The 114,966-nt window shown below is 46.5% G+C and carries 113 protein-coding genes, 3 rRNA genes and 1 pseudogene (2 of these 117 only partly in view); 46 read left to right on the top strand and 71 right to left on the bottom strand.

Features of this window, described 5'->3' with window-relative positions; genetic code table 11:
* The 9 genes from ACZ45G_RS29900 to ACZ45G_RS29860 all read right to left on the bottom strand — a co-directional run.
* Positions 1–761: the 5' portion of a dihydroorotate dehydrogenase electron transfer subunit gene (locus ACZ45G_RS29900; RefSeq protein WP_464174280.1), read on the bottom strand. It extends 109 nt beyond the left edge of the window; the window shows 761 of its 870 coding nt (coding positions 1–761); it begins with the start codon at positions 759–761; its stop codon lies beyond the left edge, outside the window.
* A complete protein-coding gene (locus ACZ45G_RS29895; RefSeq protein WP_464174279.1) occupies positions 758–1,687 on the bottom strand; it encodes a dihydroorotate dehydrogenase in 930 nt (309 codons plus the stop codon). The genes ACZ45G_RS29900 and ACZ45G_RS29895 overlap by 4 nt, the downstream gene beginning before the upstream one ends.
* Positions 1,688–1,701: 14 nt before the next feature.
* Positions 1,702–2,913 carry an NADH:ubiquinone reductase (Na(+)-transporting) subunit F gene (nqrF, locus tag ACZ45G_RS29890; protein ID WP_464174278.1) on the bottom strand — a complete coding sequence of 404 codons (1,212 nt, stop codon included), beginning with the start codon at positions 2,911–2,913 and terminating at the stop codon, positions 1,702–1,704.
* A gap of 12 nt (positions 2,914–2,925) precedes the next feature.
* The gene (gene nqrE / locus ACZ45G_RS29885; RefSeq protein ID WP_464174277.1) at positions 2,926–3,534 is read right to left on the bottom strand and encodes an NADH:ubiquinone reductase (Na(+)-transporting) subunit E; all 609 of its coding nucleotides are present in this window, start codon (positions 3,532–3,534) and stop codon (positions 2,926–2,928) included.
* A 74-nt stretch (positions 3,535–3,608) separates the two neighbouring features.
* Positions 3,609–4,253, bottom strand: coding sequence for an NADH:ubiquinone reductase (Na(+)-transporting) subunit D (locus ACZ45G_RS29880; protein ID WP_464174276.1), 645 nt, complete (start codon positions 4,251–4,253; stop codon positions 3,609–3,611).
* Between the two features lie 30 nt (positions 4,254–4,283).
* Positions 4,284–5,042, bottom strand: a complete 759-nt coding sequence (locus tag ACZ45G_RS29875) for an FMN-binding protein (RefSeq protein WP_464174275.1) — start codon at positions 5,040–5,042, stop codon at positions 4,284–4,286.
* Positions 5,035–6,195: an NADH:ubiquinone reductase (Na(+)-transporting) subunit B gene (locus ACZ45G_RS29870; RefSeq protein WP_464174274.1), complete on the bottom strand. Its 1,161-nt coding sequence runs from the start codon at positions 6,193–6,195 to the stop codon at positions 5,035–5,037. The genes ACZ45G_RS29875 and ACZ45G_RS29870 overlap by 8 nt, the downstream gene beginning before the upstream one ends.
* Positions 6,192–7,520 carry a 4Fe-4S dicluster domain-containing protein gene (locus ACZ45G_RS29865; protein ID WP_464174273.1) on the bottom strand — a complete coding sequence of 443 codons (1,329 nt, stop codon included), beginning with the start codon at positions 7,518–7,520 and terminating at the stop codon, positions 6,192–6,194. The genes ACZ45G_RS29870 and ACZ45G_RS29865 overlap by 4 nt, the downstream gene beginning before the upstream one ends.
* Before the next feature lie 162 nt (positions 7,521–7,682).
* Positions 7,683–9,323 carry a methyl-accepting chemotaxis protein gene (locus ACZ45G_RS29860; protein WP_464174271.1) on the bottom strand — a complete coding sequence of 547 codons (1,641 nt, stop codon included), beginning with the start codon at positions 9,321–9,323 and terminating at the stop codon, positions 7,683–7,685.
* Between the two features lie 298 nt (positions 9,324–9,621).
* On the opposite strand from ACZ45G_RS29860, the gene ACZ45G_RS29855 reads away from it, so the two are divergent.
* Positions 9,622–10,293, top strand: a complete 672-nt coding sequence (locus ACZ45G_RS29855; RefSeq protein ID WP_464174270.1) for a TIGR04282 family arsenosugar biosynthesis glycosyltransferase — start codon at positions 9,622–9,624, stop codon at positions 10,291–10,293.
* Here ACZ45G_RS29855 and ACZ45G_RS29850 read toward each other — a convergent pair.
* Entirely contained in the window at positions 10,238–10,948 is a 711-nt protein-coding gene (locus tag ACZ45G_RS29850; RefSeq protein WP_464174269.1) for a TIGR04283 family arsenosugar biosynthesis glycosyltransferase, read from the bottom strand. The two genes, ACZ45G_RS29855 and ACZ45G_RS29850, sit on opposite strands and share 56 nt — an antisense overlap.
* A gap of 189 nt (positions 10,949–11,137) precedes the next feature.
* Between ACZ45G_RS29850 and ACZ45G_RS29845 the strand changes: the two genes are divergently transcribed.
* Entirely contained in the window at positions 11,138–11,521 is a 384-nt protein-coding gene (locus ACZ45G_RS29845) for a pancreas/duodenum homeobox protein 1 (protein WP_464174268.1), read from the top strand.
* Between the two features lie 81 nt (positions 11,522–11,602).
* Here the strand turns inward: ACZ45G_RS29845 and ACZ45G_RS29840 are convergent, their stop codons facing one another.
* Positions 11,603–12,133 (bottom strand): peptidylprolyl isomerase, encoded by a 531-nt coding sequence (locus ACZ45G_RS29840; RefSeq protein WP_464174267.1) that lies wholly within the window; start codon positions 12,131–12,133, stop codon positions 11,603–11,605.
* A gap of 138 nt (positions 12,134–12,271) precedes the next feature.
* Positions 12,272–13,357, bottom strand: a complete 1,086-nt coding sequence (locus tag ACZ45G_RS29835) for an HD-GYP domain-containing protein (protein WP_464174266.1) — start codon at positions 13,355–13,357, stop codon at positions 12,272–12,274.
* Between the two features lie 244 nt (positions 13,358–13,601).
* On the opposite strand from ACZ45G_RS29835, the gene ACZ45G_RS29830 reads away from it, so the two are divergent.
* The 3 genes from ACZ45G_RS29830 to ACZ45G_RS29820 are packed head-to-tail and all read left to right on the top strand — an operon-like array spanning position 13,602 to position 14,897.
* The gene (locus ACZ45G_RS29830; protein ID WP_464174265.1) at positions 13,602–13,955 is read left to right on the top strand and encodes an MFS transporter; all 354 of its coding nucleotides are present in this window, start codon (positions 13,602–13,604) and stop codon (positions 13,953–13,955) included.
* A 2-nt stretch (positions 13,956–13,957) separates the two neighbouring features.
* Complete coding sequence (locus ACZ45G_RS29825; protein ID WP_464174263.1) at positions 13,958–14,107, top strand: hypothetical protein; 150 nt, start codon at positions 13,958–13,960, stop codon at positions 14,105–14,107.
* A gap of 34 nt (positions 14,108–14,141) precedes the next feature.
* Positions 14,142–14,897: an MFS transporter gene (locus ACZ45G_RS29820; protein ID WP_464174261.1), complete on the top strand. Its 756-nt coding sequence runs from the start codon at positions 14,142–14,144 to the stop codon at positions 14,895–14,897.
* A 112-nt stretch (positions 14,898–15,009) separates the two neighbouring features.
* Here the strand turns inward: ACZ45G_RS29820 and ACZ45G_RS29815 are convergent, their stop codons facing one another.
* Genes ACZ45G_RS29815 through ACZ45G_RS29790 form a run of 6 tightly spaced genes read right to left on the bottom strand, consistent with a single transcriptional unit; the run spans position 15,010 to position 20,651 of the window.
* Positions 15,010–15,411, bottom strand: a complete 402-nt coding sequence (locus ACZ45G_RS29815) for a hypothetical protein (protein WP_464174260.1) — start codon at positions 15,409–15,411, stop codon at positions 15,010–15,012.
* A 15-nt stretch (positions 15,412–15,426) separates the two neighbouring features.
* Positions 15,427–18,513, bottom strand: a complete 3,087-nt coding sequence (locus ACZ45G_RS29810; RefSeq protein ID WP_464174258.1) for a pilus assembly protein — start codon at positions 18,511–18,513, stop codon at positions 15,427–15,429.
* A 34-nt stretch (positions 18,514–18,547) separates the two neighbouring features.
* Positions 18,548–19,105, bottom strand: coding sequence for a pilus assembly PilX family protein (locus ACZ45G_RS29805; protein ID WP_464174257.1), 558 nt, complete (start codon positions 19,103–19,105; stop codon positions 18,548–18,550).
* Between the two features lie 23 nt (positions 19,106–19,128).
* On the bottom strand, positions 19,129–19,698 hold the full coding sequence (locus tag ACZ45G_RS29800; protein WP_464174256.1) for a PilW family protein: 570 nt from the start codon (positions 19,696–19,698) through the stop codon (positions 19,129–19,131).
* Positions 19,695–20,189 (bottom strand): prepilin-type N-terminal cleavage/methylation domain-containing protein, encoded by a 495-nt coding sequence (locus ACZ45G_RS29795; protein ID WP_464174254.1) that lies wholly within the window; start codon positions 20,187–20,189, stop codon positions 19,695–19,697. Before ACZ45G_RS29795 ends, ACZ45G_RS29800 begins: the two co-directional genes overlap by 4 nt.
* A 24-nt stretch (positions 20,190–20,213) precedes the next feature.
* Positions 20,214–20,651: a GspH/FimT family pseudopilin gene (locus ACZ45G_RS29790; protein WP_464174253.1), complete on the bottom strand. Its 438-nt coding sequence runs from the start codon at positions 20,649–20,651 to the stop codon at positions 20,214–20,216.
* A gap of 329 nt (positions 20,652–20,980) precedes the next feature.
* Between ACZ45G_RS29790 and ACZ45G_RS29785 the strand changes: the two genes are divergently transcribed.
* The gene (locus ACZ45G_RS29785; RefSeq protein WP_464174252.1) at positions 20,981–21,109 is read left to right on the top strand and encodes a hypothetical protein; all 129 of its coding nucleotides are present in this window, start codon (positions 20,981–20,983) and stop codon (positions 21,107–21,109) included.
* 29 nt (positions 21,110–21,138) lie between these two features.
* On the opposite strand, the gene ACZ45G_RS29780 is transcribed toward ACZ45G_RS29785, so the two are convergent.
* Complete coding sequence (locus tag ACZ45G_RS29780; RefSeq protein WP_464174251.1) at positions 21,139–21,825, bottom strand: spermidine synthase; 687 nt, start codon at positions 21,823–21,825, stop codon at positions 21,139–21,141.
* A 171-nt stretch (positions 21,826–21,996) separates the two neighbouring features.
* Between ACZ45G_RS29780 and ACZ45G_RS29775 the strand changes: the two genes are divergently transcribed.
* Complete coding sequence (locus ACZ45G_RS29775) at positions 21,997–23,217, top strand: M24 family metallopeptidase (RefSeq protein ID WP_464174250.1); 1,221 nt, start codon at positions 21,997–21,999, stop codon at positions 23,215–23,217.
* Here the strand turns inward: ACZ45G_RS29775 and ACZ45G_RS29770 are convergent.
* Positions 23,214–24,398 (bottom strand): acetate/propionate family kinase, encoded by a 1,185-nt coding sequence (locus ACZ45G_RS29770; RefSeq protein WP_464174249.1) that lies wholly within the window; start codon positions 24,396–24,398, stop codon positions 23,214–23,216. The two genes, ACZ45G_RS29775 and ACZ45G_RS29770, sit on opposite strands and share 4 nt — an antisense overlap.
* Before the next feature lie 47 nt (positions 24,399–24,445).
* Positions 24,446–25,117 (bottom strand): GntR family transcriptional regulator, encoded by a 672-nt coding sequence (locus tag ACZ45G_RS29765; protein ID WP_464174248.1) that lies wholly within the window; start codon positions 25,115–25,117, stop codon positions 24,446–24,448.
* Positions 25,118–25,403: 286 nt separating this feature from the next.
* On the opposite strand from ACZ45G_RS29765, the gene ACZ45G_RS29760 reads away from it, so the two are divergent.
* The gene (locus tag ACZ45G_RS29760; RefSeq protein ID WP_464174247.1) at positions 25,404–26,318 is read left to right on the top strand and encodes an AEC family transporter; all 915 of its coding nucleotides are present in this window, start codon (positions 25,404–25,406) and stop codon (positions 26,316–26,318) included.
* A 30-nt stretch (positions 26,319–26,348) separates the two neighbouring features.
* On the opposite strand, the gene ACZ45G_RS29755 is transcribed toward ACZ45G_RS29760, so the two are convergent.
* From ACZ45G_RS29755 to ACZ45G_RS29730, 6 genes are all read right to left on the bottom strand, one after another.
* Positions 26,349–26,957 carry a TetR/AcrR family transcriptional regulator gene (locus ACZ45G_RS29755; protein WP_464174245.1) on the bottom strand — a complete coding sequence of 203 codons (609 nt, stop codon included), beginning with the start codon at positions 26,955–26,957 and terminating at the stop codon, positions 26,349–26,351.
* Positions 26,958–27,112: 155 nt separating this feature from the next.
* Entirely contained in the window at positions 27,113–29,089 is a 1,977-nt protein-coding gene (gene cooS, locus ACZ45G_RS29750; RefSeq protein WP_464174244.1) for an anaerobic carbon-monoxide dehydrogenase catalytic subunit, read from the bottom strand.
* Between the two features lie 384 nt (positions 29,090–29,473).
* Complete coding sequence (locus ACZ45G_RS29745) at positions 29,474–30,223, bottom strand: N-acyl homoserine lactonase family protein (protein WP_464174242.1); 750 nt, start codon at positions 30,221–30,223, stop codon at positions 29,474–29,476.
* Between the two features lie 84 nt (positions 30,224–30,307).
* Complete coding sequence (locus tag ACZ45G_RS29740; protein WP_464174241.1) at positions 30,308–31,039, bottom strand: amino acid ABC transporter ATP-binding protein; 732 nt, start codon at positions 31,037–31,039, stop codon at positions 30,308–30,310.
* Positions 31,036–32,052: an amino acid ABC transporter permease gene (locus tag ACZ45G_RS29735; RefSeq protein WP_464174240.1), complete on the bottom strand. Its 1,017-nt coding sequence runs from the start codon at positions 32,050–32,052 to the stop codon at positions 31,036–31,038. Before ACZ45G_RS29735 ends, ACZ45G_RS29740 begins: the two co-directional genes overlap by 4 nt.
* 73 nt (positions 32,053–32,125) lie before the next feature.
* Complete coding sequence (locus ACZ45G_RS29730) at positions 32,126–32,947, bottom strand: transporter substrate-binding domain-containing protein (protein WP_464174239.1); 822 nt, start codon at positions 32,945–32,947, stop codon at positions 32,126–32,128.
* Between the two features lie 377 nt (positions 32,948–33,324).
* Between ACZ45G_RS29730 and ACZ45G_RS29725 the strand changes: the two genes are divergently transcribed.
* Both ACZ45G_RS29725 and ACZ45G_RS29720 read left to right on the top strand, forming a co-directional pair.
* On the top strand, positions 33,325–33,945 hold the full coding sequence (locus ACZ45G_RS29725) for a metallophosphoesterase family protein (protein ID WP_464174238.1): 621 nt from the start codon (positions 33,325–33,327) through the stop codon (positions 33,943–33,945).
* On the top strand, positions 33,945–35,036 hold the full coding sequence (locus ACZ45G_RS29720; protein WP_464174236.1) for a ParB N-terminal domain-containing protein: 1,092 nt from the start codon (positions 33,945–33,947) through the stop codon (positions 35,034–35,036). Before ACZ45G_RS29725 ends, ACZ45G_RS29720 begins: the two co-directional genes overlap by 1 nt.
* A 25-nt stretch (positions 35,037–35,061) precedes the next feature.
* On the opposite strand, the gene ACZ45G_RS29715 is transcribed toward ACZ45G_RS29720, so the two are convergent.
* Positions 35,062–35,421 carry an ANTAR domain-containing response regulator gene (locus ACZ45G_RS29715; RefSeq protein ID WP_464174235.1) on the bottom strand — a complete coding sequence of 120 codons (360 nt, stop codon included), beginning with the start codon at positions 35,419–35,421 and terminating at the stop codon, positions 35,062–35,064.
* On the bottom strand, positions 35,342–35,551 hold the full coding sequence (locus ACZ45G_RS29710; RefSeq protein ID WP_464174234.1) for a hypothetical protein: 210 nt from the start codon (positions 35,549–35,551) through the stop codon (positions 35,342–35,344). Before ACZ45G_RS29710 ends, ACZ45G_RS29715 begins: the two co-directional genes overlap by 80 nt.
* A gap of 289 nt (positions 35,552–35,840) precedes the next feature.
* Between ACZ45G_RS29710 and ACZ45G_RS29705 the strand changes: the two genes are divergently transcribed.
* A complete protein-coding gene (locus ACZ45G_RS29705; RefSeq protein ID WP_464174233.1) occupies positions 35,841–37,145 on the top strand; it encodes a sodium:solute symporter family protein in 1,305 nt (434 codons plus the stop codon).
* 40 nt (positions 37,146–37,185) lie between these two features.
* Here ACZ45G_RS29705 and ACZ45G_RS29700 read toward each other — a convergent pair whose 3' ends face one another.
* From ACZ45G_RS29700 to ACZ45G_RS29670, 7 genes are all read right to left on the bottom strand, one after another.
* Positions 37,186–37,683: an amino acid ABC transporter ATP-binding protein gene (locus ACZ45G_RS29700; protein WP_464174232.1), complete on the bottom strand. Its 498-nt coding sequence runs from the start codon at positions 37,681–37,683 to the stop codon at positions 37,186–37,188.
* 120 nt (positions 37,684–37,803) lie between these two features.
* Complete coding sequence (locus ACZ45G_RS29695) at positions 37,804–38,526, bottom strand: GAF domain-containing protein (RefSeq protein WP_464174231.1); 723 nt, start codon at positions 38,524–38,526, stop codon at positions 37,804–37,806.
* Positions 38,527–38,618: 92 nt separating this feature from the next.
* Entirely contained in the window at positions 38,619–40,946 is a 2,328-nt protein-coding gene (locus ACZ45G_RS29690) for an FAD-dependent oxidoreductase (protein ID WP_464174230.1), read from the bottom strand.
* Positions 40,947–40,957: 11 nt separating this feature from the next.
* Positions 40,958–42,592 (bottom strand): glutamate synthase-related protein, encoded by a 1,635-nt coding sequence (locus tag ACZ45G_RS29685; RefSeq protein WP_464174229.1) that lies wholly within the window; start codon positions 42,590–42,592, stop codon positions 40,958–40,960.
* Positions 42,556–43,686 carry a class II glutamine amidotransferase domain-containing protein gene (locus ACZ45G_RS29680; protein ID WP_464174228.1) on the bottom strand — a complete coding sequence of 377 codons (1,131 nt, stop codon included), beginning with the start codon at positions 43,684–43,686 and terminating at the stop codon, positions 42,556–42,558. Before ACZ45G_RS29680 ends, ACZ45G_RS29685 begins: the two co-directional genes overlap by 37 nt.
* Before the next feature lie 275 nt (positions 43,687–43,961).
* Entirely contained in the window at positions 43,962–44,534 is a 573-nt protein-coding gene (locus ACZ45G_RS29675; RefSeq protein ID WP_464174226.1) for a 1-acyl-sn-glycerol-3-phosphate acyltransferase, read from the bottom strand.
* Entirely contained in the window at positions 44,534–44,923 is a 390-nt protein-coding gene (locus ACZ45G_RS29670) for a NifB/NifX family molybdenum-iron cluster-binding protein (protein WP_464174225.1), read from the bottom strand. Before ACZ45G_RS29670 ends, ACZ45G_RS29675 begins: the two co-directional genes overlap by 1 nt.
* 369 nt (positions 44,924–45,292) lie before the next feature.
* Between ACZ45G_RS29670 and ACZ45G_RS29665 the strand changes: the two genes are divergently transcribed.
* Positions 45,293–47,467 (top strand): methyl-accepting chemotaxis protein, encoded by a 2,175-nt coding sequence (locus ACZ45G_RS29665; protein ID WP_464174224.1) that lies wholly within the window; start codon positions 45,293–45,295, stop codon positions 47,465–47,467.
* Positions 47,468–47,862: 395 nt separating this feature from the next.
* On the opposite strand, the gene ACZ45G_RS29660 is transcribed toward ACZ45G_RS29665, so the two are convergent.
* The 3 genes from ACZ45G_RS29660 to ACZ45G_RS29650 form a co-directional block, all read right to left on the bottom strand.
* The gene (locus ACZ45G_RS29660) at positions 47,863–48,807 is read right to left on the bottom strand and encodes a substrate-binding domain-containing protein (protein ID WP_464174223.1); all 945 of its coding nucleotides are present in this window, start codon (positions 48,805–48,807) and stop codon (positions 47,863–47,865) included.
* A gap of 30 nt (positions 48,808–48,837) precedes the next feature.
* Complete coding sequence (locus ACZ45G_RS29655) at positions 48,838–49,341, bottom strand: shikimate kinase (protein ID WP_464174222.1); 504 nt, start codon at positions 49,339–49,341, stop codon at positions 48,838–48,840.
* A 183-nt stretch (positions 49,342–49,524) separates the two neighbouring features.
* The gene (locus ACZ45G_RS29650) at positions 49,525–50,187 is read right to left on the bottom strand and encodes a flagellar brake protein (protein ID WP_464174221.1); all 663 of its coding nucleotides are present in this window, start codon (positions 50,185–50,187) and stop codon (positions 49,525–49,527) included.
* 219 nt (positions 50,188–50,406) lie between these two features.
* Here ACZ45G_RS29650 and mobB point away from each other — a divergent pair, with 219 nt between their 5' ends.
* Together mobB and ACZ45G_RS29640 are read left to right on the top strand one after the other, a co-directional pair.
* The gene (mobB, locus tag ACZ45G_RS29645; protein WP_464174220.1) at positions 50,407–50,901 is read left to right on the top strand and encodes a molybdopterin-guanine dinucleotide biosynthesis protein B; all 495 of its coding nucleotides are present in this window, start codon (positions 50,407–50,409) and stop codon (positions 50,899–50,901) included.
* A 145-nt stretch (positions 50,902–51,046) separates the two neighbouring features.
* Positions 51,047–51,817 (top strand): hypothetical protein, encoded by a 771-nt coding sequence (locus ACZ45G_RS29640; RefSeq protein ID WP_464174219.1) that lies wholly within the window; start codon positions 51,047–51,049, stop codon positions 51,815–51,817.
* Here the strand turns inward: ACZ45G_RS29640 and panC are convergent.
* Both panC and ACZ45G_RS29630 read right to left on the bottom strand, forming a co-directional pair.
* A complete protein-coding gene (panC, locus tag ACZ45G_RS29635; protein ID WP_464174218.1) occupies positions 51,798–52,649 on the bottom strand; it encodes a pantoate--beta-alanine ligase in 852 nt (283 codons plus the stop codon). The two genes, ACZ45G_RS29640 and panC, sit on opposite strands and share 20 nt — an antisense overlap.
* Positions 52,649–54,067, bottom strand: coding sequence for a response regulator (locus ACZ45G_RS29630; RefSeq protein ID WP_464174217.1), 1,419 nt, complete (start codon positions 54,065–54,067; stop codon positions 52,649–52,651). The genes panC and ACZ45G_RS29630 overlap by 1 nt, the downstream gene beginning before the upstream one ends.
* 131 nt (positions 54,068–54,198) lie before the next feature.
* On the opposite strand from ACZ45G_RS29630, the gene ACZ45G_RS29625 reads away from it, so the two are divergent.
* Together ACZ45G_RS29625 and ACZ45G_RS29620 are read left to right on the top strand one after the other, a co-directional pair.
* Positions 54,199–54,777, top strand: coding sequence for an HDIG domain-containing metalloprotein (locus tag ACZ45G_RS29625; RefSeq protein ID WP_464174216.1), 579 nt, complete (start codon positions 54,199–54,201; stop codon positions 54,775–54,777).
* A gap of 258 nt (positions 54,778–55,035) precedes the next feature.
* A complete protein-coding gene (locus ACZ45G_RS29620) occupies positions 55,036–56,109 on the top strand; it encodes a GGDEF domain-containing protein (protein ID WP_464174215.1) in 1,074 nt (357 codons plus the stop codon).
* Positions 56,110–56,157: 48 nt separating this feature from the next.
* Here ACZ45G_RS29620 and ACZ45G_RS29615 read toward each other — a convergent pair whose 3' ends face one another.
* The 10 genes from ACZ45G_RS29615 to asnS form a co-directional block, all read right to left on the bottom strand.
* Positions 56,158–57,036, bottom strand: coding sequence for a hypothetical protein (locus ACZ45G_RS29615; protein ID WP_464174214.1), 879 nt, complete (start codon positions 57,034–57,036; stop codon positions 56,158–56,160).
* Positions 57,037–57,200: 164 nt separating this feature from the next.
* Positions 57,201–59,174, bottom strand: a complete 1,974-nt coding sequence (locus tag ACZ45G_RS29610) for an aldehyde dehydrogenase family protein (protein WP_464174213.1) — start codon at positions 59,172–59,174, stop codon at positions 57,201–57,203.
* A 1-nt stretch (position 59,175) separates the two neighbouring features.
* Positions 59,176–60,582, bottom strand: a complete 1,407-nt coding sequence (locus ACZ45G_RS29605) for a GMC family oxidoreductase N-terminal domain-containing protein (RefSeq protein ID WP_464174212.1) — start codon at positions 60,580–60,582, stop codon at positions 59,176–59,178.
* A gap of 11 nt (positions 60,583–60,593) precedes the next feature.
* Positions 60,594–61,817 (bottom strand): alanine racemase, encoded by a 1,224-nt coding sequence (locus ACZ45G_RS29600; protein WP_464174210.1) that lies wholly within the window; start codon positions 61,815–61,817, stop codon positions 60,594–60,596.
* A gap of 11 nt (positions 61,818–61,828) precedes the next feature.
* Entirely contained in the window at positions 61,829–62,437 is a 609-nt protein-coding gene (locus ACZ45G_RS29595; RefSeq protein WP_464174209.1) for a TetR/AcrR family transcriptional regulator, read from the bottom strand.
* Positions 62,438–62,771: 334 nt separating this feature from the next.
* Entirely contained in the window at positions 62,772–64,883 is a 2,112-nt protein-coding gene (locus tag ACZ45G_RS29590) for a methyl-accepting chemotaxis protein (RefSeq protein ID WP_464174208.1), read from the bottom strand.
* A gap of 192 nt (positions 64,884–65,075) precedes the next feature.
* Complete coding sequence (locus ACZ45G_RS29585; protein WP_464174207.1) at positions 65,076–65,867, bottom strand: substrate-binding domain-containing protein; 792 nt, start codon at positions 65,865–65,867, stop codon at positions 65,076–65,078.
* A 223-nt stretch (positions 65,868–66,090) separates the two neighbouring features.
* Positions 66,091–67,671 carry an imidazole glycerol phosphate synthase subunit HisF gene (hisF, locus tag ACZ45G_RS29580; protein WP_464174206.1) on the bottom strand — a complete coding sequence of 527 codons (1,581 nt, stop codon included), beginning with the start codon at positions 67,669–67,671 and terminating at the stop codon, positions 66,091–66,093.
* Positions 67,672–67,711: 40 nt separating this feature from the next.
* The gene (locus ACZ45G_RS29575) at positions 67,712–68,683 is read right to left on the bottom strand and encodes a hypothetical protein (RefSeq protein ID WP_464174204.1); all 972 of its coding nucleotides are present in this window, start codon (positions 68,681–68,683) and stop codon (positions 67,712–67,714) included.
* Between the two features lie 30 nt (positions 68,684–68,713).
* On the bottom strand, positions 68,714–70,093 hold the full coding sequence (gene asnS / locus ACZ45G_RS29570) for an asparagine--tRNA ligase (protein ID WP_464174203.1): 1,380 nt from the start codon (positions 70,091–70,093) through the stop codon (positions 68,714–68,716).
* A gap of 85 nt (positions 70,094–70,178) precedes the next feature.
* On the opposite strand from asnS, the gene ACZ45G_RS29565 reads away from it, so the two are divergent.
* From ACZ45G_RS29565 to ACZ45G_RS29510, 12 genes are all read left to right on the top strand, one after another.
* Positions 70,179–72,713 (top strand): TIGR03960 family B12-binding radical SAM protein, encoded by a 2,535-nt coding sequence (locus ACZ45G_RS29565; RefSeq protein WP_464174202.1) that lies wholly within the window; start codon positions 70,179–70,181, stop codon positions 72,711–72,713.
* A gap of 5 nt (positions 72,714–72,718) precedes the next feature.
* Positions 72,719–74,290 carry an Rne/Rng family ribonuclease gene (locus tag ACZ45G_RS29560; RefSeq protein WP_464174201.1) on the top strand — a complete coding sequence of 524 codons (1,572 nt, stop codon included), beginning with the start codon at positions 72,719–72,721 and terminating at the stop codon, positions 74,288–74,290.
* Between the two features lie 121 nt (positions 74,291–74,411).
* Positions 74,412–74,546 carry a 50S ribosomal protein L34 gene (gene rpmH / locus ACZ45G_RS29555; RefSeq protein WP_464174200.1) on the top strand — a complete coding sequence of 45 codons (135 nt, stop codon included), beginning with the start codon at positions 74,412–74,414 and terminating at the stop codon, positions 74,544–74,546.
* A gap of 12 nt (positions 74,547–74,558) precedes the next feature.
* Positions 74,559–74,909, top strand: a complete 351-nt coding sequence (gene rnpA / locus ACZ45G_RS29550) for a ribonuclease P protein component (RefSeq protein WP_464174199.1) — start codon at positions 74,559–74,561, stop codon at positions 74,907–74,909.
* Complete coding sequence (gene yidD, locus ACZ45G_RS29545) at positions 74,906–75,118, top strand: membrane protein insertion efficiency factor YidD (protein ID WP_464174198.1); 213 nt, start codon at positions 74,906–74,908, stop codon at positions 75,116–75,118. Before rnpA ends, yidD begins: the two co-directional genes overlap by 4 nt.
* 78 nt (positions 75,119–75,196) lie before the next feature.
* Positions 75,197–76,876, top strand: coding sequence for a membrane protein insertase YidC (gene yidC, locus ACZ45G_RS29540; RefSeq protein WP_464174197.1), 1,680 nt, complete (start codon positions 75,197–75,199; stop codon positions 76,874–76,876).
* A gap of 15 nt (positions 76,877–76,891) precedes the next feature.
* Complete coding sequence (gene jag / locus ACZ45G_RS29535) at positions 76,892–77,899, top strand: RNA-binding cell elongation regulator Jag/EloR (protein WP_464174196.1); 1,008 nt, start codon at positions 76,892–76,894, stop codon at positions 77,897–77,899.
* Positions 77,899–79,311, top strand: coding sequence for a tRNA uridine-5-carboxymethylaminomethyl(34) synthesis GTPase MnmE (gene mnmE, locus ACZ45G_RS29530; protein ID WP_464174194.1), 1,413 nt, complete (start codon positions 77,899–77,901; stop codon positions 79,309–79,311). The genes jag and mnmE overlap by 1 nt, the downstream gene beginning before the upstream one ends.
* Positions 79,312–79,322: 11 nt before the next feature.
* A complete protein-coding gene (locus ACZ45G_RS29525; RefSeq protein ID WP_464174193.1) occupies positions 79,323–79,979 on the top strand; it encodes a YkgJ family cysteine cluster protein in 657 nt (218 codons plus the stop codon).
* Positions 79,972–80,325, top strand: a complete 354-nt coding sequence (locus tag ACZ45G_RS29520) for a hypothetical protein (protein WP_464174192.1) — start codon at positions 79,972–79,974, stop codon at positions 80,323–80,325. The genes ACZ45G_RS29525 and ACZ45G_RS29520 overlap by 8 nt, the downstream gene beginning before the upstream one ends.
* Positions 80,312–81,142: a 50S ribosomal protein L11 methyltransferase gene (locus ACZ45G_RS29515; protein WP_464174191.1), complete on the top strand. Its 831-nt coding sequence runs from the start codon at positions 80,312–80,314 to the stop codon at positions 81,140–81,142. Before ACZ45G_RS29520 ends, ACZ45G_RS29515 begins: the two co-directional genes overlap by 14 nt.
* A 67-nt stretch (positions 81,143–81,209) precedes the next feature.
* A complete protein-coding gene (locus tag ACZ45G_RS29510) occupies positions 81,210–81,827 on the top strand; it encodes a thermonuclease family protein (protein WP_464174190.1) in 618 nt (205 codons plus the stop codon).
* A gap of 109 nt (positions 81,828–81,936) precedes the next feature.
* Here ACZ45G_RS29510 and ACZ45G_RS29505 read toward each other — a convergent pair whose 3' ends face one another.
* Positions 81,937–82,455, bottom strand: coding sequence for a single-stranded DNA-binding protein (locus tag ACZ45G_RS29505; protein ID WP_464174188.1), 519 nt, complete (start codon positions 82,453–82,455; stop codon positions 81,937–81,939).
* Between the two features lie 179 nt (positions 82,456–82,634).
* Here ACZ45G_RS29505 and ACZ45G_RS29500 point away from each other — a divergent pair, with 179 nt between their 5' ends.
* From ACZ45G_RS29500 to ACZ45G_RS29455, 10 genes and pseudogenes are all read left to right on the top strand, one after another.
* Complete coding sequence (locus tag ACZ45G_RS29500) at positions 82,635–83,423, top strand: TrmB family transcriptional regulator (protein WP_464174187.1); 789 nt, start codon at positions 82,635–82,637, stop codon at positions 83,421–83,423.
* An 11-nt stretch (positions 83,424–83,434) separates the two neighbouring features.
* The gene (locus ACZ45G_RS29495; protein WP_464174186.1) at positions 83,435–84,715 is read left to right on the top strand and encodes an aspartate aminotransferase family protein; all 1,281 of its coding nucleotides are present in this window, start codon (positions 83,435–83,437) and stop codon (positions 84,713–84,715) included.
* A 168-nt stretch (positions 84,716–84,883) separates the two neighbouring features.
* On the top strand, positions 84,884–85,630 hold the full coding sequence (locus ACZ45G_RS29490) for a GntR family transcriptional regulator (protein WP_464174185.1): 747 nt from the start codon (positions 84,884–84,886) through the stop codon (positions 85,628–85,630).
* Positions 85,631–85,670: 40 nt separating this feature from the next.
* Positions 85,671–86,897, top strand: a complete 1,227-nt coding sequence (gene trpB / locus ACZ45G_RS29485; RefSeq protein ID WP_464174184.1) for a tryptophan synthase subunit beta — start codon at positions 85,671–85,673, stop codon at positions 86,895–86,897.
* Positions 86,890–87,651, top strand: coding sequence for a tryptophan synthase subunit alpha (gene trpA, locus ACZ45G_RS29480; protein WP_464174183.1), 762 nt, complete (start codon positions 86,890–86,892; stop codon positions 87,649–87,651). Before trpB ends, trpA begins: the two co-directional genes overlap by 8 nt.
* Positions 87,652–87,869: 218 nt before the next feature.
* A complete protein-coding gene (locus ACZ45G_RS29475) occupies positions 87,870–88,568 on the top strand; it encodes a Crp/Fnr family transcriptional regulator (protein WP_464174182.1) in 699 nt (232 codons plus the stop codon).
* Between the two features lie 7 nt (positions 88,569–88,575).
* The gene (locus tag ACZ45G_RS29470) at positions 88,576–88,761 is read left to right on the top strand and encodes a hypothetical protein (protein WP_464174181.1); all 186 of its coding nucleotides are present in this window, start codon (positions 88,576–88,578) and stop codon (positions 88,759–88,761) included.
* A pseudogene (locus ACZ45G_RS29465) lies at positions 88,737–89,138 on the top strand (hydroxylamine reductase); the annotation flags it as partial. The gene ACZ45G_RS29470 and the pseudogene ACZ45G_RS29465, both read left to right, overlap by 25 nt.
* Positions 89,139–89,289: 151 nt before the next feature.
* Positions 89,290–90,522: a glucose-1-phosphate adenylyltransferase gene (gene glgC, locus ACZ45G_RS29460; RefSeq protein ID WP_464174180.1), complete on the top strand. Its 1,233-nt coding sequence runs from the start codon at positions 89,290–89,292 to the stop codon at positions 90,520–90,522.
* A complete protein-coding gene (locus tag ACZ45G_RS29455; RefSeq protein ID WP_464174179.1) occupies positions 90,522–92,027 on the top strand; it encodes a glycogen synthase in 1,506 nt (501 codons plus the stop codon). Before glgC ends, ACZ45G_RS29455 begins: the two co-directional genes overlap by 1 nt.
* 28 nt (positions 92,028–92,055) lie before the next feature.
* Here the strand turns inward: ACZ45G_RS29455 and ACZ45G_RS29450 are convergent, their stop codons facing one another.
* The 5 genes from ACZ45G_RS29450 to ACZ45G_RS29430 all read right to left on the bottom strand — a co-directional run bounded on the left by ACZ45G_RS29450 (position 92,056) and on the right by ACZ45G_RS29430 (position 94,497).
* Positions 92,056–92,322, bottom strand: coding sequence for a hypothetical protein (locus tag ACZ45G_RS29450; RefSeq protein WP_464174178.1), 267 nt, complete (start codon positions 92,320–92,322; stop codon positions 92,056–92,058).
* A 119-nt stretch (positions 92,323–92,441) separates the two neighbouring features.
* Positions 92,442–93,197 (bottom strand): DVU_1556 family methyltransferase, encoded by a 756-nt coding sequence (gene trsM / locus ACZ45G_RS29445; protein WP_464174177.1) that lies wholly within the window; start codon positions 93,195–93,197, stop codon positions 92,442–92,444.
* Positions 93,198–93,228: 31 nt separating this feature from the next.
* The gene (locus tag ACZ45G_RS29440) at positions 93,229–93,357 is read right to left on the bottom strand and encodes a DVU_1557 family redox protein (RefSeq protein ID WP_464174176.1); all 129 of its coding nucleotides are present in this window, start codon (positions 93,355–93,357) and stop codon (positions 93,229–93,231) included.
* A gap of 394 nt (positions 93,358–93,751) precedes the next feature.
* A complete protein-coding gene (locus ACZ45G_RS29435) occupies positions 93,752–94,090 on the bottom strand; it encodes an inorganic pyrophosphatase Ppa (protein WP_464174175.1) in 339 nt (112 codons plus the stop codon).
* Positions 94,091–94,287: 197 nt separating this feature from the next.
* Positions 94,288–94,497: a hypothetical protein gene (locus tag ACZ45G_RS29430; RefSeq protein ID WP_464174174.1), complete on the bottom strand. Its 210-nt coding sequence runs from the start codon at positions 94,495–94,497 to the stop codon at positions 94,288–94,290.
* 278 nt (positions 94,498–94,775) lie between these two features.
* On the opposite strand from ACZ45G_RS29430, the gene ACZ45G_RS29425 reads away from it, so the two are divergent.
* Positions 94,776–95,648, top strand: coding sequence for a cytochrome c3 family protein (locus tag ACZ45G_RS29425; protein ID WP_464174173.1), 873 nt, complete (start codon positions 94,776–94,778; stop codon positions 95,646–95,648).
* Between the two features lie 9 nt (positions 95,649–95,657).
* Here ACZ45G_RS29425 and nhaA read toward each other — a convergent pair whose 3' ends face one another.
* On the bottom strand, positions 95,658–97,037 hold the full coding sequence (nhaA, locus tag ACZ45G_RS29420; protein WP_464174172.1) for a Na+/H+ antiporter NhaA: 1,380 nt from the start codon (positions 97,035–97,037) through the stop codon (positions 95,658–95,660).
* 271 nt (positions 97,038–97,308) lie between these two features.
* Here nhaA and ahbB point away from each other — a divergent pair, with 271 nt between their 5' ends.
* From ahbB to ACZ45G_RS29400, 4 genes are all read left to right on the top strand, one after another.
* A complete protein-coding gene (gene ahbB / locus ACZ45G_RS29415; RefSeq protein WP_464174171.1) occupies positions 97,309–97,779 on the top strand; it encodes a siroheme decarboxylase subunit beta in 471 nt (156 codons plus the stop codon).
* Positions 97,769–99,118, top strand: a complete 1,350-nt coding sequence (locus tag ACZ45G_RS29410) for a B12-binding domain-containing radical SAM protein (RefSeq protein ID WP_464174170.1) — start codon at positions 97,769–97,771, stop codon at positions 99,116–99,118. The genes ahbB and ACZ45G_RS29410 overlap by 11 nt, the downstream gene beginning before the upstream one ends.
* A gap of 83 nt (positions 99,119–99,201) precedes the next feature.
* Positions 99,202–100,875 carry a Na/Pi cotransporter family protein gene (locus ACZ45G_RS29405; RefSeq protein ID WP_464174169.1) on the top strand — a complete coding sequence of 558 codons (1,674 nt, stop codon included), beginning with the start codon at positions 99,202–99,204 and terminating at the stop codon, positions 100,873–100,875.
* 1 nt (position 100,876) lies between these two features.
* The gene (locus tag ACZ45G_RS29400; protein ID WP_464174168.1) at positions 100,877–101,314 is read left to right on the top strand and encodes a DUF1178 family protein; all 438 of its coding nucleotides are present in this window, start codon (positions 100,877–100,879) and stop codon (positions 101,312–101,314) included.
* Here the strand turns inward: ACZ45G_RS29400 and ACZ45G_RS29395 are convergent.
* From ACZ45G_RS29395 to ablB, 3 genes are all read right to left on the bottom strand, one after another.
* Entirely contained in the window at positions 101,311–102,342 is a 1,032-nt protein-coding gene (locus ACZ45G_RS29395; protein ID WP_464174167.1) for a trans-3-hydroxy-L-proline dehydratase, read from the bottom strand. The genes ACZ45G_RS29400 and ACZ45G_RS29395 overlap by 4 nt on opposite strands.
* A 5-nt stretch (positions 102,343–102,347) precedes the next feature.
* On the bottom strand, positions 102,348–103,874 hold the full coding sequence (locus tag ACZ45G_RS29390) for a GNAT family N-acetyltransferase (RefSeq protein WP_464174166.1): 1,527 nt from the start codon (positions 103,872–103,874) through the stop codon (positions 102,348–102,350).
* An 87-nt stretch (positions 103,875–103,961) separates the two neighbouring features.
* Positions 103,962–104,795, bottom strand: a complete 834-nt coding sequence (ablB, locus tag ACZ45G_RS29385) for a putative beta-lysine N-acetyltransferase (protein WP_464174165.1) — start codon at positions 104,793–104,795, stop codon at positions 103,962–103,964.
* A gap of 199 nt (positions 104,796–104,994) precedes the next feature.
* On the opposite strand from ablB, the gene ACZ45G_RS29380 reads away from it, so the two are divergent.
* Entirely contained in the window at positions 104,995–105,621 is a 627-nt protein-coding gene (locus ACZ45G_RS29380; RefSeq protein WP_464174164.1) for a transglycosylase SLT domain-containing protein, read from the top strand.
* On the top strand, positions 105,621–105,845 hold the full coding sequence (locus tag ACZ45G_RS29375) for a DUF350 domain-containing protein (protein WP_464174163.1): 225 nt from the start codon (positions 105,621–105,623) through the stop codon (positions 105,843–105,845). The genes ACZ45G_RS29380 and ACZ45G_RS29375 overlap by 1 nt, the downstream gene beginning before the upstream one ends.
* 126 nt (positions 105,846–105,971) lie before the next feature.
* On the opposite strand, the gene ACZ45G_RS29370 is transcribed toward ACZ45G_RS29375, so the two are convergent.
* The 5 genes from ACZ45G_RS29370 to ACZ45G_RS29350 all read right to left on the bottom strand — a co-directional run bounded on the left by ACZ45G_RS29370 (position 105,972) and on the right by ACZ45G_RS29350 (position 110,504).
* Positions 105,972–108,005, bottom strand: a complete 2,034-nt coding sequence (locus tag ACZ45G_RS29370) for a CHASE2 domain-containing protein (protein ID WP_464174162.1) — start codon at positions 108,003–108,005, stop codon at positions 105,972–105,974.
* 12 nt (positions 108,006–108,017) lie between these two features.
* A complete protein-coding gene (locus ACZ45G_RS29365; RefSeq protein WP_464174161.1) occupies positions 108,018–108,608 on the bottom strand; it encodes an OmpA family protein in 591 nt (196 codons plus the stop codon).
* 11 nt (positions 108,609–108,619) lie between these two features.
* On the bottom strand, positions 108,620–109,057 hold the full coding sequence (locus ACZ45G_RS29360; RefSeq protein WP_464174159.1) for a FecR family protein: 438 nt from the start codon (positions 109,055–109,057) through the stop codon (positions 108,620–108,622).
* A gap of 276 nt (positions 109,058–109,333) precedes the next feature.
* Positions 109,334–110,182: a pirin family protein gene (locus ACZ45G_RS29355; RefSeq protein WP_464174158.1), complete on the bottom strand. Its 849-nt coding sequence runs from the start codon at positions 110,180–110,182 to the stop codon at positions 109,334–109,336.
* A 76-nt stretch (positions 110,183–110,258) separates the two neighbouring features.
* Positions 110,259–110,504 carry a hypothetical protein gene (locus tag ACZ45G_RS29350; RefSeq protein WP_464174157.1) on the bottom strand — a complete coding sequence of 82 codons (246 nt, stop codon included), beginning with the start codon at positions 110,502–110,504 and terminating at the stop codon, positions 110,259–110,261.
* Between the two features lie 369 nt (positions 110,505–110,873).
* Here ACZ45G_RS29350 and ACZ45G_RS29345 point away from each other — a divergent pair, with 369 nt between their 5' ends.
* Entirely contained in the window at positions 110,874–111,761 is an 888-nt protein-coding gene (locus ACZ45G_RS29345; RefSeq protein ID WP_464174156.1) for an urea carboxylase-associated family protein, read from the top strand.
* Between the two features lie 245 nt (positions 111,762–112,006).
* Here ACZ45G_RS29345 and rrf (ACZ45G_RS29340) read toward each other — a convergent pair.
* The 5 genes from rrf (ACZ45G_RS29340) to ACZ45G_RS29320 all read right to left on the bottom strand — a co-directional run.
* Positions 112,007–112,137: ribosomal RNA gene (gene rrf, locus ACZ45G_RS29340) — 5S ribosomal RNA — on the bottom strand.
* Positions 112,138–112,762: 625 nt separating this feature from the next.
* Entirely contained in the window at positions 112,763–113,842 is a 1,080-nt protein-coding gene (locus ACZ45G_RS29335) for a DUF4062 domain-containing protein (RefSeq protein WP_464174155.1), read from the bottom strand.
* A 17-nt stretch (positions 113,843–113,859) separates the two neighbouring features.
* Positions 113,860–114,036 carry a tyrosine-type recombinase/integrase gene (locus ACZ45G_RS29330; RefSeq protein WP_464174154.1) on the bottom strand — a complete coding sequence of 59 codons (177 nt, stop codon included), beginning with the start codon at positions 114,034–114,036 and terminating at the stop codon, positions 113,860–113,862.
* 414 nt (positions 114,037–114,450) lie between these two features.
* A 5S ribosomal RNA gene (gene rrf / locus ACZ45G_RS29325) occupies positions 114,451–114,567 on the bottom strand.
* 130 nt (positions 114,568–114,697) lie between these two features.
* Positions 114,698–114,966, bottom strand: a 23S ribosomal RNA gene (locus ACZ45G_RS29320); it runs 2,734 nt beyond the window's last position.

Raw genomic sequence — 114,966 nt, 5'->3', positions numbered from 1 at the left:
AATACCGGTCCATCCGTGCACACCACCTGATCGCCGCAGACACAGGCCCCGCAAACACCAAATCCGCATCGCATATAACGCTCCAAAGAAACCTGGCAGGAAATCCCAAAGGATTCACAAAGGGCAAAAATCCGGTGCATCATAATTTCAGGGCCGCAGGCATAGACCATTTCCAAAGGGGGGCGGCCTGTTTTTTTACGGCTGTTAAGTTCGAGTTCCAAAAGTTCGGTAACAAAGCCCTTGTGACCGCTGCTTCCGTCATCGGTGCAGACATGCCTTCGTGTAGCAAACCGGTTGGGATACAAAATAAATTCTTTGGACCGGGCACCGTGAATAAAGAGGATGTTGGGATGATTTTTGTCGATCTGGGTCTTTTTTTCAAGGGGGGGTTCCAGGCTTTCAACCAGGGGCGCTAAAGGGGCCATGCCGCAACCGCCGGCCACAATGGCAATGTTCTGGCAGGATCCGACAGAAAACCCGTTGCCAAAGGGGCCCCGAAACCCCACAAGGTCTCCTGGCGCAAGAGCCACGGCCTGTTTGGAAAAAATTCCCTTGGCTTCGATGGTGATGGCAAATGTCGTTGGGGTGTGTTGAGAAATGGTATAGGGTTTTTCGTCTATTCCCGGAATCCAGACCATGACAAACTGGCCCGGGGTAAATTTTAAGGAAAATTCAAAATACAGGGTGGCAAAGGCCGGGCTGTTGATCTCTCGTTTAGCCACCCGGAGCATGACCGGGGCATGATCGGTAATAGGTTTCATCGGTCACCCCCTTTGTTTTGGATGGTTCTTCCATGGGCTGCACCCCGGATCCCGTCCAGGGTCGTGTCATGGGCGGTGAGCCAGGCGGTAAGTTCCTGGTTTACCTGATTGAAAACACCCATGCCCCGGTACCGGACACCAGATCCAATGCCCACAAGGCTTGCCCCTGCCATGATCATTTCCACGGCATTTTCTCCCGTGGTAACCCCTCCAAGGCCGATGATGGGGATGGAAACCGCCTCGTAAATATCATAGACACATCGAACGGCAATGGGGCGTATCATGGGGCCGGACAGCCCGCCCTTTTTAAATGCCAGAACCGGCATCCGGGCTTCAATGTCAATGACCATACCGGGACCCGCCGTATTAATGGCACAGATGGCATCAGCTCCGGCCGCTTCACAGGCGCGTGCAATTCGTGCGATATCCGGGGCCTGGGGGGTCAGTTTGGCAATCAAGGGAACATCAATCACCTGTTTTACCGCTGTGACCACATCAAAGGCCGATTGTTCGCTTACCCCGAATATCATGCCATGCTGATCTGAATTGGGACAGGAAATATTGATTTCAATGAAATCCGGATGTTTGGCTGTGACAAACTTTGCCACGGTCTGGTACTCCTTTACCGATCCGCCATAGATACTGGCAGTCAGGGGAAAACTTCTTTGTTCCAGGGCCTGCCATTCTTCTTCCATGTGGTCATATCCCGGGGTGGGCAGGCCCACGGCATTGATCATGCCGTGTCCCAGGTCAATGACCGTGGGGTTTTTATGGCCATCCCGGGGGGCAGGCCCGATGGATTTCATGGTCACAAGGCCGCACCCGTTTTCGTGAACCCGTTCCAGGATTTCTTTATTGTTCCCCAGAACCCCCGAAGCCAGCACCAGGGGGTTCTTTAATTTTTTATATAGAAATTTAATTGTCATGGTGATGGCTCTCGTTAAAATTTATCATAAAAAATCATGTCATCTTCCACCCCGAGATCGTACAGGGCATTGATAATGGCATCAATCATGGGCGGCGGACCGCACAGATAGAATTCGATTTCTGTGGGGTCTTCGTGGGTGCACAGATAGGAATCGCATAAATGGGTATGGATAAAGCCGGTCATGCCGGTCCAATTATCTTCCGGGTCAGGACTTGACAGGGCAATATTATAACTAAAATTCTCATACCGCTGGTCCAGGTCCCTGAAGGTCTCATCATAGAACATTTCCTTTTTGGACCGGGCCCCATACCAGAAAGAAATTTTCCGTCGGGTATGCAAGCCGTCTAACTGGCAAAGGATATGACTTCTCAGGGGGGCCATGCCGGCCCCGCCTCCGATAAAGCACATCTCCCTTTCCGTATCTTTGGCCATGAAATCTCCATAGGGGCCGCTGATTTGGACCTTGTCCCCGGGTTTGAGACCAAATACAAAGGAAGACCCGAACCCCGGCGGAATCCCTTCTGTTCCCGGCGGCGGGGTGGCAATCCTGACATTCATCATCATAATTCCGTTATCATGGGGGGGGTTGGCCAGGGAATAGGCCCTGAAGCCTGCTTTTTTCCCCCTGGCTTTCAAGGCCAGAAAGTTATATTTTTTCCATTCACTGACATACTTGCTTTGAATGTGAAAATCTTTAAAGGTTAAATCATATTCCGGCACATCAATCTGGATATAGGCACCGGCCTTAAAATCCATGGGGGTTTCGGGTTTGAGAACCAATTCCTTGATAAAGGTGGCCACATTGTCATTAGAAACCACGGTTGCATTGATTTTTTTAATACCGAAAATAGATTCCGGAATTTTGATCGATAGGTTCTCTTTGACCTTGAGCTGGCAGGACAAGCGTTTATGGGCCAACTTGTCCCTGCGACTCAAATGAGCCAACTCCGTGGGCAGGATACTCCCCCCGCCGGAAGTTACCTCGCATTTGCACATGCCGCAGGACCCGGACCCGCCACAGGCCGATGGCAAAAAAATCTCCTGACTTCCCAGGGCAGATAAAAGAGAAGGATTTCCGGTTACTTTAAGGGGCTCGTCCTTGTTATTGTTGATGATGATCTCATGTTCTCCCTGACTGGTCACCTTTGCTTCCACAAAAAGCAGTACCGTGACCAGGGCAAAGATGACGCCTGAAAACACCAGTATACTGATAAGGTAAATCAATTGTCGTCTCCTTTAAAGGGTAATTCCCGAGAACATCATAAATGTCATGGCCATGAGGCCTGCAATGATCATGGTAATGCCGAATCCGTCAAGACCCTTGGGAACATCGGCATATTGGGTTTTTTTCCGAATAGCGGCCATGGATACAATGGCCAGCATCCAGCCCGTGCCGGAACCAGCGCCAAATACAATGGATTCCACCAGGGTATAGTGTCGCTCCACCATAAAAAGGGAGGTGCCCAGGATGGCACAGTTCACGGCAATGAGAGGTAAAAACACGCCCAAAGAGGCATAGAGCAAAGGTGAATATTTATCAATGATCATTTCAACTGCCTGGACAAGGGCGGCAATGACGGCAATGAAGGTGATAAATTTTAAAAAACTCAAATCCAGATCTGGAAATCCGGCCCAGGCAAGGGCCCCGGGTGCCAAAAGACCGTGGTAGATAAGCCAGTTCACAGGACTTGTGACGGTGAGGACAAAAATAACGGCAAAGCCAAGACCCGTTGCGGTGTCGATATTTTTGGATACCGCAATAAAGGAACACATCCCTAGGAAATATGCCAGGAGAATATTTCCGATAAATACAGAATTGATAAACAGACTCAATAAATCACCCATTTTTACTCCTTATTTCCCTGCCTTTTTGTCCAAATTTCCAATGGTTGAGTTCCCTATGGTTATGATCCCTATTTTTATTTTTTTTCATGGGAGACGCCGGGCAAACTGTTCTTGAGCCATACCAGCAGCCCAATAATGAAAAATGCCCCCGGGGCCAGCACCATGAGTCCCATGTTCTGGTAACCCGCATCAAAGAAAAATTGGGGAATGACGGGTAGCCCAAAGAATTTTCCAGATCCCAGCAATTCCCGCACAAAGGCCACAACGACCAGGATCATACCGTAGCCGATGCCGTTGGCGATTCCGTCCACAAAGGAATCAATGGGGTCATTGGCCAGGGCAAAGGCTTCGGCACGGCCCAACACAATACAATTGGTAATGATCAATCCCACAAAGATGGACAATTGTTTGGAGGTATCATAAAAAAAGGCCTTGAGCACCTCGTCGGTGACGATGACCAGGGAGGAAATGATGGCCAGCTCCACGATGATCCGGATATTGGAGGGAATTTTTTTGCGCAAAGACGAGATGATCATACTGGAAAATGCCGTGACCACGGTCAGGGCAACCGCCATGACAAGGGCCGTTGTCATCTGAACCGTGACGGCAAGGGCGGAGCATATGCCCAATACCTGGTAGGCCACGGGATTTTCTTTCCAGATCCCCCGCACCAGTATTTCCATATAATGGGATTTATCTTTTAACATATCTTTTAACATGGGAGTCCTTTTCTTCTATAATGGGGTGCCTTAATTTGTTTCCTTGGCCGTCAGATTTTTCTGGCGAAAGGTGATGGAAACGGATTCATATTGGGTCAGGGTGGATTTAATGCCCTCTGAAAGGTATTTACCGGTCAGGGTGGCCCCGCTGATACCGTCCACATAATTTTCCTGGTCCTTTTCAGGCAAATTGGCCACTTTCCCCTTGGCAATGCCCACGGAGACAAATTTATTCTGGGAATTGAGAATTTTTTTCCCCTTGAAGTTTTTCTGAAACCAGGCACTTTCAATCTCTCCGCCAAGCCCCGGGGTTTCGGAATGGCTGAACACAGAAAAACCGGACACGGTCTGGCCATCATTTTCAAAGGCCAGGTATCCTTGGATTTTCCCCCAGAGTCCCCGGCTGTTGATGGGCAGGATATACCCCTGGATTACATCCTCTGTTTTATAAAAATATAAATGCATTGAATCTGAGGTGTCCGTTTCAATGATTTTTCCCTGGCTGTCCACAATGGCCGCCTGGATATGGGTGTCATAGAGACGCTTTATCTCTTGTTTGGATGGTTTTTTGTCGGGGTCAACAAGGTTGGCCGCCTTGAGAAGGTTGAGTCGTTTGTCCAGCTCAATATTTTCCTGCTGGAATCCCTTCAGGCCACCGGCTGCTGCCGTTATTAACAGGCTGCAGACAAAGGAGACCAGCAATGCAAATTTGATCACATTTATCCTGGAATTTTTATCCGGCCTTGTTTTAGAATTGGTTTTAAGATTGGTTTGAGAGGTTTCAGACATTGGGTATCCTCTTTGATGTTTTGTATTTGATGACCAAATGGTCCAGCAAGGGGGCAAACACATTCATGAACAGGATGGCCAGCATGGTACCTTCCACAAAGGCAGGATTCACCACCCGGATGGTCACGGTGAGAAACCCGATTAAAAAGCCGAATGCCCACCTTCCGGTGTGAGTGCCCGGGGCAGAAACCGGATCCGTGGCCATGAAACAAATGCCAAACAAGAAACCACCGGCGCATAGATGGTAGAGGGGGCCTACATTGGCCCAGGATTCCTGTCCACCGGGGATGAGATAAAAAAGGATGGCCGTTACCACAAGGCCTGCAATACCCCCGAAAATAATGCGATAATTTGCAATGCCGGTGACAATGAGAAAAAGGGCCCCCAGAAGGCAGCATAGGGCCGATGTTTCACCGATACTGCCCGGCACAAACCCTAAAAAAAGATCTGACAAGGAAAATCCTGAAGAAGACAGGGCCGTTGTAATGGACTGTCCTTCAATCCCAGTGATGGCCAGAGCCGTGGCCCCGGAAAACCCATCCACAGCATCCTTTGCCGCCACCCAGACGTTTCCGGACATGGTCACGGGATAGGAGAAAAAAACAAAGGCCCTGGCTGTCAGGGCCGGGTTCAATATGTTTCTGCCGGTCCCTCCAAAGACTTCCTTGCCGATCACCACCCCGAAGGAAATCCCTAGGGCCACCTGCCACAGCGGGATGGTCGCCGGCAGGGTCAAAGGAAACAGCATACCGGTTACCAGGAAGCCCTCGCTGATTTTATGTTTCCGGACACTGGCAAAGAGGATTTCCCAGAAAAGCCCTACCCCATAGGAGACAAGGAGGATGGGCAGCACGTAGCCGGCACCCACCAGAAAGGATTTCCCCATGCCAAAGGTTTTGCCTGCGGCAAGGCCGGACTGAAAGCCTGTATTGTACATGCCAAAAAACAGAACCGGCATCAGCGCAATGAGGACAAAGGTCATATACCGTTTAAGGTCCAGATGATCCCGGATAAAGGGCATTACAACATTTTTCGGGGAAGGATGAAAGAAAACGGTTTTGATGGCATCAAACAAGGGTGACCATTTTTCAAATTTTCCAGACGCAGCAAAATGGTGTTCGTTTTCATCAAATATTTTTTTTAAGGGATTCATGCTTTGTCCTTATAATAGGAATCCATTCCATCGGATAGAATTTTTGTCAGCTCTATTTTGGAGGGACAGGTATAGGAGCAGAGCCCGCAGCGGCAGCAGTCCAGCAGACCGTATTCCAGGGCAGTCTCTATCTCATCACTGTGCAGGGCTTTCATGATAAAATTGGGCATCAACTCATTGGGACAGATGTTTTCACAATAACTGCAATTGATGCAGGCCCTTTCTTCTCCATGGAGAGTGCAGTCCACCTGTTTGGAACCCTTGGAAAAAGAGGATAAAAAGGCTCTGGAAACGCTTGTTTTGTCACTCCCCGGCCGAATGAATCCAAACATTTCTTCTTGCCCCGGGGTATCAATGATATTCAGGGTGTTTTCAAAAAAACCCAAATGACTTGTAAGATCCGCAATTCTACCGTTGAACTGGCCCGTGGTAATCATACCATTGCTGTGAAAACTTCCGGCAAGAATCTTTATGGGGGCACCCTGCCGGGTCAGGAGGTGGGGTTTTTTTCCCCCCTTTTTTGTGATGGTGACGATTTTTTCAATGGGGTATTGGCCGGTGAGCAAAAATTTTCCCATCATGACCAGATGATCTGCGGAAATAGACCAGGCCGTGTTCTCTTCAACTGATTTTTTTAAGTGAAGCAGCACCACCCCGGGATCCCAGGCCGGATACCTGTCCGGGACCTGGTGGGTGATATGGGCCTTAACGGGCCCAAGCCGGTCAAAACTGCTTTGCCGGGCGGTCACAATAATCCGATCGGAGAATTGTTTTAACAAATCCAGACCGAATTCAAAGGCCTCTTTTTCCCTGTTCATCAAAATTCCCGGATGGGGAGAAAAAAGATCATTCCCGTTGAGGGAAACAATTATCATGGCCGGTGTATGGGTGCTGTCCGCCGTGTCCTTGGCCGGGAACTGTCGCAGGGATTGCCAGAGCCCTCCTTGTTTGAGTCTCAGGATAAGGTCTTGTTTTAGAATCTTGGTAACACCGGATCTTGAAACAGGCTCAAACTGGATAAACTCATCGGATTTGTCCAGGGCAATCACCACTTCTTTCAGTCGTCGGCGTTCTCCGAAAAGAATTTTTTCAACCCTTCCTGTGCCTGGGGATACATATTGAATGGAAGTGTCCCGTTTGTCGCAAAACAAGGGAGTTCCTGTCTGGACCTTGTCATTTTCCTTTACCAGTAATTTGGGGCGGATATAGGGAATATCCATGGCAGACAACCCGACGGTCTTGGGTGTGGGTGCTTCGATGAGGCTTATGTCCGGCATCCCGGCAAGTCTGGGTGTAAATCCTTTGGAAATCTCGATTTTTTCCATCCATTAAATTCCATATGATAAATGAGCATTTAAAACGTCAATTTGATCAGACAATTTCTTTTTGATTGTTCTTTTATTTTAAAACAAGTCATTTTAGCAAATCTTTGTTTAATATCAACCCAAAGGTTTATCTCTTTTGAATTGATATTAAAATTTCTGCATTTATTCTATCTTAAATTTACCGACCATGGAATCCAGCTCCTGGGCAAGGAGGGATAATTTTTCTGAATTTTGAGCAATATTTTGGCTGTTTGAAAACACATGTGAGATAGCGTGGCTAACATCATTAACATCCGCTGAAATCCGGATGGAAGCGGCAGAGGTGTTTGCCACATTGGTACTGACTTCCTGGACAGCGTCTGCTCCCTGGGAGACATTGATGTCAATTTCAGAAATAGTACCGGTTTGTTCTTCCACCGCATGGGATATGGTGGTAACAATTTCATTGACTTCATTGATGACCTGGGCAATTCCCGTTATATCCTCGATGGTGGATGTGGCAGAGTTCTGGATCCATTCAATATTTTCTCTGATCTGCTCTGTGGCTTCCGTGGTCTGGGTGGCCAGACTTTTAATCTCTCCTGCCACAACAGCAAATCCTTTGCCTGCTTCTCCGGCCCGGGCTGCTTCAATGGTGGCATTTAAGGCAAGCAGATTGGTCTGTTCCGAAATATCATTGATGGTTTCCGATACCTGACCAATTTTCAGGGCAGCAGCCCCCAGGTCATCCACCCGGGAGGAAGCAGATTCTACTTTTGCAACTGCTTTTTCCGAGATTTGTCCTGCTTTTTCTGTACCGTGGGAGATCTCTTTGATGGTCGCATTCATCCGGGTGGTTGAATCAGCAATTTGCCGGGTATTGGCGGTGAGCTCTTCCATTGCTGCGGCAACGGCATTCATGTCTTCACTCATTTGTTCTGCATTCCGGGCAACACTCCGGGTTTTTTCATCGGAAATTTTCGATTCCTCCGTCAGTTCCCGGGCCACCAGGCTCATGTCAGAGGAAGCATCATTTAAAGTATTGGCCTGGGACCCGATCTGACGAATACTCTCCTGTAAGGAAATGGCAAATATGTTTAGGTTATGCCCTAGAAACTCTATTTCGTTTGGATTTTGCTCGTTTTTATTTCCCGACTTAAATCGTTTTGTAAGATCTCCCTTGCTCATTTTTACGGCGTTGCTTGCAGCTGCCATCAATTGGCTGACAATTGAGCGGATCTGGATAACGCTTAGAATCATCAAAAAAACACCACCAACCAGACAAATGCTTTGAAACAAGACCAGATTCTGAACTTTTTTTTCAGATATTTTTTGGAGCATGCCTACAGCAGCGTTCATCTCTTTTAACAGGCCTAAATTATTTTGTGCGATAAATTCAAGGCTATCACCTTGTGCTCCTGAAATAACCTGGTCCATGTGTTTAGAAAAATTTGCCCACAGGCCCTGAACTTTTAAAAGTTGGGCATGGGCTGGCTCTTCTACCTTGGGGCAGTCAGCCATGGCACCGGACAGGTCAAGGGATAACGGAGCTTTGCCTGAATTCAAAAGGGCCATCAGGGTGATATCAAACACCTGCATGGTGTTTTGGACACCAGCGGCAGCCGTTTCTTTTTTCCCGGCAGCCGAAAGCATGAGGATTTCCTTTGACATCTTCTGGGACAGCATTCGTTGTCTACCGGCAAGGTTAATCACTAATCCATCTGTTTTCTGGGCAACGGTGGTATACCAGGTTATGGCAAACATAAACACAATGATGGATGACAATCCACCGGCAATGAGCCCTAATTTGTATCGTATGGGCATGGGGTGTTTCCTTCTTGATAACGAGATTAATCTGTATAATGTTAACCTATCATAAATAGGGAGGTAATTCAATTTATCGGTTTTAAGGAGAGCAATCAACAGAAATATTTTATTAAATTCTTTAAAAAAAAAGTTTGACGCCCTTCCCGGGCAAGACAAGAACCAACTGATTGTGATATGCTGTGGGTCGTTAGAAATACCAGAAGCCATAACAGGGCCATGTGGGCCAAGCGGTTGGGATACAAACGTGTATCGTTTATCAGCAGTATATATGCCTTGAAATAAATGGAGTATCCGGTTGCGTCTGAACAATAAAAATACCGTCATTATTTTTTTAAGGGCGCCTGAAAAAGGGCGGGTAAAAACCCGTCTTGCCAGCGGGATCGGGGAGGAGAATGCCCTGATTTTTTACAAAGCGTTTGCACAAAGGACCCTGTGGGCCGTTGAACGCTCAGGTATGGATCACAGGATCTGTTTTTTCCCGGCGGACAAACAGGCGCTGGTGGAAGACTGGCTGGGGATGGATCATACCTATATCCCCCAGTTCGGGGATGATTTGGGACTGCGCATGGGCAATGCGCTGTCCCAGGTCTTTGACCAGGGAGTCAAAAAAGCCATTCTGGTGGGCACGGATGTTCCCGGGATAAAGGCCCGCCATCTTTTGGAAGCCCAAAATCTGCTTGACAAAAAGGATGTGGTCATCGGCCCCAGCCTGGACGGGGGATATTGGCTTATCGGATTTCACAGGGATGGGTTTTGCCCCGATCTTTTCCTTCAGGTTGACTGGGGAACCGATTCGGTTTTTTTAACCACCATTGAAAAATGTAACGCCGCCGGCCTTTCCACTGGCATTCTAACGGCCCTGCAAGATATCGATACTCAGAAAGATCTTGAGCAATTTCAAAAAAAACAATCTAGTAATATTTTGCCAACACCCTGGGGGGGACCCCAAGAATATATAGACAGATGAGTACCCAGTTCCTGAGAGTGGTAAACAAAATACCCTGATCTCGCCACCGCCTTGCAGATGTGGAAATGGGATGGGCGATGAAAACAGGGTTAACCGCCTCCTTCTTTATTTTTGACATGATCCCCACATCTTCCATGATGGGGACATCTGGAAATCCGTTGATTTTTTCAAACAATTTTCGGGACATAAAAATTCCCTGGTCTCCATAGGGAATTTTTGTGAGCCGTGAACGGGCCGAGGCAAATTTTTCAATCATCCGGAAAATTTTTTTTCCAGAATCGATGTGAAGATCAAAGGCACCGCAAAAAAGAGGTTCAACTTGGGTTTGCCACACTTTTATCATCAGGTCCATTCCCTTTTGATCCATCCGTGTATCAACATGGAGAAACAAGAACCATTCTCCAACAGCTGCTTTTACCCCGGCATTCAACTGGGGCCCCCTGCCCTTGGAAGCGGATATCAATTTAATCGGATATGTTTGAGACAGGGTTTTGTCCAATCGAAGGTGGGTCAGGGTTGTGGGAGGCGATTCACCGTCGGCTAGGATAATTTCAAAGGGAATGGGAATATCCATATCCAAAATGCTGTGAAGAGCTGTCGATATAAAGGCAGATTCCCTGTACACCGGAATAATGATGGACAATTTTGGATTCATGAAAAATTTTTATCATAAAATAGAGAAAATAAATAGACCATTCCCAGAGGGATAGCCCTCGTCTGTTTGAACAAAGGATGGATGATCCATTCAGCCCATCTTTTTTAACCCTTGATTTTATAGGGCAGGTCTAATAAAAAAAGAATTTCATAATGTATACTTAAGCAGATATAAGGATTAGTGATCATAATGAATCAGACCGGTTTAGAAAAAATAGCCAACCAGGATTTTTTGGACACCCTTTTGCCCCCGGAAAAAAGCGATCAATTTTTTGAAGCTTTATACGGGGATGCCTCAGATGGTGCCTATGATATCCGGTTGGAGTGTATCTGCGTTGCCTCGGACAGGATTGTGCTGGCCTTTAATCTCATCCAGCGGCCCGGAAAATGCCTGGTCTGCAATCTGACCTATGGGCTTCCCACCGTTTTCCAACGCCACCCCCTGATTGACATCAAAGGCATGGTCAGCAAAATTGAAGCCTCCGGTCTTAGCATATCAAGCTGGCGTTTGGGAGAGACAGAGGAAAACAGCTCCTCTCTCCATGTGATTCCCCTGTATCTTAATTTGTCATAGCCCTATATTTCAGAGAAGACAAAAAAAAGGCCGGATTGAATCTTAAATCCGGCCTTTTCCTGTTTTTTTCAATGGTCCGCTCTAAGCTTTGGGAAGCTTTGGAAAAGATTTATTCAATACTTTATTCCATTCATCCACCTTGGGTTTTACCTTTTTTAAAAGGGCGCCAACATTTCCCTGGATGGTAATCTTTTCAATGATGTCACCCTGGGCAATGCTGTCCACAATTTTCTGGTCCTCATCTGTTTCAACCGCACCAAAAACAGTGTGCATCCCGTCAAGGTGAGGAGTTGCGCCATGGGTGATGAAAAACTGGCTGCCGTTTGTGCCGGGTCCTGCATTGGCCATGGACAGGATACCGGCCTTTTCATGTTTCAGGTCTTTTTTGAATTCATCTTCAAATTCATACCCGGGGCCCCCCATACCGGTTCCATAAGGACACCCGCCCTGGATCATAAAATCCGGGATGACGCGATGGAATTTAAGGCCATTATAATATTCTCTTTGGGCAAGATTTACAAAATTGCCACAGGTAAAAGGGGTAAGATCTGCAAATAATTTGATGCGAATCGTTCCCTTGCTCGTTTCCATTAAAGCGGTTAAGTCTGCCATATATATCTCCTTGGGTTAAAAAAATTATGACCAAATATTAAGGTTTTCTCGTTAATTGTCAAACGAAAAGATGAGACAGATTGTCCGGGATGATTATACCAGATATCTGTTGTGATCAGGAAACAGGGGCTTTGCCTTTCATGTCTGGATACAGATTTGATCTCTTTCACTGAGCTTGAATTTTTTCAGGCTTACTTGATCCAGGAATCCGGATTCATTCCTGATTTTTACAAAGGTATCAAAATTTTCCAAAAAAATATCGGTGATATCCGGGTCAAAATGAGCCCCCTTTTCCCTTCGGATAATGTCATGGACCATTTCAGGGGGATAAGGATCTTTATAGGGCCGCTTGGAAGTCAAAGCATCAAAGGTATCTGCAATGGCCACGATTCTCCCGGAGAGGGGAATTTTTTCTCCTGAAAGCCCATTTGGATACCCTTTTCCGTTAAATTTTTCATGGTGGCACAGGGCAATTTCCTCTGCCATTTGAAGTATCCTGGACTTTGACCGGGACAAAAGTTTTGCACCGATAAGGGTATGACGCTTCACAACATTAAACTCATCTGTAGTGAGTTTCCCAGGCTTCAATAAAATTTTGTCTGGAATTCCGATTTTCCCGACATCGTGCATGGGAGCAGCAAAGCCGATGGTTTCGATAAATTGATCGGATTGATTGAGTTTTTGGCTGATCAAAGCAGAATAGTCCCCGATCCGGACGATATGGTCCCCTGTATCTTCATCTTTAAATTCCGAAGCCATGACCAGGCGGTGTATGGAGTCCACATAGGCCTCCTTGAGTTCTTCATGGGCGTTTTTGGTTTCTTCCTTCAGACGGCGCTCCCGCAAGACCCGCCGGATTCTCAATATGATTTCCTGGATTGAAAAGGGTTTTTCAACAAAATCGCTGGCTCCGATATTGATAATTTCATCGTATTGATACCCCCTTGCCTGGCCCGTCATGACAATGACATCTGCAAAAAAATGGGTGAGAATTTGCGTGGCCAGTTCAATCCCGCTCATTTCCGGCATATTGATATCCGTGATGACAACATCAAAGGGTATCTTGGAAAGCAGGGCAAGGGCTGATTTCCCGTCAGGGGCCACAGTACAATCGTGGCCGGCAACCTTCATTGCCCTTTGAAACATGCTTAGGATGGCAGTCTCATCGTCAACAATCAGAATGTGTGCCTTATGGGGCGAATCGTTTCCGGAGTTCTTCCACATGGTGTTCCTGTTTGTTTATATCGTTATTTTAAAAAAATCATTGGGGCAACTATTTGATCTCACTTTTGAAACATTTTTAAAAAATACACATTCCCTCCCGGGTGTGTCAAGAAAAAACTGGGAGGCATGGGCTTTGTATTCTCATGGCAGCCTATTGGAGCCGCTTTGTATTATTGCTTGATTCAATGCCTGCCCTATGAGATAGATTCCTGGATAGAGATTCTCGAACAAAGGATATATACCAATGAAAACAAATCAATTGACTGGACCGCCCATGGGGTTGGCCTGGTTTATCTGGGGTCTGGGGGCCCTTTTTTATCTGGTTGGATTTTTCCAGCGGGTGGCCCCCGGAGTTATGACCCGGGAACTGATGCAAGATTTTCATATCTCGGCTTCGGGCCTGGGACATTTATCCGGCCTGTATTTTTATGCCTATGTGGCCATGCAGATTCCCACGGGGATTCTGGCCGACACCCTGGGACCTAGAAAACTTCTCACTGCCGGATGTCTTGTGGCAGGCCTGGAAACCCTTCTTTTTGCCCTGTCCCCCGTTTTTTTTGGGCCGGACTTGGCCGACTGCTCATTGGCGGATCTGTAGCCGTGTCGTTTGTAGGGGTCCTCAAACTTTCCTCTTCCTGGTTTCCTCAACGTTTCTATGTCTTTGTCGCGGGCAATGCCCTGTCCATCGGTCTCATTGGTGCGGTTACCGCCGGCCTTCCTTTAAGGTTTCTCATGGACACCTTCCATTGACGAAAGGTTATTGGCGTCACTGGTGTGATGACCCTTGGCCTGGGGGGGGCTGATCTGGTTTGCTGTCAGGGATTGGCCCCAGGAAAAAGGATACCCGGGATTCACAGAAAAAATACCCACGAAAATCCCTTTGTCCTGGAGCAATATTTACCAGGGCCTTTTAACGGTGCTTGAATACCGGAACACCTGGCTGTTGTTTATTATCCCCGGTGGAATCGTGGGGTGTATTCTTACCTTTTCCGGACTCTGGGGGGTGCCCTATTTAATATTCCATCATCAACTGAGCCCGGCCAGGGCAGCTGCCCTATCTTCTATTTTGCTGGTGGGCTGGGCCCTGGGATCCCCTTTTTTCGGATGGCTGTCCGATTCTCTGGGAAAACGCAAACCCCTATATATTATCGGCAATATGGGGGCCTGTCTGGGATGGTCATTGATCCTGTTTTGGGAAAGCCTCACCTTCTGGCTACTTGCCATGATTCTCTTTGGGACGGGGTTTTTTTCAGGCTGCATTATCCTAAGCTTTGCCTTTGCCAGGGAATCGGTTCCCCCCTCCCTGTCCGGAACCGTGTCCGGCCTGACCAATATGGGGGTAATGATGGGTCCCATGCTGCTCCAGCCCCTGGTGGGGCTGATCCTGGACAGGCATTGGACCGGCCAGATGCTGGAGGGGGTAAGGGTCTATTCCCTGGATGCCTATGAGCTTGGGTTCATTCCCATGATGGGGTGGGTTCTTTTGTCGGGTTTGCTCCTTTTGTTTACCCGGGAAACCCATTGCCGCCAGATGGTATGAGCGGTTTTTACAAGGACAGTCTCTTTTTTTTTGTCTATTTTCCGGAAAATTAAAGACGGCCTGGATTAACAGCCCGCCTTTAATTAAACATAGGATATTCCGTTTGCAGGTCCTATTTTTTTGGTTTTACCTGGATCTGTTCGCCAACAAGGGATTTATTGGACAACTCAATCCCATCGACAATCACCCGTTGTCCAATTTCCAGATCTGAGATATCAATGGTATTGCCATGGGTGTCAATCAGTTTTGTCCGACGTATCTCATTTAAATAGGAATACTCAGTGATTAAAATGATTTTTTCAGCCACAACAATATTGGGACCACCTTGATTGATTTCCATAATAGTTGCAACGAGGGTAAAGGGATTGGCCTCTTGAGGGTCGATGACAATACCTGAAAATGGTTTGGCGTCTTTTGTTTGTGCATAAATATCAGGGAGGCCCAAATACCCGGTACCCATTATGATGACTGCCGCTACCACCATGAAAACGGTAATTTTTTTGGTAAATTTCATAATTATTCCTTTTTTTTAAAGTGCCTGGCGCCAATAGAAGCGGTTCATGCTCAAATCTTCAACCGGGTCTATTGTTTCAATACCGCCTTCAACGCCAACATAGATAACCGCACCCGAAGCAAAAACAGCAACGACGGGTGAGGATGCAATGGAGCTTCCGATAACCTTGCTACGGTCTCGTTTGCCATAGGTCACAGTTTTTCCCTCTCCATCAGTTTCATCTGTCGATTCATCATAGTCTTGCACTGCCCCACCGGTTAAATAATCAACCGCATAAAATCTGGATATGCCGAGTCCGCCAGCCTGGGCGCAGGGATCAACGAGATCAGGGGCATCGGCGGGTTCGGGTTCATATGTTGTAAAATACAGGACACCGTTATAAACAATAACCGAAGATATGATTTTCTCACCGGGATTCTCCAACTCGAAGAACCATCCTCTGCTGTTTTCCAATGAGACTGCTGTTGCTTCTTTTTGGATATCGGTTCCCAGCTGAATCAGATTGTCGGTGACATTCACTAGATCGGATTCCGTCAATGTTGTAAATGTAGTTGCATTTTCCCAGTTGTTTCGAATGGCGTATATTCTGTTGACCACACCGGTTTCCTCGGGATCGGCCCGATCACCGGTGCCGAAAAATATCATGTCCTCCCCCTCTTCAAGCAAAATGTCGGGAGAGTAGAAAATTTTGCGCCCGCCGGCAGAAAATAATTTTCGGCCGGTCCAGGTGCCGTCACCGCCGATGATGGAATCGGTCGCGTCAACATCTTCATCTTCAAATGCCCACATGTTTCCGTTCAGATCTCCGGCATATACCCGGTCCGTATAGGTATCTTCATCCGAGTCAAACCCCGTGGCATCGGTTATACAATGGGTCATACCCGAATTGACGGCATTGAAATTCAGGGCGCTCAATGAGCCGTCTGTAATATCGATGGTAAAGACGGCTTTGCCTTTAGTATCATTGCCAACCGGTGCATCCTCGTCCTGTTTCTCATCATATCCCCCGGCTATGAGGAATACGGATTCAGAGGTGGTTGTCCCTGTCTTGATCTTATGTACCGAGGGAGAACTCCATGACTGTCCAAGGTTTGCATCTGTCCCATCCACATCACCGTCAATGTTGGAATCGGCTAACGCCAGAATATCCTGACCAACGGTGTATTTGAAAGTGGGGACGGCAGGGTTGGTGATGTCAAGTGCGTAGTAATTGTGTCCCCCACGGCGTTCCCCGAAAAACAGGGTCTTGTTTGTGCCATCATCGTAGACGATGGGGGGGGCATCCACATAGTAGTCGTGGTCATCGATGTTGTCCGAGAGCAATTGGAGTCGGCTGAGCTGTTCCCGGGGGATAAAGCCCCACACCTCACTGCCGTCACTGTCCTTAAAGGCATGCATGGGACCTCTGTTGGTACCGACAAAGATATAGGACTCGTTTGAAAAACCATCATTGTCTGTGTCATAGCCGACCACCACGGGTTGGGAGTGGAGGACATCTCCCATTTTCCAGTCACTTTCCAGCGCAATGATATCGGTAATGACCGTGTCTTTTTTAATGTTATCCGTGACCCCAAGTTCCGTAAAGGTCAAATCTGAATTGGATGTGGAAAAAAGATTGGTGGTATCGGTAAGATCAGCGTTTGTTCCAAGATAGGTATAAAGGGTTCGGCTTGAATTGCCCTGGAGTACTTCACCCAGCCCCCCTTCGGTGACATCCGGTCCGTCGGCTATGTCGGACCAATAGGATCGGGCGTTGTCTTTGATCTTGCCGTTTGTATTGGTGGCCGCAACCCCATCGGCATCAAGAATCTCACCATCCGAGCCAAGCCCGAATTTTTTGACGTTCCCTGACCATCTGCCCTTCTCGCCCGGCATGAAAAACCCCAGATACAGATCATTTCCGGCATATGTCTGGTTCATATTGCTGACCGGGATCACCGGGGAGACATAGGAGGCATTGACTTCTTTTATCTTACTTAAGATGGATGTAAAAGCCTCGGATAACCCGGAGATGCTGCTGGTATTGTAGTAGGATCCTCCACCGTTTTGAGCCGTATCTTCAAGGAGCTGCTGGTCGGTTTGAAACCCAATGGTGTAGGTGATAATATTCTGCCTTTCAAAGGAGATATCTCCTGTCCCAAGTCCCGGGTTGCAGTCATTGGTATAAAGGTATTGGGCCACATCGTCCAGATAATCCGAGCTGTAGTCCGAAGTTGAATCCCCTGAATTTCCGTCATTGTCATAATCACCAATTTTGTCGCCGTTGATATAAAGCCCATCTTTCAGTTTCCAATCATTGTCCTCGGTGGGATCCCCGTCGGTCATCAGGATGATATAGTTTTTTTGACACCGGTAATCCATGGGGCTGACATAGGTATCCGAGGTGGTCAAAAGATCATCTGTGTAATCACCTTTTTCATTAAACCAGCTTTTATCTCCAGCATAATAAAGCCCTGCCTCGGCCAGGGTTTCGGCAAGGGGCGTATAACCGCTGGCTGGCAAGCCGTTCACTGCCGCCACCAGTTCAGTTTTGTAAGTTTCATTTCCGGTGACGGATTGAATCGCCTTGACCACCCGGCCACCTTGCTTATAATTGAACCGCATCAACCCGAATTTTACATCCTCGGTATCTTGTATCAGGTTTGCGATAACCGCCTTGGCCACATCGATTCTAGAGTTCTTAACACTGCCTTCACCGGTTTCATAATTTCGATAATTTCCCAAATAAAGGGATCTGCTGTACCCACCGCAGGCAGTGCTACTATATATCCGCGCTCTGGTCAGCCCCTCTGTTTTAAGTGTATCTTTGATAGCGGTACAAGAAATGTTATCCACATCGCTGATAAAGGAATACCAGCGTCTGTCGTACAACTGGTAAACTTTGTTGGTCGTATAGGGACCTGAATAGGTGGTGCTGGGATTATAATACTCCGAGGGAACATCTTCGGTGGACATGCTGCCCGATGTATCAAAAATGATGAGAATGTTGGGCTCCACGGAAATGCTTCCGCTTCCGTAGATAGAGGTGTCATCTGCATAAAGCAAAATTGCCGGCGCCATCACCATTATTATCAAGGTGAGTATGAAAAAATGTCTCTTCATGTTGTATCCTTCCATAATATAACTAATTATGTGTTTAATACTTGTTAAACGTTTTCCAAACCCCAGCCTGGACAACGGTGTTGCCGGCATTGGATGTTGAGGTGATGCTGTAACGGCGGACTTCGAAATTTTTAATGCTGTATCCCGATCCTACCGGCGGATTTCCCTTGTGGGGCATGGTCGGCATCACATCCGCCACACTGCCGGGATCGATTACGGGGGTAGATATATTTGTATCGAAAACCGGGGTATTTGTTCCTTCAATGCACCGGACCTGGATGGTTGCCACGGGATTACCATTTGCATCGCTTGAAATGGAGTCAAATGTTGCAAATGCCACGGTTTCCGGAAGGACCAAAAATGCATTGGTCAGCCAGTCGACAAAATTAATGCGGGCGTCATTGATCCCGCTTTCTGCCTGGTAGAATTCTGAGGAGGAAAGCTGTTCATTCCTGACGATGGTGGTCTCATTGTTTGATATGTTGATAGCGGCAACACCGGAAATGGTCAATATCATCAGCACCATCAGAGCAAAAATCATCACCATGCCGTCTTCGTTGTTCACCGTTTTTTTGATCAGGAAAATATCCATGGTCTCCTCTCTTGGCCTGGCAATCATTGGTTTCTAAGCCTCACCCGTTCGGTCAATTCTCTTGTGACAGTGCCATCGCGGCCTGCCGGCGCCACAACAATCATGTTGATGACGATTGTGGCGGGATCAGCCGGGTCATCATAGGTAAAATTCAGGGCCGTCACGTTGTCCATGAGCACCGCGTCTGTGGTCACATCATTGTCCAGCCGCTGTATGAGTTGGGTCCCGTTGAGAAAATAGTCGATTTGCTCATTATTGCCCAGTGTTACGGCACCATCGTAGTCCAGGTCGGCAATGAACCCGATGGCATTTGCAGTGGTCACTGGAAAACAGTTTCCGATGGTGCCCAACGGGTCCAGGCTGGCAAGGCGTATATCCTGGGCCATCAATGTGATGGCCGAGCGAATGTCCTGCTGTGTACTGGCCCGCACGGTTTCCGTGGTGTAGGACCTTGTAAGGGCGGTGTACACCGAGACGACCGCCGTCATCACAATGGAACTTATTGCGATGGCAATCAGCAGTTCGATCAGGGTAAACCCGGTGTTGGATAAACGGTTGGTTGTACCCCTTTGCCGTGTGTGGTGTGGCATCATAACCCCCCCCCGGTTGTGACCGCAGATAAGCTAACCGTTCTTGTCCCTCTGCCCACAAATGGAAAGGAGACGGTGACGGTGACCGTTCTGGCAAAGCTACTGACTGTATCTGTAAGTGGATCGATACCAATGGTACCATCGGTGTCATCATAATAGGGCTCTATTGTCCAGGACCGGGTGTAGATACCGCCGGGCGCTTCGTTTTCATCCATTGGATTGCCGGGGTCAAAGATTTCTGTGTTCAATACGCCGTTCAGGATGTCAGTGCCGCTGGTAATGTCCCCGTTTTTAATGACCTCCATCTGTGACCGGGCCAGGGCTGTGGCCTGGGTAAATGTGTTGCCGGTTTTGTTGTTCCTGACAGTGGAGATCTGCATTGCGGCCACCGCCAGAAGGCCGACAGACATGATGCCCATTGCCATGATGACTTCTATTAAGCTGAATCCCTTCGTATTTTTTGATAGGGGAATCGTAAATTTTGGCTTTTTCATCTATGTGCTCTCCTATGATCGGGCTTAAGGAATGGTAATGTGGCCAAGCCGGTTAACAGAAACGGAACTTTGATCGCCGCCCCGGGTTATCACAGCCTTCCTCTCAATTATTGTGGGACATCTTCCCTTCCCATCGAACTGGAGAAGATTACCCGCCAATAATGTTGAGGCAGCAAGATCGATGGCCACCCCGCCCTCAAAGGTTCTATTCCTTAGTGTTCCCCCACTGTTATTAACAACCGTGTACCCGTTGGCCGTGAAATTGACGACGACGGTTGCATTGTTCTGGATGGCGGACTGCTTTGCCACTGCCAAATCACCCGCAAGGGTGTCGACCGCGCCGTTAAACTGGGCATTGGTTCTCCATGTGATCCAGTTGGGAATGGCGATTGCGGAAAGTATGCCCACAATAGCGATGACAATCATTAACTCCAAAAGGGTAAAACCGTATTTATTCGTCACCTTCCTATCCTTTTTTTGAACCGTCATTATATTTAATAAAAAAAGTATAGCAGAGGATTGTGAATAAATCGAGGGATACTGTGGGCAAATTGGAGAATATGCACCCGGATACGCCGGATTTTTTGTTCTTTTTTTCGGTATAATCATTTGATTCCAAATTTCCCCTTTTTTAATTATGTATTCATTTTCCATGCCAGAACGGTTAAAATTGTAGTGATCAAGTGTTTTTATCAAAGCCCTCCCCAAAAAAATGGAAAAAAGGACGGATGCTTCTTATATTTCAAACAGATTGATTGATTCTATTTCATCAAAGTGATTAAATTTCGCCCATGGGCCGTGTGCATCAAGGGGCTGCACTGACAAAAAATGGCCTGGCATTGACAAAAAAAGAAAAGTTTGCAGGTTTTCAACGGTCCTTTCTTGCAGGTGTTGTGGAATTCATGCTTGCCCAGGTCTGAGGATTTCGCCCCGGCATTATTCAGCCGTTCTATGTTTTCTTCTTTGTTGCCAAAAAAACAGCATGGGAATAACCGCCTTTGCCGGCCCGCTTAAACTCAGCGGAAAATCCAGCCTTGGCAAGGCGGGTCATGAATCCTTTGTCATGGTCTTCCCCCCAGACAGCAAAGGTTCCTCCGGGATTTAGGGCACGGTGGGCACGTGTTATGGCGCGGCTCCCGTATACGGGGTCCTCTCGTTTGTCCGTGCGGGAATGGGGGCCGCGGTAGAGGTCCAAGATAATGGCATCAAACCGCTCATTGCCGCCCTTTTGGGACGCATGGTGTATGCCGTGGACAACATCTCCGATTTCAAGACGAACCCGGGGGTCGAAAACGGCACCATTGGTTAGATCTGAAAGCGGTCCTTGGCACCATTGGCAGATTTTCGGATTGAGTTCCCAGACCACGATCTCTGCTGTTTTGGCCAGGGAATCCAGTACTGCCCTGAGGGTGATACCCATTCCCATACCTCCCATAAGAACCCGTGGGGCCAGGTGGTTTGCCAGAGGCTTGACCCCAAAATTTCCCAGGGCGACCTCCGAGCGCTGGGCCATGGAGTTCATGAGCACCTGGGTGCCAAGGGTGATGATAAAGTCTCGTTTACCCCGCTGGCGAAGTTCCAGGGTGCCTTCCGTTTGGGTAATGAATCGATCAATAACTTTCCAGGGCAGGGCCATGAACAACTCCTTTCTCTTGCATGATTAAACTCATCTTTTACAAAGTTTGACCGGGGTAAGTCAATTTTTTCTTCACGGGTTTTCATACCTTTGGTGTGAAGGGGCTTGGCAAAAGATATATCATTGTTGTATGGTTTTTGTTGTAAAACCGTTGTAAAATAGGGACAATTCGTGTATTTTTTTCCCATGAATCCTGACCTAACCTTGGACATCACCCCGGTGCCTGAAATCCTTTCCCGGATCAACACCTTGAAAATCCATATGGAAGCGGCGGGTGTCCAGGCTCTTTTTGTGACCCATAGGCCAGATATTTATTATTTTTCCGGTACGGCCCAGGACTGCTATCTATATGTTTGCCTGGACAAGGCTCCCCTGCTCTTTGTCAAACGCTATCTGCCCAGGGCTATTCTTGAGACAGCCATAAAGGACGTCCTTCCCATCTTGTCTGTCACGCAGATCCCCGATGGGATAGTTTTTGCCCATCAAAGGCTTCCATCCACCATGGGACTGGCCTTTGATGTGGTACCGATCAGGGATTATCAATTCTACCAGGGCCTTTTCAACAAAACGGAGATTCTGGATGGCACCCCTTTGATTGAAGCCTGCCGCCAGATCAAATCGACCTATGAAATCCAACAGATGGAATCGGCTGCAGGGGTTTCCAAAAAAACCTTTGATTTTATGACAAAAAATCTGACCCCCGGGGTTTCGGAAATGGAATTTTGCGGGAGAATAGAAGCCTTTGCCCGGTGCCAGGGTCATTCGGGCAAACTCCAGATGCGCCATTATCGGTCAGAAGGCTTTTCTTTTCATCTGATGAGCGGAGAAACCGGAGGCCTGGCGGGTGCGCTGGATTCACCGGTCTGCGGTACCGGCACCTGCACGGCCTATCCCTTTGGGGCAGGGCCCAAGCTAATCCGGGAAAATGAGCCCATTCTCATTGATTTGGGCACCATGGTCAAGGGGTACCATATGGATGAATCCAGGATGTTTGTTATCGGAAAGATGGAACCCGCTGCCATGGCTGCAAGTTTAGCCGCCTTGGAATTACTTAATTTTATCCAGGAAGCCATGAAACCCGGTGCCGTGATGGGGGAAATTTTTAATTCCGCTGTAAAGGCGGCGGCAAAAATGGGGTATGCAAATGAATATCTGGGGCTGCCTCATTTGAAATCCCGGTTTGTGGGCCATGGAATTGGTCTGGAATTGGTGGAGAATCCAATCCTGGCAAAGGGCAGGTCCACACAGCTTAAACCGGGAATGGTTTTCGCTGTGGAACCCAAGTTCATCTTCAAGGACCGTTTTGCAGCGGGGATTGAAAGTGTGATTCTTATCACCGACAGGGGCAGCCGGTTTTTGAGTCAAACCGAAAATCAGGTTTTTTGTTGTTAATGACCAGTTGAGTCTTCCAACACCTGGCAGGTTTCCGTTGCAATCTGGAGTTCCTCATTGGTGGGCACCACCCATACCTGGATCCGGCTGTTGGTCCCGTGAATCCTTCGGGGATCCGGGGACCTGACATCATTTTTATCCGGGTCAATTTCAATGCCTAAAACCGAAAGGCCTGCCAGGGCTTTTGCCCGGACGATGCTGTCATTTTCCCCAACACCGGCGGTAAAAACCAATCCATCCACATGGCCGAGTACAGCTGCATAGGCCCCAATATATTTTTTGATCTGGTAGGCAAACATTTCAACCGCCAGGCTGGCCAACTTGTCACCCTGGGACGCCTTGGCATGGATATCCCGTAAATCATTGAGGCCGCATATGCCCAATAGCCCGCTTCGTTTGTTCAGAACTTCGTCTATTTCCATCTGGGTCATGCCGGTGTTGTTCATCAGATATCCAAAAATAGCCGGGTCCAGGTCACCGGACCTGGTTCCCATCATCACCCCGGCAAGGGGGGTCATGCCCATGGAGGTATCCTGACATTTCCCTTGTTTAATGGCACAAATGGAACAGCCATTGCCCAAGTGCAACGTGATCAGGTTCACCTCCCTGGGGTTTTTGCCCATAAGCTCCGCGGTTTTGTTGGCGATATATTTGTGGGAGGTTCCGTGGAAGCCGTATTTGCGGATTTTATAATTTGTATAGTATTCATAGGGAAGGGCGTAAAGAAAGGCTTTTGGAGGAATAGTCTGGTGAAAATTGGTGTCAAATACGGCCACCTGGGGTTTACCGGGAAAAAGCGCTTCCGCCAGCTGAATCCCGACAAAGTTAGGGGTGTGCAGGGGGGCCAGGGGAATGTTGGCCTGGATGGCCTTTTTAACCGTCTCATTGATCCGGGTGGCTGCCTTGAAGGCCTCTCCCCCCTGGACCACGCGATGTCCGACGGCATCAATTTTCTGGGTGAGAAGATCCGCCACAAGCATCATGGCTTCCTGGTGGTTTGGGATAGGCTGTGTCTTTTTTGTTTTCTGTTCTTTGCCCTGGGAGAAGTCTTTATGGGTCAGGATTCCTTGTGTTTCTCCAATCCTTTCCACAAGGCCACCGGCCAGGACACTTTGGGTGTCCATATCAAATAGCTGATATTTTAATGAAGAACTGCCCGTGTTTATTACCAGTACATTCATGGGATTTCCTTTTTAAAAATAATAAATAAATGGGTGCGATAAAATACTCAATTTTGTTCTGTCATGGCATAAAATTGTTTGATAAAGGCTTCATGGACAGAATAAGACCAGTGAAAATCCTTTAAGATCACAGCGGCTTGCTGGGGATTTCCCTGTTTTAAAAAATTAATAAAGCGTAAATGCTCTTCACAATTTTTCAGTTCCCAGTCACGGATATAACTCTGGCCCTGAAAATCGTACAACCTATGTTTAATGGGGAGCATGAATTTATTGAAAAGCGGATTGTTAGAAAGCGTATTAAAAACAGTGTGAAAGGCCAGGTTTGTTTGAAACAACTGTGAAAAATCATTATTATTAACATCTTTGATCATCCGTTCATTGAGTTCCTCCAACCGGGATATATGGGAGGGGGTTATTCGATCAAAACAATCCAGGATAATAGAGGCCTCAATGATGCCAATTGCCTCATAGGCATTTTTTACATCAGTTAACTCAAGGGCATTGACCATCACGCCCCTTCTGGGAAGGATGGTGACAAATCCTTCTATCTCAAGGTGAATCAATGCATCCCTCAGGGGGGTTTTGCTGATACCCAGTTGTTCTGCAATCTTATTGAGATTAATGGTGGAACCTCCCGTCATGCTGCCGGTGGTCATTTCATTTCTCAGGTATTCATATACCTGCTCTCGCAATGATATGACATTTAGCTGGGTCTTCATTTTTTATGGGGCCCCTTGGTTTCCATGTTCTGTTAATAACCTTTCTAATATATGCTATCAGAGGGCCCCCGTCAATAAACGGAATCCCATTGTCTTATCTGATACATCAGATATCAGATAAGGGTCAAGTAAAATATTCCTTTCCATAAAAATACTTTTGGGTATTGAAATAAACCAACAACCCTGTGTATAGTCGAATTCTTTGAATCCCTGGGTAAATTGTAGACAGGGCTTGTCAATATTAACCTTGGGATTAACCCTAGGATTAACTTAGGAAGAACAGACCATGATTATCCTGGATACCATACTCCCGTTGTTTGTCCTTCTTTTGCTGGGCTGTGGGTTGAGACTTACCCAGATCACCAATGAATCCTTTTTAAAAACAGCCGATAAGCTGGTCTATTATATATTTTTTCCTGCCATGCTGTTCTGGAAAATAGGTAATTCAAGCGGCAGTACGGGGTTCAGTCTTGGGCTCTGTCTGGCAGGCATTTTAGCAGTTGTTTTGGTGTTTAGTCTAAGCCTGGCTTTTATTCATAAAAGTCAAATGCCCGGGTTCCAGGCCGGCTCTTTCTCCCAGGCCTGTTATCGGTTTAATACCTATATCGGGATGGCCATTGTCATGAATACCTTAGGGGAGGAAGGGGTCAGGCATTTTGGCATTTTGGTGGGGTTTGTCATTCCCTTGATCAATGTTTTGGCGGTTTGTGTTTTAATCTGGCATTCAGACCAGAACCTTAACACCAAGCAGAAACTCATTTTTTTTGCCAGAGCCCTTCTTTCCAACCCATTGATCCTGGGATGTGTGGCAGGAATTTTGGTTTCAAAATCTGGTTTTGTCTTCCCCAGGGCAATGAACAATACCTTTGGCCTGATGACATCCATCACCCTGCCCCTGGCATTGATTTCCATTGGCGGCACCTTGAGTTTTAAGGGGATTGCCTTCCACACAAGGGCATCTCTTGTTGCCGCTTGTTTTAAATTGCTGGTGCTGCCTGTGGTGGGATTTATACTGCTAAAGATTTTTTGTGTGACCGGCATTCCCTTTAAAACGGGAATGATCTTTTTTTGTCTCCCGACTTCCACGGCCATCTATATTCTGTCCGCCCAATTAAATTCCGACACCGAGCTTGCATCATCCGCTATTATGCTCTCCACACTCTTTTCTGTTGTTTCCCTGTCAGTGGCGCTTCTTTTATAAAAATCAGGGTCCTGGAAAAGTATTGGTGGTTTATTGGGGGGTGTTTTGAATTTCCAATGCCGTTAACGCAGTTTTTTTCATGAAAAGAGAAATTTCTTTTAGGGTGGCCATGTCATCGACTGAGTTCCTTAGAATACCAAAGCCTTCGGAAAGTGCCAAAATGGTTTCAGCGGCCCTTTCTTTATGGGCTATTTTGACAAGACCCTTTTCTTCCCAGGCCGCCATTTCAGCAATGCCAAAATCAATGAACCTTTTCATCAAGCCTTTTATTTTGACCTTGATCTGCTCGTTTCTGAAACCCATGGCGTAACAGGACCAGAAAACCGCATCCCGCTGGGGCATGGTGCCACTGGTATCAAAGACCATATCCAGAAGGCCTTCAAGCCTTTCTTTGGGGGTGGTGTATTTTTTTAGTTCTTCAAGGTAGACGGTCATGGAAGAGTCATAGAGATAATCCACCATTTCCATTATCAGCCCTTCCTTGCTTTTAAAATAGTGGATCAAAAGCCCTGAATTTACCCCCATTCGGGTGGCAACTTTGCCAATGGTCATGCCCATGAATCCTTCTTCTTCCACCACCTTGTAAGTGTGCCTCAAGATTTCAGGTTTGCGGATATGTGATATGCTTTTTCGACCCATTGTATCTCCAGTGTTTTATTGTTTGTCTGATCATTAATATATTATTCTCCTATTTGTTGTCAATTTTTTTGTTTCACTCCCTTAGGATACGCCGGGATAATGGGGGGGGGGTAGGAAACCCAGCCAGGCAGAGGCCTGGCTGGGTTAGGAATTGATCAGGCAATCTCCCGCCTGTTGGACATGTCAAAAAGGGTTCTTTCCCTTGTTTTATCAATGCCCAGTTCTTTTCGTTTTTTGTCAATATGGGCAATCATCATGCGGGCGAGTTCAATGGGATCGGCTGCGGTTCCCCATTTTCCATACCCCTGTTCTTCGAGCCCATTAAACAAAAGGTCATGGAATTTTGTTCCCTTAATGGAGGGGAACCCAATGCCAAAGACCGTGTATACGCCGGAAGACACAAAGTACTGACCAATGGCCAACGCTTTTTCACTCATCCATTCCGGAGCACAACCGGCAACGGGAAGGTCGGCAATGCTCTTGCCAAGGCCGCCGGCTTCCACCATGGCCGAGGCCGCAATGAGAATCCGGGTGTTGTCCACACAGGAGCCCAGTCCCAGGACCGGGGGCATGCCCACTGTTTCGCAGACCTCAGCAAGACCCGGACCTGCCAGAACAGCCGCTTCCGGAGTTAAAAACCCTGCCTTGGCAAGCGCTATCTGGGAGCACCCGGTCTGGAGAACCAGCACATCATTTCGGATCAGCTCCCGGACCAGGGCCACATGGAAGGAGTCCTGTTTGACCTTGGGGTTGGTACAGCCCACAACCCCTGCAACTCCCCGGATTCTGCCGTTGATAATGTTTTCGTTCAGGGGAGAATAGGACCCCCTGAAGGTACCGCCCAACATGTATTCGATGTATTCATGGGAAAATCCGTGGACCCCTTTTTGGATCTGTTTGGGAATTTCAACGGGCATGCTTCTGGAACCGAATCGGGTAATGGCCTTGGTCAGAATCTGGTCGGTGCAGGTCTTTGGATCCCGTTCTTCAAACTCAATATGGGTGGCCCCTTCAATGTGGCACCTGGGATTGGTGGTGATCAAATGGGTATCGTAGCATTTGGCCACAGAGGCCAGTCCCTGTTTGATGCACTGAATATCCACAACCATGGCATCCACAGCCCCGGTTACAATGACCGCTTCGGTGGAGCTGAAATTACCGGCATGGGGAATCCCGTGGCGGGACATCATCTCCGCCCCTGAACAGCACATGCCCACCAGATTGATTCCCGCAGCGCCTTTGGTCTTGGCCTCTTCAATGTAAAACGGGTCTGACACCGCTGCCAGTATCCCTTCAAACATGGCCGGTTCGTGGCCATGGACAATAATGTTGACATGGTCTTCCTTGAGAACCCCCATGTTGACATCTGCCGCGGTGGGAGAGGGCGTGCCAAACATGATGTCGGACAATTCCGTTGCCACCATGGAACCGCCCCACCCATCTGCAAGAGCGGTCCGACTGATCTGCTTGGTGAGATTTTTATAATCCTGGTCGCATCCGATATGGGTCCGGCTCATCAGTTCCATGACCTCCCGCATGGCACCCCTGGGCACGATACCGCCCTTTCGCCATTGTTCCAGGGTTGCCTTTGGGGCCCGTCGGGTAAAGGGCATTTCTCCCTCCACATTGGAAAAAGTTTTTTCCAATTCAACATAGAGTTCCTTGGCCACTGCATAGACTTCTTTGCCCTCAACGTCTATCCCCACGGATTTTGCCACCCGTTCAAGCTTGATGGTGTCCTTGATGGTAAAATCCTTGACATGACCGTCGATGATGTCCTTAAACAATTTTAAAATATGCATGCCGTGGTCGCTATGGGAAGCAGTGCCCGTGGCCACATTCCGGGCAAAGTTACGGGCCTGTATGGTATCAATGGTAGCGCCGCAGACCCCGACTTTTTTATAGGGGTCTCTCGGGTTCAGGCGACAGGGGCCCATGTAGCAGTGTTTGCAACAGGCAGACTCCACTCCGATGGGACAGGGTTTCATCTCAGTCCCCCGGTCAAGGGCAAGTGACACCCCGTCCCGGCGTGCCTTGTCCAGCATCTGAGCAGTTGCTTCGCACAGGGTCCTTTCCGAGGAAGGGATCTGCTTTTGAATTTTAATGGGTTTAATGGATTTATCACTGGGCATAAGTTATCTCCTTTGAAGTTGATTGAAAGCATTATTTGCCCCAAATCATGGACAAAATTTAAACTAAAAAAATGCCTTTGCTTTATTACAACCTTGGTTTGGAATAGCAGGGCGAAGCAATTGATCCAATTTTCGTAATCCAGTCTTCAGCGAATTCATCCAGAAAGTATAGGTAATTTTTGTTCTTTGCTTGTTAATCCCATCCACCTCCGTCCACCAAGAAGGTAAAATTGATACCAGTATATCACATGCCACATTGTGGCACAAAGAAAAAAAATTAAAAAAATCCATACCCTGTTTTAACAGGTAAAAACGAGGATCTGTATGGCTGGGGAAAAACCCTTCCAGTCCTTTTGGGAAAAGGATCAGGAAGGGTTTGAAAAATTATCCGATACTATTTATGGCAGCAAATCGGGGTTCGTGGAGGGGGATGAGGATATCGGCCTCTCGTTGGACTCTTTCCATTATATCGTAGGCTGAATAGGCATCCACAACGGTACCCGGCGGGATCAGGTTCATTTCCATCCCCCGGATTTCAGGGGGAGGATTATAATTTTCGTCGATGACACAAAAGCCTGTGATGGCGGCAAGACCTTTTTGGGTGTTGATAAAGACAGTGAGGCCGCCTTTTGTATGGACCGGGGTATTCATCACCCGGATACCGTCCACTATCTCCCTATCTTTTGTGATGACCCTGATCTGCCCGTTCTCCTCAATATCGTCGATATAGTCTGATAAATACCGGTAATCCAGGGGATGGGGATTGTGGATAGATTCAAGTTCCTGCTCATGGATATAAAACAAGGCATTTTCACATTTATAGTCATTTTCACAATGGTCCATGTGAAGATGGGTATGGATGACAATATCAATGTCTGAAGGCACAAGCCCGTGGGCTTCCAGGCCCTGTTCAAAGGTATAAATTTTCCCTCCGATGGCTTTTTCCCTGTCCTGGGACTGGATGGGGCTCATTTCGCCGGTATCCACCAGAATTGTCTGGTCCCCCCCCTTGATCAGCCAGGTAAAAATAGGGATGGTGTAAGACTCTCCCTGGCCGTATTGATAGGTCATATAGCTTTTATCAAACACCTTGGTTCCCATGACAATGGGATGGATGGTATAGGTTGTTGTCATTTGCAGTACTCCTTAAAGAAAAAAGCCCTGCTCGGAAATAGTTCCAGCCAGGGCCTGTTGTATTCATTAAAAAAATAAGCTGCTTTAAAGTATCTGTTTTAAGAACAGCTTGGTTCGGGCGTGGCTGGGGGCGGTAAAAAAATGTTCAGGTGTGCCCTCTTCAACGACCATACCCTCGTCCATGAAAATCACCCGATCGGCCACCTCCCGGGCAAATCCCATTTCATGGGTCACACAGACCATGGTCATTCCTTCCTTTGCCAGGGTTTTCATGACATCCAGAACCTCGCCGATCATTTCCGGATCCAGAGCGGAGGTGGGTTCGTCAAAGAGCATGATCTTGGGATCCATGGCAAGGGCCCGTGCAATGGCCACCCGCTGCTGCTGGCCACCGGAAAGATTGGAGGGATGGGCATGGGCTTTTTCAGCAATCCCCACCTTTTTAAGGAGCATCATGGCCTTTTCTTCCCGTTCTCGCTTGCCCCGTTTCCGGACCAGCTGCTGGGCCAGGCAGACATTGCCCAAAATCGTCTGGTGTGGAAAAAGATTAAAAGACTGGAAGACCATTCCCATTTCCGCTCTTACTCGATTAATATTGGTTTTAGGATCAAAGATATCAACCCCGTCCACCAGAATTTGGCCGTGGTCTGCTGTTTCCAAACGGTTCAGGCATCGCAGGAATGTGCTCTTCCCGGAACCCGAAGGCCCAATGACCACTACCACTTCCCCTGCTTCTATCTTGTTTGAAACATTCACCAGGGCACGGACCTCGTGGGGAACATAAAAGGTCTTCGAAATATTGTTGATTTCAATCATTTTTGGGCTGTCCTCCTTTCCAGATACTGAACAAACATGGAAAGCGTAAAGGTCATGAGCAGGTAGAGAATTGCACATAAAATCCACAATTCAAAGGTCTGAAGGCTTGTGGTAATCCCTTCACGGGTTGCTTTTGTCAATTCCCGGATGGAAATCATACCCAACAAGGATGAATCTTTAATTAAATTGATAAATTGACCGGCCAGGGGGGGTAAAATCGTCTTTAATGCCTGGGGAAGAATAATGTAAAACATACATTGAAAATAGCCCATGCCGGCAGACCTGGCAGCTTCCACCTGTCCGGGATGAATGGCTTCAATCCCCGCCCTGACAATTTCAACCACATAGGCGCCGGTGAAAATGGACAAGGCCATAATACCGTACCATTCCGACGGGAGCTTTGGTATCCCGTTCATCATCAATATTTTGTTCATGGTGGTTCCCAGAACAAAATAAAAAATCATGATCTGGACCAGCAGGGGTGACCCCCGGATGATCTCAACATAGGTGATGGCAGACCACTTCAAGAACGGGGTGTTCGACACCCTGGCAACCCCCCCGATGATTCCCAGAAGAATGCCAAAAATTGTGGAGATAAAACTGATCTTCAAGGTGACCCAAAGGCCCTTCGCCATGAGCCCCGGTTTCCAATCCCCCGTGTACTGGGCAATGATATCACCCGGAGAAATTGAGTCCCCTTCGTCCCAGTCAAAGGAGCCGGCCGGAACGGTAAATGTCTTTTGCCCATCCTCGTCTGTGATGACAATATCAAACTTGTCCTTGTTAGGTACGATGGACTCTATTTCTCCATCCGCTTCCACATAAAGGGTGATGGCCTCCTGGTACATGAAATATTTGGGGATTTTAAACCAGCGCCATTGGTATTCCACTGCCACGGTTGCATAATATACAGACCCGAATACCAAAAGCATCAATGCGATGAAGCCGACAACAGAGAATGCATAGGCCGTGGGGTTGCTGAGCCGCTTTATATTGGACATGTTTTGTTCCATTCCTTGTCCTGCCTTAAAAAACGGGCCGACAGAAAACATTCCTGTCGGCCCCGATTAAATTGACACAATCAATCTAGTTTTGAAGATCTTTTTGCCATTTGTCGGATTTGATCCATTTTTCATAGGCTTTGTCATATCTTCCATCATTTTTGTACTGGCGTAAAAAATTATTCAGGAAGTTCAGGAAATCAGGATCTCCTTTTCTAACCGCCATTGCAAGGGGTTCAAAGGTGAAGGGCTCGTTCAAGGCAATTGTTTTACCGGCACCATGCTGTGCCTGCATGATCTCAATCAAGGGAAGGTCGTAAACCGTGGCATCTGCATTGCCCTGGATAACTTCCATACAGGCTTCTGTTTCAACTTCAAATGATTTATAGGTGGCTTTGGGGATCATTCTCTTAACCGCTTGTTCTCCGGTGGTTCCCAGTTTTGATGTGATGGTAAATTTGGGGTCATTGAGGTCTTTGTAAGACAACACTTTGCCTTCATGTTTTTTGTTGAGAAGGATTGCCTGTCCGATAACAATGTAGGGATCGGTGAAATTGATGGCCAGGTTTCTTTCCTGGGTACAAGTCATACCCGAGATGATGATATCATACTTATCCGTGATCAAACCGGGGATAATCCCGTCCCAGGCAGTATTGACAGGTTCGTATTTTACTTTCATAGCCTTTGCAAGGGCTTTTCCCATATCCACGTCAAATCCAATGTATTTTCCCTTGGTGTTGGTCATCTCAAAGGGAAGGTATCCTGATTCCATTCCGACGCGAAGGGTGCCGGATTTTACAATTGCTTCAATGGTGGAAGTTTTGGCAAGTCCGATATCATCTGCGAACACAGGTGCTGATACCAAAAGAAATGCCGCTGCAAATAAAGAAATAAGTACTTTTTTCATCGTCTTCTCCTAAAAAGATTAATGTTTGACTGTTTACAACCGCCTTGGGATGAATCCCGGGGACCTGCAAAAAGCCATGTTAAACAATGATAAACCCTTCTATAGTGAGTTTAATACTTAGCATACCCATTTTAAATGGCAAGCACTATTTGTAAAGAATCCCGCTCAAATCATTTTTTTTTGAGGGAAGGCTCGAGTTCGCCAACATCAGATTCCCATCTGTCTGTCAGAGGAAAGGCGGGTTGACGATAAGGGGGTAAATGGCATATCATGGCTCTGGAAAATAATTTCTCCAGAAATTTAAAAAAAGACATGACCAGGGGAAATTATATTGAAACAAAATCGTATTGTTACAACACCGAATAGTGATCTGGATCATGAATATAAAAAAAAAGAAGCAACATCAATTAAAAATTTTGACGGTGTCTGATGTTATTGATAAGGAATTAACCCGGAAGTTGGAGGAGAAGACCCTTGAGTCCGTGGACCTGATTATTTCCTGTGGAGACCTTGCCCCTGAATATCTGTCTTTTCTACGGGATCGTCTGGATGCACCCCTGTACTATGTGAAGGGAAATCATGATATCCGGTATACCTGGGAAAATCCCATTGGATGTGAAAACATACATGAACGGGTAGTTTCCTTTGGTTCCCTGAATATTTTAGGACTTGAAGGCTCAATTTGGTATAATGGCGGACCCAACCAGTACCCCGATGCCATAATGAAAAAAATGATATTCTGGATGTGGTTTTCCATCTGGCGGAAAGGCCCGATCCATATGGTGGTCACCCATGCTCCCCCCCGGCATATTCATGACCGGGAAGACCGCTGCCACATGGGGTTTGAAAGTTTCAATTCCCTCATAAAAAAACAGTCACCCGATTATTTTGTCCACGGCCATATTCACCAGGAGTTTGAAACACCCGCGGACAGAATAACAAAGGTTCATACCACCCAGGTGATCAATACCTGTGGATACACCATACTTGAGGTCTAATGATGAAAAATTTTCTAAAAACGCTTTTTGGTTCTGATACGTCAAAGGAAGACAACAACCATATCAGTTCTTTTAACGAACAGCAGGCAAAGGAAGAAGATGTGGAGTTTGTTGACCATGGCGTTCAGACCATTGCCCTGGAAAACATCAACGGCAGTGTGGGGAAATATTCTGATTTTGACTCCCGGTTCAGGCCCAAAAAACATGTTTCGGGCAAACGGTTCATGGATATCAAACGGACCATGCGAGAGGGCGGTTCACTTCCACCGGTACAGCTGTACCAGATCCGGAATGCGTATTATGTCCTGGACGGGAATCACCGGGTGGCAGCGGCAAAAGAACTGGGATGGACAGAGATCAAGGCCAAGGTGATAGAACTGTTATCGGGTAAAAACACCCTGGACAACCTGCTGTATATTGAACGTAAAAAATTCTATTCGCGAACAGGCCTGACAGAAAAAATTGATCTGACTGAGGTGGGCAAGTATAATTTTCTGGACAATCAGATTAAAAAACATCAACTTTATCTGGCCGGTCAGTCGGGTCGAGATTGTGATTTTTTAAAAGCGGCAAAAGACTGGTACAATACCATTTATATCCCCATGGTGGCCATTATCGGCAATGGCGGTCTGGTCAAGTATTTTCCGGGCCGGACAGCGGCTGACCTGTACACCTATATTACCTATCATCATTGGCACAGGGCTTCCCCTCGCAAGTACGGCATCGGCATTGACCGGCTCATTCCCAAGAGCATGGAGGGCTTTCGAAAAAGCATGCTGGAAAAAAGCACCCCGGATTATCCTGAAATGAAGCGCACCATTACCGCCTTTGTTCTCATCGACATCGATACATCAACAGGGCTTGTGGTCCTTGATAAATTGTTTGCTCTGGATGAAATGCAAGAGGTCCACTCGGTCCATGGCAGTATTGATATATTGGCCAAGATCGTATTGGAGCGGGATTTTTTGGCCTCGGATGCGGAAGTTATTGCTGAATTTGTGGACCAGCGAGTCCGCAAAATTGAGGGAATCATCCGGACCCAGACCATTATTCCGGGGCTGTCCAGGGTCAAGGAGGGATTTATTTGTTAGTCCGGCCCAAAGGATTCGAATCTATTTATTGTTTATTGAAAATTTCGTAGGAAAGGAGAATGGCTTCTGCCACTTCCCGTAAGGTTTTTCTGGAATCCATGCTCCGTTTTTGCATCCAGCGATGGGCCACCTCTCCTGTCATCTGCCGGTTGATCATAAGAATTTCCTTGGCTTGTTCTACCTTTTTGCGTGCCGCCAGTTCTTCCTGGATGACACGGGTTTTTACCATGAGCTCCGTATTGACGATGGCAACAGCTGACTGGTTGGCCACAGCCCGTAGCAGATTGACTTCTGTTTCTGAAAAATCATGGGAGACTGCGGTGAAACAGTTCAACACCCCGATGGAAACCACCACGGTATCGGCTGCCAGAAGTTCTCCATCCAAAAAACCGCACCCCCTTGGGAGTGATCTCCTTGGTGAACAGGGGCCACCGAAATTGTGCGCCGCAACGTTGGGCATCCTCTTTTTCCTTGCCAAATGCCGCCGGTGCCGGCGGTTTTATCACATTTGCCATCTTATCTCTCCCATAACTGAACTACTCCTGTCTTAGTCGATAGTAACCATACCGGCCCCGAGGCCAGGCGTTGTTTAATCCCTGTAAGGGGAAGGCCTTGCCTCCTGAGAAGATAAAAGGAACGCCGCAAGAGAATCCAAAATACGATCTGCCGGTCCAAAACCGGTTAAAATGGCTGATACGGCCTAATCCATGGTAACCCTGTCAACGACCGGACAGAGGGAAAACCCCTTGACAAAATCTGTCAGGGGTGTAGACCTGACCCTTTGAAAATAATTAAAGGGGCAGCGTGGACAACTATCTTTATGGCACAGTATTTATCGTTTCTTTTGTGCTTATCTCATATTTTGTGATCGGAAAATCCAAAACAATTAAAACGGAAAAAGATTTTTCCGTTGCCGGTCGTTCTCTTACCACAATCCAGGTCTCCTGGGTGATCATTGGCACGCTGGTGGGCGGGGTCTCAACCATTGGGACCGTCCAGACCGCTTATGATCATGGCGTGGCTGCCTGGATTTTTACCCTGGGAAGCGGGATCTCCTGTTTTGTCCTGGGGTGCTTTTTTGCTGTGGCCCTGCGCCGGGAAGGGGTTGTCACGGTTTCCCAGTTTCTGGGGCATTATTTTGGAGAGCGGTTTCAATACTATAGCAGTTTTTTTAATTCCCTGGGCATGTTTATCCATATCATTGCCCAGTATCTTGCTGCCATGGCCATTCTCCGGTCTGTGTTTGATTTGTCCATGGGCGTATCCGTAGTGATCACCACGGGGCTTATGGGGGTGTTTGTGGTATCCGGCGGCATTGCCGGGGCCGGAGCCGTGGGCAAGATAAAGTTTTTCATGCTCTACGGTATAATGATGGTTTCAGCCTTTCTGGCGGTTCGAAACGGCAGCGGGTTTAATGAAATCATAGCAAGACTGCCCAAAGACGAGCAGTTTTTAAGTCTTTTTTCCGGCGGCATAAAGCCCACCCTGGTGGATCTTGGGTCGATGATCATGGGGGTTTTATCCACCCAGATTTATCTCCAAGCCATTTTTGCGGCAAAAACAATTCAGCAGGCCCGTAACGGCGCCTTTTTAAGTGCCCTGGTCATACCGCCCATCGGCATCCTGGGCATCATTATCGGTCTTTACCTTCGGGCGTATCATCCTGAGCTTGCCGGGAACAGTGCCCAGGCCCTGCCGTTTTTCTTTAAACTTGTTTTCCCGCCGGGCCTGGCCGCCTTATTTTCCGCGGGGTTGCTGCTGGTGGTTCTGGGCACGGGTGCGGGCCTTGTGCTGGGTGTTACAACCAATATCTACATGGACGGCATTAAAAAAGTAAAACACCTTTCCGACAGAATGGATTCTTTGAGCCTGATCAGGATCTGCGCACTGGCAGTCCTGGCAGCCTCATCCGCCATTGTATTTCTGGGGCTTGAGGGGACCATTCTCAAATGGAGCTATCTTTCCATGGGCCTTCGCGGGGCTTCGGTTTTTTTCGGGCTCTGTGCCGTGATTTTAATGGCCAGGTGGAAGGAGTCAAAAATCATGAGAATGGTATTATATCTCCTGCCGCTTTTTTATCTCATTCTTGAGTCAGGCGTGCGTTTTTAATAATACAAAAAAATAACCGCCGGCCTAAAAGGGGCGGGGGCTAGGCCACCAGGGCTCCGTTTTCCATGAAGATGACCCGGTCGGCGACCTCTCTTGCAAAACCCATCTGGTGGGTGACAATGATCATTGTCATTCCGTGTTCCGCCAGGGAGCGGATAGTATTGAATACTTCTCCCACAAGTTCCGGGTCAAGAGCGGATGTGGGTTCGTCAAACAGCATGATTTTGGGTTTCATGGCAGGGCCTCTTGCAATGGCAACCCGTTGTTTCTGACCGCCGGATAAGGGGGCCGGGTATACATCCCATTTGTCGGAAAGATCCACTTTTGCCAGCATGTCCCGGGCGGTTATCTCAGCATTTTTCCGGCTGTTTTTCAGCACGGTAACAGGCCCTTCCATGATGTTTTCCAAAACCCTCATGTGGGGGAAAAGATTGAATTTTTGAAACACCATGGCGTTCAGACCATTGCCATGGAAAACATCAACGGCAGTGGGGGGAAATATTCTGATTTTGACTACCGGTTCAGGCCCAAAAAACATGTTTCGGGCAAGCGCTTCATGGATATCAAACGGACCATGCGGGAGGGAGGTTCACTTCCACCGGTACAGCTGTACCAGATCCGGGAAGCGTATTATGTCCTGGACTGGAATCACCGGTATTTATTGTTTATTGAAAATTTCGTAGGAAAGGAGAATGGCTTCTGCCACTTCCCGAAGGGTTTTTCTGGAATCCATGCTCCGTTTTTGCATCCAGCGATGGGCCGCCTCTCCTGTCATCTGCCGGTTGACCATAAGAATTTCCTTGGCCTGTTCTACCTTTTTGCGTGCCTCCAGTTCTTCCTGGATGACACGGGTTTTTACCATGAGCTCTGTATTGACGATGGCAACAGCTGACTGGTTGGCCACAGCCCGTAGCAGATTGACTTCTGTTTCTGAAAAATCATGGGAGGTTGCAGTAAAACAGTTCAACACCCCGATGACAAGGTCTTCCTTGGTTTTAAGCGGGATGCCTACCATGGAGACAAGGCCCAGCTTTTTGGCCATCTCCTTTTCCTTGAATCGCTTGCTGTTCAGCACATCCTTGAGGATCAAGGGCTTTTTATGGGTGACCACATACCCCACCACCCCTTCATTAAGATCCAGGGATCTATCCTTAATATAAGCAGGAGAAATGGACTGGGTGGCCTTGAGGCGGATTTTCGGGGGGGTTTCCTCTTCATTGACAATCCACAGGGAACATATTTCCACCCCGGTGACCTTGGCCGTGACCATCACAATGAGCTTCAACAGATCCTCAATATAAAGATCGGATGTGATGGCACGGCTGATGTCGGTCAGCGCCTTTATATATCCGTCATATGTCTGGTCGTTCTTTCCTTCCATAATACATGCCACCTAATCAGAAATGATGGTTAACAGTCAATATAAAAGAAATATTCCCTTTAGGTTCTAGCTTTCCTAAGTGCCCGGTTCTCCTAGAGCGGTGTGTTGGGAACCAGATCCCAGATGCCGCAGGGGCATGCGCCTTTGCAAAATCCGCATCCAATGCATTTATCTGGATCCACAACATATTCAAACCCGGATTCACCCAACGCTTTGCGCTCAATGGCAGCTTCCGGGCAGATGGCGACACAGATACCGCAGTCCCTGCAGTTTCCGCAGGAGGCACAGTCCGCCCCGCAACTGCTCAGCTCATCTGCCTTATGTCGAGGGTCATAATATTCAAGGCTTATCCTATTTTTGTCTATCATGGGAAGCTGTTCTCCCAGCTCAGGGCGTTTGCCGGCAATGATCTGGTCAATGCTCTGGGCGGCTCTTTTTCCCCCGCCGATGGCATCGGTGATAAGTCCCGGTCCCACCACGTCCCCTGTGGCAAACACCCGGGGATCAGAGGTGCAGCCAAATTTATCAACGGTTACAAACCCGTTTTCAATGGCCAGTTCATCCCCGATAAAAGATAGGTCAGGAACATCCCCGATGGAAACCACCACGGTATCGGCTGCCAGAAGTTCTCCGTCCTGGAGTAAAACACCCTTGGGGGTGATCTCCTTGGTGAACAAAGGCCACCTGAAACTGGCGCCGCAGGCCTGGGCATCATCTCGTTCCTTGCCAAATGCCGCCGGCTTCTGAACATCGATGAGCGTGATCTCCCTGGCCCCCAGGCGGTGGGCCTCGGTTGCCACATCGCATCCCACATTTCCCGCCCCGATGATGACTATTTTTTTGCCAACCTTTTTGCCTTTTAGTTTGGCCGATTCCAGAAAACCATTGGCAGCAATTGTCCGTTCAATACCCTGTATAGGAAGGGTTCTGGGCTTTTTAGCCCCGGCTGCTACAATGGTGAAATCATAGTCATATTTTATTTTAGAAAATTCGGCCTGGTCAATCTCCTGTTCCAGGCGGATATCCGGGATCAAAGATTTCACTCGATTGAGCTCCGTGTCCAGGGTCTCTCCTGGGATTCTGGAGTCGGGGATGGCCGAGGAGATCTTGCCGCCTATGGTTTTTCCGGTTTCAAAGAGGGTGACGGTATGCCCTTTTAAGGTCAGATGCCAGGCCGCAGAAATACCGCCGGGGCCGGCCCCGATGACGGCAATCTTTTTGTTACTCTTTTTGGCGGGTTTGGGCGGAGGAACATCCTTGCCGGCACGGCCCAAAAGCCTTACATCAATAGGGGTCATGGTGGCCTGATTCCGGGTGCAGGACGCCATACAGGGACTGGGACATAAATATCCGCACACCGTGGCCGGAAAGGGGGTGTAGGTAAGGCCCATGCTGATGGCTTCGTCAATATTGTCCGCCCGGACCATGGCCCAGCGCTCCTGGACCGGAATGCCGGTTGGACAGGATGCCTGGCAGGGAGAACTATATTTCCCCTGCTCCCACACCGGTACATAGCGCCTCATCTCTGCCTTTCCAATGAGGGGAATGGTCCCCCTTTCTGTCTCCTGAAGATCTCCGATGAGACCGCCCCGGCCCAGTTCCTTATCCCAGACCTGATCTCTGAACCAACGCATGGATGGCCTTTCAGACCCCCTTGCTTTTTCCTGGGGAGTTTTGGAGGTCAACACCTGCCAGGTTGCGCGGTCGGCCAGGGTGACCAGCAGTTCGGGTTTGTTGATTTTATTAAGAAAAATTTCAAGGTTTGAGGCCAGCCATTCCCAGGCATCATCGGACATGGGGATGACTTTGGCGTCTTTTTCGCAAAAGCCCGCCACATCGCCCCGGACATATACGGTGCCACCCACCATGCCCACCAGGGGCCGGTAGCCGAGAACTTTATCTTCTTTCCCGGAGCCAATGCCGCAGACCACGGCAATGCCGCCGGCCATGAATTCTCCGAAATAATCCCCCACCGATCCTAGGACCCAGAGTTCCGGCGGTTCAAACCTCGGGTTGCACTTGGTCATGGTCATGGCCCTGGCGCCTAAGTTGCCGCCAATATAGACTTTTCCCTGGGCTGCTCCGTTCATGGCACCGTTGGAGGCATTGCCATGGACAATGATCTCGGCCCCTGCATTGAGCCAGCCAATGTCGTCGGAGGCCGGGCCCATGATCTCGATTTTGGTATTGGCGTTTCCCATGGAACCGGCTCGCTGGCCCGAGTGCCCAAGGATGCGAATATGGGTTTCTTCGACGGTATCCCAGAGCCTGCCGCCGATGCCGTGCTGGCCAAAGGCCTCAATTTCAAGCTTTCGGCTACCGCCTTTTATGTGCTGGTGGATGATTTCTTCCAGCACCCGGGAGGGGATCCGTTTGTCTTCTCTCTTGCCTGATATATAAATATAGTCACTTGTTTTCATAAAAGCTTCCTTTACACCACATACTTAATACTAAGGCGTTTTGCGATTGCATGGTCATCAATCCCCAGGGCATCGGACATGCCGATGGGAAGCGAGGTTGATCTTCCCAAAGGTGCCACGATCTTTTTAAGTTCCGTGTCAAAGGAAACAAAAAGATCCACAATCCGCTGGGCCACGTCTTCGGGGTCCAGTCGCCGGTAAAGCCTGGGATCCTGGGAGGTGATTCCCTTGGGGCAGATGCCTAAATTACAAACATTACATCTGTCCTCTTCCGTGCCCACACATCCGGCTGCCGCCTGCATGAGATATTTGCCCACCTGAACCCCGGAAGCCCCCAACATAATAAGAGCGGCCGCGTTGGCGGCAATATTGCCGTTTTTACCGATTCCGCCCCCGGCAAAGATGGGGATTTCGTTCTGCTTGCCGATCTTGGTCAGGTTCAGGTAATTATCCCTTATACAAGAGGCGATGGGGTGGCCCATGTGGTCCAGAGAGACAGAATAAGCAGCTCCTGTTCCTCCGTCTTCCCCGTCAATGGCAAGCCCCGAGGCAAAATCGTTCCGGGTCAGGTTGTTGAGCACAGCCAAGGAGGTGGACGAAGCGGATATCTTTGGATATACCGGTACCCGGAACCCCCAGGCCATGGACATGGACAATATCATTTTGGCCACGGATTCTTCAATGGAATACTGGGTCTGGTGGGTGGGGGGACTGGGCAGGGAAATCCCCTGGGGAACACCGCGTATGGCGGCAATGAGTTTATTGACCTTGTGCCACATCAATAATCCGCCGTCCCCGGGTTTGGCGCCCTGGCCGTATTTGATCTCAATGGCGCAGGGGTCTTCCTTCATATGGGGAATGGCATGGATAATCTCATCCCATCCGAAATACCCGGAAGCAACCTGGAGGATGACATATTTAAGAAAACGGGAACGCAAAAGCCTTGGGGGGCATCCCCCCTCTCCTGTGCACATGCGCACGGGCATGCCCATCTCTTCATTAAGGTAGGCCACTCCCATCTGCAGTCCTTCCCACATGGTGGGGGAAAGGGCACCAAAAGACATGCCGCCAATGATCAACGGATAGATTTCCCTTACCGGTGGAATCCAGCCATGTGCTTTAAGCCGCTTCATGTTTTCCCTGGGGGAGAGCACCCTTCCCAACAGAGTTCTCATCTCAAATTCGTGGCGCCCGGCGTCCAGGGCCGGATCCGTGAGCATGGAAATTCGGGTGAACTTGATCCGGTCCAGCACAGAACCAGAGGCGTTTCGTCTGCCGCCGCGACGGCGGGGAACACCCTTTTGGTTGATATGGAATTTTAACCGGTCCAACCCCGGATTTTTAACCGGGGCGATGGCGTCATTGGGGCAGGCCATGGTGCACATGGCACATCCGATGCAGGCATTTTCCACAGATGTTTTCTGCTGAATTCCGTAAAAGGTGTCATATTCATTGGAATGAACCGCATCCTTTTGTATGGATGTTTTGATGATTCTTTTTCTAAATACCTTCAGTTCAATGGCCTTTACCGGACAAACCGCCGTGCATTGTCCGCACAGAGTACACCGGTCATTATTATAACGAATCTGCCAAGGCAGATCGTTGAGGCTTAAAGCGGAAGGTTCAAGCTTTCGGTTTGACGACATATCTTTACCTCCTGGCGGTCAGGGCTTACAATTACAGTATCAAGGTGCATGGGTTGAATATCCTTGGATTTGTTCCGGTCCGGGAGAACGGCATCCAGGCCGCAGATTTCAGATGAGAAACCATAGATACCCGGTTTCCCTCCCACAACTCCGGGCCTGAGTTTTTTTCTGTCCTGGGCCATGAACAGCGAATGATCGGGCAGGGTACCAATAACACAATTGGGTCCGTCAATAATCAGCGGCCTGCAGGTTCGCTTCAAATGAGTCAAAAACGCTGCATCCGGATGTTTTTGAAGGTCTTCTTCCTGGAGGGGGGTGATCACGTGCTTGTAGGCATCTATGCCCAAACCTAATTCCACCATGGAATAATGGAGAATATGGGCAAACACCTCGGAATCGGACTGGTACCCGCTATAGGCCGGGATATCCCTGGAAGAGAGAAAGTCTCTGATGGGGATAAATGCTGTATTTTCTCCATTGGTCATGGTGCCATACCCTTCGATAAAAAAGGGATGACAGGCATAAAGGTTAATGGCATAATTGGTGTTCTGACGTCCCTGGGCCATGATCACCCGGGCATGAAGCTCTTTTCTGTCAAGCCCCAGATATTCCCCTAACTGCAGGGGATCTCCTATTTCTTTGATCATGATGGTGTCGGGCCAGAAGGAAAAGACGATCATGTCTCGTTTTTCTTCTCCCATGTCCCGAATTTTGAGACGTATGTCCGTGAGGCGAGTAGCAATCTCATCGGCATCAAAATTTTCCCAATCTTCGGGCAGTTCATAGGCCCGGATCAGATAGACATCTCTTCGGGGAATCCCTTCCACCGGCTTTTTGGGGATTTTTAAAGAAATTTTATACTTGGTCATAAATCCCTTGTCCATCATGAACAGATCCAGGCGCCGGATTCCTTCTTCACTGAAAATACCCGATAAAATCGGTGCATCCTTCATCTCTTCAAAGGGGCCCCCAAGGTCCTGGAGCAGCAGGCCCATGCCGGACCCATCATGTCCTTCTTTCATTACATCAAGGGCTTTGATGGCCAACATCGGAGATACCGGGTCCTTGCTGGTAAGTGCGAACAGGCGACACATTATAGTTTCACTCCTTGTCTTTTAAACATTTATCCATCTGCAGTTTGTATGTCTGACAATGCGCAAAAAGAGAGGATCATCAATTTTCCAAAATTCTTAGTTTAAAGATTCCCAGGGGTCATGTCAATTATTTTTTATTGTTTTTCAGGGACTTACGTGGTTTGGGAAGGGGAAATAATTTTGTGAAAATCAGAATTTGCCCATAAAAAATTAAAAATTTTAATGAATCACATAATTTTTATGCATAAAATTATAAAATAACTTAATGAAAAAAACTAATTCTGATTATCTGAATTTTTTAAAGTATTCAAGGGAATGGAAAAACCAGCACCCGCATAAATTTCTTTTATTTTGAGCAAATCTGCTTCAAGGGACTCGCCCGGATCTATTTTCCCGATCCACCGGGTGCGCTTTTCCCGGTTGTCCAGATACCAGCAAATGATGGGCACCTTTGCCCCCTTTGCAATGTGCCAGAATCCAGTTTTAATGGTGGCAACCTGCTTTCTAGTGCCTTCTGGGACCAATGCCACCACCAGTTCCTCCCGGTTGTTGAATTCATCGATCACACTTTCCACAAACCCGCTGGCCTTGTTGCGTTTTACCGGAAGTCCCCCAAGGCTTTTGAGCAGAAGGGACATGGGGAAAAAGAACCAGGAGGCCTTGACCAGCAGCCGGGCATCAACCTTTGCAATCTTTATATAGGTCAGGGCCCGGAAGGTGTCCATATTTTTGGTATGGGGAAAGCCAATGACCACACTTTTTTTGTCCCAATAGCCTGGAAGGGGATCATAGGTCCAGCCGATAAAAAAATACAACAGTCTGCCAATCCAGCTCAATAAACTCTTCATCAATCGTGGTGCCCGCATCCGCCTTCTTTTTTGTTCTTTTTTCCCTGGCAGAGGTCAAATATATGAAAAAGTTTTAGCTCGCCATTTTTCATGAGTTCCAGGTTTTCGGCAATGGAATCTCCCTGGGCTGTATACACTCGGATGTTGGCGGTAGTCAACCCCCGCAGGGATCCATCCCCTATACAATTGGTGACCACAGCGTCTACAATTGTATCCTTGGCAAAGACCCCGGTTTTGCAAGAGTTACCTTCAATGCTTTTTTGATTGACCACAACCTTGCCCTCCCGGGTCTCAAGGTCCAGGATCATAAATTTTTCAGCAACGCCGAAGCGCTCGCTTATCAGGCTTTTCAGCCCGTTATCCGTTGTTATTGGAAATGCTATTTTCATTGCTTCCTCCCTGGTTATTTCGTATTTATTTCGTCTATTCCCGTGCCTGTTCCCATTCCCGTGCCTGTTCCATTGATAAATTCACCATTTTTCAATATTATAGCTTAAAATCATTTAAATGATAAGGCCTTAATTTGCCAATGCAACCAGGCCTGTCCCTAGGAAAACAAAAAAACATCATCAAAAACAGGGAAATACAACAGGGGAAAAACCATGGGAATGAAGGATTTGATCACCGGTATATTTTTTTAAAAATTGTATTTCACAATGTCAGTGTGATAGATTATCGCCAACCATTAAGATCAAATTTATTTGCCACATCATTTTGTTTAACAGCAAAGCATCTTTTTCCAAAAAGGGGGATTTTGTATGAAACTTAACATCGGCACAAAAGTTAATCTTTTGATCATCGTTGCATTGGTTCTGGTGGGGGGTGCATCGGTTTTGCTGTCTGTCGCTTCTTTGAAAAAAGGAGGAGAATTTGCCATTCAAAGCTATGGTGATGGTATGATGGGCGAAAAAAAAGCACAGATCAAGGATCTGGTAAATTCTGCTTTTACCATTGCAAAAGAGCGCCTGGACGCCTCCCGGGATAAAGAAGCCATTCGGAAAGAATACGGAGACACGGTAAAAGCCGTTGTGGATCAGGCCATTGCTGTTTTTGAATCAACCAGTGACAATGATACCTTAGGGGAGGTGGAAAACCGGAAACAGGCGGCCATCAAAATTATTGATAAAATGCGCTGGGGAAAGGATGGAAAAGGGTATTTCTGGATTCAGGATACAAAGGGCGATATGGTTCACCACCCCATCAAGCCCTCTTTGAACGGAAAACCGCTTCTAGGGCTGAAAGATCCCGACGGCAAGCTTTTTTTCCAGGAGATGGATGATGTCGTAAAACGGGACGGAGGGGGTTTTGTGGATTACAAATGGCCCAAACCCGGGTTTGAGGAGCCCGTGGATAAAATTTCCTATGTAAAGCTGTTCAACCCCTGGGGATGGATTATCGGTGGCGGGGTTTATCTGGAATCCACGGAAGAACAGTTAAAACAAAGCGCCCTCCAGAGCATTGGTTCCATCCGTTACGGTAAAGACAACAGCGGATACTTTTTTATCTATGATTCCAAGGGAATCTGCATTTTACTGCCTCCCAAACCCGAACGTGAGGGGAAAAATTATTATGATCTCAAAGACAAAAAAGGAAATTTTATTGTCAGGGATTTTATCAAAGCAGGAGATGCCAACGCACAGGGAGGTTTTTCCACCTATTACTTCCCCAAACCCGGGTCTGATGACCCTTTGCCCAAAACCTCATTCAACCGAAAATTAGTGGACTGGGACTGGTATATCGGCACCGGGATCTATACCGATGAAATTGATGCCGTGGTGGCAGAGCAGAGCCGTATGGTAAAAAGCAATGTTTCCAAAGCCAGCATTAAAATGGTTTGTGTTGTGGTGGTCATTATACTTCTCTCTTTGTTGTTTTCCTATTTTGTTATTGCCAAGGGGGTGGTGGGACCCATCCGGAATATGATTGAGATGCTCAAGGAGATTGCCCAGGGCAAAGGGGATCTGACCAAGCGGATTGAGGATAGTTCCGGTGATGAAACCCAGGAACTGTCTGAGTATTTTAATAAATTTATAGAGAACATCCAATCCATGATCAGCAACATCAAGTCAGACAGCCAGGCTCTTAACGAATCATCCACCTCCCTGTCCGGTATCTCGGACCAGATGAATTTGGCAGCCCAAGATACATCTGGACGGGCAGAATCCGTAGCCACCGCATCCGAGGAAATGACTGCCAATATGACCTCCATGGCAGCTGCCATGGAGGAGGCTTCCACCAATATCAACATGGTTTCTTCAGCAACCGAGGAAATGACCTCCACCATCAACGAAATTGCCCAGAATGCCGAAAAGGCCAGGAGCATTACAATGGATGCCGTTGGCCAGACCGAACATGCCACAAGCCAGGTGGATGAACTCGGAGTATCGGCCAAGGAGATTTTTACGGTGGTGGAAACCATTACCGATATTTCTTCCCAGGTCAATCTGCTGGCCTTGAATGCCACCATTGAAGCCGCCCGAGCCGGGGAAGCCGGTAAAGGGTTTGCGGTTGTGGCCAATGAAATTAAGGATCTGGCCAGTCAGACCGCCGAAGCCTCCAATGCCATCAAAGAACGGGTAACAGGTATTCAAACCTCAACGGACGGGACCATCAAGGAAATTTCCAATATTACCCGGGTGGTGACACAAATCAATGAAATTGTGTCTACCATTGCCACCGCCGTTGAAGAACAATCTGCCACCACAAAGGAAATTGCCGAAAATGTATCCCAGGCGTCCCTGGGGATTGGTGAGGTCAATGAAAATATTGCCCAGGGATCTGTAGCGTCCCAGGGGGTTTCCGAGGAGATATCTGAGGTAACCCAGTCTGCAGTTCAAATGGCCGACTCAAGTTCCCAGGTGAAGACAAAGGCCGATGATCTGTCCGGACTTGCCAGTAAACTTTCCGATATGATGGGGAAATTCAAGGTTTGACAAATAAATTTGCTCTATTTTTTGCTGTTTTGTTTTTCCTGGGGCTCGGCAATTTTTTTCCGGGACCCTTGGATTCAGACAAGTAAACAAGGCCAGGCAATAATCTAGTATGGCGATGCCCGGCAAAGACAAGAACCGCATTTAGATAGTGGAAAACATTATTTTTTTGCTAAATCAACACTGCAGAAGGGAATAAAAAAATTAGAACAGATCAAGACATCGCCCGTTAAACTCATCCAGATTTTTACGAAAATCGGTTGATAAAGATGCATCCAGGTGAACTGAAGTGCTCCCCTTTGTCTAAAATATCCCGGCCAGCGCGAATCGTGTCGATGATCGCATCAACCGGCCTCATCTCATCCGTATTATGCTCTTGTAAATAGTTGGATATTTCCCTACCCCAGGGCATCCTTGGGGATCAAGTCCTCTTGATGGATGGCCGCCTCAGGGTAAACCATTTTCCCGGTCATAGACAGATCATATCCACCATATTCTTTGGCACTCGCCTGAATGACCTTACCCTTTAACAGGGAAAGAAAAAGCTGAATTCCCTGGTCAAAAAACCGGTCTTTACCAATCAGCAGATCAAAGCGTTCCCAGCACAGGGAAATAAAATCAAGGTCCAGAAGTTTGGCAACAGACTTAATCCCGGGTCCGGCCTGGGCCTTCCCTGTTAAAATCGCAAGCCCTATATCCATATGCCGTGACAGGCAATTGTCATACCCATCCAGGGTTTCCCCCTTGATACCTGCTTTTTTCAACTCCTTGTCAAAAAGCTGGCGAGTACCGGTTCCCAACATGCGATTCACCATTTTTATATGGGGCTGTTTCAAATCGCTGACAGATTGAATATTTTCAGGATTTCCCTTTTGAACCAAAATCCCCTGCTCCCGCAAACAAAAATTCACCACCGCGGGCATTGGGGACATTTCATCCTGGACAAAAGGAAAATTGTACTCCTTGTTATCCGCCACCAAATGGCTTGCTGCAATATGGCACAGGTTCTGGCGCAACGCCTTAAGCCCTCCCATGGAGCCGGCAAGACCAAACATGGCCATATGATCCTCATGCTTGAGATTAAAGGTGGAAATAATTTTATCCAACAAGAGATCATTGGATCCGGCGATTAGGACCAACCCGTGGTAGGGAGGCAGCTTTGCCATCTCCGGATAATTTTCCGTACCCGTCTCAACCCATTGCCGGACCAGATCAATGGGAAACAACCATTTGCCCGTTACCTTGGAAGCAGGAAGGCCTTTTTCAGCAATAAGTGTATAGACCATTTTTTCATTTACGCTTAAAAATAGCGCCACCTGTTTTGTGGTCAGCATCTCACCCATGATTATCCTCCCTGGTATTTATACCAAATTTTATCTCAAATTTTTTTCAATGGCGGTTACAACCTGTGACGGGGTCTTAACCCCGCAAACAATCTTTATATCACAAAATTTATCATACAAGGGAGTTCTTTCTTTGTAAAGGTCATCAATCCCCTTTCCAGGGTCTATGGCAACCCCCCGTTCAATCACATCGGACAGCCTATCTGCCAGAATATCCAAATCCACACAAAGATAGATGATGGTGGCTGTTTGTGCAAGGTGGGCCATGGCCTTTTCCTTGTAGATCACGCTACCGCCGGTGGCGATGAGATGCTGTGAACAGTCAAGGCTGAGCAAATGGGATTCCTCAATTTCGAGAAAACGTTCCAGTCCTTTCTGTGAAATAATCTGGGCAAGGGTCATCTTCTCTCGTGTCTGGATGAGAAGATCCGTATCTAAAAACGCAAACCCCATTTTTTTTGCCAGTAGCACCCCCACCGTACTCTTGCCCACGGCAGGCATTCCTATTAAAGCAAGGTTATTTTTAATTTTCATCAATATTATCCTAATTTTTTGAACTAATCCGTCTTTTATTATTAAAAAACATAAAAAAAAATTAGATACTATCCTTTTTAATTGATTGCAAGCAGAAAGGGCAAATCCCCATCCGGTTAGCAATCAAAGGAAAGCGGGGCGATACAGGGAGATGACCCCAAAAAAAATAAAGGCTTGATTAAATTAAGAAAAATCTTCGATGGAAAATAAAAACTGCATTAGGGGCATTAAAAATGTTTTGGTAATATCCTGGAATTCTGCGCCGACGGTAAACTGCCCTTGTGATCGTTTAATATTTTTGACAACTGCCATGGCGCCGATCTCATCAGCAACGCCGGGAAACTGACAGTACATTTTTAAAAGGTCTCCCTCTCTTAGTGAAGCGATATTACTTATGTTGTCACGGTACTTAAATCTACACCCTTTTTTGCTGATATCAAACACGACCATGGAAAAAATTTTCTTTTTTGCTTCAACTCTGCCGGGGACCACAACATTATTTCTTTTCGCAACCCTGAGTTCTCTTTGCTGAACCACTTTAGGATATTCGATGGCAAGGGCTCTGATGGGGTTTGTAATCGTCTCTATCACTTTGGTTTGAAATGCATAGACCGATCCGTCGTATAGATACTTGACAATCAGTGTATCGGAAGGAAACAACTTATTTTTTATGCTTTTATATCTTTTGGGAAGGGTAACGATCATGAATTCATCTTTCAGCAAGCCGATAAAAATACTGGTGACAGAAAAATTAACTCCCTCTATTTCAAGATAAACCTGAGTGCCGATGTCAATAAAAATGCCTTCAGATTTATTGAGCTCCAAAAGTCCTTCCAATTCTTCCATCAGCGGTTCCTTTCCATGTGCGTATCAAATAATTACAAATTTAGATTATAATAAAATAAGTATTGATTCACATAATTTTTGTCAAGCACTAAAACAACTTGTTTCCAATCTCACAATCTTTACCATTGCCGATAGCCATCCCCGCCTTGACTTTTTTTCCCTGGAACACTATTTTAGGAAAAGAATTAAACCTGATTGAAAGAGCCGCAAAGAAACGCCATGAAAACAAAGATAATCTCTATTGCAGGAAAATCCAATTCCGGTAAGACCACCCTCCTTGAACGACTGATTTTTGAATTAAACAGCCGGGGATATAAAATAGGATCTGTCAAACACACCCATCACAAATTTGACTTTGATAAACCAGGGAAGGACAGCTGGCGTCATAAACGCGCAGGCGCCAAAGCAACCCTTGTGGTAACCGATACAAAAATTGCCCTGGTCAAGGACGATACCCGATCGGACATCGACAAAATGCAAACCTTTCTGGGGGATATGGACCTGATATTGGCCGAAGGATTCAAAAAACACCCCTTGAAAAAAATTGAAATATTCAGAACCGACAGCGACCATAAAGAGCCCATGTGCCTTCAAGACCCCAATTTGATTGCCTTTGTCACAGATTCTGGATACCGGCCCCAGGTGCCTGTATTCGGGCTGAATGATGTACAGGAAATTGCCTCTTTTATTGAAAAGAATTATCTAACCCCATAGAAAAGGCAGGTGCCAAATTTATCCCATTGATTTAAAAATTAAAACCAGGCAAGCCTTTTGGTATCTTCTTTTCATCTGTCTGGTATGGATTCCCAATGGAGCTGCCCAGACTCCTTCCACCACTCCTTCCACCACTCCTTCCACCATGGACGAGTGCGTCACCCTTTTTGACAATGGAGAAATCAACTGGAGTACAGGTAAGGTAACTGCCATTGGCAAAGCCAGTCCAAAGGGGAACAATGAGGGGGCCAATGAATCGGTACCAGGTTCAGCCCGGGCAGATGCCAGCAGAAATATCATTGATATCCTCAAACAAATTAAAATTACCAACACCATGACCGTTGCCCAGTATGCCTCCCAAAACGATATTATTCTGGCAGGCATTGAAAAAACGGCTAGGGATGCTGTCATCACCAAACAATATTATACCTCTGCACTGGATGTAGAAATCGAAATAGAAACCAATATCGGGGGGGGACTTCTTCAATTGGTTCTGCCCGATGATATTCGACAGATATCCAAAATAAATGCAGAAAAGCCGGTGACTGACACCCAGAACGGAATGGGTAATATCCCTTACACCGGCCTGATCATTGATGCCCGGGGGCTTGAGCTTGAACCCACCCTTTACCCCACCATTGTCAGTGAACAGGGCAATGAAATCTACTCATCCCTTTTCATCAGCCGGGAATTTGCTGTCCAGTACGGAATTTGCACCTATGCGTGCAGTATGGATGCGGCCATCCAGAAAAACCGAATCGGCAGCCACCCCCTGGTATTTAAGGGACTGAGAAAGTCAAGCAATGATAATGCTTCCATTGTCATCAGCATGGCCGACACAAAACAGATTGAAAGGACCACGGAACGACACCTTTTTTTAAAGGAATGCCGGGTTATTATTGTGGCGGATCAATAAGAAGATTGTCAATCAGACGGGTTTTCCCCACCTGGACGGCAAGGGCCAGGAGAATCTGTTTATCGATCATCCGTACAGGTTCAAGGGTTGCGGGATCACAAAAAGAAATATACTCAATTCGTGTTTGGGGAAAGCTTTGAATAAAAGCGTTTATTTCCCTTTCAATGACAATGGGATTTTTTTCCCCTTTGGCAATGGCCAAGCGTGCCATGTGAAGAGATAGAGAAAGGCTCAGGGCTGATTCCCTGAGATCCGATGTCAGGTAGGCATTTCTGGAACTCATGGCAAGTCCGTCCTTTTCCCGGACAATCTCACCGCCCATAATTTCAATATCAAAATCCAGGTCCCTAACCATCTGGCGAATAATTTGGAGCTGCTGAAAGTCTTTTTTTCCAAAAATCGCCACATCGGGCATGACAATGTGAAACAGCTTGGTGACAACGGTTGCCACCCCGCCGAAATGGACAGGTCTGGACATCCCGCATAGATGGTGGGGAAGGGAGTCAAGGGAAATACTTGTCTGAAAATGGGGGGGATAAATGTCTTCTTTTTGGGGGAGAAAAACAGCCGTCACCCCGGCGGCTGTGGCCAAACGAAGATCGTTCTCAATGTCCATGGGATATGCATCCAGGTCCTCATTGGGGCCGAACTGACTGGGATTTACAAAAATACTTAATACCAGTTCATCACACAAGGGCCTTCCCTTTTCCAAAAGAGAAATATGGCCTTGGTGAAGATACCCCATGGTGGGAACAAAACTTATTGTTTTTCCCTCGTTTTTCCTTGCCCGGGACCATTGCTGCATCAATTGTTTTGTCTTTAAAATTTCCACTATTTTTCAAGCTCCTCTTTCACGGCAATCCCCATTTCCACTATGGTATAAGGTTTTTTCACAAAGGCGCCTGCGCCCAAATCCTGGGCCATTAATACCTCTTCTGATTTAGAATGTCCACTGACAAGTATGGCTTTTTGGCCCGGGTAAATTTTTTTAATCCGTTGATAGGTCTCAAGCCCGCTGATGGAGGGTTCCATAACCATATCAAGAACGAGCAAATCCACGGGATTCTCTCGGACAAAGGCCACGGCCTCCATGCCGTCGGCAGCGGCAAAAACCTGATACCCCAGATTTTTCAAAATAGTACCGGCAATTTTCCGTTGATTGGCCAAATCATCCACGATAAGGATGCGCTGCCCCTGGCCCTTAATCTCTGCCAGGGAATTATTTTTTCCCGTTTGGACAAGCTCATCCCAGGCCGGGAAAAACAACTCAAACCGGGACCCTTCTTTGCTTGAAACAACACGGACTTTTCCCTGGTGATCCTGGACGGTATTCCAGACAACGGTGAGCCCCAGACCCGTCCCGCTTCTTCCCATTGCCTTCTTGGTGAAAAAGGGATCAAATATCTTTTCGCGGTATTCTTCTGGAATCCCAGACCCGTTATCTGCAACGCTCAGCATCACATAATCTCCAGAAGGTAGGTCTGCCCCCCCTTCCACAGAATCCTCCACTCTGTGATTGGCCGTGGAAATGGTCACTTGTCCTGCCTCTCGTTGGGCAGCTTCTTGAGCCCCGTTGACGATCAAATTCATAACAGCCTTTTCAATATGGAAATAAGACCCTTTGATATTGCGCAATTCAGGCGCCAGGACCACCTCGATTTGCACCTGTTGATAGGTGTCTTTTATCTTATCAAAATCTGCTGCCCCCATATATCGTTCAATAACCGAATTGATATTGAGAACCTCCATTTCCCTTTTGGCTCCCCTGGAAATGGTTAAAAGATCACTGACCACGGAAGAGGCTTTCTGCCCCGAATCCTTTATGATACTTAATCCCTGGCGCATTCGGGGAGAAAGCCCCTCCTCCATTAAAAGGACCTCCGGATAGGTGGCAATCCCGGATAAAATATTGTTCAGGTCATGGGCAACACTCCCGGCCAGAATCCCCATATTATTTAATTTCTCCAACTGGACCAATTTTTTCTCAAGCGTTGCCTGCTTTTTTCCAGACACCTCAAGGGCATTTATTAAGATGGCCAGGATAAAAATGATGGCAGCGCCCAGAAGGAAAAAGGCGCCAACATAAACCGTGTAGGCCAGTGGAAAGGATATCCCCAAATCCAACAACGGGGTCCGTTGAAAATTAAGGACTTCTGCCAGAAACAAGGTTACCAAGGCCGCCAAAAGAGCAATCACCAGCAATAGTAAAAAAAACCAGGTAAGAATTTTCTTCTGCCTATAAATCAGCACGGTTTCACTTCCTTGTAATAGGATTTGCCACTCACCTGATCGGGTATCATGGTTGACTTCCCTCTTATTAAAAGATAAGAAAACAGTCTGCAATATTAAACTGAAAACACAATTAATGTAAAGGATTTACCATGCCTCCCTATATTCCCACCCGTGAAGATGCCATGGCATTATTAATAAAATACACCCAAAAACAAGGATTAATCCGACATGCCCTTGCCGTTGAATCCGTGATGGGACATTTTGCCGGTATCTTTGGTGAAGATGCTCAAAAATGGCGAGTCATCGGACTGGTCCATGATCTGGACTATGAGAGGTACCCGGACCAACACTGTGTCAAATGCATTGAATTGTTTGAAGCCAACAATTGGCCCCAGGAATATATCCGGGCCGTCATCAGCCATGGATGGGGTATCTGCACCGATGTTAAGCCCGAGACCCCTCTGGAAAAAACATTGTATGCCATTGACGAGCTCACGGGACTTGTTGCCAGTGCCGCTTTGGTAAGACCTTCAAAGAGCATTCTGGATATCAAGGTCAAATCCGTTAAAAAGAAATTCAAGGATAAAAGTTTTGCCGCGGGTGTGGACAGAGAGGTCATTAAAAAAGGGGCCCAACTTTTGAATATGGAACTCGCCGAACTGATCACGCAGGTGATTTTGGGCATGCAGCCGGTTGCAGAAAAAATCGGCTTAAAAGGGAACCTGTAAGGGGTTCAATTAAAGGGTCCGATTAAAGGGTTCAATTAAAAAACACAGAAATTGACCAATATTGCCGGGGGGCTGTCAACGCATTGACGATTTCCTGGGCAAATCCCTGCATTTTTTTCCGGGTCAGGCAGGAATCCCCAACCGGTTGATTTTCTCAAGCATTTGAAATAAAACAGAATATCTTCGTACGCCTTGTTTTGGCACAGCTATTGCTTTAATCCCTATCAAAGCAACACTGACCTTTATTAAGGAATAGGTATGAAACTGACGTTACAAAGCATAAACGACAATCTTTCGGGTTTTTTTTCAGTACTTTTCAGCTCCGCCGCTAACAAGGCAGCAACCCAGAATAAGCTGACCCGCCATATTGTCGCCCTTAATAAAAAAACCGCTTCAAAGGACATCATTAATGAAGTGGCTGTCTGTCTCAAGGATATCCTGGGCTACCGGCTGTTTGCCTTTGTTGTTAAAAAAGAGTCGGGGGTGGATGTGTGGCTTGACCCCAGAATGTACAAAAAATCTCTTGAAGATATTATTTTACAAGATTTCAATATCAAACAGGAAAACCTCAATTATCTGAACCAGACCTTTGAACCAGACGACCGTGAGGAAAAATTTTCCATGCGAAACCTGGTTTCCTATGAGCTGAAGGAAGAACACTGTTATTCGCGATTGTATATGCTACCCCAAAAAAGTATTACCCCCTTTCATGATGAAGTGGTCACCCTGATTCTACAGGGATGTGCCACGGCTCTGTCAAAACAGATACAAATGGAAACCCTCAGGGATGCTGCGGTTATGGACCCTTTAACCGGATGTTACAACCGCAGGGAATTTGAGAATCAAATCAACCGGCATATTGCCAGGGCCAGCCGCCATGGTCAGCATTTATCCCTTTTTATGTTTGACCTGGATTATTTTAAACGAATAAATGACACCCACGGTCACCTGGGCGGAGACCTGGTACTCAAGGAAATATCCCTTCTGGTCAAAGATAATATGAGGACAGGAGATGTACTGGCCCGGTATGGCGGAGAAGAGTTCATCGCCATCCTTCCCGAAACAAACAAAAACAAGGCCATGGAGTTGGCAGACCGCCTCAGGACTAAAATAGCCGCTCTCCGTATACCCCATAACGGAAACATTATCCGTGCAACCGCCAGCTTCGGCGTATCTGAACTTACCCCCAATGCCGATATGAACAAAATCATCCAGGATGCAGATACCATGATGTACAAGGCAAAACTCAACGGCCGCAATACCGTCATGCCCGGCCTGATCAAGATCTGTTCTCCCAAGCAGGAAGAAAAAAAAGTAAAAATCAGGCTTTAGGACCGCAGGGGTAGACACCCAGAATTTTTATGGTCCCAATCTATTGGTTCATACCGGCCCCGGAACCAGCAACACATCCATCCGGGCCTGAAAAGCCTCTTTCGTTTTCCCAGATCCCCCTTTTCCCTGGTGCATGCCGCCTCCGGGAGGACCTGCGCCCCCGCTCTTCCCCTTCCCAGAAGGTTCAGATCCATTGCCAGAAAGTTTAGAACCATTGCCGGAAAGCCCCTTTCCCTGGGATGCCAATGTAAGCATCATCCGGGTAGCGGGTACACTGTTTTCATCGGAAACCAGGGCATCCAGTCGGACAACCGCCTCAATGACCAGGGTCCCGTTTTCCAAATTCCCCATGCCCAGTTCAATTCCATTGTCCCTGGCTTCGGAAAGGGTCATGGTCATAGGCCCGGACGCATAGGGATAGGTAACAACAAGAGTTTCCGGCAGTTTGATTGGACCCCTTTTCATGTCCTGCCCCGGCCCATCCTGCCTGTTAGGGGGAACAGACCCAGCTTGACCAGATCCAGCTGGACCGGACCCTGAATTTGATCCTGAATCTTCTTTTTTACCGAGTCGGCCAGGTGGCATCTGCCCCTTCACCTTTATGACAAACGAGGTGGCGTCCTCCTCCCGGAGGTCCAGACTCAGGGTAAACCCAGCCTGCATCAATTCATGCTTTATATCCTGGTCCCCAATGGTGGCATATATGTAAACTGCCTCTTGATCGTTCATGACCCGGAGACTTGTCCGGGTTTCTTGATCATAATATTGAGGCGGAATCTCAGGCCAGTCCCGGCCCTGACCATCTGCCTTTATCTGAATTGTCCGCCACTGGCTTTTGCCCTGGGGTATCTTTGTGCTGCAGCCCGATACGGCCAATACCACAGAACAAAACAGGGCCATCAACAGCCTTTTCATATTCACCTTCATGGATACATTTCCCTTTATTGTTACCTATTATAGACGCATTCAAAAATCTTAAAAACCGCGAATAGAGTCTATCAATAAAATGTGAGGAAAATTAAAGGAAATTAAAGGTTTTTGCTAAGTTCTTAGGCTTCCCGAATTTTGGTTGAAAATATCACCTGTAATTCCTATTTTCGGCCTCGCTTGGCCAATTTTTTAACATATGTCTCAAGCTTAAGCCCGTAAAACGCCCCCTTGATAAGGCCTCCTATCCTGCCCGGTGAATACAGGGCACGAGTCAAATCTGAAAAAATCTTGTATTTTTTAGCCGTATAGGGAAACCAGTTGGCCTCCATTTTTTTGCTGTTCTGGTCAATGAGCACGGCCTTGATATTGGCAAAGGCATAAAAACCGAACTCGCCTTTATACCGGCCGAACCCGCTTTTTTGCACCCCGCCAAAGGGCAGGGCATGGTTGCCTTCGGTGAGCATGACATTATTGATGGAAACATTGCCGGTATAAATCATCCTTGCCACCCGATCTGCCCGCTTAAGATCCTGGGACCAGACACTTGCAGAAAGCCCGTAATCCGGATCATTGGCCATCTCAATGGCCTCGGCTTCACTCGAGAATGGATAAAGGGGAAGCAGGGGACCAAAGTTTTCCTCCCTGTCAATGGCCATATCCTTTGTCACCCCTTCAACAATCATGGGGGGCACAAACTCGGACTGGCCGTCCCAGTCATCTCCTGTGAGAAAGACGGCGCCTTTATCCTTGGCATCAGCCACCTGGGCGGCAATGGTTTTTACCTGGGCCTGTGTGGTCATGGGGCCGATATCGGCATTGCCGTCATCATCGGTTGCCTGAACCAGTTTGAGCGTCTCTTTGACAAGGGTTTCCTTAAAACGTTCATAGATACTTTCCTGGACAAACAGCCGTTCCACAGAGGTGCAGGACTGACCCGTGGTGGTAAAACCGCCCCAGATGGCACCGGCCACAGCCCGATCTATATTGACATCCTCAAAGACCACCATGGGGTCTTTGCCCCCCAGTTCCAGCTCAACGGGAATCAAATATTGGGCTGCCCGCTCCATGATGGATTTTCCCACGGGCTGGCTGCCGATCAAGAAGATTTTGTCCGGCTGTCCGTCCACCAGGGCATTACCGATCTTACGTCCCTGTCCATAAACGATCTGTACCCATCCAGGCAAGAATCCTGCCTGGTCAAGCAGCTCTTCCACCAGCCCTTTTAAGGGGGTATCAGAGGAGGGCTTGAAAACCACGGCATTTCCCACGATAAAGGCCTGGCAGATGGGAACAATGGCCTGGTAAAAAGGATAATTCCAGGGAGAAATCAGCAGGGCCGTCCCCAGGGGTTCAAAATAAACCTTTGAGCGTTTTCCCATAAGGGCAAAGGGAGTTGCCACCTTTCGATCAGACAAAACCTTGACGGCATTTTTTTCCAAATAATCCAAAAAATCCAACACCCCGAAAATTTCTGCAGTAATGGCGTCAAAACGAGATTTTTTCGTATCTGCCTGGAGTCTGTCAAGAATATATTCCTGATTTTTAAGAATAACCGCCTTGAGGTTGGATATAAATTCCAACCGTTTTTTCACCCCCCAATCCCGGATTTCAGGCCCTGCTTTTTTGGCCCTTTTATAAAGCGCAGCAACATCTTCTGGTTCGGGATTATCCAGCTTGATGAGCGCTTCTTTCAGGGGAATTCCATCCTCATTAACAAGAAATTTAGGGTGCCAGCCAATGACATCATAGACCTTTTTGCCCTTATAGCCGGAAGCGGTGAGATTGGCATAATAGGGGGAGAGTGTAACCCCTTTAAGACCAATTTCAATCATCCGCAGCCCTGCTCCCAGAAAAGAGGGAAAGGAACTGCTGTGGTTACACAATTTCATAAGAAGGACGATGACCCATTTGGGCATCCATCTTAAAACAGAGAAAAGCATTTTCAAGCCCGCAAGGTCATCTTCGGCCATGTATTTTGCCATTCGGTCAATATGATCAATACAGCCGGTGGAGGAAAAGGAGGGGGAAGATTGGGTTCCCGGAAGAATCACATCCCCTGTTTTTAACAGCCCCTTTAACTGGGATTTAGAAAAATATTTTGAAATCATCATTTTATGGGTCTGGTTATAGGTCATGTTATCGGTTCCTTAATATGCTGGCGGCGGCTTTTTTCGAAAGGGCCATGATGGTGAGTGACGGGTTTATCCCCGGTGCATTGGGAAAGATACTGGAATCGGCCGCAAAAATATTTTTATGTCCGTGGAGCCTGAATTCCGGATCAATCACCGAAGTGGAAGGATCCGTACCAATGGCGCAACAGCCCATCAAATGCAGCCCAATGGCAAATCGGCCGTGGACGATCTCCTTTGCCCCGGTGCTTTTGAAGATATCATCAATAACCTTTTCCCCCTTTTTGTAACGGCTGATGTCCTCCGAATTCTGTACCTTGCGAATCATTGCCTTTCCCTTGCGGTTCACCTTGATCTGGCCGGGGTTGGTATCCCGGGTACAGACCTCGATACAGGCAAAGTGGGAGAGCTTTTCCATGTATTCATGGTGAATCCGTCCAAAATCCGGCACTAAAAGAGCAATGCCCTCGGGTCCGGCATAGACATTTTCCAGCTTAAAGCCTTCCTTTCTAAACCCCTTGTCATCGGATTTAAAGGCCTGGAAAGCCCCGGTATGGGAGTTGATTTTTTCGTCATAGATTCCAAAACTCATGAACTGGGGATGGCAAAAAAATCCTTGGCCGATGTGGGGCAGTTTTTTCCCAAACCCGGAATTGAGCAGCAGCCTGGTATTGCCGACTGAACCGCCGCCCAGGACCAGATTCCGGGCGCGATAGGAAACCTCTCCCCCCATTGCATCAACGCCGATGACCCGGATATCCCCTTTGTTTTCGATGATCTGTGTCACCTCAATTTCCGATGCCAGGGTCAGCCCGTTTTCCAAAGCGGTTTTCAGTACGGTTTCAGGGGTGCTCTGCTTGCTTCCCAGACGACACCCGTTGAGGCATTCAATGCAGCAATTGCCCTCTTCCAGGCGGCAGTTACTCTGGGCGCGCCGCAAAGGGGCATTGTCAAACTTCAGGTTCTTAAACCCCTGGTCAAATATCTCGGCATTTTTGTTTCGAAATTTGGCAGGAATCTCCTGGATCTCTATTTCCGACTCCGCCGCCTCATACCAGCAGGCCATATCTGCCACGGTAAAATCTGTTATACCGGAAGCCGATCTCCAATCATCCAGGGCAACATCGTCAAATCGGTCCACAAGGGCCTGGTTAACAATGGAGCCGCCCCCCACCACCTTGGGCCGTAAAAACGCAATCTTGGCGTCATGGCCAAGTTCCAGCCCGCCGGACCAATACATCTGGGAGGTTCCGTCAAGACCGTTGGTGGGATAGGTTCGGCGCGTATACTGCTTGCCTGCTTCCAGCATCAGACAGTCAGCTCCCGCCTTACACAGGTCATTGGCGATAAAGGGACCTGAAATACCAGCCCCCACAAAAATATAATCAAATACTCTAAAATGATCTTTTGCCACCCCTTACCTCCTTATAAAAATGCATGGCCCTGCCCACGATATGTGGGCGTTGTGCCGATACGTTTATTGCCCCTTACCAAATCAAGCTGGTTGAATCGCTCACACAATTCCCCTGCCTTGGCATGCTGAAAAAAAACGGGATCCCCAAGGGCAAGCTGTGGGCAACCCGTTGGCAGTTTCAAAGGCGTCTGGACTTCTCCAGCGCCTTCCATGGAAAAATATTGCATTCCCCGGGGCAGAACCGGCCAGGGAAGCCGGTTGGCATTGACTTCTCCGGATCCCACATAACCGCCGCCCTGGCAAGTGACCACACCTTTGGCAGGAATTCGTGTCACCTGGAGGGCAAAAAAGGCCGCCGGTTCAAAATAAACCTCATGGAAATATCGAAACAGGCCCGGTGCAAAAAAAGCCGAGCCCGCCGTGACTTCGGTAACAGAATCATCCCGACCCGTTGATACAAGGCTGCCGCTGCCGCCGCCATTTACCACGGTAAGACACAGGCCCTCGGCCTTTAGCTTGTCCACGATCATCCCACGGCGACGCGTCAGCTCTTTGACAGATTGCTGTTTAAACAACCTGATTAATTTGTTTTTAAACCCCTTTGCCGGATAATTGTCATTCATCGAAGCGATCTGGGCTTCATACCCCATGACAGCTTTAATGTGCACTCCGCCAAGATCCCTGGCAGCCCTTGCCAGCTCCAGGGCTTGGGTCACACAATGGATGGGACTGCGCCTCACCCCCAGGTGGGAAAAACGGCCCAGGAGACGATAGGACATGTCAATGTCCAGGCAAAGATTGAGCCTAAGATTGGCCTTTTTTCCTGCTGCGGACAAAGCCCGCAGATGATCCAGACAATCCACCACCAGGCAAAGATTGGCGCCGCAACGGGTTTTTTCCACAAAAATATCCACATCACTTTGCTGGATAGAGGGATAGGCCACAATGATATCGTCCAGCCCATTGTCAATGAGAAACGCTGCTTCTTCCATGGTAAAGGCCAGTATCCCCTGGAAGACATCCCCGCCCTTTTTAAATACCCGCTTGAGCAGTTCCAGACATCGAATGGATTTGGATGCCACCCGGATGGTCTTGCCCGTGTCCACCTGGGTTCGGGCCACATAGGCAATATTTCGGTCAAATTTGTCCAGATCCACAAAGGCCAGGGGGAATCGATGGCCCTTAAATAAATCTTTGTAGATCTCATAAGCGTTATCCCCATCTGGGTTCTTCATGGATGTCTCCTTTATTTAAGGCGAGTCGGATTCTCAATAAAAAACTGGAGCAATGCCCGGGTGGTATTGAGGGCTTCTTCAAGACAAATCTCCTTGGGATCGGCATACCATTGCAGTTCAATCCCTTCATGGAGGGCCACGATCATGGTGGCGCACATTTTTTTCTGCCGCTCTTCCAGGCAGGAAAATTGGGTCATACCGTTCAAGTGGTCCATGATGGCATTGCGAAACCTGTGGAATAGTTCGGCAATGGTATCCCGGATTCTGGTATTGTGCCGGGCTGCCACACAGCATTCCAGAAAAAACCCGGTATGGTCAGAGTTGATCATGCCTTTGCTGAAAATAAATTCAAGTCCCCGGGACAGGCGAACCTCTGCATCAAGATGGGGGGTAATTTTTTCGGAAAATCCCTTAAAGATCTGATCGGTAAAATAAACCACTGCTTCTTCGATAATTTCATCCCGGTCCTTAAAATAATGATGAAGGGTGCTCGGGGATACCCCGGCCTCGACAGCAATTTTCCGGATGGAGGCACCGGCAGCCCCCTCTTTCACCACACATTGGTAAAAAGCCTGGATGATCTGTGTGCGACGTTCATCTGCAATGCTTTTTCTTCCCATTTTCTATTCCATATAACCTATCGTATAATAAATTGATCGGACGTATGATCAATTTATTATCCAGGAACAGACCTTTGTCAAATACTTTTTTATTTTATCTTAAAATTCAAATTGTTTTTCAAGTATCTCCGTCCACAGGGATGGCCTCAAAATAATCAGAGTATGCCATAAAATATTCAGCTGCGGGCAGTGATCCTTTTAAAATCCGCCTGGAGTGCCACCAGACTTGGGACACAGCGGGAAGCTGCAAATCGACAGTGCGTCCGGCAAAAGCACCTCTGTTCTCCTTTTTCTGCCGCTGCCCTGAAAGGATCAACTGCCTGAACCATATTGGTTAAACTTTAAATTGACCCATCGCTTTTTTAAGGTCCCCTGACAACTGATTTAACTCTTCCGTGCGTGTATCGATCTGTTTACTATTATTTGATAGTACGTTTGCCGTCTGGTTCACATCTGCTATATTTTCGGCTATCTCACTTGCCACGCTAGAACTTTGGGCTACGTTCTCGGTTACTTCTTGTATCCCTTGCGCTGCCTGTGTCACATTACTGGCGATCTCCTTTGTGGTGGCAGACTGTTCCTCAACCGACACTGCAACCGTGTCTATCATCTCATTAACACTATTGATCGCAATGGTTATCTCTTCAATTTCAGAAACAGTTTCCTGTGTAGCGTTTTGAATACTCTCAATTTTTTCCTTTATTTCCAGGGTCGCGTCTGCTGTTTGTCTTGCCAGATTTTTTATTTCACTGGCCACCACAGCAAACCCCTTACCGGCTTCTCCTGCCCGGGCCGCTTCAATGGTCGCATTTAAGGCAAGCAAGTTGGTTTGTTCTGAAATATCGGTAATGGTCTCAATAACCTTTCCTATACTTTGAGCAGACCGGCTTAACCCATCAATATTTTCAGATGCTTTTTGGGTTCTGGTAACAGACTGATGACTTATGGTACGGGTTTTTTCAGTATTCTGGGCAATTTCACTGATCGTTGACGTCATCTCTTCAGTTGCCGACGAAACCATATTGATATTTGTTGAAGATTGTTCTGCTGCGGCTGCCACAGATGACATATTAGAACTCATTTCTGCTGCAATTGTCGCCACTGCCTTAGATTTGGTAAACAGGGTATCAGTGCCGGTTGACATCTCCTTTGAAATATCTGAAAATCCGCGGGAGGCTGTGTTAAGTTTTTCCGAATCTCCAACAATATCCGCCATGATGCCCTGAAGTTTTTGAATGAACACATTGAACCATTTTCCAAGCTCGCCAATCTCATCTTTACTGTCAATCTTTATCCGGGCTGTGAGATCACCATCCCCTTCGGCAATATCTTTAATCATATCGATTACCGTCCTTATCGGTCGGACAATACCTGTTGCAATGAAAAATGAAATTCCCAAAAAGAGGCATAGGGCAATCACGCCAATCACGATGAGCCATTTTTGAATACTTTTTCTCGCATCAATGCCATGGGACACCATTGTTTGCTGCGATTTCACAATCTTTTTTTCAGGGACTCCCACCAGGAGGATACCGATTTTTTTGTTGTCAAAAGAAGTAATGGCCGAACAGGTGGTCAGGTATTTTTCGTTGATTAACGTTTGATTAATATTAATCGGTTTATGGGTGCTGTAAATCTCATCAACTGTTTCGGCGTTCATTTGCAACGCCTGGTTGTCCTTACCCTTCAGCTCTTTGACGTCAAAACCAGCCGAGGCAATGGGAAGGGTATCAAGATAAACTGCATACCCGCAACCCGTGGCCTGATTTAATTGGATTAATGGTTTATTATACTGATTAAGCACTTTTCCAATGATGACAGCGCCGACAAGGTCACCAAAATCGTCCTCAATGGTGCCTGCAGATGCGATGATGATACCGCCTTTGCCGCCTGCATCCAGAGCGTCTAATCCAAACGCCTTTAAAAATTTGGAATCCTGCTTTAAAACCGCATCTATGTTTTTGGCGGTGTCCGGTTCTCCCTGTTCCTGCAAAATGGCCTGAATTTTTACGCCAATCGGGGAAGATTTGTAAAAATCCTCTGTACGCTTCTGTGGGATTCCGTCGGGAAATGAGGCCTGTGCCTTGCCATCCAAGTCATAAACAACGGCAAAATCAATATCGGATCGCTGGCATGTATTTTTTAACAAGGTTGCAAGGGGAGCAAGCTGCTGAGCCATTATGTTCACCGGGACAACCGGATTGGTGCAGATATCTTCTCTTTTGCGTCCAACAGTCTCCTGGATATTTGCAAAACATGAGTCGAGAATCTTATGGTGACCTTCGACAACATGTTTTGTCTGGGATGTCATTTCAGCCGCAAGCATCTCTGACTGATGTGATAAGCTTGATGAAAGTTTCCAGGACACAGCAATGATGATTGTAAAAATAATGATGAAAACCGCGAAACAAAAACTTACCATTATCTTGGTCTTTATACTCTTCATGATTCTCCTTTATAATCCCTATCTTTTATTTCTATCTTTTTCCTCTCCTTAATTAACCTGGCGGGAAAAAAAGATAGAAATAAAAAGCCTTAACCTGATAGGATGCATCTCTACTATCAACCGTATTAGATCGATATTTACATTTTTAAATCAGGTAAAAGGGGTTCTCAACATTATTTTTTTATGACTGGGTTAAAACGGAATTGCGCCGGCTCCTTTAATGGCATCATGTGAAGCCGCGGATGTGGCAAAGCCCAAAAACTTTTCTATATTTCCGGTCTTGTTTTTTTCCTTGAAGATAAGCGCAAGCGTGCCAACATAGGGATAATCTGCACTGGTTGCACCCGTGTTGTTGATGGAGAGGATCTTCACATCGGCATTTCTTGCATTGGCATAGGTACCAAATGCAATGGTGTCAGCCTTTGCTGCAGCGAGCTCACACGTTTTTGGATCAGAAAAGGTTGTTTTTGATTTTGGTGTCAGGGTGATATCGGCAAAGCCGGGAAACGATTTCAATAACACGCCCAAAGAACTGTCCCCGTCTTCACGGCGGATCACTCTAATTTTTGCATCCTTCCCCCCCACATCTTTCCAATTTATGATCTTGCCGCTGTAAATATAACAGACCTGTTGAGTTGTCAGACCCGTTAGACCAACACTTTTGTTTACAAAAAAAACAATGGGGTTTTTTGCATAGGGCAGGTAGGTAATCCCATAGGGTTTTTCTTTATCTTTGATTCCCCTGGCGACACGGCCAATCACATTCTGATCATTCCCAACCGCCTTAATTCCGCCGCCAGAGCCAATACTTTTGGGTACACTTACAGAAATCCCAGGGTTGGCCTGGCTGAAAGCTGATCCAACAGCCTTTAAAACAGAGGAACCACTTCCTGTTCCAACAATTGTGATCTCTTCTGCCATGACGTGACCCGAAAAGAATACAAATAAAGCCAAAACTGCCACGACTACGATACCTTTTTTCATTTTCCATCTCCTTTTTAACCATTCAACGTTCATTAGAATTCAGAATAAAACATTATCCTCACAGAGACTCGTGTACACTTGTATCGGGTTCCTCTACGGTTGACCAAACCAAGGAATAATTTGCTTAGGATAGAATCTTTCCTTTTGTTGTCAACAAAAAAATTATATTATAGCCGCCATCCCCCCTGTGTTCACTTTCCAGCCACCCCCAAGAGAATCGGCATCAGTGGCGAACCGCAATCCCCCTTTGGGCAAGATGGGCTTTCACCGCTTGAATGGGCACCTCTTTGCGATGGAAAATGCCGGCGGCAAGGGCAGCCTCTGCACCTGTTTGTTCAAAAACTTCGGAAAAATGGGCTTCACACCCGGCACCGGAAGAAGCAATCACCGGGATGGATACGGCAGCGCGGACGGCATTAATCAGGTCCAGATCAAACCCCGAGTTGGTGCCGTCCTTGTCAATGCAGTTGAGCAAAATTTCTCCGGCCCCAAGGGCCTGGCAGGCTGTGGCCAGGGCTACGGCATCCAGATCCCGGGTTTCACGCCCTCCTTGAACCGTACACTGGTACCAGCAATAGGCTTTGCCATCGGGTCCGGGCTCCGAGGGTTTTACCACATGGTGCCTCCCGGCCTGCCCGGGTGAATCAACCCAGACCCGTTTGGGATCAATGGAAATCACCACGGCCTGGTTACCATATACCCGGGAGATCTCCTCGATGGCACTGATCCCTGTTTTTTCTCCGGTTGCAATATAGGCCAGGGCAACCTCAACCGCATCACTGCCGATGGATATTTTATCGGCCCCGGATCTAAAATATTGGGATGCCACATCCAGGGCTGAGTAGACCTGCCCGTTGCTGTCTGTATAATCCCGGATACCACCGCCAATGGTCAGGGGGACAAACACATTTTTAGAGGTTTCTTCAAGCACCTTGAGCATGGGCATATCCTTTAAAGGAAAATCCCGGAATCCCGTGATATTCAAAAAAGTAATCTCGTCGGCTCCTTCCTCATAATACCGTTTGGCAAGGTCCACAGGCTGGCCAAGATTTCTCACATTTCCCTTGTCCCTGACATCATACTGATCCCCCTTGGTCACCACCAGATCCCCATCATCATTGGACCGGACATCCAGACAGGCAATCACCCGTTTGGCAAGACCCGCCCCCTGGATACTTGTGGGGCCTGCGGCATGCAGATCCTTGGTACCGATAAAATTTTCCAACAGCTGCAATCCCACTCGCCCGCTTTTTTCCGGGTGAAACTGGGTGCCCATGACATTGCCTTTTTGCACAGCGCTTACAAATTCATAATCATAGGTGGTAGTGGTAAGGATCACCGACGGGTCTTCTGGAACCAGGTGATAGGAATGGACAAAATAAAATCTGGCATCGGAATCAACCCCTGATAGCAATGGGGATTTTTGTTTGATATTGATCCCGTTCCACCCCATGTGGGGAACCGCCAGATCGGTTTTAAACCGGGCAACCCGGCCCTTGAAAAACCCCAGACTCTCATTGCTTGAAACCGATTCCTCACTGCCCTGGAACAGGGCCTGCATCCCGAGACAAATGCCGAAAAAAGGCCGGTCCGCGGAGAGATATTCTCTCAGGGGCTCAATATAATTTTTTTGGTTCAGGATCTGGATCATGCTCTCATAGTTTCCCACACCCGGAAAAATGAGTTTGTCCGCACTTAAAATATCTTCCGGGCGTGTGACCAATTTCAGGGAGCCGCCCAGTCGTTCAACCGCATTTATGACGCTTCGAACGTTACCGGCACCATAATCAAGTAAAGTGATCATATTTTTCCTAACCTTATTCAAAGGACTTATTTATAAAGATTTATTTAAAGGTTGTTTTCCAAACCGGTTCGCAAGAACCCTGTTTTCCCAAGGAGTTTTTCAGGGCATGAATCCCCTGGAGCCGCTCATTGAATACCACCTTTGAAAACCCGACCTGTTCCAGCCGTTTTATGGCATTTTTAATGAACCGATCCTGGTGGTTGATTTTCTTTGGGCTGCCCGTGTAATGAAACAGCCGGGAGGAAGGTTTCATAACCCGGAACAGCTGGGTATAAAACTGCTTCCCGTACAATTCTCCCGTGGCAGAGGTAAACCGCGGCGGATCATGGATAACCGAATCAAAGGACAGGTCGGCAAGCGTGGGGATATGGTGGGTAATATCTGCATGCACCCAATCAATTCGGGCCGCGTCAACCGGGGATAGACCAACCGGGGACAGGCCAACCTGGGGCAGACCAACCCGGGTTGAGTCCGGCGCATTGCCAGCGGCCATTAACCAGGGATTCTGGCACCGGATCTGAATCACCGGCCGACTCTTTTCCGTTGATACCACTCGTTTGGCCCCGGCTTTCAGGGCAAACACAGCAGAATACCCCAAGCCTCCGCAGGTATCCAGAACATGGTCGCCAGGCTTTACCACCAGCTTTGTTTTTTCCCTGGCATCCACAAAGGGATCAATATCCTTGGAGCGGTGCATTTTGATCCCGTTTATTTCAAGGGTGGGGACGGTATCTGTGGGGACCAGTTTGTAATAGCCGTCTGCCCGGACCTCAATGGGAACGAGACCTTCGCGGCTTAAAGCAAATACCTTTTGCCGACTGGATCCAACGGGCATTAGATCTTTGATATCGATTTCCCAAGATTTGTCCAGCACCAGGCAATCCCCTTTGATGGCAAACCGATCCCTGGACAAATTCAGGTCCAAGGATAGCTCCACAAAGGAAAGGCCTGCCTTCATGGCTTCGGATATTTCCTGGACCAGGTCGGCGTGGAAATAATACTTTTTTTTCATATCCACCTTTTCATCTCCATCAGGGAAACCTTAAAAATCAATACTGCCGGGAGTTCTGGGAAAAGGAACCACATCCCGGATATTGGTGACCCCGGTGAGCATCATTAGAAACCGTTCAAACCCCAGACCAAATCCCGCATGGGGAGCAGACCCGAACCGCCTGGAATCCAGGTACCACCAATAGGGCTCTTTGGGCAGATTCATCTCGTCCATCCTTTTTTCCAATTGATCCAGACGCTCTTCACGCTGGCTACCGCCGATGAGCTCCCCAATCCTGGGGACCAGCAAATCCACCGCGGCAACGGTCTTTTCATCATCATTCATGCGCATGTAAAAGGGTTTGATCCCCTTGGGATAGTCGGTGAGGAAAACAGGTTTTTTAAAATATTCTTCCGCCAGGAAGCGTTCATGTTCCGACTGAAGATCGATGCCGTATTCCACGGGAAACTCGAATGACCGCTTGGATTTTTTCAACACCTCAATGGCCTCTGTATAGGAGAGTCTGGCAAATTTTTGTTTCAGCAGAGTATCCATCAATGCGGGCAATGATTTGTCCACAAACTGGAAAAACAGGGCGAGATCTTCTTCACAGTGTTCCATGGCATGTCCCACCAGATACTTGACCAGTTCCTCCCCATGGTCCATGTTTCCTTCCAAGTCGCAAAAAGCCATCTCCGGTTCCAGCATCCAAAATTCTGCCACATGGCGGCTGGTGTTGGAATTTTCCGCCCTGAATGTCGGCCCAAAGGTATAGACATCCCCCAGGGAAAGGGCAAACATTTCTGCAGACAATTGCCCTGACACCGTAAGATTGGCTTCCTGGCCGAAAAAATCCTTGGCAAAATCCATTCGACCCTGTTTTTGAACCGCTTCCGGAGACAGATTTGTGACCCGAAACATTTCACCGGCACCTTCACAGTCGGACCCGGTGATCAAAGGGGCTGTCAAATATTTAAATCCCTTGTCCCGGTAAAATTTATGGATGGCAAAGACCATTTCCGAACGGATCCTGAAAATTGCCCCGTATTTGTTGGTCCGGGGCCGCAAATGGGCAATGGTCCGTAAATATTCATCTGAATGGCGTTTCTTTTGAAGAGGATAGGATTCAGGGGCCAGACTGACAATATCAACCCGACTTGCCTGGATTTCCCAGCGCTGGCCCTTGCCCGGGGATGCCACCAGCTCCCCTGTCACCATAAGGGAGGTGCCTGTGGTAATGCCCTGGATCTCACCATAATTGGCCAGGTCCTTGTTGGCGATTACCTGGATATTTTTAAGGCAGGACCCATCATTCACCTCCATGAAGGAGAATTCTTTTGAGTCGCGTTTGGTTCTCACCCAGCCCTTGACCAAAACCTGGCCCGGTGTTTTATCAAGGCGTGTCAGAAGGTTAATTTTTGTTCTTTTCATTGCCTTTTCCCACAAAAAATAATATATTAATAAATTTGATTATACTCAACAAAGTAAAGGTTATAATTTTTATAAATTTAGTATCATGCATAAACAAAATTATCAAGATATCCTTGCACAGGTCCAGACCCCAACCCGTTATGCGGGAAACGAGATCAATGCCGTAAAAAAAAACCTGGATCAAATGGATCTGACCTTTGGCCTGGTCTTTCCGGACCTATATGAAATAGGCACCTCCCACTTTGGCATCCAGATTTTATACTCCATTCTAAACCGCCAGGAAAACATTGCAGCAGAGCGTTTTTTTTCCCCGGCCCCGGACATGGAACAGCTCATGGAAGCAAAGGGGATTCCCTGTTTGTCCATGGAATCCCAGCGAGAACTTGCAGCCTTTGATATCATTGGAATCAGCCTTTTATACGAGCTGAACTTTACCAATATTTTGACCCTGCTCTCTCTTTCCAAAATCCCTTTTTATGCGGATCAAAGAGATGACTCCTTTCCCCTTATCATCGGGGGGGGACCCTGTGCCTTTAACCCCGAACCCCTGGCTGATTTCTTTGATGCCTTTGTCATTGGGGACGGAGAAGAGGCAATCCTACAAATTGCCAATGAAGTCATTGAGTTCAAAAAGAACGGCGACAAAATTAAAAAAAGCCTGTTAAGACGATTATCCAAGATCCCAGGGGTCTATGTTCCCTCTTTTTTTACCCCCCACTGGAATAAGAGCGGGGATAAAAGCGGGGATGAGACCGGTATCCAGACCCTGACCCCCGTTTATGAAGATTATACCCGGGTGAAACGGGCTTTTTTACCGACGCTGACCCTGGACACCTTTCCCATGGACCCCATTGTTCCCTATGCCAAGCCCGTACATGACCGGCTGCGCCTGGAAATTGCCAGAGGATGCTCCCGGGGGTGCCGATTCTGCCAGGCCGGCATGATCTATCGGCCGGTTCGGGAACGGTCCGTTGAAGACTTGTTGAAAATCGCCCGCTTCTCTTTAAAATCAACGGGGTATTCGGAAATGTCCCTGCTCTCATTGAGCACAGGGGATTATTCGAACCTCGCCCAATTGATGCAGCAATTGCTGGCCATGAACCAGGGCCAGTGCAATTCCATTTCCCTGCCCTCCATCCGGGCGGAAAAACTCACCCCGGAGCTCATGGAGTTGGTAAAAACAGTTCGAAAAACAGGGTTCACCATTGCCCCAGAAGCTGGCACCCAGCGACTGAGGGATATTATCAACAAAAACCTCACCGAAGAAAGCATCTGCACCACGGTTGAAAATGCCCTGGAACTGGGGTGGAAAAATATCAAGCTTTATTTTATGATGGGCCTGCCCTTCGAAGAAATGGACGATATGGACGGCATCTGCCGTTTGTCAAACCGATTGGCCCAATATGCCAAGGGGAAAAAAGGGATCACTGTCTCTGTGGCCAGCTTTATCCCCAAGTCCCATACCCCATTCCAGCGCCATTCCCAGATGCCCCTTGAACAAACAAATGAAAAACTCCAATACTTAAAAGATAATCTGCGGAACAAACGGATCAAGCTCAAATGGCAGGATCCGAAGATGAGCCTGATAGAGGGCGTATTTGCCCGTGGGGACAGGCGTCTTTCCACTTTGTTGGTAGCTGCCTTTAAAAATGGGTGCCGCTTGGACGGATGGAGCGATCATTTCAGGTTTGACCTCTGGCAAAAGGCCTTTGACGACACCGGCATTGATCCTTTATTTTACACCTCCCGGACGAGAAATGACGAAGAAGTACTGCCCTGGGACCACATTGATTCCGGCGTAACCGACACCTTTCTTAAAAAGGAATTTCAACGAGCATTAGAACAAACGTTGACGCCAGATTGCCGGGACCACGACTGTTCAGGATGCGGGGTCTGCGATTTTAAACGGATCCAGCCGGTTCTCCATGATATCGACACCAGCCCACTGCCCCCCCTTGGCCCAATGGGTTCTTCGCCAATCCTGCTGCCCGATGATGCCTTTTTTAAGTTTGATGTTATTTTTTCAAAATTGGACCGGGCACGATTTTTCGGACACCTGGAGCTGGCCACCATTGTTGAGCGGGCCGTAAAGCGCGCCGGCCTGGTTGTCAAATATTCCAAAGGATTTAACCCGTCCATGAAAATTTCCTTTGAAAATGCCCTGCCATTAGGGATGGAAAGCGAAGAAGAGACCCTGTTTATCTATCTTGAACGGGGCACCCGCCCCGATGCGGTAAAACAGGCGTTAAATAAAACGCTTCCCACAGGAATCCACGTCATTGATTGCCGCCTTCACTCCAAGCTGCGACACCAGGACACGACAGAATCTGCCTATCAAATACGGTTTTCTGCCCCCTGTCTGGATCAGGCAGACCTTGACCGATTTTTAAATTTATCTGAATTTATGGTTGAAGATCTCAGCAAAAAAGGTAAAATTAGAAGAACGGATTTGAGGCAATCGGTTCAGACCATAACCCTTGTTGGCCTGAAAACCATTGAAATGGTATTAAAGCAATACAATACCAGAACCATTCGGCCAACAGAGGTACTGGCAAAATATTTCAAAATAGATGATGCCTCCATGCAAACGGCAAGAATTAAAAAGATAACCCAAGGATGACCCCCATGTTAAAAGAACTTGTTGTAAATTCAACCCCCCATGAAACCCGGGTGGCCCTCCTTGAAAACGGCACCATTGTTGAAGTTTTCATCGAAAGGGAAGATGAAACCAGCATTGCCGGGAACATCTATAAGGGAAGGGTCCAGCGGGTTCTTCCGGGCATGCAGGCTGCCTTTGTGGACATCGGATTTGACATGGCCGCCTTTATCTATGTGGATGATGTTCTGGACACGGCAAGCCATAAAATGTACCAAAAATTTGAACAAGACACCGATATTGACACCGAAGGGGACATGGATACGACTGACATGGAAGCCAGGGAAATGGACAAGTCCCATGGTTCCTGGAAAACAGCCCTGACCCCTGAATGCAGCATTGAAGATCTGCTGACAGAAGGTCAGGAAATCCTGGTCCAGGTGGCCAAATCCTCCATCGGTACCAAGGGCCCAAGGGTCACCACCCATATCTCCCTTGCCGGAAGGTATTTGGTTCTCATGCCCACGGTGGACCACATCGGCATCTCCAAACGCATTGATAACGAAGAGGAAAGAACCCGGCTCAAGGATCTGCTCCTGTCCATTCGAGAAAATAAGTTCGGTTATATATTCAGAACCCAGGCCCAGGGGATTGATCAGGAAACCATCAAAAAAGAGATGGATTTTCTCAACAACACCTGGGAGGACATCATGGCCAAGAGCCGCTCTGTTTCGGCCACTTCCCTGGTGTATAAAGACCTGACCGTCACCTTCCGGGCAGTGAGAGATCTTCTGGCCAATGAAGCAGACAAATTAGTGATTGACTCCAAAGAAGAATATGACAATGTTCAGAATTTTTTAAAAAGACTCATGCCCGATGTAAACTTAAGCGTGGAACTTTACCAGGGCAGGGAATCCATTTTTGATGCCTACAATATAGAAGCCGATGTGGCAAGATCGCTTAAAAGAAAGGTATGGCTCAAATCAGGCGGCTATATCATTATTGAACAAACCGAGGCCCTTATTGCCATTGATGTCAACACAGGCCGGTATGTGGGCAATCATAATTTTGATGAAACCATCCTGAAAACCAATTTGGAAGCAGTCAAGGAGATTGCCTACCAGATCAGACTGCGCAATATCGGCGGCATCATCATCATTGATTTTATTGACATGAAAAAAGAATCCCACAAGGAAAAAGTCATGTCCCGGATGAACGGAGCCATGAAAAAAGATAAAAGCCAGACGAATATCCTTCCTTTGACGGAACTTGGCCTGGTTCAGATGACCCGCAAAAGGACCCGAAGAAACCTGACACGGACCCTGTGCGAGCCCTGTTTTTACTGCAACGGCAACGGCCACCTGTTATCGGGCAAATCCATCTGCCACAAAATATACCGGGACCTGGTCTCGGAAGCCGGGGATATGATGGGCAACCGATTTACGGTGAAGGTCCATCCTGAAATTGCCCAGCTTCTCCACGGCAGGGAAAAACATTTGATTGCCTCCCTGGAGGACCAATTTTCAAAACCCATTGCCATCTACCCGGAACCCCATTACCATATTGAAGAATACCATATTTTTGAATCCCTGGTAAAATAAAGCGCCCGGCTCAAACTTGAATCTTCATTCTTGACATTTTTTATAAAAAAAGTTAAAGTCTTGTGTTTATGGTAGTTAGCCTAATATTTAGCAAATTAATTTATTTAAGGATTGTGATTTTATGAAACGAACATTTCAGCCCAGCAATAGAAAAAGAACAAGAAAACACGGGTTTCTTAAAAGAATGGCCACCCCAGGCGGCAGACGGATCATCAATGCAAGAAGAGCAAAAGGAAGAAAGAAACTAACGGTTTAATAAAGGGATTGATTGAATAATTTTTCTTTACCCAAAGAGGTGCGGCTCCTAAAAAGGAGCCAGTTTTTAACGCTTTCAAAACAAGGGCAAAAGATACACACGGGCTATTTTATAGCAGCCGTCCTTAACGGAACAGGCGAATGCAATCGAATTGGAATTACCGTATCTAAAAAAGTGGGGAATGCAGTAGCGCGTAACCGGATAAAAAGAATTATAAGGGAATATTTTAGACATAGGAAAGATTCTATTCCGGGAGCCAGGGACATAAATATCATTGGACGGAAAGGTCTGACCACGCTATCTAACAGACAAATTATTGAGAAGCTTGATAAACTTTTTACAAAAATAACAGCGGCAGGATGATGAAACAGCTATTATTAATATTTATTAAATTTTATCAAATTTTTATATCACCGCTAACAGGTCAAAATTGCAGGTATTATCCGACCTGTTCGGCATATGCGTTTGAAGCGGTTGCAAAACATGGCAGCCTTCGGGGCACTGCCCTTGCTGTCAAGAGAGTCTTGCGTTGTCATCCATTCCATGCCGGAGGATATGACCCGGTCCCATAATTTATCCTTAACGCCATAACTGTTTTCCTCTTCTTTGTTATGAAAATCCTTTACAATTTTCAAGTTTTAGGAGAGAAAATGGATGAGCAAAAAAGATTATTATTAGCAGTGGTGCTTTCCGTGGTGGTCCTTGTGGGCTATCAATATTTTTTTACAGCACCTGCTGAAAATACTAATCCGTCCCAGGAAGTCCAGAGTCGGGAAACCGTACAATCAAACACTCCGGCAAACACCCCCACGGTTTCAGATTATACAAATGGGACTAAAAACCAGAGTCAGGCCCAAACCAGTCAACCCATGCCTGTGGTGAAAGACTATCGGACCATCTCTGTGTCTACCCCCCTCTATGAGATTGCCATATCCGAACATATGGCAGCCGTTCATAGTTTTGCCCTCAAAAATTATAAAGAAACAAACCAGGACGACTCTCCTTTAAAGCAATTGGTCCCGGAACAGCTTGTTAACGGCACCCTGTCTTTTAGCATGGAAGGCGGATCCATCCAGGGACTTGACAATGCAACTTATACTGCCGGCACAGATACCACCTCTGTCAACCTGTACCAGGGGGAGAAAACCATTGTTTTTTCATGGGTGAACCCCCAGGGGATTTCCATAAAAAAAATCTTTACCTTTCGGGCAGATTCCTTTCTCATTGATTGTAATATTCTCGTTCAAAACGGCTCTGGTATGCCGATCAATGACGCCATTGTTATTTCCATGCCAGGATTTTATAATGACGAGGTAAAAAAACAATCCCGTTTTGCCTTTCAAGGACCTATAGCCTATATCGATGACAAGTATCAGGACATTGCACCGAATGATATCGAAGACCAGGATACCTTTAACGGCACCATTGACTGGGCCGGTTACACGGGCCAGTACTTCATGACAGTTGTGATGCCCAAGGAACCTGTCAAAGCCAAACTTAGCCTCTCCTATGCCAATGACATTGCCACCAACCGGCTTGTCCAGAAGATGGACCGCCTGGATTCAGGGAAACAAGGGCAATACGACTATACCTATTTTATGGGCCCCAAAAGCTATAAGCTCTTGAGCCAATACGATAACAACCTGAAAAAAGCCATCAATTTTGGCTGGTTTGATATCATTGCCAAACCCCTTTTGATCACAATGAATACCATTCACGACTTCATTCCCAACTATGGTATTGCCATCATTTTGCTGACCATTCTCATCAAACTTGTTTTCTGGCCCCTGGGCACAAAAAGCTATAAATCCATGAACGAGATGAAAAAAGTTCAGCCTTTGATGATGGAACTGAGGGAAAAATACAAAGATGACAAAACGCGGATGAACCAGGAAGTGATGGGATTGTATAAAACCTATAAGGTCAATCCGGCTTCCGGCTGTCTGCCGCTGCTGGTTCAGATGCCCATCTTCTTTGCCCTTTACCGCATGCTCTACCAGGCCATTGAACTGCGCCACGCCCCCTTTTTCGGGTGGATAAAGGATCTTTCGGCACCGGACCGGCTCTTTCACTTCGATTTTGCCATTCCCATGATGCAGGCACCTGCAGGAATTCCGGTGCTCACCCTTCTCATGGGTGCCTCCTTCCTGCTCCAGCAAAAAATGACACCAACGGCAGGGGATCCCATGCAGGCAAAAATGATGATGCTCATGCCCATATTCATGACCGTACTGTTCATAAATTTTCCGGCAGGACTGGTCTTGTACATGTTTGTTAACAATATTATTTCCATGGGCCAGCAGAAATATACTCAAAAGAAATTTTCCTAACACTTAGGAGGTCATATGAAAAAAACCCAGGAATTTACGGGGAAAGATGTAGACACGGCTGTGAAAAATGCTTGTTCAGCCTTAGGTGTTTCCAAAGGAAAGCTTGAGTATCAAGTCCTTTCAGCGGGAGCCTCTGGAATATTTGGAATCGTCGGCAGAAAAGACGCCAAGATAAAGGTAAGCCTTCCGGATACAGATGCTGCCTCTGCTGAAGAGCGAGAAGGAATCAGATCCTTTGTGGATGAAGCCTTTGGAGAAGAAACCCGGCTGGAAACAGATCCGCCGGCACCAAAACCGGCACCAAAACCGGCACCAAAACCGGCACCAAAACCGACACCAAAACCGACACCAAAACCGACACCAAAATCAAAAGCCGTACCAGAACCAGACACTGCACCCCAAACAAGTCTGGATCCCGATTTAGACCAGACCCAGGCGGTAATGGAAGACAACAATGGGAAATGGGATTTAGCATCAGAACCCGAAGAAACCCCTTTACCAAAGGATCTTCCGCCTCCCGTGGATGTGACCCAGGAATCCATAGATCTTGGCAAAGAAGCATTGCAGAAGATGGCAGATCTGATCACCGACGATGCCGCAGTGGAAGCCGAAACCCAAGAAGACCGCCTTACCCTGAAGATCACCGGGGGCAATGCCGGTATTCTCATCGGCCGCAAGGGTCAGACCCTGGATGCCATGCAGTTTTTAACCGATAAAATTATCAACCGAAAAAGTGAGGCCCGGGTCAGGGTAAAGGTGGACATAGAAGGGTACATGGAAACCCGGAAAACCAACCTCAAACATCTGGCCTATAAAATGGCGGAAAAAGCAAAAAAGACCGGCCGCCCGACCACTATCAACCAAATGAGTGCCCAGGATCGCAGGATTGTGCACCTTGCCCTTAAGGATGATGCCCAGGTCAGAACCCAGAGCATGGGGGATGGCTATTACCGACGGTTGGTAATTTTCCCCAAAAAAAAGAACTCCTTTAAAGGAAAGCGGCGGCTTAGAAAACAAACCTGATGAATGATACAATTGCCGCAATAGCAACCCCCTATGGAAGTGGCGGTATTGGTGTAGTACGAATTTCCGGTCCCCGGGCTTTTGAGATTGTTACCCTGCTTTTTTCAAGGACACAGGTGCCGAAAAAAATAGCGCCAGGGTTGGTTTCCCATAGGGTAAGTCACGGGTTTATTCTGGACACCTCAGATCCGGACGAACCACAGGTAATAGACGAAGTATTGGTGATTCCCATGCAGGCGCCCCGTTCTTACACTGCTGAAGATGTGGTCGAAATTCAGGCCCATTCTGGAACCATTGTGCTCAGAAGCATTCTATCGCTTGTCATATCCCATGGTGCAAGACTGTCAGAGCCGGGTGAATTTACAAAACGGGCCTTCTTGAACCAGCGCATTGACCTGACCCAGGCAGAGGCTGTTGCCGATATCATCAATGCCCGTTCAGCCAATTCCTTAAAATTTGCCTCCTCCCAGAATCGTGGGGAGCTCAAGCGCAAAATCCAGCAATTGCGAGACCCCCTGATCAATTTTTTATCCCGATTGGAAGCATCCATTGATTTCCCGGATGAGGTGGAAACCTTTGAGATCTCCCCTGACGAAGCAAAGCAGCTTGATCAGGTCATGGAAAAGTGCAAGGAATTTATCCAACAGCATAATGATGCCTGCTTTCTCAAGGACGGCATCCGGGTGGCCATCTGTGGCAAACCCAATGTGGGAAAATCAAGCTTGATGAACCGACTCCTTGACCAGGATAAATCCATTATAACACCGGTTCCCGGGACCACAAGGGACCCAATAGAAGAAGGCTTAAACATAGACGGCATACCGTTTGTCGTCATTGATACAGCCGGCATTCATGAAACAGACGACCTGGTTGAAATCATTGGAATCGAAAAGGCAAAAGATCATATCACCAACGCAGATCTGATTCTCTTTATGAAGGAGCCGGGATCTGTTTTTTCAGAGAGAGAATTTCAAAAAATGATCCCCCCGGTAAAAAATCCAGGGGCAAAAGTCATAATGGTGATCAATAAAATGGATTTGGCCCAGGAAAAATCCGGCAAAATGGATCTGCCACAATTAACACCGGCCCATGCCAAGATACCCGTCATTAAAATATCCGCCCTGTTGAACCAGGGAATCAAGGAACTAAAAGAAAAAATCGTGGATACCTGTATCCGGGATCTTTCCATGGAAACCTCTGCCGTGATACCCAACCTGAGGCACAAAAAAGCCTTGGAACTAACCCTCTCCTATCTTGAATCCGTAAAAACCGGCCTTGCCCAAGGACAGGAAGAAGAAACACTGGCAATTGATATAAAAAACAGTATTGATTCCCTTGGAACAATTACCGGAGAAACTGCCTCTATAGATATATTGGATACTATCTTTAATAATTTTTGCATTGGAAAATAAAGGAACCCCCCATGTCATTAGATTTAAAAACACATTTTGTAAAATACGAAGCCCTGGTCCACATTGTGGATGGCGTGTTTGAACGGGTCAAAAAAGAATATCCCAAGGAAGTATTCTGCCGGGAAAAATGCAGTGACTGCTGCTATGCAATTTTCGATTTAACCCTTATTGAAGCCCTGTATTTAAAACACAAGTTTTTGGAAACCTTCTCCGGAAAAAACAAAAACGATATCATCGAAATTGCAGACAAAACAGACCGTGCCCTGGTGAAATTAAAACGCGAGGCCTATAAGCAGGTAAAAAATGGTACCGACCAATTGGAAATTGTGGGCCAAATGTCCCAGGAAAGGGTTCGCTGCCCCCTTTTAGGTGCGAACAATTTATGTGTCCTCTACGAACACCGGCCGATCACCTGCAGGGTATACGGGATACCCACCTCCACGTCAGGTGTCAGCCATATTTGTGGCCGGACCAATTTTATCCAGGGTCAACCCTACCCCACCTTGAATATGGATAAAATTTATTCCCAACTTCAGCTTTTGTCTGCAGAGCTCATCCGTGATATCAAATCTGAAAACATAAAAATGCATGAAATGCTGATCCCGGTATCAATGGCCCTGGTCACTGATTTTAATGAAAATTATCTTGGAGTCAAAAAAAATGGATAAATTTACCCCGGAAGAAATTGAAGAGAAAAAAAAAGGTATCTTCGATGCCATGGGCAAAAGAGGACAACGCCAAATTCTCAAAAAAGGGTATGAAGAATGGAATCCCTTTGCCGAACCCAAAGACCCCATTGACATTCGAAAAGACAAAACCAAACGAACTTCCCAGGTATTGATCCGTGAATTTTTGTCCCAGGTGGACCATGATGAATACAATAACGCCCTTGCCCAGGGCGCCCTTGAAATGTGCCTGGGGATTATCAATAACGATGAGAAAATCAAGGGTATGTTCCAGTTTGCCTGCTGGTACGATGATCTGCTGAAAAAAGAAGGGCATGATTCCCTTTAATCGGAATGTTGTACTGGACATTCTCTACGAATCTGAAACGAGACTGACAGCCCGGGCCTATATTCAGCAAATTGCTGCCGGGCTGTCCATTTCTTTTATCCAGGCAAAAAAAATTCTCAAAGCGCTTGTGGATGACCAGGAACTGGCCTACCAGGACCTATACGGCGCCACCTATGTGGCCCAAAATTTTTTAAAACCAGTCCGGGTTACCGATCATTTTTTTCTCAAACCTTCCAACAGAGAAAGCCAGGCAGGCCCCCATGATCTTGATATTCTCATTGACCCCGGGGTCTCTTTTGGTTCCGGCCACCACCCCACCACCCGGCTGTGCCTTGAAGCCATTGACACTGCCTTTCTAAAAACGCCTGAAATTTCGTTTCCAAGGGATTCAATGGGAGCGGATATCGGCACGGGATCAGGGGTCCTGGCCATAGCCCTCTGCCATGTCGGGATCGAACGCTGCAAGGCCTGGGAGATTGATCCCAATGCAGTGAGTGAAGCCCGAAAAAATGTGGCGCTCAATCATCTCGCCCATCGAATCTCGGTCTTTGAAGACTATATGCCGGTATGCGAATCCCAATTTTCAGTCATCTGTGCAAACCTAAGATTTCCCACCCTCAAACAGCTGTCCGGGCTGATTCAAACCAGTCTTTGCCCACAAGGAATCATCATCTTATCGGGGATCCGGCAATGGGAAAAAGTAGAATTGATAGCCCATTACACAAAATTTGGATTCACAGTGGTCTGGCAGATGGATAAAAAAAACTGGTCCGGCCTGATCATGAAAAGAGACAAGATTATAAACTTGTCCGAATAGGCAATTTTGAGTATACTTTTCCTGAGGTTCCACAATAAAACCGGGTTCAATAAAAAGGAGGACGTCCATGTCTCCTCTTCTGAAAACAATCTTTTTTTCTTTGTTTGCCGTCCTTGCCGGTATTATTTTATCCGGTTCCATATATTTATGGACCGATACCAATGGCATCCAGCACTTCAGCAACATTTCGCCTCCGGAAAATGGACCAGCAGAACAACTCTCTGAAGAAAAATTTATCCTTCCCAGGGGACATCAATTTACCATCGTCAAAATATTTGATGGGGATACCATTCAGGTGAAAGGGTTTGGACTCAAATTTACCATACGACTGGTGGGGATAGATACCCCAGAATTCGGCAAACGAGGACAAAAAAACCAGCCATACAGCCTTCAGGCAAAACAAAAACTGACCCACCTCCTCCAGAAAAAAACAATTTCTTTAAAACAATATGGTATGGGCAAGTATAATCGGGTATTGGCAGAAATTTTTGTCCATGAAACCAATATAAACCTTGAAATGGTCCGGTCTGGTTTAGCTGAAGTTTACCGGGGAAAGCGGTCCAAAAAATTTGATGCAGCCCCCTACTTTCAAGCAGAGAAACGGGCAAAGCAATCCCGTAAGGGAATGTGGATCCAGGGTGCTGACTATACGAGCCCCTGGCAATGGCGAAAGAAATTTCATTAAATTAAAACCGGATATTCCCATGGCTCTGGAAATAATGAGAAGATAAACTATTAAGGCATAATCCATGGGATTATGCCTTAATAGTTTACATTTTACTTATTGGTGATTTTCAGAACGGAATATCATCGTCGGGAATGGAACCCTGCCCACCGGTCATCCCTGGGTTTGTCTGGCCCTGATAATTATTGCTGTTGGGCCCCTGGTTTCCCTGGGAAGGTGCGTTGCCGGATTGTTGGCCGCCCTGGTTGCCCTGGTAATTGCCGCCCTGATTCCCTTGATATCCACCGCCCTGCTGGGTGTTTTGACCGCCGTCACCTGAACCGATAAAATTAAATTCCCTTACGATGATATCGGTTGAGTACTTTGTGACACCATCTTTTTCATATTGGCTGTAGTTAATTTCGCCTTCTATATAGAGCATGTTGCCCTTGCTGACATACTTGGCAATTAATTCGCCTGCCTTATCAAAGGCTGTACAGCGATGCCACTGGGTAACTTCCTGTCCATTTTTTTGTTTTCTTGATGTTGCAATGGAAAATTTACATACTGCAAGTCCGGACTGGGTGTATGATATTTCCGGATTTTGTCCGAGACGACCTAGGATAATCGCTTTGTTAACGCCAGCCATTTTTTTTCTCCTCATATAAGTGAATTAAATATTGATAATATTAATCTATTTATATGCTCACAGGAAGGCCCAATTGTCAATTCTGTATGTTTCATTTTTTTTCCAAAGAAAATTTAAATTGACAATCAGCGTCCATGCCATTATGTTGCTATTAAGGTAGCAACATAATGGAGAAGCAAATGGAAACCACCTCAAAATTAAAGGATCTGGGATTTTCCCAATACGAAGCCGCCTGCTATATGGCCTTGGTCGGCAATCATCCCATCAATGGATCCCAATTGAGCAAAATATCAGGGATTGCAAGATCCCGGATATATGATGTTTTGAGAAGCCTGATATCCAAGGGATATGTAATTGAAGTTAATACGGGACAGTATGCCCCCCTGCCGTCGGATGAATTGATCCGGCGGTTACAAAGAAATTTTGATAAAAATATCAGGGCCTTTGAAAAGGAAATTACCAAAGCCTCCCAAAGGCAGGATTTTGAATATGTCTGGACCTTGACCGGCTACGACACGGTCATGGAAAAGGCCAAAGAAATGATAGAAGCAGCCCAGGAAGAAATATATGTCCGGCTTTTTCCCGAGGCAGACAGGCATTTATCTGACGCGTTAGTCACTGCTGAAAAAAGAGGGGTCAAAATTCGGTATATTGCCATGGGAGAAATCCCTGAACGATTTGATATCCAAGTGACACACCCAGAACACGAAAACCTGATAAAAACCATAGGGGGCCGATCCTTTGATATTATTACCGATAAACGAGAAGCCCTGGTGGGGATATTTGAAGCCGGGAATGAAGACCAGGCCCCCATTAACTGGACACGGAACCAATGGTTTATCATTGCCAACCGGGACAGTCTCCGCCATGATTTCTACCATTGCTTCCTGGAAAAAACCCTGGATCAAAACCAGGATCTCACAGACAAAGAAAAAGAGATTTACGATATTATAAAAACGGATAATTAAGGAGGTGACCCATGACAGCCATGCGTAAAAAAAACCATTTTGAAGGCTTCTCCAACGAAAGCGACCACACGATTTTCAACCTGGAAGAAGATTTTGGTGCCCATCACTATGAAAGGATCAATCTCGTGGTCCGCCATGCCAAGGGGTGCTGGCTCACCGATGACAAAGGCAAACGCTATCTGGACTGCCTGGCAGCCTATTCAGCGGCTAACCCGGGTCACCACCATCCCACCATCACCAATGCCCTCATGGACGCCCTCATCGGAAATTACGCCTCGGTCCTCTCCAATGTGGTATTTACCGACCCCCTGGGAATCTTCCTGTCCGAAACCGCCAAATTTGCGCCCCAGATGGGCCCTCGCTTTGGTAACCACGGCAACAAGGTGCTGCCCAAAAACGGAGGGGTCGAGTCCGTTGAAACCGCCATTAAAGCCATGCGATATTATGGTTTCAAAGCAAAGGGTATCCCGGACGGACAACAGGAAATCATTGTTTTTGACAATAATTTCCATGGCCGGACCATTTCCACGGTTTCCTTTTCTTCCAGCAAAAAATACAAAGAGGGCTTTGGCCCTTTGACCCCGGGATTTGTCTCTGTAAAATTCGGAGATATAGACGCGGTGAAAAAGGCCATCACCCCCAACACCTGTGGCATCCTTGTGGAACCTTTCCAGGGGGAAGGCGGTATGCAAATTCCGCCCAAGGGTTTTCTCAAAGGATTGAGAAACCTGTCCGATGAAAATGATCTTCTCCTGGTCTGTGATGAAATCCAGGTAGGCCTGGGCAGAACCGGGAAAAAATTTTGTTTTGAGCATGAAGATATCGTTCCCGACGGCGTAATCCTGGGCAAAGCCCTTTCCGGGGGACTGGTTCCCCTGTCCGTATTTATCACCAATGCCAAACTCATGGACATGATTTTTTCCAAGGGATCTGACGGGTCCACATTTGGGGGTTACCCCCTGGCCTGTGTGGCAGGAGCCGCCTCCCTGAAAGTTTTTGAAGAGGAACACCTGGCCGAGCAGTCTGCCAAAAAAGGCAAACTCCTTAAGGCCAGAATCCAAGAAATTGCCGACCGTTCCCCCCATGTCAAAGAAGTCAGGGGAAAAGGACTTTTCATCGGCATTGAGGTAAAAGAAGGCAATGCCATGGAATTTTGTCAAAAATTGCTTAAACTCGGCCTGATTGCCAATGACAGCCACGGGCATACCATCCGTATTTCTCCGCCCCTGGTTATCAACGAGGAAGAAATGGATTTTATGGTCACCCAGCTTGAAAAGGTATTGGTGGATTAGAAACAAGGAAGAGAACCGGAAAAAGGGAAAGCCTTAACGGCTTTCCCTTTTTTTTGTCTATCTGATTTAATGGGAAAAGGTGAAAAATACAGACAAAATGTCTTGACAACTTAACATATTTTTTTTAAGATCCTTATTATTAATATGATAATATCCCAAGAGGAAAATATGCTTAATCCAAGATCACCGATTCCCTTGTACCACCAACTGGCCGACATTCTGTTGGAGCGGATACGATCGGGCATCTACAGTCCTGGCCAGATGATCCCTTCGGAAACAGGTCTTGCAAAACAATATAGTATTGGCCGCCCCACGGTCCGCCAGGCCATGGACACCCTGGTACAAAAAGGGCTGATCCAGCGCAAAAGAGGATCCGGCACCTTTGTCAAACACCTAAGCCCCCAGGTGGACTTGTTTTCCCTGGCAGGCACTTCCCAGGCCTTTTTAACCAAGGGGGTACCCATTGAAACAAAAATCATTACGCCCATGGCCCCTATAAAAATAAGTCGCAACCCGGAAAACCCCTTTAACAATCGAACCGCCTTTTTCCTGTCCCGCCTGACCCTGACCCGGGATAACCCAGTGCTGCTGGAAGATATCTACCTGGACCCGGAACTGTTTAAGGGGATTGATCGAATGGATCTTGCGAACCAATCCCTGGCCCAGGTCGTGTCCGATCACTATTTCCTTACGCCTGAAACCGGGACCCAGCAGTTCAAAGTTGAAACCCTGAATTTAGAACGGGCAAAATGGCTGGCACTTTCGCCATCAGACCCTATTCTTAGGGTAAAAAGAACCTTAAATTTTCCCCAGGCCCCCAATGGAATTTTTTCCATTCTTTTTTGCAGGACCGATGTGTTTGACTTTTCCCAAACCATCCAATCTGAGGATCGGCCCGGGGGACACCCCATATGAATCTTTCACCCTTTTTGCACCCCACGAGGAGTATAAACCCATGAAAAACCGCGGATATTACGGTGACTTTGGCGGGGCCTTTTTGCCCGAGATCCTGGTGGCCACCTTTGACGAACTGGAAGCCCAGTTCGAAGCCATTAAAATAGACCCCACTTTCTGGGACACCTATGTAAAGCTGATGTCCTCCTATTCGGGCAGGCCCACCCCCCTGACCTTTGCCCAAAACCTCACCGACCATTTCGGCGGGGCAAAGATCTACATCAAACGCGAAGACCTGAACCACACCGGAGCCCACAAGGCCAACAACGTCATGGGCCAGGGGCTTTTGGTCCAGCGAATGGGAAAAAAACGGGTCATTGCCGAAACAGGAGCCGGCCAGCACGGGGTTGCATGCGCCACCATGGCGGCCAAATTCGGATTTGACTGCACCATTTACATGGGAGAGGTGGATGTGATCCGCCAGCGGCCCAATGTCTTCTGGATGGAGCAATTGGGCGCCACCGTGGTACCGGTGACAGACGGCACCCGAATACTCAAGGATGCCATTAACGAAGCCTTCAGGGACTGGGTCACCCACATGGACACCACCCACTATGTTTTGGGAACGGCCTGCGGACCCCATCCCTTTCCTGAAATGGTCACCTATTTCCAATCCATCATCGGCTTGGAAGCCAGACGTCAGATTTTAGAGATTGAAAATAGGCTGCCCAAGCGGGTCTATGCCTGTGTGGGCGGCGGATCCAATGCCATGGGGCTTTTTTCCGGATTCTTAAATGATCCCGTGGAACTTGTGGGGGTGGAAGCCGGGGGCAAGGGAATCTCCACAGGACTTCATGCCTCCCGCCTCAAGGCCGATGATGCCAGCCCCGGCATTGCCCAGGGGTATAAAACCTATTTTCTCCAGGACAATGACGGCCAGATGCGCGAGACCCATTCCATTTCTGCAGGCCTTGATTATGTGGGGGTCTCCCCCATCCTGGCCGACATGCACGATAAGGGCCTTGCCCGGTTTGAGTCTGCCACGGATGACGAAGTCATTGCCGCCCTGAAACTCACCATGCAAAAAGAAGGGATCATTCCAGCCCTGGAATCCTCCCATGCCTTTGCCCATGCCTTTAAAGAAGCCCCACAATTGTCAAAGGACGATATCATTATCATCAACCAGTCCGGCCGGGGGGACAAGGATATTTTCACCGTGGCCGATGCAATTGACGATCCCAAATGGAAAGAATTCATAATAACAAAGGCAGAACAATACCATGCTTGAAGCGTATATCAACCAACAGCTAAAAACCAAAGAAATTTTATTGATGACCCATATTGTCATGGGATATCCCGATTTTGACACCTCCTACGAAATTGTCCGACAGATGGTGGAAGCAGGCGTGGACTTAATGGAGCTCCAGATCCCTTTTTCCGAGCCCATGGCCGATGGCCCCGTGATCTTGAAAGCCAACCAGCGGGCGATTGAGGGCGGGTCCACGGTGCAGCGCTGTTTTGATTTTGCAAAGCGTGTGGCCCAGGATTTTTCCATTCCCTTTTTGTTCATGAGTTATGCCAACATTCTGTATAAATACGGTATGGAGCCCTTTTCAGACCAAATGGCAAAGATCAACATGAAGGGGGCCATTGTGCCGGACCTGCCCCCGGAAGAGGGAAAAGACTATCTGGCGGCCATGGCCAAAAACAACCTGGCCCCCATCTATATTTTTTCACCGGAAACTTCCAATGAGCGAATGGCCTATATTTCCAAGGTTGCCCAAGGATTTGTCTATTGCCTGGCCAGAAAAGGGGTGACGGGAAAAACCACCTCTTTTTCAACTGACATCGCCGATTATCTCGGAAGATGCAGAACGGCAACCCCCCTCCCCCTGGCCGTGGGGTTCGGTGTAAAAGACAAAGCGGACATCGATTTTTTAAGGGGCAAGGCCGAGATTGCTGTCGTCGGATCCCAGACCATCCGGGTGGTCGAAGAAAAAGGGGTAGAGGCCACGGGGGATTTTATTCGCAGCCTGTTATAAAAATGTCATCCGGCAATCCCATGGCACATTTTGTTATGGAACGTTTGATTTCCAATCGCTGTCACTCTTACCCGGCACAGTTATTATAACCTCGCCGGTTCCCAGCAGATCTTGTGATCAAGCCCAAAATTTAGTTTTGTAATATCCCCTGATTTGATGTAGTGTGAGCCAATCATCCGTACTAACTTGTAATTTTTTTGGAGCCAGATGAATTCTCTATGGATACGATTCCAAATATATTTGAAAAATTAGATCAATCAGAGATTTTTAAAAGTCTGACCGATAAAGAGTATGCAGATGTGTTGGAAAGTGGGAGAAGGTTAATCTTACAACCCAAAACCATTCTGTTTCATCAAGGGGATTCGGCTGTAAATGTCATTTTGGTTAACCGAGGCCGTTTAAAACTGACCAAACTCAATGAACAGGGCAGGGAAATCATCCTTCGCTATGTCGGTGCAGGAGAATTGACGGCCGCTGTCGCTGTCATTAAAAATTGGAACTACCCGGTCACCGCAGAGGCAATAGAAGAGACCGAGACGATCCTTTGGGATAAACCGGCAATGATGCAGATGATGAAAGGCTGGCCGGAGATTACAATCAATCTGCTGAACATCATCCTGGAGCGCATTGATGATATACAAAAACGTTACCTTGAGGTTTGCACCGAACATGTGGATCAACGGATTGCTCGATCATTATTAAGAATCATGCGGCGGGCAGGTTCCAAGACCAATGCAGGGATTCAAATTGATATCCCCTTAAGCCGCCAGAATATTGCTGATTATTCAGGAACCACCTTATATACGGTAAGCCGTACACTCAGTGCCTGGGAGAAAAAAGGCTGGGTCAAGTCCGGACGAGAAAAAATCATCATCACCAATCCCCATTCCTTGGTAAAATTTGCAGAAACCGGATGATTTTTTTTTGTTTAACATAGCCCTGCTGGACCAGGCCAATACCACGGCCTACGGCAACCCGGAAATTACCGAAGTGAACATCGGCGTGGTGGGTTATGAGAATGCCGTACACATCGCTGACCGCTCCGAAAAAGGTGCCAAGGATTTTTCAGCCCTGATTGAGAAGGCCAAAACCTGCCCAAAGACACCGTGATCCTAACGGCCGGCTGTGCCAAGTACCGGTACAACAAGCTTGCCCTGGGAGACATCGGCGGCATTCCCCGGGTACTGGATGCCGGCCAGTGCAATGACTCCTATTCCCTGGTCGTGATTGCCCTGAAACTCAAGGAGGTCTTTGGCCTGGATGACATCAACGATTTGCCCATCTCCTATGATATTGCCTGGTATGAGCAGAAAGCCGTGGCCGTGCTCCTGGCCCTGCTGTTTATAGGGGTCAAGGGCATCCATCTGGGGCCAACCCTGCCGGCCTTTCTCTCTCCTGCCGTGGTCAATGTTTTGGTTAAAAAATTTGATATCAAGCCCATTGGTACGGTTGAAGAAGACATAACCGCAATGATGTCGGGTAATTAATTTTAAAAAAACGAAATTGACAGGTAGTCCGGGAAGACTCATTAATTACCTGACTTGTTACCTGTTCATTCCCTTGACATTTTCCCGGCGAAGGATTTAGGATGTCCGAAAGGAAATTACTGCATAAAACAATTAAAAAAGGAGGGTTGATTTGTCAGGTATTCTTTCCATGATTCTGGCGGGAGGAGAGGGTACCCGCCTATTCCCTTTCACAAGTCTCCGTGCCAAACCCGCAGTTCCCTTTGGCGGCGGTTATCGAATTATTGATTTCGTACTTAATAACTTTGTCAATTCCGATTTGCTCCAGATTTTTGTACTGACCCAGTTCAAATCGCATTCCCTGATGAAACATCTCAGCCAGGCCTGGCAAATCACAGGTCTCACCGGAAGGTTCATTGATCCCATACCAGCCCAGATGCGTACGGGAAAACATTGGTACAAAGGAACCGCCGATGCCATTTATCAGAATTTAAACCTTATTGACAGCTATGAACCTGAAGTTGTGTGTGTTTTCGGGGGCGATCATATTTACAAAATGGAAATACGCCAGATGATTGACTATCATCAGAGAAAAGGCGCTGAATTGACCGTGGCCGCTATCCCGGTTCCGGTTGAAAAAGCCCGACACTTCGGCATTATTGAAATTGATGAAAATGGAAGAATGATCGGATTTGAGGAAAAACCAAAGCACCATCCCAAAACGATGCCCAACCGTTCCACCCATGTGCTGGCATCCATGGGAAACTATGTATTTGATTCCGATACCCTTGTAAACTATCTGCAGCTTGATGCGGAAAATGATACCTCCAACCATGACTTCGGTCAGAACATTATCCCAATGATGATTCCCGGAAAAAAGGTATACGTGTATGATTTTTCAACCAATGAAATCCGGGGGGAACCTGAAAATTCAAAGGGATACTGGCGGGATGTGGGAACCCTGGACGCCTATTATAAGGCCAACATGGACCTGATCTCTGTTACCCCGCCCTTTGATCTCTATAATAAACACTGGCCCCTTCGAAGTTATACGCCCTCAGTACCGCCAGCCAAGTTTATCCACGATGGTGAAAACAGAACCGGCCATGCCATCAATTCAGCAGTTGCTGCCGGGTGTATTATCAGTGGTTCTGTTGTGAAACAGAGCATTCTGGGTCACAGGGTTCATGTTCACAGCCACACAATCATTGAACAGAGTGTGGTCATGGGAGATACCGACATTGGAAAAAATTGCCGCATCAAACGAGTCATCTTTGACCAGGAGGTGGTGGTCGCTGATGGAACCGTTATTGGTGAAGATCCGGAATTTGACAGACATCGATTCCAAGTATCCGAAAACGGCATTGTGGTGATTCCTAAGGGTGCCCGGGTGGGGTTTAATTAATGAAAATTCTCATGATCGCATCTGAAATGGACGGTATCTTAAAAACAGGGGGGCTGGCCGATTTTGCCGTTGCATTGCCCAAAGCACTCATGTCCCGGGGCCACGATGTCAGGGTGATCCTGCCCAGTTATAAACAGGCGATTTTAAAGACAGATAGGACGTCAATGCCAACCGATTCGCTCTCTTTTAATTTGAATCACACAGACCATTACGGCTGTCTTGTTTACCACACCACACTGGATGGCATTGCATTGAGGATAGTGGAACACAACGATTTTTTCAACAGGGAAGGTATCTATGATAACGGCAACTATGCCTATCCGGACAATCCCCTTCGGTACGCATTCTTGTGCAAGGCTGCAATTGAGTTGTGCCTTCGTGAGAAATGGATACCAGATATCATACACTGCAATGACTGGCAGACCGCAATTACTCCCTATTACCTGAAAGAACATTATTCCCACCATCCCGAATTAAAACATATCCGGTCCCTTCTGACCATCCATAACGGTGCTTACCAGGGCAAGGCAGCGCCTGAATGGATACATCCTATAGGTATCCCTCCCCAGCACTTTACCAGTGAATTAATGGAAGAACATGGACGTTTAAACCTTCTCAAATGCGGTATCATGTATTCGGATGCCATTAATGCCGTCAGCCCGGGATATTGCGAAGAGCTTCTTATGCCGGAAACCTCCCACAACCTGTGGCGATATCTCAACAAGCGAAGATCCGATTTCACAGGTATTCTCAATGGTTGTGATTATAGACAGTGGAACCCCAGCACCGACCCGTTCCTTCCCCACCCGTTTTCTGCGAACAATATGGCTGGAAAAGTATTGTGCAAAGCTGCGTTACAGTCTCGGATGGGTCTTCCTGCCAACCCCGACTCTCCTATACTGGGGCTGATCGCCAGACTGGTGGAGCAGAAGGGATTTGATTACCTCATCCCTGCACTGGAAAAATTGTTATATGAAGATGCACCCATACAGCTGGTGCTGCTTGGTTCCGGTGATCCCGAGTACGGTTCCCGTCTCCATTTTCTTCAAAAGCGATATCCTCATAAAATGGGTTTTGTTAACGGCTATGATAATGAATTGTCCCATCTCATAGAAGCGGGTTCTGATTATTTCATGATGCCGTCTCTATTTGAACCCTGTGGATTGAATCAGCTTTACAGCCTGGCATACGGGACACTTCCCATTGTCCGCGAAACCGGGGGACTCAAAGATACAGTGGTGGGGCTTGCTCCAGACCATAGAAACGCTCCTCCTCCTTCGACATCTGAATCAAAGAATAAACGCTTCGCAACGGGTATCAGCTTTACCCACCCTGATAACCAGGGGTGTTATTGGGCCTTGAAACAGGCCATTACTTTTTATTTAGATTATCCGCATTTGTATCGTCAAATGCAGCAGCATGCAATGAGACAGCTATTTACTTGGGAGGAAGCCGCGCAAAAGTATGAAATTTTATTTGAGAATTTGCTAAAAAAACCGATTTGACATTTGACGTCTAATTACATTCATGGCTTTAATGGGCAGCAATCTCCCCGGACAATTGGGTAAAATCCCGTATCCGCCGCTTACCCCTGTAGGTGTTGTTAAATTCAAAGGCTGTTGTTTGAATCGGTCCAAGAATAAGCGCGCCTGAATCAATGGCTGGCTGCAAAAGAGGGGATCGGGACAATAGCATGTCTATCTCCTCCAGCCGGTCCTTGTCTTTTTTCGCATACATGGAAAAAATGGACATCCCTGCCGTGAGGATGCCGCAGGGACCGGTTTCCATTCCGCCGCCCATGCACAAGCCCCTGCAAAATCCACCAGATCCTGGTTTTCCTTGTCCATCAATCCAATACCATGCACACCATGATCTGGCTGCAGCAATACCCCTGGGCCTTTAATTTTAATATCTGGATATCATTCATATTTACCTGCAATGATCATGCAATACCCCGGACGAAGGACTCCTGTTCTGCAAGCCTGGGACAAACTGTTGTCACAAATGCTGCCCGTCACCTTCTCCCAGAAATTATTCAGGCTGCCGTGTTCAAACACCATCTGCCCGGCCAGCTGTTTTAACAGACGGGTATGATCTTCAATTATATCAATCTTAAAGCCAGCACTTTCAATTATCCCGATCAGATCCATCATGGTGAGGGCCCCGTCTATGCAGGAGGTGGGCGGGTGAAGGCCTCGCATGGGGGCGATCTTTGCCGCAAACAGCTCAGGGATATACAGGTCGGTGAGCACCAGCTTCCCGTTGGTTTTGAGCACCCGGAAAAACTCAGCCAGGCAGGTCAGCTTGTCCGGTATCAAGGAAAACACACATTCACAAAAAATCCCATTGAACACCCGGGATTTAAAGGGAAGATCCGGCAACCTGGATTGTGCAAAGCCGGGCCTGAAAAACCGATTCCCCCCTGGGTTTTCCAGAGCAGCATCCCATGGTAATTTCAATTCTAGATCCGTTCCCATTGACCGGATCTGGTAACGTTCCCAAAGATGCCGGGTGGTGGTTCCACATCCGCAACCGGCATCCAGAACAAGGTGGGTATGATCAAAACCGCAAATATCCACGGCACTTTCGGTGAGGGTAAGTCCCCCGGGCCGCAGGGTGGAACCGCTCACAACGGTCATGGCTTTTTGTTTAAACAAAAAAGGGACCTGACCCATTTCAAATGGGTCCTCCATATTTTGGACACGTTTATTTGTCTTCAAGGATTTTTTCAACCTCTGTCATTTTTCCCAGGGCCAGGGCCTGGGATACGTAAATAATTCCGCAGCCAGGGCATTGCGGCATTGCCACATCAAACAGGCTGCCCAGATATTCCACATGGTTTTTACAGGGCGTTAAAATTCATTACAGGAATGGCACAACACCGAGGAAAGAAGATCATCTTCATTTACCACCAATGTTCTTTGGATGCCATTTATCTTTAAAATTTTATTAATCATCTTGATCCCCTTTTTAAGAAGTGTTGGTTGCAAATCATTTGCTGAGAATCGCTAAAGAACCGATTACCTATTGGAAAATCAATAGTTATTTCCTTATATTTATACCCCTTTTTAGTCAAGATAATAAAAGGATTAAATTAAATATATTATTATTATAACCAATACATACCTATAATAACTTTTATATCACAGAATTTAAAAAATAAAAAAACACCCGTTTCCCTTTATCCGAACGGACAAGGGAAACGGGCGGTAAAGAAAAGAAGATAAAATCAGGGCTGAAGGGCAATAGCATCCACTATAAAGGGGGTACACCGAACCGCCACAGATTGCTTTTTTACCCAGATTCTGGCCATGGGGATGGCATCTCCATCGATATTGGTCATATTTGGCAATTCCTCGGCAAATCCAATATCTTCAATTTTAAATTCATAGTAAAACGTACTGGTTGTAAAGGGATCTGCAATTAAAAGGATCTTTTCCTTTTCGATGGGGTGTTTTCTGGGAGAGCCGGAAAAAGGAATATGGGTATGCCGGTCCAAATTTTTGGGTTTGGCATAGGTCTGGATCTCAAATTTTTCTTTGACATCCACAATGTGTGTATGGGGCATGGTTTTCCTCCTCGTATTAAGGTGAAGATTCTTTTATTATACATACAGAAACTTGACATATCAATGAATTCTGACCAAATATTTTCCATCGTCCTGGGCCATTATCAAATCGCACTGCCACCCGTGAAAGGCAGCATAATGGGCAAGGACTTGCCCCCCGGACCTTAACAAGGGCTTTATACATTGAAAAAACAGATTCAATCCGTCCAGGGTCCCACAAATGCCAAGGCCTTAAGTTCAATGGGGTTCATTTGATCTGCCCCTCGAAACATGATCCTGCCACTCATTTGCGACATCTCCAGCAGGGGACACGCAACGGCTAGAACGGCCTGTTTTATGCCATTCCAATAGTCCAGCAGCATGGCACCCAGGGGATCTTTTTTTGACGCTAAAACAGATGTCTGCATAAAAATTTTTGCTTTTATTTCCTGTCTATTAAGATAAAACCACCATTCCCTTTATATTACCATAGGTTTCAGAAAAAGGATAACCAGGTCTGCCTTTACTCACACCCAGTCACTCACTTTCTGTGCCGACAAACAATTGATGCAGTAAAATATTATTACTTTCAAAACATTCTTTATTGATTTTGTTGAAAACACCTATTATACATCATTGTAAAGTATAATTTTCCAAAAACGTGGGGCACAAACAGATGTTCAATCCGTTACCGAGGAGAAATACAATGACGCGATACATGATTTTTACATATTCCCTTGCAATCATTCTGATGACAGGCAACTCCCCAATTTTTGCCCAGGGAGAGTTGGACAAACTCCAATTGCCAACCGGAACCATGACGCTCACAGCGCCTGCACACTCACAAACAAAAAAATCGCCGGTTGTGTTCCCCCATTCAACCCATTTTCAATTTTCCTGTAACAGCTGCCACCACGAATGGGACCAGGCAAGCCCGGTGGAAGGCTGTGCATCTGCCGGCTGCCATGAAAAATTATGGGCCTCACCCCCGGGCACTACCCCCCTGGACGAGAAACAAATAAAATCTCTTACCGGCGCCTATCACAAGGTCTGCCGGGATTGTCATCGCAGTGAATTGGAAAACCTCAAAAGCCAGGGAATGTCCACACAAAAGGCCATGTCCCGGCTTACAGCTCCCATCACCTGTGAAGAATGCCACCCTGCAAATCCTGGGGCCGAGGAGAATTCAACGGATTCCCTTGAGATACCCCTTGGCACATTAACCCTGACGGCCCCGGAAGGCAGTGAGGTAAAACGGCCTCCGGTTGAATTTCCCCATGGAGGACATTTTGACTATTCCTGTCAAACCTGCCACCATGAGTGGGATGGTGAAAGCCCAGTTCAAAACTGTACCGTATCCGGTTGCCATGATCAATTGGAAGCCGACGAAAAGACCAGAAATATTAATGATGAAAGAAACAGCCTGTACTTTCTGGCAGCTTACCATAAAGCCTGTATCGAATGCCACAGAGACCTTCGTAACCAGAGAGAGGCGCTTGAAAGCTCCGGCATCACAGATGAGGGCATCCTACCGGCATACGGCCCCCTTGCCTGTAACGAATGCCATACCGATAGCTAAAAATTCCCCTTAAGACAGCCGGTCCTTAAAAGAACCGGCTGTCTTTTGTTCCGGGCGGTGTGTTTCATTCTTCTGGGGATGTTCCTGGTCTCCACTTAAAAGTACAAAAACACCCAAGATAGCTGAGAGTATGGATGCCGTGAATATCCCGACCTTTGCAACCTGAATCACCTGGGGATCTGAAAAGGCAAGGTCGGCAATAAAAATAGACATGGTAAACCCAATCCCCGCCAGTAAGGCAGCCCCATAGATATCGCGAAAGCAAACACCTTCGGGAAGAACTGCCAGTTTCAGCTTGATAACCAGATGGCTGAAAACAGAAATACCGATAAATTTCCCCAGTACAAGCCCGGCAATGATGCCAAGGGAGACCGGGTGCAATACCATGTCCATGATATTGCCTTCAATGTGAACCCCGGCATTAAACAGGGCAAAAACCGGAATTATCAGATAGGCCGATATGGGGTGAAGGATATGCTCCAGTCGCTGGAGGGGGGTTTGGGCATCATTTCCAAGGGCTTCAATTTTCCCAATCAAATGGGCCTGTTCATGGGTCAACAATTTTGAATCATTTGGTTTTTCATCGCTAAATTTATTCAGCAGGGTGCAAAGGGTATCAATATAATCGATCTCAGTAATTTTGGCTTTTGCGGGGATGGTAAAGGCAATGAGAACCCCTGCAATGGTCGCATGAACGCCTGAAAAAAAGAAGGCAAGCCAGACACCGACAAGCCCGATAAGACCATAAAACAGAGAGGACCGGACTCCCATTCTATTCCCAAATATTAAAATAATAATGGCAACCAGGGCAATGCCCAGCTGATAATAATTAATGGTGTCTGTATAAAAAACAGCAATCACCAGAATCGCCCCCAGATCATCTGCAATGGCCAGGGCGGTTAAAAATATTTTCAGGTTGATGTTCACCCGGCTGCCCAGGAGGGCAACAATCCCCAAGGCAAAGGCAATGTCCGTTGCCATTGGGATTCCCCATCCCAATGAATATGGAGTATTTGCGTTAAACACCAAAAATACCGCTGCCGGAACCACCATTCCGCCCAGAGCCGCCATAACCGGAAGGGCTGCTTTTTTCAACGACGAGAGTTCTCCGCCCATGACTTCCCGTTTAATCTCAAGACCAATGGTAAAAAAGAAAAGTGCCATGAGGCCGTCATTGACCCAGTGGTGAAGGGAAAAGTTAAAATCACCAAAGTTTGTACCCACACGAATCTCATGGGTCAGGTAGTGGTAGGCATCATAAAAAGAAGAATTTGCCCAGAAAACCGCAACCATGGTAGCCAGAATCAAAAGGATTCCCCCCAGGGTCTCCTGCCTTATGAACTTTGATATCCTGAAAGAGGATACGGGGTTTTCATTTGCTGGTATCAATTTATTTTCCTTCCATGCTCGTTACTTTTTAAGATTAACCACAGAGTCCTAATATCAAACTAAATAAAAACCCCGGGAAAAGTCAATAAAAATACCATTTCCCATATCATAAACCAAAGCAACAAGACCACGGTTTATCGGTGTTAAAAAAGGAGGAGATAAAACAAGATATTGACAATTTATTAAAAAATAGGTCACATTGGTCAAAATAAAAAAATAAATACCGAAGAGACAACAACATATATGGTAACAACTATTTAAAGATATGAATATGCTGACAGATCTGGAAAAAAAAATAATCGCCCTGCTTCAAACCGATATTCCGGTGGTAAAACGGCCCTTTCTTGCAATGGCCGAAACGCTCGGTATCACGGAAGAGCAATTTTTAAAGGTGCTCAATGATCTTAATGACCAGGGAATGATTCGCAGATTTGGTGCCACCATCAAGCACCAGAAATCAGGATTCAAAGCCAATGCCATGGTGGCTTGGAAAGTGGCGGAGGACCGGGTAGAACAAGTAGGCACTATCATGGCCACCTTCAGGGAAATCACCCATTGCTATAGAAGAGATCCAGTCCCTGGATGGGAATATAATTTATATACCATGGTCCATGCGGGCGATGAAGCCGGCTGTCATGCCATTGTTAAAAAAATATCCCAGGCCGTGGGGGAAAAAAACTATACCCTGCTGTTCTCCCGCCAGGAACTAAAAAAAACCTCCATGAAATATTTTGAAGACTGATCCCCCCCACGTTCTTTGTGTAAACCCCTGGATCCATGATTTTGCCGCCTTTGACTTCTGGGCAAAACCCCTGGGACTTTTGTCCCTTGCCGCCATCCTGAGGGAAAACGGCCTGAAAATCAGTTATATAGACTGCATGGATCGGTTTCACCCCAGACAAGACCCGCCAGCCAAGGTTCAATGGGACGGCAGGGGCCCTTTCAAGAAAACCCCCATCCCTTTCCCCGAAGAGTTTCAGGCTCTTTTGCCGGAGGTGGGCCAACCCTTTTGCCGGTATGGTATTGACCCGGAGTGGTTTTGCCGGGATCTTAAAAACATCCCCCGGCCCGATCTTATCTTTGTGACCTCGCTGATGACCTATTGGGCCACCGGGGTCAGGGAAACCATAGAAAGAATCAAACAGGTGTTCCCAGGGGTACCGGTTATCCTGGGAGGAATCTATGCAACGCTTTGCCAGGACCATGCCATCTCCCATTCCCTTGCAGACCGAGTGATTGCAGGCCCGGGAGAATCCTGCCTCAAATCACTCGTCAAGGAATTTACCGGGTTTAACCTTGGGTTTATTCCAGACCCCGATAACCTGGACACCTCGCCCTTTCCGGCCCTGGATTTACAGCACCACCTGGCCTATGCCCCCATCATGACATCAAGGGGATGCCCCTTCGCCTGTGAGTATTGTGCCGCTTCTTTTTTGGAACCCACGCTTCGGCGCCGGTCACCGGATAATGTCTTCAAAGAAATCCAACACTGGCACAGGGAATATGGGATTAAAAATTTTGCCTTTTATGATGACGCCCTGCTGGTCAAGGGAAACTCCCATGCCTTTCCGCTGTTTGAGCAACTCATTGATTCAAAAATGGAGATAAATTTCCATACCCCCAATGCAGTTCATATCCGAGAAATCACCCCAAAGGCAGCAAATCTCATGTTCAAAGCCGGTTTTAAAAGCATTCGCATGGGGCTGGAAACCACCGATTTCTCCCGGGACCGGCACCATGACATCAAGGTCAGGGAAGATGAATTTTTCATGGCCGTAGAAAACCTGAAATCCGCCGGATTTGACCCCAAACAACTGGGGGCCTATCTTCTCTGTGGCCTGCCCGGCCAGGATCTTGAAGAAGTAGCAGCCTCCATGGCCCTTGTAAAAAAAACAGGGATTCTAGCGGTACTGGCCTATTACACCCCCATCCCCCATACCCCCATGTGGGAGGATGCCGTTAAAAATGCCCGGTTTGACATTACCCTACACCCAGTGTTTACCAATAACACCCTATTCCCCTGTGTCCGGTCGGATAAAGATATCAATCGCATTTCCCAATTGAAAAACATGAAAAATTAGGATATACCCCTCTCAGCTTTGTTAGGATTTTATTAGGCGTTATCTTGAGCAAATAGAAACAGGCAGAAGCAAAGAGGGGCCACGTGGATTTATTCAATATTTTGATCCAGACTTTGGGCGGGTTGGGCATGTTTATCCTTGGCATGAAGATGATGACCGAGGGACTCCAGGCAACTGCCGGTCAAAAGATAAGAAGTATTCTTGAAGCAATCTCATCAAACCGGTTCCTAGGATGTCTCACCGGTGCCGGGGTAACCGCCATGGTTCAAAGTTCTTCTGCCACAACCGTGATGCTCATCGGATTTGTGAGTGCTGGGATCATGGGATTTGAACAGGCAATCGGCGTGGTTATCGGCGCCAATGTGGGCACCACAATAACAGGTCAGATGATTGCCTTTAAATTGACAAAGGCAGCATTGCCGGCCATTGCCATAGGGGTTTGCCTTAAATACTTTTCCAAACAACGCAATTACCGGCACATCGGTGATATTATCCTGGGATTTGGTCTGCTCTTCTACGGTATGACCGTCATGAAACAGGGGCTTGCCCCCATAAAATCCGACCCCCAGTTTATTGTTTTTTTTACAACCTTCACCACGGACAACCTTGGGGGAATACTACTCTGTGTAGCCATGGGCGCTATTTTGACCGTGGCGGTTCAATCTTCATCTGCCACGGTGGGTCTGACCATGACCCTGGCGACCGCAGGGCTCTTAACCTTTCCCACGGCCCTGGCCCTGGTCCTGGGGGAAAATATCGGCACCACCATTACGGCACAACTGGCAACCCTTGGATCTAAAAATGCCGATGCCCACCGAACTGCCAATGCCCACACCATCTTTAATGTGGCCGGCGTGGGCATTATTCTGGCCATTTTTCCCTTTTTTGTCACCATTGTCCAGACAATGACCCTGAAAATGGGTGCCGGGCCTGTGGGTCAACTGGTGGACAACGAATATATCAACTCCGCACGGTATATTGCCAACGGCCACACCCTCTTTAATATTATCAATGCCCTGGTTTTTCTGATCTTTCTGCCAAAACTGATACAACTGACCCTGCTCATTTCTCCGAAAATAAAGAAATCAAAGGAGCGATACCCCCTGCCCACCTTTGATGAAACCTTTATTGATTCGCCCATTGGTGCCCTTGCCAAGGTCAAGGGCCACATCATCCAAATGTCTAAGTTTGCCCACATGAACCTGAAAAAAACCTCCACCTGTATCAAGCAGCGGGATGATGATATTTTAGGGGAAAGAGATGCCGTGGAGGAGCACCTGGATTCTTGCCAGAAGGTCATTATCAAATATTTGGCTACCATCTCCCAGGGAGAGATTAATACAGCCGAGGCAAAGGAAATTTCCGAAATGATGAGAATCGTCAACAACATAGAACGGTTGGGAGATTCCATGGAAAATGTATCTAAAATGCTGGAACGGATCTATGACAAAAAAATTGATTTCAGCAAAGATGCCAAGCACGATTTAATAGACATCTCCCACGAGGTGGATACTTTTTTTGAGCTGGTAATCAATGAAATGAGTGAAAAATCAGAGGGATTTTACCAAAAGGCTCTGGTCCAGGAAGATAAGATTGACCAGATGCGGGAGGATATGCGGTACAAGCACATTGAGCGCTTACGGGAAAATGACTGCTCCGTGGACGCAGGGGTGCTGTTTATTGCCATGGTATCCAACTATGAAAAAATGGGCGATTATTGTTATAATATTGCCACAGGGGTTTCCAGGATAATTTAACATGATAGTCTTTGATCTTGAATGTCTGAACGGGCATATATTTGAAGGATGGTTCGAGGACAAACGAGATCTTGAAAACCAGCAGGAACAGGGTATTTTAAAATGCCCCGTCTGTGAAACTACCTCGGTTGTACAAAAACTCTCCCCGATTTCGATTAAAACCTCATCTGCACCCTCCAATCAAGCCCGGCAGGCCCTGCGGGCAAACCAGGAAGTGATGGCTGAATTTGCAGAAAAGGTAACCCAATTTGTCGAAAAAAATTATGAAAATGTGGGAACCTCTTTTTCAAAAGAAGCCCTGAAAATGCATTATGGCGCCATTGAACACCGGAATATCCGAGGCACCACCACCACGGAAGAAGAAAAAGTGCTCACCAAAGAAGGGGTTCCCGTGGTCAAAATCCCCCTGGCCAAAAAAGAGAACGAGGATCTCAATTAGCTGATGTTCGGCCAGGTATCGGCAACCTTATAGCCCTGGGGCCAGGGATCCGTGGGATCCAGCATGTGTTGATGGGTACCGGTAATCCAGGCCCGGCCGGAGATGGAGGGAATAATACCAGACAAATCCCCCACACGGGTTGTTCGTTCAATCTTGCAATGAAACCGGGAGCCAATAACCGACTCCCCTATATAATGATCTCCGGGTTTAAGAATCCCTCTTCTTTCCAGGACCGCCATCCGGGCAGAGCACCCAGTCCCCGTGGGAGACCGGTCCAGCTTACCCGGTTGAATGGTCACGGCATTTTTTCCCACCTTCACCCCGTTTTCCTCGGTCAGTGGGGCTGCAATCTGGCAGAAAGAAATATGGTTCCAGTCCGGGTTTTCTGGATGGACAAACCCCAGCTGCTCAGTGGCGGCATTGGTAATTTTAATCCCTGTTTCTGCCATGTCCCGGGCTTCATCCGGAGTGATCTCAAAGCCCAGATCCCGGGCCTCTACAATCACAAAAGAATCCCCCCCATAGGCAGTGTCCACAACAAGAGTGCCCATTCCCGCCACCTCCAGAGGGACAGAAAGGCGATGGGCAAAAGAAGGAACATTATGGATGGTCATTTTTTCCACACGGCCCTCTTTGCAGCTGGCAATTGCCTGGATCAGCCCGCCCGGTGCTTCAAGGGTCAGATGTGTTTCAGGTTCTTCCATGGGAAGAATCCCGGTTTCAAGAAGCACCGTTGCCACACAGATACTATTGGAACCGGACATGGGCGGGGTGTCCGCAGGTTCCATGATGATCCATCCCATCTGGGCCCGGGGGTTTTTCGGCGGCACCAATAGGTTTACATGGCGAAACACCCCACCCCTGGGTTCGTTGAGCATGAAATTTCTAAGGGTTTTATCCTTTGCAATCCACCTGGACTGCTCCCAGAGGGTATCCCCAGGAGGTGTAGCCACGCCCCCCACAATCACATCTCCCACTTCCCCTTCAGCATGGCAGCTGACCGTATGAATTATTTTTGATGTGTGCATGGCGTTTATCCCTGTTTTTCCAGAACAATGGGGTTCACCACATGGGGCGGGATCCCGGTTTTATAAAATTCAATGATATTTTCTGCTGCCAGCCTGGACATGCCATTTCTGGCCTCCATGGTACCGGATCCCACATGGGGAAGCACGCAGACCGTTTCCATGGACAAAAGGGGGTTGTCCTTTGCCATGGGCTCCGGGTTTGTCACATCCAGGCCGGCCCCCCAAATTTGTTGTGAAGCAAGGGCCTCAATCAAGTCGGTTTCGTTGTGAATGGCTCCCCGGGCAGTATTGATAAAAATGGCCGTGGGCTTCATACGCTTAAAGGTCTCCGCGTCAAAGAGCCCGAGGGTTTCAGGGCTTAATACAGAATGGACCGACAAAACATCGCTTCTGGTCAACAATTCTTCAAAACTTACCCGGTCGGCGTTCAAGGATTTTTCCGCCACAGGGTTTGGCTGCCGGTTATGGTAAATAACCTCCATATCATAGGCATCTTTGCAAAGCCTCGCCATTTTCATACCAATCCGTCCCAGACCAAAAACGCCCAGGGTTTTTCCCCGAAGTTCCATGCCAAGATTTCCCCTGGGTTTAAAATATCCCCAGTCTCCCTTTAAAATAGTTTTGTGGAGAAAAAACATTTTCCGTGCCGTGGCAATCATGAGGCCAAAGGCGACATCTGCGGTTGCTTCGCTCATAACATCCGGGGTAAATCCAATGGGAATTTTAAGGCGGGTGGCTTCTGCCACATCAATATTGTCATACCCCACGGCAAACTGGGAAATAATATCAAGGTGGGAGCATTGTTCAAGGAATTCTTTGTTGATCATCTCAGTCACGGTGCACAACAGGGCCTGGTGATTTAATGATAGATCAATGAGTTCCGATGAATACATGGGCCTGTCTTTTGACCATAGGGTCACTTCAAATCCTGCCTGTTCCAATAACGAGATTCCAATCTCTGGAAATTGCCGGGATACCAGCACTTTTTTGGGGGTTTTCATGACAGATTCCTTTCCATTCATCGCCCGGGCCAGATGCCCCCCCTTAAAATCATCGAGTGGGTACTGCATGAGCAGGACATCAAAGGGCAGATGGTTAAATGTTTTTGTTTCAAAGGGGGTAAACCCCAGGGTTTCATACCAGGTTTTTAAGCGGTCATTTGCGGCAATGATGCCGATACTGATAATTTTCTTGTGAAGGGCCAGGGCATGGTCAAAAAGATAAGACACCAGTTTTTTACCAATACCCCGGCCCTGGAATTCCGGCAACACTGCCAGCCGGTTGAGAAAGGCAAGGTCCTTTTCCGCATTTTCGTAGGCCACACATCCAACCGCTTTTCCGGCTGTTTCATAGATAAAATATTGCGCGTTTCTCTTAAGATCATCGACAACCCAGTCTGTTGTGCAAAAAGAAGGGTGCTTTGGGGTGTTTTCCCGGGTCAGACCAAACCGTTGGGCAACAGCCTGATTTGCCTTGGAGATGATGTTTGCCACCGACGGGGCATCTGCCGGGGATGCGATTCGTATGCTCATAATTCTGCCTTAAAAAAGTATTCTATCGTTCTTAAGCCACTATTACCTGAGATAGTCTTGGATGTCCATACCCGTTTTAGGGTGATCCTAAATAGATTTATACCAAACATTCATGCTCTCTATTCTTCCAGAAATGTTCGTGTTGTTTCTCAATCTCCCGCAAAATTTATAACCGGATTTTTTAAAAGTGATATTCATACCTGGGGATATCGCCCGAGCAATTGTGTATGCTGTTTTTATCTTTTGTTTTTTTAAATCATATTCCATTTGAGCAAGAAGAAGTTGAGCAAAACCATTTCCCCGCCACTCGGGAAGTGTTGCAAAATCAGTCAGTTCAGTATTTTTATTATCCATATCCTTTTCTGCAGCTGAGGCACTGATTATTTTTCCATCCGTTTCTATGGCAAAATAATCAACATGTGAGTCCATTGTGTCTGCCAGATATACAGGATCATTGATAGGAAAAGGGTATGAAGCAAATATCTTTTTGTAGATTTCTACCAAACCGGGTATATCCGTCTTGTTGCACTTACCTATAGAAAATCTCTTCTCGAGAAGCGGCAACGTTTTTGTTTCATTTCGTTGCCGGACAATATCCATCATATTTTCTATATCTAAAACGTTAACTTCTGCCATACGTTCAGCTTTTAAAAAAAAGCTCATAAATACAACCGCTTCTTTTCCTGAAAAAAAAGACGGAATGAAAGCTTCCTCCAGATAACCCGCTTCTGCAAAGATAGCGCCTAAATGCTCGGGCACCTTTGTAAATATTTTTGAATAATTCTTGTCCTTTGCTAAACGAATAAGGTCCCACGGGTAAGTCGTTGATGGATCTGATCCCAATTTGATTAAATGTATACGATCATTACACTTGCCATGTTGAATGATCCCCCCTTTAAAAGTTTCAACGGTATCCGTCATTATGCATCACACCTTCTCATTTTGTTGTATCCTTCCATGAAGGAACTCAATGCTTTACCTGCCATTTCCAGTCTTTTAAGATGCTTTGGAAATGTCAGAATCAATTTTGTCCGCAATGGCTTGCCGGTTCTTAGTAAAATATCATACCTCTCATTTTTTTTTGTGGTTAGCAAGTTATTAACTTGCCCTGGTTACACGGATGCCTTTTGTATCCTTTTTTTATATGGTACTATCGGCTATGATTTTTTTTTCAAAGCTATCCATAACCATCTTTGTATTGTTTTTGTGCTACCCATTTTCTTCCTATGGATTTGAGCGGTACAACAGGGTCACCAAATATGATGTTTATTTTAAGAAATACACCAAACATTTTTTTGGGCCCGGATTTGACTGGCGATATTTTAAATCCCAGGCCATTGCAGAATCCAACCTGAATTCTGAAGCAAAATCCCATGTTGGGGCAAAAGGAATCATGCAGATAATGCCAAAAACATTTGAAGAAATTAAGTATAAAAATGCTTCAATAAAAGGATCTTCCCTGCAACCCAAATGGAATATTGCAGCGGGTATTTATTATGATCGGGCAATATGGAAATTATGGAAGGCGAAAAGGCCTTTCATGGATAAACTTGCTTTCATGTTTGGATCCTACAATGCCGGCAAAGGAAATATTATTAATGCTCAAAAAATTGCAAAAAAAACGGGTATGAACCCAAACGCCTGGTCATCAATTGAAAAAACACTTTCTAGGATAACAGGCAAACACAGTAAAGAAACCATTGGATACGTAAATAAAATAAACCAGGTAAAAGGGGTATTAAAATAATGGAACCCGGAATTATTATCGCAAATTTTGTATATGCAATTTTTGGAGTGATCCTTACACTGATTTTTATGCTTTTAGGATTTAAACTGTTTGATCGCATAACCCCCTTTGATACATCAAAACAATTGTCCGACAACAATATTGCTGTAGGAATTGTTGTCGGATCCATTTTTATCGGACTCGGTATTGCCGTTGGACTTGTCATTGGCATGGGCCTAAATTAGATATCTCTTAATCGGGGCCAGGCTTTCTGCACTCCGCGGTAAATCTAATGGAATGTGGAAAGATAGCACAGGAGGCTGGTTTTGCTTCATTTGGAATTGCAGTAAGGGTAGCATTTTCCGGTTCAATCAAAGGTCTTTCCCTCCCATAAAAATGTCTATCAAATGCTGAGGTGCTTTTTCTATTTTATCTTCAAACATGGAGGAGATCTCTTTAATTGTATCTTCAATGGCAAAAAATGTATCAACCATCAAAGGATCAAATTGAGATCCTCTGCCTTCTAAAATAATTTTCATGGATTTTTCATGTGAGATAGGAGCTTTGTAACATCGTCTGCTGATCAAGGCATCATATACATCACACACACTCATTATCCTGGCCGATAATGGTGTTGCATCTTTTACAAGACCTTCCGGGTATCCTTTCCCATCCCATCTTTCATGGTGGCTTCCGGCAATCTGTGCTCCCATCTTTAAGTAATTGTCGTCTTCAAGTTTATTTGAAACTCTTTCCAATGCAAGTTTACCATAGGATGCATGGAGTTTCATCAGATCAAATTCCTCTTTAGTCAGTTTTCCGGGTTTTAACAGGATTCTGTCAGGCACACCCACTTTTCCTATGTCATGCAATGGTACAGATAAAAACAGCATTTCAATAAATTTGTCAGTTATGATATCAGAAAAATAATTTTCTTCTTTAAGCTTTTGAGCAAGTGCTCTGGCATAGTGTTGTGTTCGATTGATGTGTTCACCTGTTTCAGGGTCACGGGTTTCAACAAGGGATACCAATGCTTCCATGGTTAATTGCTGTGATTTTACAAGTTTTTTAAACCACATATACGATGTTTGTCTGGCAGCAGAAAAACGACCGAAAGAAATCAACGAAAATGCAAATACTGTTAGTAAAACCGGCAATCCCGGAGAGACATACAAAGAGATCGTTATAAAAGCAAATAGGCTCGATAAGAATAAAAAACACCCCCAGAAGAGTGACCCTAGGACAAGCACACGGGGTCTGGAAGAATATAATAACATTGACATCATCACGGCCCCGGTCAAAACACAAGCACTGAAAACTAAATGCGTTGACCAAATCGGTATCAAAATATGATTTTTTTGATACACGCCGCTCAAAAACACAGCATGGGCTTCAACACCGGGAAAGTGTTGATCAAATAATGTTTGGTGGATATCAGCCAATCCAACTGCAGAAGAACCGATTAAAACAATTTTATTTTTAATGTCTGCCGGTGAATAGGTGTCATTTAGAATATCCACGGCAGAGATATATTTATGCAGGTGGGATGGGCCGTTAAATCGCAAATTAACAAATCCGTCAGGATTAATTGGTATTTTAAAATCTCCAGCCTGGAGACAAAGGCCAAAATTATTTTTCTGGACCTCGGCCTTAATTATGCCATGGGCTTTGAATAGTGTTGCCAATGCAAAATGAATAAAAATCCGATCTTGATACTGGATCAGCAGGGGGACCTGCCTTAAAAGACCATCCCGATCATACTGATTATTTGTAAAACCAAACGCATTGAGCGCTTTTTCAATTTCAAAGGTATTACACAGAATACCCGTTGCTTTATGTAAAGAAAGCAATCCGGTCCTGTCTGTTATGGCAATGGGTTTATAATTGCAGGGAGCAGCGTTATCTTTGTTGACATAATCAAAGTAAAAGTATCTGGCACCAATTAAATTGCTCTTTTGTATTATATGCGCGAGATATCGATCATTATCAATCAGAGATGGAGGTGCACCGGAAAATTTTAGATTTAACCCAAAATCTTTTTGGAATTGTTTTGAAATATTTTTCAAGGAGGTACGGTCCGGTTCGGGCAGAATGATATCCATACCGATGGTTTTGGGTGCCTGATCAGATATTTTTTCAATCAGACGGGCCAATCGGTATCTGGGCCAGGGCCATTGACCAACTGCCGAAAGGCTGATCTCATCAATATCCACAATCACCACCTTGTCGGATCCTTGCCCGGAGGCTGAAAAGGACAAGAACTGATCATAAATAAAATGATCTATGGCTTTTACAAATTTATGGTCAGAATACACACCAACGGCACATAAAAAAATGATACCGATGCAAAGAAAAAAGAGTATTCCGTTCTGTGTTTTCGTTTTTTTAATGTCGCGACTTTTCAAAGTTTCTGAGTACTATCTTATCATTATTTCAACTCTTCTGTTTCTAACTTCAGACACATTGTCATCCGTAACGATCAATGGATCATTCTCTCCATGTGACTTGATTTGTAAATTTTTCAAGGTTATCCCAGAAGTCTTTAAAAGTTTACCGATAATATTGGCACGTTCGAATGCCAGTTTATTATTGTATTCACTCTTCCCTCGGGAATCTGTATGTCCAATAACACTTGTCTCCGAGGGTTCACGCTCTTTTGCGATTTTTAAAATTTCCGGTATTAATGCCATTGACGGTTCTGTGAGAATGGTTGAATCGTGTTTAAAATAAAGAATAAAATGTGCAGCTTTCAGGGGCTCAACATCGAAAAGTGCTTGATATTCATTTTTTATTTGTATTTCATCAGTGGGCTGCGATAAAAGATCCGAAGAATCGCCATCAACTTCAGTATAGGTATATGCTTTGTTCAAAACAGTACTCGAAAATTTGTTTTTCACCACAACTTCACCAACTGAGCCATCATCTTCCGGTAAGAGAATAACTGTTGTTTTCGAACCACACGACCACAAAAACATCAGACATAAAACCATGCAGATATATCGAACCATTATAACTCCTTTTACTCAACTTTGATTATCAATCGTGTTCCTCTGACACCAATAGTAGCTCTGGGCGTGGAAAGATTCACAGCATCAGGAGCAAGTTTTCCGATCTTTCCGGAATTATAAACTGCGGAACCCTTTTTTAAATAAAGCGAAAAATCATACATATCTGTTTCCGGTTCAAATAAATAGTTACGCATCTCAAATTCGGTATTCGGCCCAACCGTAAAAGTAGTCCCGTCGGTAAAAATAATCCCTGCCGTACTATTATATCCGGTGATCAAGGTATCCTGATTTTCAAGTTGTCCTCCTGTTGCGGCAAGGATAATCGTTTCATTCCTTTGAATGGAAACACCGCCAGTAACAGATTTCAACAACCCGACTTGTGGTTGAGATAATACCTGAGAAGAAAAAACAAATATCAATATTAGTGATAAACCGATGATTTTTTTCATGGACTGTGCCTCCTAAAAATTGATACGTTTTTAAGCTATAATCAAGACATCTAATTCAGATCGTGTTATCCTCAGCTTCTTTAAAAACAATCTGCACTATATCATAACTGTTTTTTGAACAACAGTATTCTAAAAATTAATCCGTTCCCCCCTACTCTTGTAGAATTGTCAATTCCTATTGAGTCCAATTTATCGGCTACATGCCAGTAAATAATTTCAAACAAGGATCAATAAAGAGCTTAACAGAATGTCTAAAATATCGAGGTAGTATCAGTTTCATTTCTGTTTAATGAATGTACCATCCTGATATTCCTGAAAAGCAGTTTCCAATTCTTCCTGTGTGTTCATAACAATAGGCCCCCGCCAAGCCACTGGTTGTTTTAATGGTCTACCAGAGAGCAAAAGGAAACGTAACGGTTCATCAGTAGCCTGTATAGATAAATGATCTCCTTTTCCGTAAAGAATCAAGGTACCGTTTTCAATTGGTCTGCCGTCTGTTGTTCCTTTCCCGGCTATCACATATATGAAGGCAGTATAGGATGGGTTAACTGCATGGACAAATGTTTTGCCTTCCGCCACCGTACAATCTAAGAATTCCGGATCGATTACAATATCGTCCATTGGACCTTTTTTTCCATTTATATTACCAGCAATCACTTTAATATTCACACCATTTTGAACCAAAATTTCAGGGACCTGGCCTGCTTTAATATCACGGTATTTGGGCGGCATCATTTTCTGGGATGAAGGCAAGTTTGTCCACAATTGAAAACCATGCATGGATCCGTCAGCGTCTCCTTTGGGCATTTCCTGATGGACAATACCGCTTCCAGCAGTCATCCACTGCACATCTCCTGAAGAGATAGTGCCCTTATTGCCCAGGCTGTCACCATGCGCAACATCACCTTTCAGAACATAGGTAATCGTCTCGATACCTCTGTGGGGGTGCCATGGAAATCCCATCAAATAATGTTCGGGCGTGTCGGAGCTAAAATCATCTAACATCAGAAACGGATCCAAGGTGGGCGCTTCGCTGTGACCAAATAACCGGTTTAAATGAACCCCTGCACCTTCCATGGTTGGCTGACGAGTGAGCATTAGTTTTATTTTTCTGGCACCTTGCATATCTTTTCTCCATTTGGTTGGTATTGTTATCTACAAATTCATTTGACTAAAGCCCATCAAAAAACTTGGCAAACCATTACCACCCGTATCTTGTCATTTTTCCTACAAGTTTTTTCGGTATATTACCTTCAGGGCATTTGCCAATATCCACACCAGCATCTTCGGTTGAATGCCAAAAGAAAAGAACCTTCATCTCAATAGCATCAGGATAAGATTTTTCGCATGCAAGCATTACAATTGTCATTAGCAATGCTATTCTGATATGTGCAAGCTCTATTGCTTTAGGCACCCAAAGTCTGTATTGAACTTGATCAATACGCATTTTGTTCTCCTTTTTTCAGAGCCTATAATGCTTTTGAGTGTTAGCACCATAGAAAAGAAAAATCTATCCCTGATTGCATTAACCCGGTTATATAATCCGCATCAATCAAAACAACAGTTGAATCCAAAACTGAAAAAGTGTCACCCACAATATTGGGGCTCAAAGATTTTGTCTGGACTCAGTCTTTAAAATACCATCAAGGGCATACCTTCCTCCGAATTTATATTCTATAATCGCCAGGGTCGTTTTGGCTTTCTCACAGAAAACAATGTTTTTGCTTTTCCCTTGAGGTTTGGTAGCAAATCCGCCATATTTAATTTTTATCTGATTAAAATAAAATTCGGGCAAGCCCTATAAAGGAGAAACCGTATGAAACCAACACCCCAAACCCCGCCGCCAGCTGATGCCGATGTCCGCAAAGCTGTTGCTCCCGTGATCTGCTATCCCGTGGATACTTTGCCTCTGCCAGATATGGATCTCTACAAAAAGGCCAGGAAGGTGTTGGAAAAAGTGGAAGAGGTGTTGGTGCAACCCAGAAATGCCAATACCTTTAAAGTGCCTGCCGGATATTTTTTCAGGATTATCAGCATGGAAGGTCCCCAGGTGGGAGACCTTAACCTCTGGGCAAAAGACGACCTGACCGAGCGATTCTACAGCGGCAAAACCCGGGCGCTCCACGGGACTCACCTTGGCGTCGGAGACCGTATGTGGAGCAGTTTCCCTTATTTACGCCCAATGGCCACCATCACCCATGACACCCTGGACTGGTATGGATTTGACGAATTTGGAGGTTCTGTCCATGATGTCATTGGCACCCGCTGCGATCCTTACACAGGACGCCTCCTCAGTGGAGAAGACTACGATTTCTGCTGCCATTCCAATTTGATTCGGGCCTTGGTTGCTGAGACCGGACTTTCTCCCGACAAGGCCGAACCCCACGTCCATGATGTGCTTAATGTATTCATGTGCACAGGATTTACAAAGGATACCCACCAGTATTTCATGAAAGCAAGCCCTGTGCGGCCAGGGGATTTCCTTGAGTTTTTTGCGGAAATTGATCTTTTAGGCGCCTTGTCTGCATGTCCAGGTGGAGACTGCAGCTCCGAGCATTCCAGTGATACGGTTGCCTGCTATCCGTTAAAAGTGGAGGTTCTCAGGCCTGAAAAAGGTGCCTTGGACGGCTGGACACCGCCTGGTCCTTCTGCCTATTGCCGCAGCCACGGTCTTAAAAAAAAGCATTACGAAAAAGGGGTGTAATGCTTTAGCGTCCTGGGCAGATTTCCCCGGGCGTTGAGCTGACGGTAAAGGGCCTGCTCAATGGATTTGGCCTGCTAGACCCGGGCCATTTTAGATCAAAAACCTGACATCAGATCTTGTGGCTGCAGAAAATTCCATTGATATTCAAACTATAAATTTTTTACATTGGTATCCAAAAATCATAGCACACCAAACGCAAAAAGCCCTGACCGTTTATACAAACGATCAGGGCTTTTTGAAGAATAATCTGGCGGCGTTCTACTCTCCCAAATTGCCTCCTTTGTGGCCACCATCGACGCTAAAGATCTTACCAAAACATATAATCGGGCGTGTTCGAGATGGTTACGGATGTGACCTCTTTGCCATTACCACCAGATTAAGATGGCTTGGATCTAATAACTTTTGAATGGTCTTACTTCTTGTGTTCCATAAATTCTAAAACTTGTTGTCGTTGATCTTAATCTTGAAGTTGGCTTCCCGCTGCATGCTTTCAGTGGTTATCCATATACCCAGCAATGCTCCTGGCGGAACAACGGGAACAGCGAAGCGCCATTGGTTGGTCCAATCCGGTCCTCTCGTACTAGGATCAGATCTCCTCAACCAAATCATATAATCGGGTCTGCGCCCACGAAAGATAGGGACCAAACTGTCTCACGACCCCTTTTATAAAATCGTGCAAACCCAGCTTACGTACTACTTTAATTGGCGAACTGCCAAACCGCCCGTCGATTTAAACTTTTGGGGACGATAAGCTTGATATTTTCCGCCCATTTTACAATTAACTTATTCTCAAATAATGTTTCCCCAGCGGCCTGATAGGGGAAACATTCACAATAGCATCTGCTTTGATTTGATATTAAAAAAAAATGTGGATTAACAGGGAAAGTCCACAGTTTTTTTTGAATCCTGAAAGCCCTTGATTATAGCCAGTACATAGTAAACTCCCAAAGTTCCCTCAAGTGGACCTGTTCTATATTCAAATAGAGATTAATGTAACAATGTTACTTTTTTTGCTTATAGCTTAATTCTCTGGCAAGTTCGATCAATGATTTTTCCAAACTGTCAAGAACTTCTTTTTTAGAAAATTCTTTCTTGTTATGCAAAGCATGGAATTCAAGCAATTTAAACCCACTAAGATAATGAACATAATGTGCATTTTTCTTGAGAATACCAACTTCCATTAAATATTTCTGCAAAGCCGATAGTGAATCTTCTTTTTCTGAAACTTGGTCGGTTTCTTTTAATAATTTATAAACATTTTCAAAAATTTTTTTACTAATAGGGTGAAGTCTTTTAACATCATTGGAGTCAATAGCAAAACTGTCCCATATTTCAAAAAATATTCTATAAAGTCTTCTGCTATCAGTAGTATTGTCTATTAATTCAAGACTATTTTTGTTCACATTAGGAATGGATTTTTTAGCCATTAAATCAACTACTTGTTCTATTTTTGTACTTGCAATTTCAACTTGTGATAACAAATTTAATATTTTTTTGTTTGATTGGTATTCTTTTCGTTGGTTAAGAAAATCATAAATCATTCCAGCCCATTGTTTTTTTAAAGTATCTCTAATGTCTCCAAAGTTGCTAAACGGGAAATATCCATTATTAGTTGATTTTCTACAAACATCATCAATAAATTCAAATACCTTTAAATCAGGATTAGAGTTAAATGGGATTTGGTGTAATAAGGAATTTATATCATTTTGATTTTGGGTTTTGTTATTTTCAATAACTTTTCGGTATATTGAAAAATCATGGAGAACTTTTTGGTCAATAAAAGAAAAAATTGGAATTGCTGAAAGGTGTGCAAGCTCATGTTCTTTTTGCGTTATCGATTTTTTGGGATCTAAAATATATTCCGAACCAAATTTATTTCCTATAATCAAAACAATCATATCACAGTTTTGCACATCATTAAGGCAGGAAAGGTGCACATGGAAGTCAGGGCTGTAAAATATATCACCATTCTCACTTAGTACGGCATCATAACCCATATCCTCAATAAGGTTTCTTAATTGTTCCCTAATCAAATATAAATCGTAACATGTAGAACTTACTAATACTCTGGGCTTTGCCATTTTCTACTCCTAAGATATTATGAGTTAAGTTCCAATCTTTTAATTTCTTGAATCATAAAACTATCGATGACTTTAGTGTATATTTGAGTCGTTGATAAATCAGAATGCCCCAAAATTTTCTGAATGACATTAATATCAATTCCAGCCTCCAAGATTGTGGTTGCAACAGAATGTCTCATGTTATGAAAACTCATATCATATATCCCACAAAAACAGGCATACTTTTAAAGAATCATGCATATGTTACTGGTTTTAGATACGTGAAGTCGAATTATAATTTTCTGACGACAGGGAAGTCAAAGACACTTGCATGATTATGGCTACAACTTTTACCGAAAAACGATTTTGATTTGTATCGATATCTTTAAGATTTTTCACTGTTGACGATGTCTATGATTTTTCTCCCCCAATGCCAAATTTAAAAGGGAGGACTATTATTAATAGTCTCGACTTTTTTAAATCGAAGCCCACCATAAAATATTGTGTTTGAGGGAAATAAATAAAGCTGTGCGAAAAAAGCACCCAAGAATATCGACAATGGTTTGGACAGAGTTACAAACGCAAAAAGCCCTGATCATATTTCTATGATCAGGGCTTTTTGAAGAATAATCTGGCGGCGTTCTACTCTCCCACACAGTCTCCCATGCAGTACCATCGACGCTAAAGAGCTTAACTTCCGTGTTCGAGATGGGAACGGGTGTGACCTCTTTGCCATTACCACCAGATTAAGATGGTTCGGATCCGGAACTTTTGAATGGTAGTACTTCTTGTGTCCCCTAAATCCTAAACTTGTTGTTGTAAATTTGCGTATTAAATATGTTGGCATTAAAGCGTTCAAACTTAATTGTGGAGGAAGTGGCTAAGCCTCACGACCTATTAGTACCAGTTAGCTGAACACATTACTGTGCTTACACACCTGGCCTATCAACCTTGTAGTCTTCAAGGGGTCTTTAGTCTATAAATAGATGGGATATCTAATCTTGAAGTTGGCTTCCCGCTTAGATGCTTTCAGCGGTTATCCATACCCAACTTAGCTACCCAGCAATGCTCCTGGCGGAACAACTGGAACACCATTGGTTGGTCCAATCCGGTCCTCTCGTACTAGGATCAGATCTCCTCAAATA

This window comes from Desulfoconvexum algidum (assembly GCF_055382125.1).
Note: the sequence above shows the minus strand (reverse complement) of the source record. Positions and strands in the feature narration are given on the sequence as shown.

What these genes read in the sequence shown, in the direction of transcription:
- ACZ45G_RS29500 (WP_464174187.1), top strand. Translation starts at nt 82,635, where the DNA reads ATGGAAACCACCTCAAAATTAAAGGATCTGGGATTTTCCCAATACGAA.
- ACZ45G_RS29505 (WP_464174188.1), bottom strand. Translation starts at nt 82,455, where the DNA reads ATGGCTGGCGTTAACAAAGCGATTATCCTAGGTCGTCTCGGACAAAAT.
- ACZ45G_RS29710 (WP_464174234.1), bottom strand. Translation starts at nt 35,551, where the DNA reads ATGGCAAATGTGATAAAACCGCCGGCACCGGCGGCATTTGGCAAGGAA.
- ablB (WP_464174165.1), bottom strand. Translation starts at nt 104,795, where the DNA reads ATGACGGATACCGTTGAAACTTTTAAAGGGGGGATCATTCAACATGGC.
- ACZ45G_RS29725 (WP_464174238.1), top strand. Translation starts at nt 33,325, where the DNA reads ATGAATATAAAAAAAAAGAAGCAACATCAATTAAAAATTTTGACGGTG.
- ACZ45G_RS29585 (WP_464174207.1), bottom strand. Translation starts at nt 65,867, where the DNA reads ATGAAAAAAGGTATCGTAGTCGTGGCAGTTTTGGCTTTATTTGTATTC.
- ACZ45G_RS29760 (WP_464174247.1), top strand. Translation starts at nt 25,404, where the DNA reads ATGATTATCCTGGATACCATACTCCCGTTGTTTGTCCTTCTTTTGCTG.
- nqrE (WP_464174277.1), bottom strand. Translation starts at nt 3,534, where the DNA reads ATGGGTGATTTATTGAGTCTGTTTATCAATTCTGTATTTATCGGAAAT.
- ACZ45G_RS29700 (WP_464174232.1), bottom strand. Translation starts at nt 37,683, where the DNA reads ATGTTTTTTGGGCCTGAACCGGTAGTCAAAATCAGAATATTTCCCCCC.
- ACZ45G_RS29785 (WP_464174252.1), top strand. Translation starts at nt 20,981, where the DNA reads ATGGGCCGTGTGCATCAAGGGGCTGCACTGACAAAAAATGGCCTGGCA.
- ACZ45G_RS29835 (WP_464174266.1), bottom strand. Translation starts at nt 13,357, where the DNA reads ATGTGGAAGAACTCCGGAAACGATTCGCCCCATAAGGCACACATTCTG.
- ACZ45G_RS29865 (WP_464174273.1), bottom strand. Translation starts at nt 7,520, where the DNA reads ATGGAAAAAATCGAGATTTCCAAAGGATTTACACCCAGACTTGCCGGG.
- ACZ45G_RS29575 (WP_464174204.1), bottom strand. Translation starts at nt 68,683, where the DNA reads ATGAAAAAAAAGTATTATTTCCACGCCGACCTGGTCCAGGAAATATCC.
- ACZ45G_RS29345 (WP_464174156.1), top strand. Translation starts at nt 110,874, where the DNA reads ATGAAACCAACACCCCAAACCCCGCCGCCAGCTGATGCCGATGTCCGC.
- ACZ45G_RS29670 (WP_464174225.1), bottom strand. Translation starts at nt 44,923, where the DNA reads ATGAAAATAGCATTTCCAATAACAACGGATAACGGGCTGAAAAGCCTG.
- ACZ45G_RS29780 (WP_464174251.1), bottom strand. Translation starts at nt 21,825, where the DNA reads ATGGCCCTGCCCTGGAAAGTTATTGATCGATTCATTACCCAAACGGAA.
- ACZ45G_RS29620 (WP_464174215.1), top strand. Translation starts at nt 55,036, where the DNA reads ATGAAACTGACGTTACAAAGCATAAACGACAATCTTTCGGGTTTTTTT.
- ACZ45G_RS29425 (WP_464174173.1), top strand. Translation starts at nt 94,776, where the DNA reads ATGACGCGATACATGATTTTTACATATTCCCTTGCAATCATTCTGATG.
- ACZ45G_RS29560 (WP_464174201.1), top strand. Translation starts at nt 72,719, where the DNA reads ATGTTAAAAGAACTTGTTGTAAATTCAACCCCCCATGAAACCCGGGTG.
- ACZ45G_RS29335 (WP_464174155.1), bottom strand. Translation starts at nt 113,842, where the DNA reads ATGGCAAAGCCCAGAGTATTAGTAAGTTCTACATGTTACGATTTATAT.
- ACZ45G_RS29430 (WP_464174174.1), bottom strand. Translation starts at nt 94,497, where the DNA reads ATGCAGACATCTGTTTTAGCGTCAAAAAAAGATCCCCTGGGTGCCATG.
- ACZ45G_RS29735 (WP_464174240.1), bottom strand. Translation starts at nt 32,052, where the DNA reads ATGGAACAAAACATGTCCAATATAAAGCGGCTCAGCAACCCCACGGCC.
- ACZ45G_RS29650 (WP_464174221.1), bottom strand. Translation starts at nt 50,187, where the DNA reads ATGGAAGAATTGGAAGGACTTTTGGAGCTCAATAAATCTGAAGGCATT.
- ACZ45G_RS29475 (WP_464174182.1), top strand. Translation starts at nt 87,870, where the DNA reads ATGGATACGATTCCAAATATATTTGAAAAATTAGATCAATCAGAGATT.
- ACZ45G_RS29840 (WP_464174267.1), bottom strand. Translation starts at nt 12,133, where the DNA reads ATGGCAGACTTAACCGCTTTAATGGAAACGAGCAAGGGAACGATTCGC.
- asnS (WP_464174203.1), bottom strand. Translation starts at nt 70,093, where the DNA reads ATGAAAAGAACAAAAATTAACCTTCTGACACGCCTTGATAAAACACCG.
- ACZ45G_RS29435 (WP_464174175.1), bottom strand. Translation starts at nt 94,090, where the DNA reads ATGCCCCATACACACATTGTGGATGTCAAAGAAAAATTTGAGATCCAG.
- ACZ45G_RS29685 (WP_464174229.1), bottom strand. Translation starts at nt 42,592, where the DNA reads ATGTCGTCAAACCGAAAGCTTGAACCTTCCGCTTTAAGCCTCAACGAT.
- ACZ45G_RS29815 (WP_464174260.1), bottom strand. Translation starts at nt 15,411, where the DNA reads ATGAAATTTACCAAAAAAATTACCGTTTTCATGGTGGTAGCGGCAGTC.
- ACZ45G_RS29350 (WP_464174157.1), bottom strand. Translation starts at nt 110,504, where the DNA reads ATGCGTATTGATCAAGTTCAATACAGACTTTGGGTGCCTAAAGCAATA.
- mnmE (WP_464174194.1), top strand. Translation starts at nt 77,899, where the DNA reads ATGAATGATACAATTGCCGCAATAGCAACCCCCTATGGAAGTGGCGGT.
- ACZ45G_RS29525 (WP_464174193.1), top strand. Translation starts at nt 79,323, where the DNA reads ATGTCATTAGATTTAAAAACACATTTTGTAAAATACGAAGCCCTGGTC.
- trsM (WP_464174177.1), bottom strand. Translation starts at nt 93,197, where the DNA reads ATGGGTCAGGTCCCTTTTTTGTTTAAACAAAAAGCCATGACCGTTGTG.
- ACZ45G_RS29400 (WP_464174168.1), top strand. Translation starts at nt 100,877, where the DNA reads ATGATAGTCTTTGATCTTGAATGTCTGAACGGGCATATATTTGAAGGA.
- ACZ45G_RS29895 (WP_464174279.1), bottom strand. Translation starts at nt 1,687, where the DNA reads ATGACAATTAAATTTCTATATAAAAAATTAAAGAACCCCCTGGTGCTG.
- ahbB (WP_464174171.1), top strand. Translation starts at nt 97,309, where the DNA reads ATGCTGACAGATCTGGAAAAAAAAATAATCGCCCTGCTTCAAACCGAT.
- ACZ45G_RS29365 (WP_464174161.1), bottom strand. Translation starts at nt 108,608, where the DNA reads ATGGTTCGATATATCTGCATGGTTTTATGTCTGATGTTTTTGTGGTCG.
- ACZ45G_RS29860 (WP_464174271.1), bottom strand. Translation starts at nt 9,323, where the DNA reads ATGCCCATACGATACAAATTAGGGCTCATTGCCGGTGGATTGTCATCC.
- ACZ45G_RS29810 (WP_464174258.1), bottom strand. Translation starts at nt 18,513, where the DNA reads ATGAAGAGACATTTTTTCATACTCACCTTGATAATAATGGTGATGGCG.
- ACZ45G_RS29490 (WP_464174185.1), top strand. Translation starts at nt 84,884, where the DNA reads ATGCTTAATCCAAGATCACCGATTCCCTTGTACCACCAACTGGCCGAC.
- ACZ45G_RS29590 (WP_464174208.1), bottom strand. Translation starts at nt 64,883, where the DNA reads ATGAAGAGTATAAAGACCAAGATAATGGTAAGTTTTTGTTTCGCGGTT.
- ACZ45G_RS29330 (WP_464174154.1), bottom strand. Translation starts at nt 114,036, where the DNA reads ATGAGTTTTCATAACATGAGACATTCTGTTGCAACCACAATCTTGGAG.
- ACZ45G_RS29755 (WP_464174245.1), bottom strand. Translation starts at nt 26,957, where the DNA reads ATGGGTCGAAAAAGCATATCACATATCCGCAAACCTGAAATCTTGAGG.
- rpmH (WP_464174200.1), top strand. Translation starts at nt 74,412, where the DNA reads ATGAAACGAACATTTCAGCCCAGCAATAGAAAAAGAACAAGAAAACAC.
- cooS (WP_464174244.1), bottom strand. Translation starts at nt 29,089, where the DNA reads ATGCCCAGTGATAAATCCATTAAACCCATTAAAATTCAAAAGCAGATC.
- ACZ45G_RS29640 (WP_464174219.1), top strand. Translation starts at nt 51,047, where the DNA reads ATGGACGAGTGCGTCACCCTTTTTGACAATGGAGAAATCAACTGGAGT.
- ACZ45G_RS29520 (WP_464174192.1), top strand. Translation starts at nt 79,972, where the DNA reads ATGGATAAATTTACCCCGGAAGAAATTGAAGAGAAAAAAAAAGGTATC.
- ACZ45G_RS29850 (WP_464174269.1), bottom strand. Translation starts at nt 10,948, where the DNA reads ATGAATCCAAAATTGTCCATCATTATTCCGGTGTACAGGGAATCTGCC.
- ACZ45G_RS29665 (WP_464174224.1), top strand. Translation starts at nt 45,293, where the DNA reads ATGAAACTTAACATCGGCACAAAAGTTAATCTTTTGATCATCGTTGCA.
- ACZ45G_RS29800 (WP_464174256.1), bottom strand. Translation starts at nt 19,698, where the DNA reads ATGATGCCACACCACACACGGCAAAGGGGTACAACCAACCGTTTATCC.
- ACZ45G_RS29595 (WP_464174209.1), bottom strand. Translation starts at nt 62,437, where the DNA reads ATGGGAAGAAAAAGCATTGCAGATGAACGTCGCACACAGATCATCCAG.
- yidD (WP_464174198.1), top strand. Translation starts at nt 74,906, where the DNA reads ATGATGAAACAGCTATTATTAATATTTATTAAATTTTATCAAATTTTT.
- ACZ45G_RS29625 (WP_464174216.1), top strand. Translation starts at nt 54,199, where the DNA reads ATGCCTCCCTATATTCCCACCCGTGAAGATGCCATGGCATTATTAATA.
- mobB (WP_464174220.1), top strand. Translation starts at nt 50,407, where the DNA reads ATGAAAACAAAGATAATCTCTATTGCAGGAAAATCCAATTCCGGTAAG.
- hisF (WP_464174206.1), bottom strand. Translation starts at nt 67,671, where the DNA reads ATGATCACTTTACTTGATTATGGTGCCGGTAACGTTCGAAGCGTCATA.
- ACZ45G_RS29495 (WP_464174186.1), top strand. Translation starts at nt 83,435, where the DNA reads ATGACAGCCATGCGTAAAAAAAACCATTTTGAAGGCTTCTCCAACGAA.
- ACZ45G_RS29395 (WP_464174167.1), bottom strand. Translation starts at nt 102,342, where the DNA reads ATGCACACATCAAAAATAATTCATACGGTCAGCTGCCATGCTGAAGGG.
- ACZ45G_RS29565 (WP_464174202.1), top strand. Translation starts at nt 70,179, where the DNA reads ATGCATAAACAAAATTATCAAGATATCCTTGCACAGGTCCAGACCCCA.
- ACZ45G_RS29355 (WP_464174158.1), bottom strand. Translation starts at nt 110,182, where the DNA reads ATGCAAGGTGCCAGAAAAATAAAACTAATGCTCACTCGTCAGCCAACC.
- ACZ45G_RS29360 (WP_464174159.1), bottom strand. Translation starts at nt 109,057, where the DNA reads ATGAAAAAAATCATCGGTTTATCACTAATATTGATATTTGTTTTTTCT.
- ACZ45G_RS29600 (WP_464174210.1), bottom strand. Translation starts at nt 61,817, where the DNA reads ATGAAGAACCCAGATGGGGATAACGCTTATGAGATCTACAAAGATTTA.
- ACZ45G_RS29805 (WP_464174257.1), bottom strand. Translation starts at nt 19,105, where the DNA reads ATGGATATTTTCCTGATCAAAAAAACGGTGAACAACGAAGACGGCATG.
- yidC (WP_464174197.1), top strand. Translation starts at nt 75,197, where the DNA reads ATGGATGAGCAAAAAAGATTATTATTAGCAGTGGTGCTTTCCGTGGTG.
- ACZ45G_RS29745 (WP_464174242.1), bottom strand. Translation starts at nt 30,223, where the DNA reads ATGACAACAACCTATACCATCCATCCCATTGTCATGGGAACCAAGGTG.
- ACZ45G_RS29375 (WP_464174163.1), top strand. Translation starts at nt 105,621, where the DNA reads ATGGAACCCGGAATTATTATCGCAAATTTTGTATATGCAATTTTTGGA.
- ACZ45G_RS29515 (WP_464174191.1), top strand. Translation starts at nt 80,312, where the DNA reads ATGATTCCCTTTAATCGGAATGTTGTACTGGACATTCTCTACGAATCT.
- ACZ45G_RS29610 (WP_464174213.1), bottom strand. Translation starts at nt 59,174, where the DNA reads ATGACCTATAACCAGACCCATAAAATGATGATTTCAAAATATTTTTCT.
- trpB (WP_464174184.1), top strand. Translation starts at nt 85,671, where the DNA reads ATGAAAAACCGCGGATATTACGGTGACTTTGGCGGGGCCTTTTTGCCC.
- ACZ45G_RS29695 (WP_464174231.1), bottom strand. Translation starts at nt 38,526, where the DNA reads ATGGAAGGAAAGAACGACCAGACATATGACGGATATATAAAGGCGCTG.
- ACZ45G_RS29675 (WP_464174226.1), bottom strand. Translation starts at nt 44,534, where the DNA reads ATGAAGAGTTTATTGAGCTGGATTGGCAGACTGTTGTATTTTTTTATC.
- trpA (WP_464174183.1), top strand. Translation starts at nt 86,890, where the DNA reads ATGCTTGAAGCGTATATCAACCAACAGCTAAAAACCAAAGAAATTTTA.
- ACZ45G_RS29680 (WP_464174228.1), bottom strand. Translation starts at nt 43,686, where the DNA reads ATGTGTCGCCTGTTCGCACTTACCAGCAAGGACCCGGTATCTCCGATG.
- ACZ45G_RS29380 (WP_464174164.1), top strand. Translation starts at nt 104,995, where the DNA reads ATGCCTTTTGTATCCTTTTTTTATATGGTACTATCGGCTATGATTTTT.
- ACZ45G_RS29730 (WP_464174239.1), bottom strand. Translation starts at nt 32,947, where the DNA reads ATGAAAAAAGTACTTATTTCTTTATTTGCAGCGGCATTTCTTTTGGTA.
- ACZ45G_RS29765 (WP_464174248.1), bottom strand. Translation starts at nt 25,117, where the DNA reads ATGAAGACCCAGCTAAATGTCATATCATTGCGAGAGCAGGTATATGAA.
- ACZ45G_RS29870 (WP_464174274.1), bottom strand. Translation starts at nt 6,195, where the DNA reads ATGAATCCCTTAAAAAAAATATTTGATGAAAACGAACACCATTTTGCT.
- ACZ45G_RS29770 (WP_464174249.1), bottom strand. Translation starts at nt 24,398, where the DNA reads ATGAATGTACTGGTAATAAACACGGGCAGTTCTTCATTAAAATATCAG.
- ACZ45G_RS29615 (WP_464174214.1), bottom strand. Translation starts at nt 57,036, where the DNA reads ATGAAGGTGAATATGAAAAGGCTGTTGATGGCCCTGTTTTGTTCTGTG.
- ACZ45G_RS29390 (WP_464174166.1), bottom strand. Translation starts at nt 103,874, where the DNA reads ATGAGCATACGAATCGCATCCCCGGCAGATGCCCCGTCGGTGGCAAAC.
- ACZ45G_RS29795 (WP_464174254.1), bottom strand. Translation starts at nt 20,189, where the DNA reads ATGAAAAAGCCAAAATTTACGATTCCCCTATCAAAAAATACGAAGGGA.
- ACZ45G_RS29880 (WP_464174276.1), bottom strand. Translation starts at nt 4,253, where the DNA reads ATGTTAAAAGATATGTTAAAAGATAAATCCCATTATATGGAAATACTG.
- ACZ45G_RS29690 (WP_464174230.1), bottom strand. Translation starts at nt 40,946, where the DNA reads ATGAAAACAAGTGACTATATTTATATATCAGGCAAGAGAGAAGACAAA.
- ACZ45G_RS29830 (WP_464174265.1), top strand. Translation starts at nt 13,602, where the DNA reads ATGAAAACAAATCAATTGACTGGACCGCCCATGGGGTTGGCCTGGTTT.
- ACZ45G_RS29660 (WP_464174223.1), bottom strand. Translation starts at nt 48,807, where the DNA reads ATGGGTGAGATGCTGACCACAAAACAGGTGGCGCTATTTTTAAGCGTA.
- ACZ45G_RS29655 (WP_464174222.1), bottom strand. Translation starts at nt 49,341, where the DNA reads ATGAAAATTAAAAATAACCTTGCTTTAATAGGAATGCCTGCCGTGGGC.
- ACZ45G_RS29455 (WP_464174179.1), top strand. Translation starts at nt 90,522, where the DNA reads ATGAAAATTCTCATGATCGCATCTGAAATGGACGGTATCTTAAAAACA.
- ACZ45G_RS29740 (WP_464174241.1), bottom strand. Translation starts at nt 31,039, where the DNA reads ATGATTGAAATCAACAATATTTCGAAGACCTTTTATGTTCCCCACGAG.
- ACZ45G_RS29510 (WP_464174190.1), top strand. Translation starts at nt 81,210, where the DNA reads ATGTCTCCTCTTCTGAAAACAATCTTTTTTTCTTTGTTTGCCGTCCTT.
- ACZ45G_RS29450 (WP_464174178.1), bottom strand. Translation starts at nt 92,322, where the DNA reads ATGGGCGGCGGAATGGAAACCGGTCCCTGCGGCATCCTCACGGCAGGG.
- jag (WP_464174196.1), top strand. Translation starts at nt 76,892, where the DNA reads ATGAAAAAAACCCAGGAATTTACGGGGAAAGATGTAGACACGGCTGTG.
- ACZ45G_RS29720 (WP_464174236.1), top strand. Translation starts at nt 33,945, where the DNA reads ATGATGAAAAATTTTCTAAAAACGCTTTTTGGTTCTGATACGTCAAAG.
- ACZ45G_RS29875 (WP_464174275.1), bottom strand. Translation starts at nt 5,042, where the DNA reads ATGTCTGAAACCTCTCAAACCAATCTTAAAACCAATTCTAAAACAAGG.
- ACZ45G_RS29845 (WP_464174268.1), top strand. Translation starts at nt 11,138, where the DNA reads ATGAATCAGACCGGTTTAGAAAAAATAGCCAACCAGGATTTTTTGGAC.